Source organism: Elusimicrobiota bacterium (assembly GCA_026388095.1).
Taxonomy (GTDB): Bacteria; Elusimicrobiota; Elusimicrobia; order UBA1565; family UBA9628; genus UBA9628.
Window position 1 is genome coordinate 56,243 of sequence record JAPLKL010000045.1, and the last position, 115,343, is coordinate 171,585.

Genomic DNA, 115,343 nt, shown 5'->3' on the forward strand with positions numbered 1-115,343 from the left:
TAGCAACTTTGCAGCGCATGAGAGCCCTTTACATTCTCGCGTTCCTAATAACGGCCGCCGCAGTCCTTATCGGCACGGAGATGCTCCTCTACTCGCAGAACACCTTGCTGCGCAACGGGGCTTGGCTCTCCACCAAAAGGACGTTGGAAGTGACGACTTGGGGCTCGGACAGCTTCCTCATCACGCGGCCGGCCCTAAGCCGCAACCGGCTCGACCTCGGGGCTTGGTCGGGCGGCAACGAGCTGATCAGCAGGGAGAGCTTCACGCCCCGGCGCATCAGTCTGCGCCTGCGCCTGGATCCGGACGCCTATCTCGCCGTCCTATTCGACCGGACCGCCTCCGGCTTTCTCGCGGTGCGGCTCAGCCGCAAGCCGGACTACCCCAACGCATTCCTGCGCGGCCGGCCGGAGGGCCGCATCCTATCGGCTGAGCCGCTGGCCTGGCCTCTCCTGGACGGCGCCTGGCACCGGCTGGTCCTGGATTTCGGCGCCGGCGGCCTCTCGGTCAGCCTGGACGCTCAGGCGCCCATCGCGCTGCCGCAGGCCGCGGCCGCGGCCGGGGCCTGCGGGCTGCGCAGCGGGATGCGCAGCGCCGTCGTAGACGACATCGTCGTCGAGGACGTCCAGGGGCGCGTGTTGCGGGAGTCCTTCCGGAACACCAAGCATTGGCCGCGGATACTGTTGTGCAACTGCTTGTTGGTTCTCGTCCTCTTCGCCTGTCTGCGCGGCCGGGTGCATGCCTTCGCCGCCTGCAGCCTCGTGCTGGCCGTGTGCGGTTCGCTCTGGCTGACGTTCGACTACTTCCACTGGTCCCGGCTGGAGCTCGATGTGTTGTCCCGCCCGCTCTCCGGCGCGGCGCGGCGCAGCGCCTTGGAGAGGGCTGAGGCGGCGCGCTACGCCTTTTTCGCCGGCTGGGACAGACTCATGGGAGGCGAAGTCGCGACGCGGGAGGCGCTGCTCGCGCAGGGCTATGCCGCTGTCACGACCGGCGTGGGCCCTATCTTCTGCGGCCGGGGTCCGGGAGAGCGACCCATGCAGCTGCAGCCGGGGCCTGGTCTCGAGGAACTGTTCAGCGCAAAAAAGACGGCCTATCGCATACTCTTCGTGGGCACTTCGCAGGCGGTCGGGGCCGGGGCCCCGCGCTTGGCCGACACCTTCCCTTTCCTGACCCATGCGGCTTTGGTCAAGGCGCTGGGACCGTCCCGCCCCATCGAGACGCTCAACATGGCGGTCTCTGGCTCGGATTCCGTGGCCCTGCTGGACGACTACCGCCGCCTCTACTCGCGCTTCCGGCCGGACCTCGTGGTCCTGGACCTTTCCAGCAACGACCGCCCCGAACAACTGGCTTCGGGCATCGAGGGCTTTTTGAGCTTGAACAAGGCCGCTGGGATCCGCTCCATCCTCCTCAAGGAGGCCAACTCCAACGAGTCCCCCTATCCGGACGGGTTGCTGCGGAAGCACCGCCTTCTCGACGAGGCGGCCCGGCGGTACTCGGTCCCGGTCTACGACCTGCACGGCTTTCTCAACGCCCCGGCGGTGTTCCAGACGGGCTGGCTCTGGTGGGACCAGGTGCACCTGACGCCCTACGGCCAGGAGCTGGCGGCTGAGTGGCTGGCGCCGAAACTGCGCGCCGAGGCGATCTCCTACCGCCGGAAGTAGCGGCGCAGGATGGCCTGCGCGATGTTGTCGGCCAGGAGCTGGTTGCCTTTCGGGGTGCAGTGGCCGAAGTCCCCGCCGAAGAGGTCCCTGAAGTATTCCGCGTACGACTCCCGGCGCACCGCTTCCCGGAAGACCGCTTCGTTGTCGACGAACAGAGGCTCGTCTTCGTGCTCCGCGAATATCCGCTGCAAAGGCGCGGCGCTCAGCATGGGGTATTGCACGCAGACCAGCCGGATGCCCTTGGCGTCCAGCAGCTCCTTGAGCCGGAGGTAGTTCCTGACCGTGACCGGACTGTGCCGGGCCCGCAGCTCTCTGGCCCGGTCTTGATACCGCCGGGCCGACTCGCCGCGACCCGTGCGGGAATAGAGCAGACCCAGGGCCGCGCAGGCCCAGTCGTTTTCCGGGTCGAGTTCCAGGGCCTTCTGATACCAGCGCTCGGCGGCCGCGTCGTCGCCGTGGTCCTTGTAGAACCCGGCCAGCTCGAAGCGCGCCCGAGCGTCCCAAGGCTTCCACACGGCGGCCTGTTTGAACATCTTCTCGGCCATAGCCGCCCGGCCCTGTGCATTGTAGATCCGGGCCAGGCCCGAGCAGGGGTCTCCGCCCCCGAAGACGCGGCCGGAGCCGAGCCGGATGGAGCGCTGGAAGGCTCGCTCAGCCTGGGTGAATTTGCCCTGACTCTGGTAGACCACGCCCAGCTCGTTGTAGGCGACGGCGTCTTCCGGGTCGACGCGCAGCGCCTGGGCGTAGGACTCCTCAGCGCGGGCATAGTCGCGGCGGGACATGGCGGCGCGGGCGGATTGGATGAAGGCGAACCCCCGCCCGGGCGGAGGGCTCGGGGGGGGGCGCCTCGGCGCCGGCTCCGGGGGCGGACCCGCGGCCGCGGGATGGTCAGGTGGGGCGAAGACCCCCCCGGTCTCCAGCGCGGGGGCGGGCGGCGGCGGGCGCCGCCCGCGCGACGCATACAGCCACCAGAGGCGGGCCCAGCGATAGAGCCGGAAATGCTTGTACCAGGAGTTCCTGGGGTCGATGACCTCGTCGCCGTACCTGATCCCGAAGTCGTTGACTCCCATCATGGCGACCACCATGTCCGGATGATACTCCTCCAGGTCGGCCGCCAGCCGCGCCAGGATGTCCGTGGTGTTGCCCCCGGGGATGCCCTTGTCTATCACGCTGAACCGCATCCCGGTCATCCTGGAGTTGAGAGCGCCCTCCAGGAAGCGCGGGTACTCGTTCCAGGTCGTGGATTCGCCCAGGCACATGATGCGGTAGCCGTCCTGGCGCCGCAAGGCGAGGGAGTTCCCCCGCTCGTGCAGGAACCGCATCACGGCTCCGCCCGCGCGCAGAGCGGCTTCGAGGGCCGCCAAAGTGAGACAGAGGCTCACCAGCGCCAGGAGCAGCTTGGAGCCTAGGCGGCCGTCCGTCCGTCTCCCGGGGCGCGTCAGCGCCATGATCTATTGCCGGCCCTGCCGGCGGAAGTACCGGCGCAGGATCGCCTCCGAGATGTTGTCCGCCAGGAGCTGGTTGCCTTTCGGGGTGCAGTGGCCAAAGTCTCCTCCGAAGAGATCCGTGAAGTATTCCGCGTATGACTCCCTGCGCACCGCTTCCCGGAAGACCGCCTCGTTGTCGACGAACAGAGGCTCGTCCGGGAGCCCCGCGAAGATCCTGCGCAGCGGGGAGACGCTCATCATGGGGTACTGGACGCAGACCAGCCGGATGCTCTTGGCGTCGAGCAGCTCTTTTAACCGGAGGTAGTTCCGGGCGGTCATGGGGTTGGCGCGCGTGCGCAGTTCGGACGTCTTTCTTTCGTAGAGTCGCGCCTGGGCGGCGTCGCCAAGCCGGGCGTAGAGCAAGGACAGCGCGGCGCAGGCCCAGTCATTGCCGGGGTCGAGCTCGATCGCCTCCCGGTAATACCTCTGCGCGTCCGAGAGATGGCCTTGGTCCCGGTAGAACTCGGCCAGCTCGAAGCGGGCCTTGTCATCGCGAGGTTTGAGCTCCAGGGCCTTGCGGAACATGGCTTCCGCGTCCTTGAGGCGCCCCTCATCCTTGTATATCCGGCCTAAGCCTAAAGCGGCGTCGCCGCTGCCTGCGATATGCCGACCGGCCAGCTGGACGGAGCGTGCGAAGGCTTTTCTGGCCTGGGGGTATTTGTGCTGGCTCTTGTAGATGACGCCGAGCTCGTTGAGGGCGACGTCGTTGTGCGGGTCGGAGGCCGCGGTCTGCCGGAGCAGTCTCTCGGCCCGGGCATAGTCCTGCAGGGCCACCGCGGCCCGGGCCTCCTGGATGCGGTCGGCGTCGGGTCCGGGGGGCAAGACGAGCAGGTCGGTGGGCTTGGGCGGGCGGGCGTCCTGCGGCATGGGCTGGTCCGGCACGCGGCGGAATGTTCCGGGGTCCGGGCCGCGCTTGGGGGGGACCTTTCTTCCCGTGAGCTTGTTGGCGGCCTGCATCCACATGATGCGAGCCAGCCGGTAGATGCGCAGATGCCGGAACAGGAAGCCGCCGGCTTCGGGGATGTCCTCGTAGTATCTGACGGCGCCGAAGTCATTGATCCCCATCATGGCGACCACCATGTCGGGCCGGTGCCGCTCGAGCTCGGTCCGGGCCCGGTCCAGGACGTCCGAGCTGTTGGCTCCGGCCATGCCCGCGTCGATGACGGCGAAGCTCAGGCCAGCGCCGGACCTGTTGAGGGCGGCTTCGAGCGGCATGGGATACTGCCGCCAGGTGGTGGACTCGCCGAGGCAGACGATGCGATAGACGCCTTTTGCACGCGCCGCCTGGAGGTCCCGGCGCTGCTGTAGCAAGGTCGATGCGCAGCCGCCCAGACGCAGGGCGGCTTCGAACAGGACCAAGGCGCAGCCCAGCCCGATGAGCGCGGCCAGCAGTTTTCGGGAGGGTGCCGCCTCTGCCGGCCCGGCCGGATGCATTAGCGCTATAATATATCCCCTTTCGAGGCGCGTCAACCCATGCCAATCTCCCCTCAGCCTCGCTCCGGACTGAAGTCCAGGCTTTTCAGCTTGGCGCTGGGAGTGCTCTGCGCCGCGGTCCTGCTCGAGCTCGGGCTGCGGTTCGTGGGCCTGGGCTTCCTGTTCCTGCAGGAGCGGCGCAACCGCGTGACGCTGAGGCATCCGGGCGCCTATCGCATCCTCTGCGTGGGGGACTCCATGACCGCCGGAACCTACCCGCGCTATCTCGAGGAGATCCTCAACGCGCGGGGCGCGGGCCGCCGCTTCGCGGTCATAGACGAGGGCCGCCTCGCGACGACCTCGCGCCAGGCTTTGGCGACCTTGCCGGAGCATCTGGCCAAGTACCGGCCCGACATGGTGCTGGCCATGATGGGCGCCAACGATGTGGGAGAGGTCCTGCTCTACGGAGGGGTGCCGGCCTCCGGCGGCTCTTCCTTGAGGATCCTGCGCCTGGCGGGTTTCCTGCGCTACCTCGCGGCTCAGCGCTGGCCCGGACGGGCGGCGGCGCTTGCCCCGCGGATCTATGGCCCCCCCCAGCGCCGTTCCTCGCCCGAGGCCGAAGCCCGGACGGCTTCGGTCAAGGCCGGCCGTACTTTGCTCGATCAGGGGAAGGTCGCTGATGCGGCGGCGGCTTTTTCCCGGGCCCTGCGGCGTTTTCCGGAGGAGCCGGAGCTCCTCATCGGCTTGGGGGATTGCTACGCGGTTCTGGGGGAGAGCGACCGGCCCCGGAAGCTTTTCGAGCGGGCGGTGCGCCGGGCTCCGCCGGGTCTGCTGTATTTCGCGCTGCGGCGTCTGGGGTGGCACTGCCGGGAGCACGGTCAGTTCCAGGCCGCCGAGGACGCATTCCGGCGGGCCATGCGTCTGGAGCCCCGGCAGAGCAGCCCTTACCGGGAGCTGGGCATGATCTCTCTGCTCAGGGGCCGGTCCCTGGACGCTACCGCCTGGTTTGAAAAAGCCGTGGCAGTCGACCCCAGGAACAGCGGCTTGCTCGTGCTCCTGGGCGGCCATTACCTGCATATGGGGCGGCAGGCCGACGCCGCGCAGGCCTACCTGCGCGCGGCCGAGGCGGATCCCAACGACCCCCTCGCCCTCGGGGGGCTGGCCACCTGCTACGGGCTCCTGGGCCAGACGAAGCTCGCGCGCCAGGCCCGGGCCAAGGCCAACGCTCTGCGCGAGCGCCGCTTCGTGGCCATGACGCGGGATAACTATCGTCGGATCCTGCAGCTCGTCAGCGCGAGCGGCGCGCGGCTGGTCTGCATCCAGTACCCGCGGCGCAGCGTGGCGGAGCTGCGGAACCTATTCGACGACCCGTCCGGGATCATCTTCGTGGACAACGAGGCTCCCTTCGAGCGCGCCCTGCGCGCCGCGCCGCTGGGCGACTACTTCATCGATTTCTTCGGCGGCGATTTCGGGCACTGCACAGAGAAAGGCTACCGCCTGCTGGCGGCGGACATCGCGGACGTCATCTTGAAGGCGTTCCCGCCGCGGTAGGCCCGGGGTCCGGGGCCGGCAGCAGGCCGCTCTTGAGCAGATGCCGGGCCAGGACTTCGGCCACGATCCGGTGCGCGGCGTCGTTGGGGTGGATGTCGTCCGCCGCCTTGGGCGGCAGGTAGCGCAGGCGCTCGGCCCGTGGGAAGACCTCATGCAGGTCGATGCAGTCCGCGCCTGATCCCGCCACGACCCGCTTCAAGGTCTGGTACTCGGGGACTTCTTCCGAATGGAAGCGGAAGTACGGGAAGATCATGGTCAGCAGGGGGAGCTTGTGCTTGCGGCAGAGCTCCTGTATCGCATGAAGGTAGAATCGGCCGACTTCATCCGGGTAGAGCTCCGCCTTCCGCTGGCGCCGCGCCTCCAGGCCGGTCAGGAACAGCCGGTAGAGGCTGGAGCGGCAGTAGAGCCAGTTGTCGAGATGGCCTTTGAGCAGGCGCATGGGACGGTAGCAGTGCATCTTGCCGTCCACGCCCCGGAAGATGACGGGCGTGAGCTGGAGGTCATTGAGGCAGAAGCCGATCAGGATCATGTCCGGGTGGTAGTGGATGACCCGGCGCTCGAGATTGTGATAGTAGTCCGCTATGCCGTGCCCGCCGATGGAGCAGTTCCAGACCTCGGCCTTGAGGCCCAGGCGGTGGGCGAGTATGTCCTCGAGGAAGTCCGTGTAATGGCCGTACATGGTGATGGAGTCTCCCAAGGTGATGATGCGGAAGACCCCCGGCGCCTTCTTTATGACGCGTTCCTTGTCCCGCATGCCGAGAGAATTGGTGAAGCCGGGGAGGTTCGGGGCGAGGTCGAAGGGCAGGAAATCGGAGGGGATGAACAGGCTGTTGCTGGGGTAATCCGGAGAGCGGAAGGACTGCAGGGCGCAGAGACCCCGGAGCCGGCAATAGGCCTCTCCGGTCAGCAAGGCGAGCCAGAGCCCCGCCGCGGCGGCGGCCAAGGGCACGAGTATGAAGAAGACCGGGCGGGCGCGGGTCTTCATGGCGCGGCGGCGCGCCTGGGATGCTCCGGCGACTGCCAGAGCCGGTCCACCTGGTCTTCGTATCGGCCTGCGACCATGGCCTTCCAGCAGGCGCAGACCGCGGCGGTGCAGGGCTGGGGCCCGTCGTAGAGCCTGAGGTCCGGGTCCGTGATGCGGCCCAGCACGGTCACGTCGGGATGGCAGCAGCGCAGCACCGTGCCGTCGGGCAGGATCTTGGCGTAGAGCTCGCCCATGTGGCAGAGCCGGCCTTTGAGGTCCTTGCGGTCCTTGTCGCAGTCCGGGGCCTGGGCGAAGTCCTGCCACTGCCGGTTGATGGCCTTGCCCAAGGAGTCCCGGCTGTCCGCGATCTGCGCCTGGAGCAAGGCTTTCTCCTCGGCCGTGTAGGCTTGCGGATAACGGCGGCCCTGGTATTCGCCGCTGAAGGGGATGATCTTGAAGAGGACGCCCTGGCGCTCGAACAAAAGACGCGCGCTTTCCAGTTGGCGCAGGTGCGGGGGATAGCCCACCATGCAGGCCGAGACCAGGCGGTTGCCGTGCTCGCGCAAGGACAATAGGCGGCGCAGGAACTCCTCGGCCTTCATGGATTCGGGGTGGAAGCTCCCGGAGATGGCGATGCCCTGGGCCGGGACCTTGGCTATCCACTCGTCCACGTCGAAGCTGAGGTTGGTGGTGATGTCCACCGTGTGCCGCTCCAGGAGCATGCTCACCAGCGCGGGGAACCCGGGATAGAGCGTGGGCTCGCCTCCGGCGAAGCGCACCTGGCAGCAGCCGTACTTGTCGAAGATTCCGGTCCATATACGCCGCCACTCCGGGAGCTCGAGGACGAGGCTGGGCGCGTCCTCTTTGTGCGCGCCGCAGTAGGAGCAGCGGTAGTTGCAGGCCAAAGAGATCTCCCAGTTCCAGTGGACCTTGTAGGGGGGGGCTCGGCGCGGGTAGAGCGGGCTCATCGCACCACGCCCTTGTGGTCCAGCGCGCTGGCCTCTTCCGGGTCCCAGGCGGACTGGTACTCCTTGCAGCGGCAGTAATCGGTGGTGCAGGGCTGGGCCGCGGCCTGGAGCTCGAAGGCCGGGTCGAGGATGCTCCCGATGGACTGGCCTTCGCGCCCCAGCTGCCCGCAGCGGTAGACCCGGCCGTCGGCCTGGATATCGGCGTAGGTGTGGCCCGCGCGGCAGAGCTTGCCGTTGACGGCGATGGGCTCCAGGCCCACGGTCTCCGGGCCGGTGTCGTGGCCGATGACGCTCTTGATCCAGGCCTTCTCCTCGGCCGTGTAGGCGTGGGGGTACTGCTTGCCTTGGTACTGCCCCCAGAAGATGGCGAGGTTCATGTGGATGTCATCCGCGGCGAAGCGCCGCTTGAGCTCCAGCATCTGGGCGGTCTGCCCGGGCCAGGCGAGGTAGCAGACGTTGGCCACGAAGCCCTTGGCCCTCAGCAGGAGGATGTTGTCGGCGAACAGACGGTAGTCGCTGACCAGGGGGTGGAAGGTGCAGTCGAGCTCGGCGCGGGCGGGGTCGATGCGGGAGGCGAAATCGGCGATGGGCTTGGGCAAAGAGCCGTTGGTGGTGATCTGCGCGTCATGATGCTCCGTCACCGCCGCCACGACGTTCACGAAGTCCGGGTAGGCGAAGGGCTCTCCGGCCGTGATGCGCAGCTGGCAGCGGCCGTACCTGGCGGCGATGCGGCCCCAGACCTCGCCCCACTCGGCCGCGGTCTTGTACACGCACTTTTTGGAGAGTTCCTCCCAGCCGGCCACGGTGTAGAAGCAGTAGGGGCAGCGGTAGTTGCAGGCGTAGTGCATGTCCCAGGCGAAGACCACGCGCCGCCGGGGCAGGCGGGAGTTCATGTTGAGGCCTTGGGATTCGGCGTTCATGGCAGCCAGGCTCCGGCGCTCTTGGGGGATTTCTCGTCCGGGATGACCTTCCATTCGTCGCAGGGGCAGAGCTCCACGTCGCAAGGCGCGGGCTGCGGGAGCAGGTCGAAACCGGGGGCGAAGATATTCCCGATGATGTGGCGGTCGCCGATCTGGCCGCAGCGGGCCACATTGCCGTCGGGCAGGAGCAAAGCGGAGCGGTGGCCGGCCGGACAAGGGCGTCCTTTGCGGCGCTTGTTATCCACCCAGTCCTCGCTCATGCCCAGGAGCTCCTTCTGCTCCGCGGTGTAGGCGGCCGGATAGGTCAGGCCTTGGCAACTACCGATGAAGGGAATGACCTTGAGGCTCTCACCGATCTCCTGGAACCGGGCCACTAGGCTGGGGAGGTCCTGGAGATGGGGGGGAAAGGCCACGAAGTTGTTGCAGCCGGCGAAGCCCGCGGCGCGCAGTTTCTTGAGGCGTTCGAGGAAGAGCGCGATCTGGTGGTACTCGGGGTGGAAACTGACCGAGACCGAGACCTTCTTCGGGTCGGCGGCCGCGATGAACTCGTCTAAGAGGATGGAGGCGTTGGTGGAGATGTTGACGGGCCAATGGAGCTGGGAGAGACCGCAGACCAGAGCGACGAAATCGGGGAAGACGAAGGGCTCGCCGCCGGTGATGTTGACGGCGGCGCGGCCATATCGGTCCAGGATGCGGCGCCAGCAGGCCAGCCACTCGGCCGTGGACTTCGCTATGAAGCGGCGGCCGTACTCCTCCCAGCGGCCCGCGAAGAAGCAGTACGCGCAGCGGTAGTTGCACCGCCAGTGCATGTTCCAGGTGATGCGGATCTCGGGGTTCATGGCTCGCGCAGGACCTGGGCCTCGTCTTTGTTCCGATGGATCACGTGCGCGGACCATTCATCCACCGCGACCGGGTTGTGCCGCTGGCAGTCCTGGAGGCAGCCGCCGCCGGCGCGCAGCTCCCGGCGTATGGCCCGGTAGGTGGCGCCGTTCCATATCTCAGCGAAGCTCTTCTCCGCCAGGGACTCGCGGAACGAGCCGTAGAGGTCGCAGGGCAGGATGCTGCCGTCCGGGCTGATCATGACCTGGTGCCAAGGCTCGCTGCAGCGCGCTGGGGGCCGGGCCTCGTCCTTCTGGCCGAACTTGTGGGGCAGCTCGATGGGCATGCCGAGCTCCCCGGCCACCCGCCGGGCCTCGTCGATGACCCGGTTGGCCAGTTCCTGCTTGAAATAGAGGGAGAGCGGCTTCTGCTCCGCCTCGTAGATGTAGAAGTAGCCGGCCAGCACCTTGTCAGCGCCCATCGTCTTGGCCCAGCGCACGAAATCCGGGAGCCTCTCCGCGTTGAGGCTGGTCATGACGAACATGAAGTGGACCTGGACCCGGCCTGAGGCCCGGCGCATCTCCATGAGCCGCTCGATGTTCTCCACCACGCGGTCGTAGGCGCGATAGCGCATCACCAGCTCGTGGGTGCTCTTGTCCGGAGCGTGCAGAGACAGCTGCAGGGTGTAGCGGCTCTCCGAACCGGTGATGAGCTCGCACATCTGCGGCGTCAGGTGCGAGGCGTTGGTGGCGATGTACTTGTCCACGTGCGGGAACTCGCCGTTGAAATGCCGCAGGATGGCCGGCGCTTCCCGCAGGCCCAGCACCTCGCCGGAGCCGGTCAGGATGAGCTTGGCCGCGCGCTGCAGCACCGGCGTCAGGCTCCGGCCGAAGCGGGCCAGCCACTCGTCGAGGCGGAAGAGGTCCTGGCCGAAGCCCTTGGAGCAGAACACGCAGTCCGCGTTGCAGGGCGCGTGGATCTGCAGGAACACGGTCTGGGGCGTGCTGGCCAGGATGACCCGGCCATCCTCGAACTCCTTCTGGTTCAAGCCCACGTTCTCTTTCTGGACCTGCTCGATCCAGAGCCTCCGGCGGCCTCTCTTCGGAGATATGGCGGTGGTCCCCATGTTCATCTCGCGCACACCGGAGCCGGCGCCGCCGACTCGCCGCGTTCGGTCTCGGCTTTGGCCAGCCGCACGGCCGCGCGCAGGCGCTCGGCCAGGATCTGCAAAGCCTTCAGGTCCGAGACCCGTTCGCGGGCCCAGAACAGCTCGAAACGGCCGGAGCCCCACTCGACGCGGGTGCTCTCGCCGGACATGGCGTGCAGGAAGACCGCGGCCCGGAAGAGGAAGCGCTCCAGCGGCTGCGGCGCGCCGGCCAGGAACTCGTCCCAGGTCTGACCCGCGTCCATGCGGCGTTGCACGGCCTCCCAGGCCTGTGCCGGCGCCGCATGGGTCCGCCCGGCCGCGGCCCGATCCGCCTTGGCCAAAGCCCGGGCCGCGAGGCGCAGGTTCTCCAGGTGCGGAAGGTAGCGGCGCAGATGCTCCAAAGTCGGCTCGTGGTAGAGGTCCAGCTCCAGGTAGCCGGAGTAGTCCTCCAAGGCGGAGAGAGGCTGGCCCTTGAAATGATGGTATTGGGCTAGGTTCGACAGGTGGTCCTGCTCCAAGGCGCCCTGCACGCCCTTGTAGGCGTCGAGGCCCAGGGCGATGGCCAAGGAGCGGAATCTCTTGTAGCGTTCCAGGCGCACCGGGTAGGTGTTGCTGCCGTCCTGGGACTCCCAGTACAGGTTGTGCACCTGGCCGGGCGGAAGCTCGCGCACGCCCAGTTCGGCTTGGTGCTCGAGCAGGTAGCTGTGCGCCTCCAGGCTCGTGAATGTCGCGCTCGCGTAGACCCGGTCCAGCGAGGGCCGGTTCCGGCGCAGGAAATCCAAAGTCATCTGGAAGTCCTCTTCCGTCTCGCCCGGGAAGCCGAACATGAAGTTGCCCACGGTGACGATGCCCGCGTCGTGCGTGTCCTTGAGCACCCGCTCGGCCGTTTCTGGAGAATAATTCTTGTTCATCGCCTTGAGCACGCGCGCGGAGCCGCTTTCCACGCCGTAGATGATGTCGTGGCAGTTGGCCGCGCGCAGGTCCTTGAGGACCTCCGGCGTCATCTCCGGCCGCAGGACCGCGTTGATCTTCCAGCCGATGAAGTTCTTCTGCCGGTCCTCCGCGACCGCCTTGATGACCAGCTGGCTGAAGCGGTGTAAGGCCTTCACGTCGCCGTTGGCCGTGATGTCGTAGAACTCGACGTGGCAGCGCTCCGGGAACGTCCGCTTGTGGTGCATGACCTCGGCGAAGATGCGGTCTCCGCCCATGCGCGCGTAGCCCGGCCAGAAGGCGTGCGCGCTGCAGAAGCGGCACTGCCAGACGCAGCCCCGGCTGGCCGCGATGGGGATGCGCTCCGGGTCGCCGTAGAGCTCCATGGGGAAGCCCGAGAAATCCGCGAACGGCACGGAGTCGAGGTCGCGCACCGGCTCGGGCTCGCCGCCCGAGACCGGCGTGCCTTCGCGCTTGACCCAGGCGCCCGGGGCCGGCCCCAGCTCGCCCGTGCGGTCGAAGCGCTTGAGGACCTCGGGGAGGAGCACGTCGGCGGCGCCGCGCACCACCATGTCCACGCAGGGCTCGGCTATCGTCTCGGCGATCTTGTCGCCGAAGTAGAAATAGGGGCCGCCGAGGATGAGCTTGCGCTTGGGGTCGGCGGCCTTGAGTCGCCGCGCCAGCTCCAGGGCCGCCAAGTGCGAGCCGCTGGCCACGGAGATGCCGATGACCGTCGCATCAGTCTTGAGAATGGCCTCGATGTGCCGGCCCACCGATGCCTCGTTTTCCTTGAAGAAGGCGGCCACGAAGCCGGGCTGGTTCCAGAACTGGAACTGCTCCCAGAGCCAGAGGCTCTCGTACTTCTGAAGGCGCTCCTTCCAGAGCAGGATGTTGAGGTCGAAGACCGAGGTCTCGCAGCCGGCCGCGCGGCAGCAGCCCGCGAGCTGGGCCAGGCCCAGAGGCGGGTCCGTGATGCCCCAGACCGGCGGCTGGATCAAGGCGAGCTTCATGGCCTCTCCTGAGCCGGCCGAGCCGGGCCGCGGCCGTAGCTCCCGTGGGGGGGGAACTTGAAGTCGGCATTGCCGATGGAGCGGCAGCGCTCGCAGACGTGGTCCGAGCCGCTCTGCACCTCGGCCCTGCCGCCGGCGAAGCGGCGCACGTGGCGCCGAGCCGCGCGGTAGCGGGAGCCGTTCCACAGAGAGCTCCAGCCCCTGCGCGTGAACGCGCCGAAATCGTCCGATTGGTCTTCCACGCTGCAGCAGGGAGACACGGAGCCGTTGGGGTTGATGGCGAGTCCCGCCCAAGGCCACTTGCACAGGCGGCGGGAGCCTGGCGCGGCGTCCGGCGCCGGGGCCGCGCCGACGTCGGCAGGCAGGGCCAGGATGCGCGCCGCCCGCCCGAGCGCGAAGCCGAGGTCCTGGGGGCTGCGGCGCAGGAGGTCGAGCAGATAGGAGGCACGGCGCAGCTGCCGGGGCTGGAAGCGCTGGACATGGAGCACGACCGCCGGAGCGCCGGGCTTCACATGGGCGTTGCGGCGCGCCCGGTCCAGCTCCTCTTCCGGAGGCGCCTCGGCGGGCAAGGGATAGAGCTGATAGCGCGCGTCGCGCGACATCCACTCCCAGAGATAGCCCCGCTCGTTGGGCAGGTAGGGCGCGACCAGGCTCGCCTGGTCCGCGCCGCAGCCGCGCGCGAACTCCTCCACGCGGCCGGCCTCGTGCTCGTTGTGCCGGAAGACCAGGAACTGCCAGATGATCCAGGGGTTCTTGCGCTTGAGCTCGGCGCGCTTCTGGACCAGGCAGCGCAGGTTGCGCAGGACCTTCTCGAAGTCCCCGCCGGCCCGGTAGCGGCCGTAAGTCTCCGGCGAGAGCCCGTCTACGGAGAGGCTCAGCACGTCCAAGCCGGAGAGGATGAGCGCTGCGATGGCATCCTCGGAGACGTCGTTGAAATTGGCGTCGAGCTTGACCTCTATGTCGTGGCGCTTGGCCAGGGCGATCATGTCCGGCAGGCGCTTGTTGAGCAAGGACTCGCCCCAGTTCATGATGTCCATGTGGATGAGGCAGGGCCCGAGCGCGGCCATGACCTCCTCGAAGCGCTCCCAGGGCATGACGGCCTTGTCGCGCACCCCGCGGTTGGCTCCGGTCGGGCAGAAGGGGCAGTGCAGCTGGCAGAGGTTCGATGGGTCCAAGGTCAGCCAATACGGCCGGCCGCCCCAGAGCCGCGTGCTGCCGCGAGCGAGCAGGAACTCCACCCAAAGGTAGTTGGCCAGCTTGCGATAGAGCTTGCGCTCCCAGAGCGTTTCCACCACGGCCCAGTCCGCGTGCGGGCAGAGCTTGGCCAACAGGTCGCGCGCGCGGTTGGGCTTCTCTTGCCGCGGCAACGGCGCCGCTGCGGGAGCTTCCTTCAAAATGGCGCTTCCAGTATCCAAGGGTGTCATGCTGTAAAGACGGCGACCTCCAAACTGATTTCTGCTGTAAAAATATCACTTTTTGTGGCGGTTGCCGCCAGCGCTGGAGGTAGTCTGTTAAAAAGTGTATATGCCATATGCATTTTCAATCCGCAAAGTCGCCGTCCCTTGGGAGGCATCATACCATAGCTCCCCGCTCGACGGACGCATCGATGCGGGCCTGGTCGCGCCGCAAAGGCGGCGTGGGCAAGACGCAGTCTTCAAGCCTCATCCAGCCGTGGTCCAAGGCGTAGACCGTGGAGTCCGTCTGGCCCTCGAACTTGCAGCCGACCAGGTCGACCATGGACCAGCCCGAGGCGGAGCAGCCCTGCTCCCCGCCGCGGAAGAGGACTCTCTCCAGGCGCACCTGGGAGGCGTCGCAGCAGATGGCGCCCCAGCGGCCGGCCGCGAACTCGCCGCCGGAGAACCGAACGCGCGAAAAGCCCCAGGTCCAGAGCCCTTTCTCGCTGCCCTGCAATACGCAGTGCTCGCATTCGAGCCGGGCCTCGTCGAAGACCTGCAGCGAAGTCTCACGCGCGCCTTGGAGACGCGCGTGCTTGAGCAGGCCTCGACCCTGGCCCAAAAGTGAGATCCCGCCCCAGGACTCTTCGGGCCGGCCCAAAGACACGGGCGCGGCCTCGGTGCCCAGGATCTCCAGCCGGCCCTGCACCACGAGGTCGCAGAGTTCGCGGCGGGTGGCTTCGATGGGCCAGCCCTCCGGCGCGCTGCGGAACACCGCGCAGGACCAAGCGGGCTTGGCGGCGAAGTTCACGGTGCTGCCTGCGGTCAGGCGCAGAGTCTTTCCGGCCGGGACCAAAACGTCCCCGTCCACCGAAACCTCTCCCGACCACTCGGCATCGGTGTCCAACACCCCGTGCCAGTCCATCAGGCCTCCACCGGCGGTAGCGGAAGTTCCGCCGGTGCCGGCCGGACGGATTTCCTCACGGCCGGCACCGCTTGAGCCAGCGGCAGCTTCTTGGCCGCGGCGAGTATCCGAGCCCTGGCTTCGGGCCGGTTGGTGACATGGCAGGCCAGGTCGTCGACGTTGTAGCCGGCGTAGCGCACGCAGCGGCGGCACCACGGATGCGGTTTGCCCTGCGCCATGCCGCGGCGCAGGCCGCGGTAGAAGGCCGAGTTCCAGACTGAGGCCGGGTCCTCGCGCTTTAGGTTTGCGATATGGCTGCCCCAGCGGCAGCAGGGCAAGACCGAGCCTTGCAGCTCGACATATATGTGCTGCCAGGGCTCAGGGCAAGCCGACGCGTTGGGTGGGGCGCTGCCGAAAAGGGGCGGCAACTCAAGGTTGAAGGGCCGTGAGGGATTGCTCGCGCGCAGGCCTTCGGCCACCGCGGCCGCGCGGCGCAAAGACTCGTTGGTCTCTTCCTGGTGGAAAAAGCAGGAGAGCGGCAGGTGCTCCGGAGTGAACACCTCCACGTGCAGGCCGCGCACGCTCTGCGCGCCCAGGTCCCAGGCCAGGCGAACGAGATCAGGAAGGTCCGCGATGTTGCGGCTGTTGAGCACGCTCACCAGCTCTAGGTGCAGGCGGCTGCCCGCGTCTCGGCTGTCGCGCTCACGGGCCAGCCGGCGCAGATTGGCCAGGATCGCGTTGAAGCGGCCCTTGAGACCGGTGAGCTCTTGATGCAGGTCCGCGCGGGAGCTGTGCAAGGAGACCTGCACCGAGTAGCGGCCCTCCAGCAGGCGCTCTACGATCGCGGGCCGCAGGGGCGTGCCGTTGGTGGTCAGGATCTTCTCGGTGTCGGGCAAGGAGCGGTTGATGTGGTCGAGGAAGGCCTCGGCCTTGGGCATGAGCAGGACCTCGCCGAAGCCGGTGAAGGTCACCTTCTTGGCGCCGCTCAGGAACGCCCCCATCCGGGCTTCGAAGAAATCCCGGTAGGTCTCCAAGGTGAAGCGCGGGTACGCGCCTTCCGGGCAGAAGATGCAGCGCGCGTTGCACACTTGGTGCGTGCCCAAAGTCACCAGCTCCGGAGTGGAGAGCAGGCGCTCTTGGCGCGCGGCTGCTTCCTGGCGATTGAGCGCCACGTTCATCTGGCGGGGCGAGTACTTCGGAGGAGGAGGTGGAGGAAACGCCGGCCCCTTCGGGGGCCTGCCGGCCTTCTCATAGCAGCGGAGCAAAGCCTGGCGCAGGCTTTCGTCCGCGGACTCGCGGCGCCAGGAGCGGCGGTAGCAGAGGAGCGCGCGGGGCCTATCGCCCTCATGCTCGTAGTAGGAGCCCAGCAGCAGCCACTTGTCAGGCTTGCGCCTCAGCACGCCCGAGGTCTCGGGCAGACCCATAGACAGGGCCGACTGGCAGAACTCTTCGTAGCGCCGGAAGCGCTCCGGGTAATCGTTGTGGCCGCGGTCCGCCTTCCAGAAGAGATGGTGCTCCTCGCCGGTGATGCCGAACTCCTTGGGATGATTGAAGAGCCGGGTGTTCTTGTCCAAAACGCAGAAGGACTGGCTGGCCAGCACCGAGTCGATGAAGGGCCGGACGCGCTTGAGCAAGCGCAGGGTCTGCTGGAAGTCCTGCCGGCTCTCGCCCGGGATGCCGAACATGATGTTGATCTGGGCCTTGATGCCGACCTGGTGCGCGGCGCGCAAGGTGCGCAGGGCCTGCGCGTTGGTGAAGCGCTTGTTCATTCCGTCTCGCACCCGCTGGGAGCCGGATTCGATGCCGAAGCCCAGCCAGCGGCAGCCTGCCTTCGCCATCTTGGCCAGCAGGCGCTCGTCCATGCCCGGTACCACGATGGCCTGTCCCTCCCAGGTCACGGCCAGGCGCTCGGCTATGACCAGGTCGCAGAAGCGCTCCAAGGCCTTGAGGCTCCCGTTGAGCAACGAGCCGATGAAGTAGAAATGGCTCACCTGCGGGTGCAGGCGCATCTGGGCGCGGACTTCGGCGAAGATCCGGTCCCCGCTCATGGAGCGGAAGCTTTTCCAGAACTGCCACTCGCTGCAGAAATGGCAGGAGCGCGCGCAGCCGCGGCTGTCCATGATCTCCAGGCGCTGGGGGTTTCGGTAGCGGCCCGAGCGCATGTCTTCGGCGAAATCGGAATAGTCGGGGAAGGGCAGCCCGTCCAGATCCTTGATGGCGGGACGGTCCCCGCCGTCTTCGGGGCCTTGGGGGCCGCGCAGCACCAGCCCCGGCAAAGCTTGCAGGGGCTGGCCCTCCGCCAGCAGGTCGAGGAGCGCGCGCAAGGTCTCTTCGCCTTCGCCCGTGCACACGGCGTCAACGCGCGGGTCCTTGGCCAGGTCCTGGCCCCTCTGCTCGCGGGCGCAGCGCGGGCCGCCGAAGACCACCATCACCTCCGGGGCCGCGCGCTTGATGCGGCCCGCGACCTCCAGGCTTGCCAGCAAGGAGCTCTGGTGCGTGGTGAAGCCCACCACCCGCGCCCCGCTGGCCAGCACGCGCGCCACGAAGGCATCCACCGCGGCGGAGTTGGACTCCAGCAGGCGGCCCACCAAAGCCGGGTTCTCCCAGAAGGAGTAGCGGTCCTTGTCGTCCCAGGCCGGCCGGTCCGAGGCCGCGGCATGGTAGAGCTCGTTGTTCAGGTCGAAGCAGGCGGCCTGGTGGCCGCTCTGCCGCACGTAGGCGGCCAAAGCGGCCGAGGCGAAGGGCGGGCATTCCCGGCCCCAGCCCGGGCACTGGACCAAGGCGACTTTGGCGGATTTCTTCTCCTCTTTGGTGCAGGCCAAAGCCACGATCCGGTCCAGCGCCGGATTGGCGGTGCAGAGCAGCCAGCAGTGGCAGCCGCCGCGGGACACGCGCCGCCTTTCCTCCTCGGCTCGGGGCGACTTCCAGACTTCGTCGAAGGCCGTCTGCCGGACATTGCCCACGACGCGGTGCTTGTTGACCGGGCAGAAAAAGAGGTCGCCTTCGGGCCCCAGCATGGCGTAGCGTCGGCCGGCCAGGCAGTCCGCGAAGAAGCGGCGCGGCTTGCGGATGTACTCCTTGAGGTAGTGCCAGTACAACAGACGGCTCCAGAGCCCGGGCGTCTCGGCCTCGCGCCCCTGCAGCAAGCGGGGCAAGGCGTTCTCGCGCAGGCAGATATCTCCAATGACCAGGTCGATCTGGCGGAGCACTTCCTTGAGCTGTTCGGGCTTCCAGCGGAAGGAGGGGGCGACGTCTACGCCCTGGTGGTTGACCACCATCTGGGCGCCGAACCATAGGCCGCGCTGCGTCACGTACTGATAGGCGGGCCAGAGCTCTTGGAAGTTGCGGGGCGTGAGGGTGAAGTTGAAGCTGAAGGAGACCTCCGGGAACTCTTGCTGGAGCATGTCCGCGCTGGCCACCAGGCCCGCGAAGGCTCCCTTGCGGCCGCGCACCAGATCGTGCGTGCGGCCCAGGCCGTCCAAGGACGAGCCCAGCCAGAGCTTGCCCGCGCCGGCCGCGCGCAGCTCGCCCAGCCTGCGGCGCAGCAAGTCGGGGTCGCCCAGGTGGGAGAGGATGCCCAAGGAGGCCTTCGGGAAGCGGCGGCGCAGCAGCGCGGCGAGCTCGGGCAGGTCCGGCCGCAGGCAGGGCTCGCCGCCGGTCAGGACCACGGTCTCGACTTCGGCCAAGGACCGCGCGCCGTCCAGGATGCGGGAGAGCTCCGCAAGGCCCAGCTCGCGGCGCGTCGCCGCGGGGTCGGCGCGGAGCAGGCGCCAGTGGTGGCACATGACGCAGCGCATGTCGCAGCGCCGGGTCAGCTCCAGGTGCAGTTCGCGGATGGGGGAGTCCGGCGTCCCCATTTGTTCCAGGCGCTGGGTCCCGCGCCGGACCATGTCCAGCAGCAGGCGCTGCGTCCAGCCCGTGGTGTCGGCCCCGTCGAGCCTCATGCCGGCTCCTTGCGGCAAAGGAGCTCCAGGGCCTTGGTGGTCTCCATGCACCACTTCTGGTGCAGGAGACCGAGGTCGGCGGCGAGGTCCGCGTCGGACTGCCGCTGCCGGCCCATGGGGAAGGCCAGGACGTCCGTGGCCGAGAGCAGGCGCAGCCCGAGCTGACGCATGCGCAGGCAGTAATCCAGCACCGCGCTGTCGAGGCCCAAGAACCGGTCGTCGAGCAGGCCCGCCAGCGCGGGCGCGCCGCGGTCCAGCATCCAACAGAAGGCGTCGAGGTAAGGCGCGCACTCGCGGTGCCCGCGGCCGGCTAGGCCATGGGCCGCGGAGAGCAAAGCCAAGGAGCCGGAGCGGGGGGCGCCGCCGCGCACCGCGCCTACGGCCGCCAGGGGCGCCTCGCCGCGAAGGTATTCGCGCATGCGGCAGAGGCCCGGTCCGGGCAAAGCCGCGCCGTCCAAAGACAGGACGCAGCGATACCGCGCGCGCCGCAGGGCCGCGTTCCATGCCGCCACCTCGCCGCGGCCCGGCCGCACAGGCGCGACCTCGCATGGGAAGGGCAGGCGGCCCAAGTGCCGGCGCAGGCCGTTCTCCCGGCCCCGGACCAGGATGCTGACCCCGTCGCGGCAGGCGCGGGGCACGGCCGCGGCGGCCCGCTCGGCCAAGAAGCGCCGGCCCAGCTCGGCGCAGACGTCCGCGGCGCTTCCCACCGGCACGGCGTCCTCCGGAGCCCGGCCGCAAGCGCGCGGCCAGGGGGCGGCGAGCAGGACCAGGTCCGAGAGCTCGCAGGCTCCGGTGAGCTGCTCTCGCCAGGAGGCGGCGAAGTTCTCCAGGCGCAGGAGGCTGACGCGCGGCGTGGAAGGCGACCAGCCGGCGACCTTGTGCAGGTTGTCTATGCTCGCCGCCTCGCCCACGGCGAGGACCACGTCCACCTGGACGTCGAAGAGGGCTTCCTTCACCTGCTCGAAGAAATCCCTCTGCGCCCGAGGCGCGAAGCTGAGCCCGCCGCGGCTCAGTCCCGGTCCGCCGGGGTCCAGCGCCGCGGCCGCGCCCCAGCGGGAGCCCAGCTCGCGCAGAAGCTGCGAGGTCCAGCGGCCCTCCTGCGGGGCGGGCTCGTTGAGCCAGCCCGGGACCAAGACCAGGATCCTATAGGACATAGGACGTCTCCATGGGCGCGCGCGCCAGCACTTCGTCGTAGAGGTCCCCGACCCGCGGCGCGAGCTTCGACCACTCGTAGCGGCCGCGCACCAGCTCCAGGCCGCGCTGCCCGAGCTCCTCGCGCAGGGCCGGCGAACCCAGCAGGCGCAGACACTGGGCCGCGAACTCGGCCGCGGTGTCGGCCGCGAGCACTTCGCGGCCGGGCGTCAGCTGCAGGCCGCGCAAGGAGCGCGTGGTGGCGACCACGGGCAGGCCCATGGCCAAGGCCTCGAGAATCTTGCCCTTGATGCCCTCGCCCAGGCGGATGGGCGCCACGAAGACCGTGGCGCGCTGCAGATAGGGCTTCACGTCGTCCACCGTGCCCGTGACCGTGATGCCGGGCAGGTCGCTCTCCAGCCGGCGCACGGCGGGAGTGGGGCTGGAGCCCACGGCGAAGAAGCGGGCGTCGGGCCGCGCCTTATGGATGGCGGGCCAGACTTTTCGGCAGAAGAAGACCACCGCGTCCTCGTTGGGGTAGTGGGGGTAATGTCCGACGTAGACGATGCTGGGCGCGGTCTCGTCCCGAGTCCCCTGGCCGGGGGCGAAGTGCGCGGTCTCGACTCCGGTGGAGATGGCCCGGATCTTGGCGGCCGGGATGACGCGCGAGAGGCGGGTCCGATCCGTCTCGGTCATGACCACGACCCGGTCGAACCAGGTCCCGGCCTGGCGCACGAAGGCGACCCGGCGGCGCCACTCGCCCACTTGCAGGAACTTGCGCCAGCCGTGCATCTCCCGGAAATAGGAGCCGAAGAAGGCGATGGACCCGGCGTCGTGCTGGGTCCAGATCTTGGGCATGCCCGCCAGGCGCCGCGCGTAGAGGGCCGTGAGGTCGAACTCGGCGTGCACCAGGTCGGGGCGCTCTTGCTCTACGAGCTCCTCGACCTGCTCGGCGGTCTCGGGGCAGAAGAAGCGGGCCACGTCCTCGGGCAAGGGCACGCCTTCGAAGCGCCGCGCCGCGAACCCCTCGGGCCGGGGCAGCCAGTGGATCTTCTCGAAGACCGGCCTGAGGTAGAGGTGCTCGCGGTGGAGCTCCTCCGCTATGTGGCGCGCGTCCAAGGCCGCGTCCTTGGGCAAAAAGGTGGCCAAGGAGAAGCGGAACCGGTCCCGCAGGAGGCGGCAGAGGGTGTGCACGCGCTTGCAGCCGCCGTCGAGGGGATAGGGCGGGCAAGGCGTCATGAGGAAGACGTGCGGCTTCATGCCCGGGCCCCCGGCGCGTCGTATGTGGGATTGCGCTCGCAGTGCGAGTCCTTGCCGTTGGATTCGAAGGCGTTGTCTGAGAGGCGCGCGTCACAGCGGTGGTCCAGCCACACGGCCGTGTCCCGGCAGCGGGAGAATCGGCAGCCGGAGGCGGCCAGGCGCGGTCTTTGCAAAGCCAGGATGGCGTTCTCATTGTCCGAGAACACGCAGTCCCGCAGTTCCACGCGGGAGTCCTCCTCGGCCAGGATGGCGGTCTTGCTCTGGCGCATGAACGACACGCCGCGCAGCCGCGCGCTGGACTGGTGGCTGCAGTGCAGGGCTTCCCGGTTGTCCTGCCAGGTCCCGCCGCGCGCTTGCAAGGATGAGTCGTTCTGGACCCAGATGCCGATGCCGTTGCCTTCGCCGCACACGCCGGCAAGCCGGGCCTGCGCTCTCTGCAAGGTCTGCAAGCCCACGGCGTTGCGCGCGAACCGGCAGTCGCGCAGGCGCAACCGGGCGGCTCCGGAGGCGAAGAGGCCGGCGTTCTGCTCCCAAACGCTCGCGCGGGCCAGCAAAGCGGAGTGTCCCAGGGCGGCGGCGGCCGAGTCGGAGCAATCGCGATAGTTGCCTTTGAGGTCCGCGGCCATGGCGCAGCCTTCCACGAGGACTGCGCAGCGGCTCTTGAAGAACCGGCAGCCGCGCAATCGGGCTTTGGCGTCGTCCTGCAGCCAGACCGCGGCCTTGCCCGCCTCGGAGAAGCGGCAGTCGCTCAGGCGCGCGGCCGAAGCTCCAGCCCAGGCCGTGCCGCCCAGGCCGCCGCGGAATTCGCAGGCGTGCAGTTCTGCCCGGCAGAAGTCCGCTCCCAGGATGGAGTAGTCCGCGGCCGCATCGAAGCGCGCGTGCCGGATGTCGGCCCGGGCTTGTCCAAGCAGGAGTATGCCGCCCCAGGCCGCTCCTGAGAAGACGACTTCGCGGCCGGGCTCGCCCAATATCTCCAAGGTGCCGTGGACTACGAGCGCGCAGAGGCCGGAGGGGGGCACGGTCATGCGGCGCTGGAATGCCAGGCGGTCCAGGACCGGGCCGGGAGCGGCGCTGACATGGATCCTCGTGCCGGGACGGATGCACAGGCGGGAGCCGGCCGGGACGACCACCGTTTGGCTGAGCTCGACTTCGCCTTCCCAGAGGAGTCCGCTGGCGGGCTGGGAGGGGACGGGGTCTCCGCCGAGGTCCAGCCACAGGCGCCGGATGGCGTCGCGCAGGGGGAGGCCGCGTCTGTGCAGTAGGGGGAGGCTGGCTTGGTAGAGGGCGGCTAAGAGCCGGCGCGCCTGCCGCACCGCGGCGTCTCGGATGGGGGGCCAGAGCTCGACTATGCGGTCGCGGAGCCAGGCGCTAGCCTTCAGAAAGCGGTCGCGCAGCCAGAGGGCGGCGTCGCAGACGCGGTCCCGGGTCCAGGCGTAGGTCTGAAGAAAGCGGTCGCGCAGCCAGAGGGAAGTTTCTACGATGCGGTCGCGGGTCCAGGCGCAGGCCTGGAGAAAGCGGTCGCGCAGCCAGAGGGCGGCTTCGATGACGCGGTCGCGGAGCCAGGCGCAGGCTTGGAGAAAGCGGTCGCGCAGCCAGCGGGCGGCTTCGATGATGCGGTCGCGGAGCCAGGCGCAGACCTGGAAGAAGCGGTCGCGGATGTAGGCGAGGGCGCGCAGAGTCAGGTCGCGGGTCTTGCGGTAGAGGGTGTGGGCCGCGTCGTAGAGGGGAGAGAGGCGTTTGATGAGTTGGTCTACGAGCCAGGGGCAGCCGGGGATGATGAAGAGGGCGGTCGAGAATAGGGCGATGGTGTGGTTCCAGTAGCGTCGTGGGCCTTGGCGCAGGAGCACCCAGGGGAGGGTCCCGCGTTGGTAGGCTTCGACGCGGCCGACGATGCCGGAGGCGGGAACTGGGGGGTCCCAGGAGGTTTGGCCGTCGCCTTTGGTCCTGAGGAGGATCCCGGAGGTTTGTGTGGTCGTCCAGACGAGGCGGTGCGCCACGACTTCGCGGTCTTTCATGAAAACGACGATGTCGCCGAGGCGGAGGTCCGCGGGGGGGACGCGGCGGACTCGGATGCGGTCGCCGTTGCGCAGCAGGAAGCGCATGGAGTGGCCGGAGATCTCGAGTTGGCGGTCCGCAGCAAGGGTCGCTGGGGTATCCACGGGAGGGGCGGCGAGGTCAGGCGGGGGCATAATAGCCGACGAGTATCAATTATTATAACAACCTCGCGAGAGTGTTGTGCGGAATTTCTCAGTCCGGAGGCGCTGACGGCCGGCCGATGTTTTAGCTTCTGAAGATTTTTGTTGACTTCCGGACCCCGGCGCAATACAATCTGGTATATGCCTGTCACAATACTGGCCGTCGATGACGAGCCCATCGTCCTCCAGCTCCTGAAGGATTACCTGGAGGGGGTGGGCTACAATGTGCTCATCGCCGGCGACGGCTACAGCGCCATATCCATGTTCGCGCAGGGCAAGCCGCGGCTGGTCATCCTCGACTACAACATGCCGGCGGGCACGGGGGGAGACGTTCTGGACCGCATCCGCGGACGGGCCGAGGGCGCCATGGTGCCGGTGATCTTCCTGACCGCGGCCAGCCTCGCCGAGGTCCAGATGCAGGTGCCGCCCGCTCCCAACGTGCGCTTCCTCAACAAGCCCGTGGATTTCGCCAAGCTGGAGGCGGCCATCAAGGAGCTGCTGGGATCTGCGGCGGTGTCCAAGCCGGCTCCGGCGGCTCAGCCGGCGGTCCCTGCGGCGCCGCCGGCGGCGTTCGACTCCGTGGATAAGGATCCGGGCGCGGTCACCGTCCTGGACCTCGACGCGGACGACACTCCGCCCGCCGGAAAGAAATAGCCGGCCCGCGCGTCGAGCGTGCTCGGCCGCTGGAGCTTGAGATCCCCCAGCAGCCAGGGATCTATTTCCGAACGGGCTTCTGCGCTTCCGTCTTTTCTTCGTGCTTATCGCGCATCCTGCGCATCTTCTTGCGCGAGGCCCTGCAGTCGACGAAAAGCTCGTCGTTGTGCTTCTGGAGGCAATCGCCCACCTTGCTCTTCTCCACGCCCTTGCAGAATCGAGCCGCGTCAGCCTTGCAGGCATCCTTGGCCTGCTCCCGGGCGGCCGTGACATTCTTCTGGGCGTGCTCCTGGATGCCCGCCTGGCAGGCGTCGGAGAGCGCGGCTTCGTGCTTCTTGAGGCACTCGCCGATCAGGCCCTGCTCCGCGTCTTTGCAGAACCGTTCGACGTCAGGTTTGCAGGGCCCGCTCCTGAGGTTGGACTTCTCGGACTTGGGCGCGGCCGGGACCTGCTGGATCGCCGTCTGATCCTGCGGCTGGGGCTGCTGGGCCGACGCTGCCCCCGCGGATAGAAGGGCTGCCAGACACATCGACACTGTTCTCATTGACGGCCTCCTTTTTGTACGCCCGCGCCGGACCTGTAGAACTCCTGGATCACCCGTCGTCGTGATTCTACCAAAAGCGTCTCAGGCGCTTCCATCCCGGCGCGCGGTCCGGCCTCCGAGCATGATATCATAGCCTCCCAGGACGCGACAGACGTCCGCCGCAGGAGGGCCGCCATGAAGAAGACGACGCTGTTCCGGAAGCTCATCCACGACCCCGAGATTCTGCAACTGCCGTGCTGCCACGACGGCCTTTCCGCGAAGGTGCTTGAGCAGGCGGGATTCAAGGCCATCTCGGCCGCCGGCTACGGCCTGGCGGGCAGTCTGCTCGGCATGCCGGATATCGCCGTGCTGACCGGCTCGGAGATGATCGATCAATATCGGAACATCTGCGACGCCGTGGACCTCCCCGTTTTCGTCGACATCGACACCGGATTCGGGGACGTCAACAACGTCATCCGCGCCGTGAGAGACTGCGAGAAGGCCGGCGCCGCGGGGCTGTTCATCGAGGACCAGACCTATCCCAAGCGCTGCGGCCACATGGCGGGCAAGAACGTCGTCCCGGCCGAGGAGTTCCTGCCCAAGCTGAGGGCGGCGCTCTGGGCCCGGCAGGACCCCGATTTCGTGGTCATGGCCCGAACGGACTCGCGCGCGGTCCACGGAATCGAGGAGGCCCTGCGCCGAGCCCGGCTCTATGCCCGGACCGGTGCCGACATGGTCTTCGTCGAGGCGGTGCATACCGTCGAGGAGATGCGTTCGGTCAACGCGGCCCTGGCCGAATCCAAGACGCCGAGCATGGCTAACCTGATCGAGGGAGGCAAGACCCCTCTGCTCAGCGCCAAGGAGCTCCAGGAGCTGGGCTACAGCGTGGTCGTCTATCCCTGCGCGTCGGTCTTCACCGCGGCCAAGGCCCTGCGCGACTGGGCGCGCCACCTCAAGGAGCACGGCGGCACAGCGGATTATCTCGACCATATGCTGACTTTCGACGAGTACTTCGCGTTCATCGGAGCGGACGCCATCCGGGAGCGGGAAAAGCGGTTCCTGGGGGACTAGGCCTCGGGACAGGCCTAGCGAGAGACGCCGGCCTTGGCCGCGGCCTTCTCGGCCGTGGCCAGGGCGCGCAAGGCCTCGCCGTAGGGCGGAGTCCAGGGGCCTTGGATGCGCGCGGAGGCCTTGGGGTCGGCGAGCGACCAATCGGCGCCGATCTCGTCCCAGGCCTCGTGCCGGGCCAAGCCCTCGATGATCGCGACCACGGCCTCGTTGTTGACGCGGCCTTGGCCGGTGCCGGTATTGACGATGAAGTAGCAGCTGGGGCAGCGCCGACGCAGGGTCTGCAGATCCCAGGCGCTGCGGCAGGAGCCGGCCAGGATGAGCTTTCCGGGGCTCACTTTCTTGTCTACGAGACTTAGGATGCCGAATTGGGCGTGGCTGCGCAGGATCACGCCCTGCACCGCTGGATCGTGCAGGTCGCGCGAGAGGTCGGCCAAAAAGCGCCGTTCCACCGACCCGTGCATGAAGCCTTCCTTGTCTCCCGGGTAGAGCCTGGCCGTCAGCCGGATCTCCAGGCTCCCGAACGTCTTGGATACCGTGATCCCGTCGGTGGTGGAGTCGATCGCGTAGCCGCGGGCCAAGAACCGCGCCAGCCAGCCCTTATAGCTGTCGGTGCTGGCGAACTGCAGGACGAATCTCCACTGGTCGGCGGGCCAGGCGTCGTAGGGATCGGGGGGCAGCAGGCCGGAGTCCTCCAGCAGGCCCGGGGGCAGCAGCGCTTCCAGGGCGTCTATGCCGGAACGGTACTTGCGGGGCAGGATCTGCTCGTTCACCTTGAGATAGACCGCGATGCGCCGCGCCGTCGCCTCGGAGACCCCGGCGGCGCGGCCCTCAAGAGCGCGGACGTAGGCATCAAGAGCGCCGGACTTGCGGCCTTGCGCTGCGAGCTGGGTCAGCAGGCCTTCCAGCTGGGAGGCGTGGCCGCGGATATCGCCGGGGCGGCCGTCGGGAAAGAGCAGCGGCGCGATCGCCGCGGCTTCGCCGGGGTTCCTGTTGAGATAGGGGATGAGCGCGTCGTAGGCGTGGGAGCGCAGCAGGAAGTCGGCGGCGTAGCGCCCGGAGGAATCCTTTTCGCGGATGAACTCGCCGAGGCCGCGGCCCTCGGCGCCGAGCAAGCTCTCCAGGCGCCTGAAGTAGAGCTGGGCATCGAGGGCATGGGGGGCTTGGCTGCGGCTCAAGGCCACGTAGACCGTCAAGGGGCTGCGCAGGCTGCCGGCGAAGGACGTCTTCTGCTCGGGCTTGAGCGATGCGACCAGCGCGAGCTGGCGCCGCAGCAGCGCCGCGGCGTCGGCGCCGCCCTGGCCCTCGTGCAAAGTGGAGGTCAGCAGGCGGAGGGCTTCCGGGGCGTCCGGGCTCAGGCCGGTCTCGGAGTCCTCATCCTTGGTGAAGCGCTTGGACAGGGCGGCGAGGCCCCGCGCGCGGCGCTTGGGGTCGCGCAAGTCCTTGGCCACGCGGCTCCAGGAGGGGTCGAATCCCGGCTCCGGCATGGGCGGCTTGGGCGCGGGCTGGACCTCGGGCTGCGCGGGCACAGCCGCGGCGCCGAGGGCCCCGGGCCGGGCTCCGTCGAAAAGCGCGTCCAGCGAGGGCGGCGGCTGGTCGAGCGCGATGCTGAGTTTGGGCAAGGCGAGGCGCCGGTCTGGTCCGGCCGGCGCGGCCGGCGCGGCCGCCGCGGTCTCTCGGGAGGACAGCGCCGCTTCGAGTTCCTCGGGACTGAGGATCGGCTCGCCGAGCCGGCCCTTGGCATCCAGGGTGAAGCAGCGGTCGCCGGCTATGGCGTAGCCCAAGGCCTTGAGCTGCTCCGCGTCCACGGCGTGCCGCGCCATGACCGCTTGGTAAGCCGGAGGCACGGCGGCAGCGGGCGCCGAGGCGCATGGCTGCGCCAGCAGGATGCGGAGGACGATGATCGCGGAGCAGACGGGCATCTTGTCCCCATCATTGTACGGCCCGGCGGTCCGGACCGCATGAGGCGAAAGGCCCGGCGCGGCCGGCCTATGGGCCCAGGAGCGGCGTCCTTAGCGGCGGCGCCGGAATAAGGGTAATATATAGAGCGCCGGTCCCATGGTCGTACTGGAGGTCTCATGAAGACAAGTTTCCTTACTGCGCGGTGGAAGTCCATGCTCATCGGCGGACTGACGGGAGCCGTCGTCTTCTTCATCCTGGCCGCCGCACGGGCTCAGTCCGTCTTGACCGTGGCTCAATTCCACGCCAACGCCAGAGCGTATGTGGGCGGCAGCGTGCAAGTGACCGGCCTAGCCAAGCACATCCGCGAGGAATCGAAGACGCGCAATGGCGTCAAGGTCCCCTTCACCACGCTCGACCTCTATGAGGTGGACTCCAAGGGCAAACAAAAGAACTATTACATCTACGTCTCGCTGCCGACCGGCGTCTTCTCATCCATGCCTGAAGACGGCGTGATGGCGAGCATCACGGGCACCATAAAGTGGCCTTACATGGTCGGCGCCATCGACCAGTAATCGAGGCGGGACGGATCCGTCAGGGCCGGGCGGCGGCCTGGTCCAAAGCTCGCTGATAGATGGGCGCGAATCCGTCCAGCGCCCCCCGCGCGGAGCTCTTCCCGAAGATGGCGGAGCGCATCGCATTCACCAAGCCGACCCGCCCGATCTCGTCGGGCACCTCGGTCGGAGCCTCATAGACTCCGTAGCCCACGGCCTTGGCGATCGGCGCGAAGAGCTCGTCCGCGGCGAGGTTCTGGTTTGACCGCCTCAAGCCCGGGGCCAGCTGGTAGCCGGGGACCCGGCTTCCGACCTCGCTGCCGGTCAGCCACTTGGCCAGGCGCTGGGCCGCGGCGACGCGGTCCTGGTCGCCGCTGGCGATCACCCCGTAAAGGCCGAAGCCGCCGGTGGTCGCGGGCTTGCCCGTCCGCCCCAGCGGCAGCGGCAGGACCTGGAACCGGAAGCGCTCGGCCGCCAAAGTCCGGATGTACCCGGGCGGGCTCAGCAGCATGGCGGCGGCGCCGGTCTTGAAGTGCTCGCGGGTCGCGGACTCGTCGGCCGATAGGAAATCGGGGGCCAGGCAATCGCATCGCTTCTGCAGCCTGGCCAGCTTCGCCAGGGCGGACACCGCCTCCGGGCGGTTGCCCCAGAAGGTCCTCCCATCCGGGGACAGGATGCGCCCGCCGTCTATGTAGATCAAAGCGGGGACGGCGGCTCCGGCCGTCAAGGCATAGACCCGGGTCCCATCCTGGCGCTTGAAGCTGAGCTTCCGGCAGGCCTCGGCGAACCGGTCGAAGGACCACGGGGCGTCGAAGGACGGCGCCTCGACGCCGCGCTCCTTGAGCAGGTCGGTGTTGGCGAGGATGGTCATGGCCGTGACCCATAGGGGCCAGGCGTAGGGCTTGCCCCCGTAGCTGGCGGCCTCAAGCGCGTTGGGCAGGAAGTCCTGCCGGTCCGCTGGGGTCAGCCAGGGGGTGATCTCGGACAAGAGTCCCTGCCGCGCGTAGCGGGGGATCTCCGCGCTGGTCAGGCGCGCGAGGTCGACTCCGGCGCGCGAGGCCACGGCCGCATGCAGGCGCGCGTCCCCTTCCGGGGTATACGGGATCCCGACGACGTCCACCCGGATGTCCGGATTGTCGGCGCGGAACAGGTCGAGCGCGCGGTCGGTGGCCACGGTCGGCGGTTCGGTGCTGCCCGCCGCATAGCCGCGCTGGTAGAAGACGATCCGGACCTGCGTCGCGGCCGCCTCCAGGGCCCGGGCCTGCGGGGGCCAGGCGGCCGCGGCGATGAGCGCCAGGAGACTGACGGCTCTCAGAGTCCTCTGATCCGGCATATCATCCTCCCATTCATTCAGCGGGCCGAAGCCGCGGCCGAGCCCGCGGCCAGGCCTGAAGCCCAGGCGAAGTGGAGGTTGTAGCCGCCGCTGTCGCCGTCCACGTCGAGCATCTCGCCCGTGAGGTGGAGCCCCGCGGCTTTGCGCGAGGCGAAGCCGCGCGGGTCCACCTCGTCGGCGCTCACCCCGCCGGCCGTGACCATGGCCTCGTTCCAGCCGCGGGCTCCGGCCACTTCGAAGCGCCAGTCCTGCAGGAAGACCGCCAGCCGCTCGCAGGCGTCGCGGCCCAAGGAGTCCAGCGGGCGGTTCGCGTCCCAGCCCAACGAATCGATGATCGCCCCGGCCAATTGGGCCGGGAACATCCCCAGGAAGAAATCCTTGAGGGGCCGCTTCGGGCGGCCGGCCCAGCGGCCGATGACCAGCGCGCGCAGGCCCTGCGGGGTGAACTCAGGGAAGAGGTCGAGGCTGCCCGCCACCGGCCCCTTGGCCAAAGCCTGGACCGCCTCGCGGCTTACGTCCAAGGCCGCGGGCCCGGAGAGGCCGTAGTCCGTGAACAGGACCTCGCCCCGGCTGCGGCAGAGCTCGCGCTGGCCGCCCAACACGCGCAGGCCGGCCTCCACGCGCAGGCCGTGCAAACGCTTGACCGCGTTGTCCTTGACGAGCAGCGGGACCAAGGCCGGCGAGAGCCCGGTCACTGAGTGACCCAAGGACTTGGCCAAGCCATAGCCGTTCTCGCCGCCGCCGAGCTGGGGGTAGGAGGCCCCGCCGCAGGCCAGGATGAGCCGGTCGCAGCCCAGCTTTTCGGGGCCGAGAGCCTGGGCCGCTGGCGCGTCCTTCTTCCAGGGCACGGCCGCGGTCGTGATGATGAAGCTGACTCCCTCGCGCTCGACGGCCGCGGCCTCGGTGCCGAGCCGGACCGTCACGCCCAAGCGTTCCAGTTCCGCCTTGAGCACGTCGAGCACCGCGTGGGCTTTGCCGCACCTGGGGAATATCCTCCCGTCCGGTTCTGTGACGGTCAGGAGACCCAGTTCCGAGAAGAACCGGTCCGTCTTGAAGCGCGAGAGGGCCTCGCGGATGAAGGCGGGCTTGGCGCCGTGGTAGCGCTCCAGGGCCATGCGGCTGTTGCCGAGGTTGCAGCGGCCGCCGCCGCTGGCCAGGATCTTGCGGCCCAAGGAGTGCCCGCGCTCCAGGAGCGTGACCTGGGCCGTGCTCCGGCCCGCGGCTATGGCCGCGGCCAGGCCCGAGGCTCCGGCTCCGACGATGATGACCCGGTGGCCCATCACTTCGCCGGCGGCGGCGGGGGCAGGGCCGGCCAGACCATCTTCTCGGGGTGTACCGTAGGGGCGCAGCGCGTATAGAACTTGCCCTTGAACCAAAGGGCCACGTCCACGAAGTCGATGTAGTCGCGGTAGACCCGGACCATGGCGTCGCAGTTCTCGTCCGGGTCGCCCCCTGGGTCCGCCAACGTGTACTTGGCCAGACCCTCGCACACGGTCTGCTGGATCTTGGCGATATTGGTCTGGATCTCGAGCGGGATCCTGTTATAGCCCACGCCGACGCTTCCGGCGGGCGCGCCGGTCTCGGCCCTGGGTGGGTCGTAGGGACAGCCGGCCGAGTTGGCCAAGGCGCGGCCCATGCGGCGGCAGGCCCAGACCAGGTCCCGCCCCTCGAATTCGGCCATCGCGCAGCAGTTGCCGTCTTGGGTCAGGCCCGAGTTGAACCAGTGCCGGTATTGGTTGCTCTCCGCGGGGAAGGGTTTGGTGTTGGGCGGGCGGTGGCGGGCCGGGGTGTCCGGGCCCTGCTCGCACTGGACGAACGCGGGACCCAGCTTCTCCTCGTCCCCTGGCCGGACCGGTATGCCGCCGCTGGAGCCGCCTTTCCAAATCCCGGAATAGGGCTTGGTCCCTTCGGGAGCGCCGGTCTGGCCGGAGGGGTTCTCTCCCGGCTGGGTGTCGCTGCTGTTCTCGGCTGAGTATTCGGTCTGCTCGGCCGGCTGCTCTTCCTCCTGGGCCCTGGCTGAAGGCGCCAGGCACAACATCGCGGCCAGGAAGGCCGGCAGGGCCCTCATGACCGCCGGGCCTTGCGCAGGGCCAGCGCGACCTTCTCGGCCGTGATGGGCATGGTCTTGATGCGGATGCCCACGGCGTCCTCCACCGCGTTGGCCACCATGGAGGCGGCCGGGATCATGGTGTGCTCGCCCACGCCGCGCGCGCCGTAAGGGCCGTCCGGCTGGGCGGCCTCGATGATGATGGGCACCACCTCCTCCGGCATGTCGAGCGCCGTGGGGATCTTGTAGTCCGAGAAGTTGGCGTTGAGGAGGCGCCCCTTGGCGTCGAAGCGCATGTCCTCGTAGAGCACCGTGGCCAGGCCCTGCAGCATGCCGCCCGTGACCTGGCCTTTGATGAGCTCGGGATTGAGGGCCTTTCCCACGTCGGCGGCCAGCACGGCTTTGAGGACCTTCATCTTGCCGGTCTGCTTGTCGATCTCCAGGATGATGCCGCCCGCGCCCGTGGTGTAGTGCACGTTGGGGTGCCCGCCTTGCCCGGTCTCGGGGTTGGAGATGGCGGAGGCGAACTCGGGCATGAACATGCCGTGGCCCATGACCGGGCCGCCCTTGAAGGTGTGGTCCGCCGCCTCTATGCCGGTGATGACGAAGTCCTTGAAGGGCAGCTTCCAGCCTTTGTGCGTGCGGCACTTGACGCACTCGTCTTCCAGATAGAGGTGGTCCTTCTCCATGTGCAGGGTCCTCTGCACGGTGGCGAAGATCTGCTCGCGCGCGTCCAAGGCCGCCTTCTTGACCGCGTTGCCGCAGCCCCAGGTGACGTGGGAGCCCACGGTCTGCCACTCGTAGGGGTTGCGGTCCGTGTCCGGGGTCTCGACGCGGATCTTGGAGACCGGGACGGTGAGCACCTCCGAGGCGACCTGGGCCATGACCGTGAGCAGCCCCTGGCCGAGCTCCATGCCGGAGACCAGCAGGTTGATGCTGCCGTCCTCGTTGAATTTCAAGAAAGCCGAGGAGGATGCGTTGGGCGGCATGGCCGGCGCCTTCCAGTACAAGACCAAGGCCTTGCCGATGGCCTTGTGGGGGTCCTTGGAGACTTCCTTCTTGCCCCAGCGGATCTCGACCGCGGTCCGGCCGATGGCTTCCTGGATGCCGGTGGGGTTCATGGTCGCGCCGTAGGGCAGGATATCGCCTTCCTTGATGGCGTTCTTGCGGCGCATGGCCACAGGGTCCAGCTTGAGCTTGCGCGCGACCTGGGTGATGTGGGACTCCAGGCCGAAGCCGAACTCGGAGTAGCCGAAGCCGCGGTACGGGCCGCCGGGCGGCAGGTTCGTGTACATGCAGACCGAGTCGATCTTGAGATTGGGGACCTTGTAGGGGCCGGTGGCGGAGAGGCCGGCGGCGTTGACCACGTTGGCGCCGTATTCGACGTAGGCGCCCGCGTCCCAGTAGATGTCGTGCTCGAGCGCGGTGATGGTCCCGTCCTTCTTGACGCCCATCTTGAGCTTGGAGACCACGCCCTGGCGCTGGTAGGTGTTGTAGAACTCCTGGGCGCGGTTCCACATGATCTTGACCGGGTGGCCCTTGACCGTGGTGGCCAGGGCCGCGCCCAGGATCTCCATGGACACGCCGGCCTTGCCGCCGAAGCCGCCGCCGATGTAGGGGGTGATGACCCGGACGTCCTTGTGCGTGATGCCCAAAGGCGCCAGGGCCTCGGCGAAGCCGTGGCGTTGGGTGTAGGGCGACTGCGAGGCGGTCCACACGGTGAGGCGGCCGGAGGCGTCGTAAAGGCCGACCGCGCCGTGGACCTCTATGGAGCAGTGGGCGTAGCGGGGCACGGTGTAGGTGTCCTCGAAGACGAGGTCCGCGGCCTTGAAGCCCGCCTCCGCGTCGCCCTTGCGGATCTTGCGCCAGTGGGCGATGTTGGTGCCGGCCTTGGGGAAGAACCAGGGCACGTGCTGGTAGCGGCCGAGGTCGGGGTGGATGAGGGTGGCCTTCTTGCCCAGGGCGGTCATGGGGTCGAGCATGGGGGTGAGCTCTTCGTAGTCGACCTTGACCAAAGCGGCGGCTTTCTTGGCGGTCTTGGGGTCCCAGGCGATGACCGCGGCCACCTGCTCGCCGACGAAGCGCACGCGGTCCTGGGCGAAGATGTGGCGGTCCTTCATGTACAGCCCGAACACGTAGGGGAAATCCTTGCCGGTGACGACCTTGACCACGCCCTGGACCTTGAGGGCCGCCGAGGCGTCGATCCCCTTGATCTTGGCGTGGGCGTAAGGGCTCTCCACGATGCAGGCGTAGAGGAGCTTGGGGCCGAACTCGATGTCGTCTACGAACTGGGCCGCGCCCATGACTTTTTCCAGGCCGTCGATGCGGGGCACGGAGTGGCCCACGCTCTTGTATTCGCGGTCGGCGGGGTGGCGGAGGCGCTCGCCGAGCTTGAGCTGGTCCGTGACGGTCTTGTGGCCGTTGCCGTTGTGGTGCTTCGGCTTGTGGATGAGCTTGGATTTGTCCATGGGTCCCCCGGATTACTAAGGCGAAAGTTCAAGCCGATTCTAGCACTTTGCGGGGGCCGCAGAATCGGTCGGGTGCGCCGAAAATTTGCAGGTAGCCGCCAGACCGGGCGCCCGGAATTGCGCGCCCGGCAATCTCCCGTGGGGGTCCCTCCCTTGGTCCGTTGCTTTTCTGCAACTTCTCTACCCAACGCAGCGATATAGGGCATCTATTCCAAACGGTGTTGTTTTGGAGCAACGGACCAAGGGAGGCAAGGCTCGGCGGGTGGGAACTTTTTCGGGGGTCATCTCGTAAGAAAAGTATGGATTCTCAAGGGACGGTGCGTCGCATGGCGACATCGCTCAAAGAGTTGCGGCTGGACCGCGGAATCTCCCAGCGGCAGCTTGCCGATCATGCCGGCTACCTAAAAATCTTCGGCGCACCCGATCGGTCCGCCTGCTCTTGCAGGCCCGGGCGGCGAAGGTGTATGCTCCGGGACATGACGACCACCAGCCAGCCGCTGACCAAACGCAAGGCCTGGAGGGCGCTCGCCGCCCACCATAAGAAGCTCGCGCCGGCCCACCTGCGCGAGCTCTTCGCCGACGACCCCCGACGGGGAGAGCGCCTCACGCTCGAAGCCGCAGGCCTGTTCCTTGACTATTCCAAGAACCGCGTCACGGACCAGACCCTTGGCCTGCTGGTCCAACTGGCCGAGGAATCCGGCCTGCGCGGGCGCATCGACGCCATGTTCGGCGGCGAGAAGATCAACTCCACCGAGGGCCGCGCCGTCCTGCACACGGCCCTGCGCGCGCCCAAAGGCGCCTCCATCATCGTAGACGGCAAGGACGTGGTGCCCGAGGTCCATGCCGTGCTCGAGCGCATGGCCGCCTTCTGCGAGCTGGTGCGCGGCGGCGGCTGGAAAGGACACACCGGCAAGCGCATCAAGAACATCGTCAACATCGGCATCGGCGGCTCCGACCTCGGTCCCGTCATGGCTTATGAGGCCCTGCGCCACTACAGCGAGCGCGGCCTCGCCTTCCGGTTCGTCTCGAACGTGGACGGCATCGACTTCGTGGAGGCGGTCCGCGGCCTGGACCCCGCCGAGACCCTGTTCATCGTCTCCTCCAAGACCTTCACCACTTTGGAGACCATGACTAACGCTGAGGCCGCGCGGAGCTGGCTGCTCCGGGGCCTGGGCGGCGAGCGCGCCGCCGTGGCCAGGCATTTCGCGGCCGTCTCGACCAACGCCGCCAAGGTCTCGGCCTTCGGCATAGACACGGCCAACATGTTCGGCTTCTGGGACTGGGTGGGAGGCCGCTACTCCATGGACTCGGCCATCGGGCTCTCCACCATGCTGGCCATCGGGCCGGAGCGCTTCCGCGCCCTGCTGGCGGGCTTCCGCCGCATGGACGAGCATTTCCGCACCGCGCCTTTCGACCGGAACCTGCCGGTCCTCATGGGCCTGCTCGCGGTCTGGTACTCGGACTTCTTCGGCAGCCAGACCATCGCGGTCCTGCCCTACGAGCAGTACCTCAAGCGCTTCCCGGCCTACCTCCAGCAACTGACCATGGAAAGCAACGGCAAGAGCGTCACGCTCGGAGGCAAGCCGGTCGCCTGCGACACCGGCGCGGTGTATTGGGGCGAGCCCGGGACCAACGGCCAGCACTCCTTCTACCAGCTCATCCACCAGGGCACGCGCCTGATCCCCTGCGACTTCATCGCCTTCGGCCAGGCCCTGACCCCGCTGGGGCGCGCCCATGACCTGCTGCTGGCCAACATGCTCGCCCAGGCCGAGGCGCTGGCTTTCGGCAAGACCTTGGCGGAGGTCAAGGCCGAAGGCACGCCGGACTGGCTCGCGCCGCACCGGGTCTTCGCGGGCAACCGCCCGTCCAACGTCATCCTGGCCGAGCGGCTCACCCCGGAGGCTCTCGGGGCCTTGGTCGCGCTCTACGAGCACAGCGTGTTCACCCAGGGCGCGGTCTGGGACATCAACCCCTTCGACCAGTGGGGCGTGGAGCTGGGCAAAGCCCTGGCGACGCGCATCATCCCGGAGCTCGAGGCCGCGGCCGCCCTGGAGCTCGGGCACGACAGCTCGACCAACAGCCTGATCCGGCGCTGCCGGCTGATGAAAGGAGCCTGACATGAAACGCCAGCCTGCCCTCGTCGTCCTCTTTTGCTCCGCGTTCGTCTTCGGCCCGCTGTCTGCGGCGCGCGCCGAGACCCTCTACCAGAAGCCGCCCCAGGAGGTCCTCGACGTGCTGCACGCGCCGGCCGCGCCCGACGCGGTCATCAGCCCCACGCGCGACGCCATGCTCCTGGCCGCGCCCGTGCGCCATCCCTCCATAGCCTATGTCGCCGAGCCCATGCTGAAGCTGGCGGGAGTGCGCATCATCCCGCGCACCCGGCGGCTGCAGGATTCCCGCTACTGGAGCGCCTTGAGCCTGGTCGCCCTGCCCGGCGGCGCGGCGCGCGCCGTGAGCCTGCCCGTAGACGCCAAGGTCGGGCTCCCGTCCTGGAGCGCGGACGGCAAGCGCTTCGCTTTCATCAACATGGGCGCGGACAGCGTCGAGCTCTGGGTGGGCGACGCGGCCTCGGCCCAGGCCCGCCGCATCGCGGGCGTGCGCCTCAACCCCTTCCTCGGCGCGCCCCTGCTGTGGCTGCCGGACCAGAAGACCTTGCTCGTGCGCGCCGTGCCCGAGGGCCAAGGCGCGCCTCCGGCGCAGGACGCGGCGCCGCGCGGGCCGTCCGTCCAGGAGACCTCCGGCCAGAAGGGCGCCAGCAGCACCTACGAGGTGCGCGACGTGCTCAAGAGCCCCAAGGACGAGGAGCTCTTCGACTACTACGCGGCCGCCCAACTTCTGCTGGTGGACGCGGAGAGCGGCCGGGTCACGCCTTTGGGCAAGCCCGGCCTCTATGCCGGCGTCTCGCCTGCGCCGGACGGCCATCTTCTGGTGGTCACCATCCACCGGCCCTATTCCTACCTCACCACGGCCGAGCGCTTCCCCCGGGAGGTGGACATCTGGGACAGCTCCGGGACGCTGGTGCATCACCTGGCCTCGGTCCCTCTGGCCGACCGCGTGCCTATCTGGGGCGTGCGCACCGGGCCGCGCGATTTCACCTGGCGCGCCTGCGAGCCAGCGTCCGTGGTCTGGACCGAGGCCCTCGACGGCGGCGACTGGAAGACGCAGGTCCCGCAGCGCGACCGCCTCATGATGCTCAAAGCGCCCTTCACAGGGGAGCCGGCCGAGGTCCTGCGGGTCAGGGACCGCGTGGAGCATATCTTCTGGGGCGAGCGCCGCGGCCTGGCGCTGGTCCTGAGCGCCGACCCCATCAAGCACTGGACCCAGACCCACGCGGCGGACTTCGACGACCCCCAGCCGGCCGCGCGCCTGATCTGGGACATGTCCAGCGACGAGGCCTACAACCATCCGGGCTGGCCGGTCATGAGGACCTTGCCCAACGGCATGCGGGCGGTGCTCCAGGACCGGGACTCCATCTATCTCGACGGCCAGGGCGCCTCGCCCGAGGGCGACCGGCCCTTCCTGGACCGGCTGGACCTCAAGACCCTCAAGACCGAGCGGCTCTTCCGCTGCGACCGTTCTTCCTACGAGGAGTTCTACGCCTGGCTCGACCTCAAGGCCGGGACCTTCCTGACCCGGCGCGAGAGCCCCCAGGACCCGCCGAACTTCTTCGTGCGGGACCTCAAGGGCAAGCTGACCCCGGTCACGCGCATGCCCGACCCCGCGCCCCAGCTGCGCGGCATCACCAAGCGCCTGGTGACCTACAAGCGCGCCGACGGCGTGGACCTCTCCTTCACGCTCTACCTGCCCCCGGGCTACAAGGCGGGCACGCGCCTGCCCGCGATCGTGTGGGCCTACCCGCTCGACTACGCCGACCCCAAGATGGCGGGGCAGGTGACGGGCTCCACGCAGACCTTCACCACCTTGGACTGGCCCCTGCACCTCTTCCCCCTGCTGGAGGGCTACGCGGTGCTGGACAATCCCCTCATGCCCGTGGTGGGCGACGCCAACAAGATCTACGACACCTACATGGAGCAGTTGGTCGCCGGCGCCAAGGCCGCGGTGGACAAGGCGGTGGAGCTGGGCGTGGCGGACCGCGACCGCATCGGCATCACCGGGCACAGCCACGGGGGCCTCATGACCGTCAACCTCCTGGCGCACTCGGACCTCTTCCGCGCGGGGGTGGCGCGCAGCGGGGCCTACAACCGCTCGCTGACCGCCTTCGGCTTCCAGAGCGAGCGGCGCACCCTGTGGGAGGCGCCGGAGGTCTACACCAAGGTCTCGCCCTTCTTCCACGCCGACGAGATCAAGTACCCGCTGCTGCTCATCCACGGCGAGCTGGATTCCAACCCGGGGACCGTGCCTCTGCAGTCGCAGCAGCTCTTCGAGGCGGTGCGCGGCAACGGCGGCACGGCGCGCCTGGTGATCCTGCCTTTCGAGTCGCACGGCTACCGCGCTATGGAGTCGACCGAGCAGGTGCTCTACGAGATGCTGGCCTGGTTCGACAAGTACGTCAAGAACGCCGCGCCGCGCGCGGCCTTGAAAACCCCGTGAGCCTAGTCTATAATCTGACCTATGGAAAAAACGGAACCCGCGGACATCGGCCGCAACGACCCCTGCCATTGCGGCTCGGGGAAGAAGTACAAGAAGTGCTGCGCGGCCAAGGACGAGGCCATGGAACGGGAAGCGCTGGACAAGAAATGGGCTGAAGCCGTCGAAAAGAAGAAGCACGAGGACCACCAAGCGGCGCAGCAGCAGGGCGAGGCGTCCCCGGCGCCGCGAGCCGTTCGCGCGCCGATGGTCCCGAAAGGCGCCGCGCCGAAGTTTCAGCCCTTCACGGGGCCGAAGGTCCGTCTGCCTCGGAAGTCCGGCGAAAGCTGACTACTGCATGTGCAGCAGGGCGTCCACGCGCTGCGTCGAGAAGTCGGCGTAGAACTGCTTGATGCGCCAGCCCAGGAGCGCGGCCACGGCCAGGAAGGCGAGGTTGGCCGCGGCCTTGGCGACGAAGGCCACGGCGGCCTGAGCCCGCTCGGCGGCCATGGCCGCCGACACGTCCAGCGCCCGGTCCACGCTGCCGCCGGCCTCGGCGGCTTCGAGGCTCGCCAGCTCGTCCGGGGAGAAAATCCCCAGCAAGTCCAAGGTCTCGCACACGCCGCCCCCGGCGTTGGCCTTGTCCAAGGCCGCCCGCAGACGGGCGTCGTCCTCGCCCAGGCCCGCGGAGCTTCCGGCCAGGACGATGGCCCGGGAGAATGAGACCCCCGCCTTGAGCATCAGCGCCAGATACTGAGCGAAGTTCGAGGTCAGGATGGTGGCGAGTATGGGCAGCCGCCTCATCCAGCGGGGGCTCCTGGCGAGCGCGCAGAGCAGGTACCCGGCCGCGGCGCCGCCCAGGCACATGGGCGCGAGGATGAGGGCCACGGCCCGCAGATACGCCGGCAGGCCGCTGCGCATGAGCAGGCTGATGTGGAAAGCGAAAGGCGCCAAGGTCAGGAGGAAGGCGGGGTAGAGGAGCTTGGGCAGCAGGCGCAGCCAGAAGCGGCGGCGCTTTTCGAGGCTCTCGGCCAGGCCGGTGAACACTTCGTCGAGCCGGCCGGTCTCTTCGCCGATGGCGATGACGTCGCTCTGCCAGGCGGGGAACCTTTCCGTCAGGCGGCGCATGGCCGCGGCCATGGACTCGCCCGCGTCGGTGGCATCGGCCAGCGCCGCGATGTCTTGGTCGCGGGTCCTAGACGAGAGGGTGCGCAGGGCGCGCCCCATGGGGAGGCCGGCCCGGCAGGCGTCGGAGAGGCCGCGGTAGAGGCGGATGTGGCGGGAGTAGAGCATGGCTGATAAGGATACTCCTCTTGGCCGACTTCTGGCAAGGTGATTCCCCGAGCGCCCCGGACATGCGCGGCGGGTCTGGGGCGAAACCGGCCAGGCACGGAGTGGCTGGACGGCAGAGGGTGTTTGGGTGGCGGGTTTCTGTTTTTTAGGAACGGGCGTCAAGGCATAACGCTGAGGCCAACCCCACGTAGGGCGCCGCGTGTGCGCGCGCCCGCCGAAGCCGATGTGGAACTTGGCTCATTTGTGACGTACCAACTTGAACTCCTTCCCGTCGTACTCGTAGCGTGGATGCTTTTCTCTTGGTTTCTTCAGCGAGTGTACCGGCGCCTCTTCGCTAACCCAGGCCTTTTCCGTTACTTCAATTGTTGGCGTGTAGTTCGGGTTACCAGTAAAGTGCGAAAAGATGTGGCTCCAGGACATCAGAAGGTCGATGCGGTTACCGGCGTACGCGGCAAGTCTCGCACGCCAGATGGGCCTCAATGATCCCCCGTCGATTCTGAGCAATATCCCTTCCGTATTGCGTTCATGCGGCGATGACCAGGCCTCCCATTCGTACACGACCCAGAGGCAAGCGGTATTGGGCAACAGATCGGGTACAACAGTCCCGGTTGAGAACTCCAATCTCGGGGTGGGTTTGAGCGAGAAAAGGGGTTGGCTCTTGTCGTCGGTATTGGCTCGCCAAAGTTTTAGAACCCCATACTCCTCAGACATCCCCCGTTGCGGATCGTCGGGGCCAGAGACCACTCGAATTACAAACGAAGGTGGATTGCCAATCAGGTAGCGGTGCGGAAGCCTCCTCACGTACATGTAGGCGCTTGCAGTCGAGGCAATTAATAGGCTGGCAATTCCCACAACGGCGAAGAAGGATGTCCTCATCTGACTTGCTGTCATTTCCAAATAACGAAGCTGTAGAAAAATCCTCCGCGTCATCGATAGCTGCATCAGGATCAACCTTTATTCGATTATAGTCAAGAATCTGCTGTCATGAGAGGATTATCTACAGCTTCAACAATGGGCCTGCGGCGCGCGCTATGTGCGCGCCGCATTGGCCAACCCCACTTTGGCGCTCCGCACGTGCGCGCGCCCGCAGCGCCGAATGTTGAACCGAGTCTTGCCATGCAGAATTCTCATAGTCTTCATTGCGTGGCGACCTCGGCTCGGACCCGTCCTATCAAGAATCTAGCAAAAGCGACTTCTGCTGCAACGACCACAATGCAGATAGGGAAGAAGTGATCAGATCCCATATTCAGCCGAAGCATGTGGCCGCATATAAAAAGAAAAGCAAAGCCAGACAACAAGCCACCAAGCAACGACCTGAGGGCTCCCGGGAACAGTAGGCTGGGAAGCATGGCGGCCATCAGTTGGAGAAATAGGATGAGATGGCCGGGAGGCTCCGTTGAAATTACCAGGGAAAGAACAACGAAGGGACCAGTGGCCCAAATTAGTCGCCAGTAGATTGGTCTAGGAACCGATTCCCCCATGTAGTAGACGACGAAAAGTAAGCTGTAAATTGAGCCCGCCGCCGTGCCGCCAACCAGAGCCCATACTATCCCGAACATGATGCCCACAAGGCCATGGATGGTTACGAAACGAAGGTGGTCGGATGCAAGAGATAATGCAAGACACAGGATGCCCGAAAGCCCGGCGTTTATGGCGACAAAATAAATCGCACCGTCTATTCGGTTCAATACATCTCCTTCCGCCTAACGAAGCTGTAGAAGATCTCCTGTGCCATTGATCGCTGCATCAGAATCAATCCTTATTCGATTATGGTCAAGAATCTATTGCCATGCGGGTATTATTCTAGAGCTTCAACGCATGGGCCTACCGCGCGCGCTATGTGCGCGCCACGGAGGCCCACCTGACCGGGCTCCGCACTTTTGCGCGCGGCCGGAGAGCTCGATGTGTCTAGCAGACACGACCGAAATGCGGCATACGATAAACTCATTTTGAGGCTTTCTGATAATACTTGAGCAAGAGCTTCCAGCGTTGTGTCTCACCCAGCATATTGATGGAGGCAGCCCACAATGGTATTTGGGATTCCGACGGCTCCTGGTGAACGCTTGAATCTGGAAAATCAGCGCACCAGGTAGCCATTTGTGGCCATCCGTTGTCTGTACAGGCGAGAATTTCAGAAAATGCCTCAAGACCATCCGGTGTTTTAGGGGCGCCTTCGGCAATCAACCGGCGGATCTCTCGTGCCACCGCTTTAGGTTCCGGATATTCAAAAAGGCCGTGAAGAACTGGCTTCAGGACATTGCTGTATCTGTCCATATCTAATTCCCGGACCAGCAGAGGCAATGCACGCGGATCAGGAAGATTCGCTAAACGTTCCGCCGCGGCCTCGCCCTCGAATGCGTCGCCGCCAGCAAATGCATCTTGGCACTCACGAAGTGTTTGAGTAACAAACTCCGGGCTAGGTGGAAGGACTACGAGGCGGGTCGGTTCAGAAAATATTTGCACCATGGGTCCCGAGGAGTATTGTAAATGGACCGCAGTCTCCGGAATTTCCAATTGGTATTCACCAGGCGCGCGGATGAAGAACGAGCCGGGCCTTCCTATCCTGCGGGGGCCGCCAGGAGGCAAATAAGGCGCGCCATTGTAAATCACGTTGAAAGTCCATAGGCCTGGGACCGCGCCGCAATGCCTGACCCGCACACCTTTTGAGGTCAGAATCAGGTGTAAAGCCCCCCAAGGCCAACTGTGGTCTTCAAAAAAATCTCCATTCCCAATAATTCTTGCGTCGTGCTCATCCGCCAAGACCGGCGTCACCTTGATTTCTTCACCAGCATAGAACTGCGTTTTCTCCATCGATAATCGCAGCTTGACTCGGTGATGCGATCCTGGCGGGGGTGCGATCCGACGATACAACTCTGGCAACCGCCCTTGCAGCAGTTCGTGGCAGGGGTAGTCCTGCCGTCCTGCCATTTGAGTGATTTCGGCCAAAGTGGCGAGGGTGAATTTAGAAGTTGAATGTACAAAGGCCGCGGCCAAGCCGCAGCGGCGCTTTACCGAACCACGCTGGATTTCTCTTTCGCCCTCTTGTATTGCATCCACATCGCTAGAGGAAAACGCCAACACCATGCTCAGGCCGCGCCGCGGAGATTTATCATCATCGGCAGCAATCATGCGTCGGTACATTGGCAATGCGGCGCGTGCGAAAGGACCTTGCCTTGAAACAGCTTCCATTTGCGCCCATTCATAAATCCGTCCCGTCTCGATCATTCGGACCATCTCGGGAACGGCCGAAGACGATGTTTCACCAAACATTGAAAGTGCGCTGAATGCGTTACTCGCGACAATGGGATCGGTATCCTTCATTACTTCAACGAGAGCGGGAATGGTTGTGGCTGGATTTGCGCCAATTATGCCGAGTGCCATGACAATCGTTGAACGATTGTCTCGAGAACTAGAGAGCCTGCGGAGTAATTCGGGAGCGGCCGCTTTGGCATACGGCCCGAGTTCAACTAAATCATTCAGGGCGTCATCCTGGTCTGGTGTATCAAGCTTTCTGACCAACTCGGGAATGATATCGCGATCAAGGGCGCCTTCGTCCAGTTGGGCACGTGCTGGCAGCGCGAGCAAAACCAGCGATGCCATCGTGAATGCTTTCATCTTGTGTCTTCTAACGCTGAGCCGCCGCCGGTTGCATGAGCCGACCGCTTGAGCGGGCGGCTCATGCGAATGTTGGGCGGCCGAGAATAGTTCATTTCGGCTTTGGAACCTCTACAGAGATGGTGAAGGGGTTGCTCATGAGTTCCGTGTCAAGAATGTGGGTGTTAGCATTTTTCATTATCTGATTGCATTGGATGGTGCAAACAGCGACAAATTTATATTGTCCAGATTCTCTGAAAGTCCAGTAAGCGCTGACATCGATGGTATCACCCATCGTCGCGCCCGGTTGAGCTGACCAATCCCTGCCTATGCCCCCTATGAGTACAACATTCCCTGTCGGGGTGATGCTCTTCTGTTTGCCTGCGGGCAAAAAAAGGTCGCAGGGGAGGTAGTGTATTTCGAAAGGGCTCAGATTCCGAAAGCGCAGGTACACGGTCGGTGCCACTTGATTGGACTTTGGGACTACGGCTTCAAGTATGATAACCGGATGGAAACCGCATTTGCGGGACACAGCGATTAACAAGCAGAGGCCTAGCACTACTCCCAGAATCCAGCTTAGCGATTCGCGTACGACGCTATGACTCCTGCTGGAGTGAGGCGAATAGGTCTGTCCATGCTCGACGATTAGGTGATTCGCATTTGGCTTCTCATCGGACGTTGAACATCCCTTCCTCCATATCAGCATTTGAGCGGCAGCCGCAAGAAACCCGATCAACGATGCAAACGGCACGACTGCAACATGGACTGATTTTAGGACCGGAATGGAAACAGACTCAATCAGGCGTGCCAAAATCAGTTGAAGAAATCCCTTCGCCGCAAATGATATGGAGGGATTCACAAGTTCCGAAAGCACGGCACCGATAGGGCAAATCACTAGACCAACCATCGCCCCCGCCAAGGCACCCCGCCATAGAGAGAGTCGAGGCTGGACCATGAAACGCCAGATCAGTGCACTTGTCAGAGCCGCGCTCAATCCGTAACCAATGCAGTGACGGCTGAGCAATTGGTGCGGAAAATTGGCGGCCCACGTAAGGAGCCAGATGATGCTCCCGAAGATCAGTCCGGTGGGAATCCAAAGGTGTCTCATCGGATTTCTAGTGTCCCGTCCGTCCAACGCTGGGCTCGACGGCGCGCGCTATGCGCGTGCCGCTGAGGCCAGCCCCGCGTTGGCGTTCCGCGCACTTGTGCGCGGCCGCCGATGTTATGGCTCATTTGCTGTTCAATGCGCCGGATGATTCCTTTGACGTTTCAAATCTTCGGACGGCTGCCAATGCCTCTGGTGTGCCGATTCCCCTGAGAGCTTCCATCACAGCGTTTGTTGCTATGTTCAGGTGGAGCCGTCTCGTGGCAGGACTATAAAAAGGATCGCCCTTTTGGTTTTCGGGAAACGGCATGACTAAGCTATCTCCATTCGACTTTTCTGCGACTTCAAATAAAGAGGGAACCGCTGAAGCTGCCGCTGGGCCAATCTGCCCCAGGGCGATGGCAGCATAGTAGGCACAAGTGAAGGTCGGCTCATGACCAATAATCGAACTCGAACCTTGACAGATTCGGGTCTCCGGTTCTTGCAGGAAACGGGTCAGCCGAGGAATGGCTGTCGCAGCTGCGGCGCCGATGCCTCCCAGAGCATCGATGGCCCATTGACGGACGGTCTTGTCATCGAGCATCGCAATCAAATCGGAGACTGCTGGCCTTGATGGCGACCCAATCTTCCCCAACGCAAGCGCAATGCTCCCTCGGCACCAGGTCTCACGGTGCATCTGTGTCATGAGCGCAGGGATTGCCTTCTCTGCTCGCAGGTCTCCAAGAGCGTCAATCGCGGCGCAACGCGAATCCTGAGTTTGATCATTAATGGATTCAATGAGTCTTGGGATAGCTTTGCGTCCCGCTGGACCCATTTTCGCGAGGGCTGCAGCAGCATACCATCTTATCCCCCAGTCTGAATCTGACAAGCACCTCATTATCTTGCCCGAAGCCGAAGCGGCCGGCAAACCGATTTCATTTAATGATTGGAGGGCGTAGTGTCTCAGGCGGAAGTGGTGGTCTGGAGATTCGAGAAGGTCGGTGAGGGCCTTGACTATATCTGGCGTCGTAGGTTTGACTTTTCCTAATGCTACTGCTGCTGCTACGACGCGGGTACTGGGCCTCTCATCTTTTAGGACACGGATCAGATCAGAAACAGTAGGGTCGCCAATTTGGCCGGCGCGATGCTCTTTTGTGCTCCCAGAGACGACGAATCCTGTGGGGCCAAGAACCACGAGAAGCAACAGGAGTTCCCGAATCAATCTTATCATGAGAGACTGCAGTTGCGGCATTTCGCACTGTGGTAGAGCACGTCGGTCATTTTGTGATTACCCTCTGTTTCTGATCTGTAGCCGGGGTTTGCGGCGCGCGCTATGCGCGGGCCACAAAGGCTGCCCCCACGTTGGCGTTTTAGCAATTTCGATTCTAGTATTCGCGAAAGACGTACCCTTTGTCACATTCGCCACAGATGCTGCCCGTTTGTGCGTCGATGCCGCAGTGAGGGTAACGTGCGCCGAAAAAGGGATATCCCTCGACACTCCACGCCAAGGTCGGTGAGGAAGGTGATCCGCAGCTATCCCAAATTGAGCCAACCCGGATTGTCAATTGAGCCTTCTTGATGGGCAGGGGCCAGCCCCAATGCTCAAGAGCGATTCCGATAGCCATCATCTTTGTGATTTTTGGCTCCAGTTGCAGATTCCACGAATCTGTCTTGATGAACCTTACGGGAATGACCAGATTGTCGCCTGATTCACGTGTCCAGCCACCAACATGAGGAAGATCTATCGGCACTCCCTTCCACAACTGTACGACTGGTGCGGGAGTTCTCCACCAACTCTCACTAGCTAGGTCCGACGGATTGACTCCGAACAATCCTGCATTCTCTTTAACGAAGGTTGGCCACTTTTTTATTGTCGGAGATTTCTTCCCGGCGCTGACACACGTAACCCTTCCCTTGTAGCAGTCAACTTCAAAAGACCACTTCGCTCTAGCTGCTAGAATGGAGTTCTTGGTGGGTTCACCACAATCGTCTAGGTTGTTGCGAAGCTTTAGGCGCCCTCCACATGGGGCTAACACGGCAATGAGCCCAGATGCTGCTACCGTAACGAGCCCAGAGGCCAGCATCAACCCACAAATCCTAGTGCCCGCTCCCTTTCTCATCTTTCCGTTTCCAATACTGTCTAACGCGTCGATGCTGCTGCGCGCGCTACGCGCGGGCAGCAGCGGCCGACCCCTCTTGGGTTCCGCACTGGCGCGCGCCAGCAGAACCGGAAGTTGGGTGGAATCATTGCCTGGACTGCTTCGGCGCTAGCACGTTTATCGAGAACGGTGTGCTACTCGCTCGATAGACGGAGGAAGTCACGTCACCGGACTTGGCCATCCGTATGCATTCCATTCCGCATTCTACGACAAATTCATACTGGCCCGGTTCGTCCAGAGACCAGTAGTCCTCAATGAGCAGGACATTCGCAGGCTCTCTATTGAGCGCCAAATGGCCGAGACTTTCCGCTGAATTCTTGGGCACTGGATGTATGCCGTTTTGGTTACCAACTGATTTTATCTGGCAAAACCATTCGTAACAGTGGAAAGTCGCTGTGCTCAGATTGAGGGATTGAAATTTAACCTGATGTTTGTCCCCCGGATGTTCGGGAATGCTCTTTATGAGTTCCGCCGAAACACGGATGTCGGGCAAAGCTTCTTTAGCGGATCGATTCGCGAAATGAAGTATTGCTCCAATCAGTAGCGCGGAGGACGCAATACCGACAAGCCAACAAACTAATTTGCGCATGGGGCCGGTGAGTAATCCTCTTGTGTTGGCCGCTTGGTCATATTTTCACCTAACGTGGTGTCTGCCGTTTGTGGAAAATGGACAGCTTAAAATACCTTCAAACCGAATTATATTCCTCCGGCTTGCCTAAATCAATGAACATGCCAGCCCACCATCCGGCAAAGGCCGTTCCAGCCGGGTTGCACAAAATCAGAAAACCAACCCAGCCCCTTCCTTTACTTACTGCCCCGCCTGCGCCCAAACCTGGCCCGCCGGCTCCTTCTCCAATGCCTTGCCCAGCCCCTCCACCGCTTCGCCGAACGCCTTGCGCATCACCCGCGCCAGGTCTTGCCCCGGCCGGCCGCCGTGCGCCTCTTCCACCTCCACGGTCTTCTTCCAGAACCCCTGCAAGTCAGGCGCATCGGCCCGCACCAAAGTCGCCGACAGCTCCACCTTGAGCCGGTAGCTCCCGCCGCCCGAGCGCGGGTGTATCCAGGACGCCTCCTGCACCGCGCCCTCCACAAAAAGCCGGGCGCCCCGGGACTCCTGCTCCTGAATCGGGAGGTAGCCGTTGCCGCCCTCCACCACCTCGGCCGATTCCATCAGCCGGGCCTCCAGCTCTGAGGCCAATGCTTTGCTCAGGATCTGCATGGTCAGTTGGGGCCGCCACAGCGAGCCGCCGCGGGTCAGGTTGGACTGCAGGACCGGGGAGCCGTCCTTCGCGGAGGCCGTCCGGCTGCCGGCGACGGCTCATAATGGCAGGAGGGTTCCAGGCAGCCGCTCAGGACCGGAAGCAAGCCCAAAATCGAAAACGCAATATTGCGATTCATTTCTTCTCCGATCCAAGCCACTTCTGAGGGACCAGTGCCGTGCGCGATTATGGGAAGATATTCGCTTCGTAGGCCTTCTTTTGAAAGAAGTCGTCGGGCAGCGAATATTCCGAGGGATTGAACTTGTGTTTTTCAATCATTTCGTTAAGCTCGGCACTAGCCTGAATTCTTCAGTTGAAATGGAATTCGGCCCCGGCACGGCCGTAAGTGCCGGGGCCGAATCACGCTCCCGAAGAGCGTAAAGAAGCGTTGACCCAGCCCGAGGTGTGAACACCGGCCTCGGCGCCGCCCGGAGTGGCGGCGCCGGGGTGCCCGGCTCGCATACAGCGCTCGCCGGGCACCTTCCAAAACGAGCCATCGTCTCGCTAGACTTCTGTTGAACCCGTTGGAGTTACCCAAACGACAGGAGGCAACGAGACGATGGAATACCAAGCTACATCATTACTGGGCAGCAAGGAAATAGGGATCGAGTTCACGGACAAGCCCGTGACCGCCTGGGGCGGCCTAAGCTTGTTCGTGGGCTTGGCCCGCCAAGTTGGCCTTGAGCATGCTTTACGCGAGGCGTTGCCGTTTGAGCTGACCTCACCCAACGCCACTGACCCGGTCGAGATCGCGTTGGCGTTCATGGCCGGTGTCCTGGCCGGATCGCGGCGCCTGGCACATGTCGAGCGTTTGCGGTGGGACGAATGCGTGCGGCAGATGCTGGGGGTCAAGCGCTTCGTATCCGACACAACGCTGGCGCGCTTTTTCCGGCGGTTCACGGCCGGGACCGTGACGACGGTTTTCGAGCAGCTCATGGTCTGGCAGATGAAGTTGGTCGAACTCAACGAGGACATCCTGGACCTCGATAGCACGATCATGGAGCGCTACGGCAAGCAGGAAGGAGCGTTCCTGGGCTATAACCCAAAGAAACATCGCAGACCCAGCCACCATCCGCTCTTGGCCACGCTGGGCAGCCGTCCATGGATCGTTCATGCCTGGCTGCGGTCGGGAAACACGACGAGCGCCAGGGGTGCTGAGCAGTTCTTGGCGGAGACCTTGGCGATGCTGCCGAACGCTTCTTCAATCCGCTATCTTCGCGCCGATTCGGGTTTCGGTTACGATCCGTTCTTGAACTGCGTGGAAGACAAGCGCCTGGTCTACACTGTGGCGGCGCGTTTCACCAAAGGGCTCAGGAACCTGACGTCGGCGGTCACGAACTGGCGGGAGCTTGACCCGGACACCGCGGTCAGCGAGGTCATGTTCCAGGCGCATGGCTGGACGAAAGCGCGGCGGGTCGTGCTGATCCGCAGGCGCAAGAAGGAGTTGGACTTCGTGCGCGGCCGGGAGCTCTTCGATCTTCCAGGCTACTTGTTCCAGGCGATCCTGACCAATCGGACAGACGCGCCGGAAGAGGTCTGGCGCTTCTACCGCAAGCATGCTGAGATCGAGACGAAAATTCGCGAGCTGAAGTGGGACTATGGCATCGATGGCTTCGCGCAGAAGAAGTTCTTTGCAACCGAGGCCGCGTTCCGGATGGTTTGCATCACGTTCAATCTGATGACGCTGCTTCAGGAGAAGATCGGGCAGCCGGGCTATCAGACGCTGGGGACCTTGCGCGCGCAGTTGCTGGCCTGTGGTGCGGTGCTCGGACGCGATGGGAAAAAGACAGTCCTGCGGCTGTCGTTGGGGGGGCCGTGGCGTGTGCGTTTTGAGCAGGCACTGAGCGCCTTCTTCCCGGCGATAAAAGCCAACTGCGCCTCAGTTGTGACCAGCTAGACAACCCTAGGCCAGGAGGTGCTTATCGAGCGACAAAAATATCCGAAAAAGGCGGGACGAAATTATCCGGCCGCTTCCGACGATGGGAGTTGGCCAACTGACGTTTTCAGGCTAGAGATTGCCGCCTTGATTCTTTCCCCCAATATGCTCGAGATGGTGGCGGGCCCGGTTGTGTCGAAACCTTCCAGCATCATTTGTCGCCACTTGTTCCCATACAGGTAGTACATCCGGACAAGATAGATCTTCTTAAGGCGCATCTTGAGGTCCTTGGCAGTAGCCGAATCTAATGACCCGTGCGATGCTTTTCCATCAATGGCAGCCTCCAATTTTGTGCGGCTGCTTTTCTGCCCCGATTCTATCTTCGACGTGAGCGTCCAGATCTGTCTCACGAGAGCTTCCAGCTGCTTCTGATCCTTGGAAGAAGCAAGCTTGTTTTTCCTCCAGTAAGCAAGATAATCCTGAGACATCCCTCTATCTTCTCGCTTGAGACGCTCCCAATCGGAGTTTCCCTCTATGGGCCGTTGGGCCTGAGCCGCAGCAGGCGCTGCCGAAGCCGATGCGGCGGCCAGAAGACACGTCAAGGCTAATAGGCTCACGGGCATGAAATTGTTCTTTTCACTCATTTTTGGTTCTCCTCTCTTCTAAGACCTCAGCCACTTCTCAGGGGAAGCGCACAAAAACTCCTCAAGGGGGATGCCTTGCTCACCTACGATCAGCTTCCTCTGCGGGTGGAACTCCTCGCTGAATCGCTCCAGCCCGGACAAAGAGCCATCGCCCCTGGAGCTGGAAACCTCCACGGCCGTGAGCCCGCCTTCCCCCTTGATGACGAAGTCCACATCACGGCCCAGCTCGCGCCAGTAGAAGACCTCGCAGCCGGTCCCCGCGAGCCCGTTGACCAGCTGCGCCCCGACCGCGGATTCTACGAGCCGGCCCCAGAATCCCTTGTCCGCTTGCGCGGCTGCAAAGGAATGCTTGCCGCCGCTCGTGATCAGGGCGTTGTTGAGCGCGAGCAGTTTCGGACTGGAGCCCCTCTGCCCGGAGCCGCCACCCGGGTACTTTTGCAGGCCCGCCAGCAGGCCCGCGTTGGAGAGCGATTGCAGATAACCCGCCAGCGTCACCGGGTTGCCGGCGTGCTGAAGCTGGTCCAGCATCTTCCGGTAGGAGAGGACCCGGGCCGAGTTGTCGCAGCCCAGCCGGAAGAGCTGGCGCAGCAGAGCCGGCTTTTCCATGTGGATATCCCTGGATAAGGTCGTCTCCGCCAGATCCAGCATGTAGCCCCGCCAATGCTCCTCCTTCGCGATGAACTGCGCGCCCGCGGGATAGGCCCCGAAATAGAGGAATTGCTCAAGCCCCCAGCCGAAGGCTGCCTTCATCTCGGCATAGGACCAGGGGGGGACTCCCAAAACTTCAAAACGGCCGGCCAGGCTTGCGTTGAGTCCCTGCAGCGCCAAAGCCGGCTCAGAGCTTAGCATGACGAACCTCAGAGCCGTGCCCGCGGCCGAATCCTCATCCCAAAGACGCTTGATGGTCTCCGGCCAGCCCGGAACCTTCTGCACCTCATCCAGCACCAGAACGGCCCCGGCCCGGCCGGCGGCTTTGGCCCGGTTGCGGCCGATTTCCCATTCTCTTGCGATCCACGCCGCGTCACGGTCATACCCGTCCACACTCGCGTAATCAGAGGCCGCTTTGGCGGCTTTGAGGGCCTGGACTATGAGGGTGGACTTGCCGACCCAGCGCGGCCCGATCAAGGCATGGATGGACTTGCGAGGCTGCGCCAGCAGGCCGGTCACGGCTTGGAGCAGCGGGCGCTCAAAAGTCGCGTTCATATCGCTCCAGGTGCGGAATCATTTTGCTCAATGGCATTTTAGGGCTTTTTCCCCGTCGCCTTCAAACGTGATTAACCGCATCATTTTGCTCAGTGCCGTTTTTGACCCTTTTGCTCGGCCTCTTGCAACGCGATTAACCGCATCATTTTGCTCAACGACTACCCCTTTTTTTGCTCAAAACAGTCGACACCCCTACCCCCTACCCCTACCCCACCCTGCCATGTGGGGGGGTGGAGGGGTAGGGTACAGTCGCCTAGGGGCCCACCCATCGGTAGCGGTCCTTGCCTTCTCTGCGCACTGACTTCTTTCCGACCAGCAGTCCGATGAAGCCAAGAGCCCTTTGGACGTCCAGTCCAGTTTCCGCCGCGATCTGCCCGGACGAGAAGACCGCGAGCCTGCGGCAAGCCTCGGCAAACTGGCCGGTCGGGTCTTGAGGGACGTCCGGCAGGGGCGCTCCAGGGGCGCCCCCCCAGCCTTCCTTTACCTTGCCGGCCCGCCAATGGCCGGAGGCCTTGGCGCCGGCAAAGACGGCCAGGACGGTCCCCAGGGCGGTATTCATGTTGGAGGGCCAGACCGTGGCGACGCCCAAGTCCCCGGCGAACCATATGACGAACGGCAGGATGCACCAAGCCAAAACGAACCAGTTGCCCCAATAGGCATCCTGGTCAAGGGGATCGGTCCATTTCTCCCATTCCCGGGTGGCGCAATAGGCGCTGAGGACCAAGCCGTAGCTGACATAGAGCTTGCCTGTGTAGATCCACGCGCCCCCGGATAAGCCCTCCACGGACGCGTCCCACAGGCAGGCGGCGCCCAGGAGCATCGAACCGAGCCTGAGCGCATGGCGGGTGAGGTACTGGTCTGTGGTGAGGACGGCAGGGACCGGCGCGGCTGACCGAGCGCGGGCAAAGGTCCCGCGCGTAAGGCCCCGCCAGCGGGCCGAGGCCTTGCTGCCCGCGTAGGCCGCCATCACGTAGGCCAGGGTGCTGTTGAGGGAGTCGGGCCAACTGGGCGCCGCGATATTGGTGATGTCCGCCAGCCACAAGAGGGCGGGCAGGAGCATCCAGGCCAGCAAGTACCAATGGCCGCCGTAGGATCTCTGGTCCTGGGGATCGGCCCATTTCTCCCATTCGCGGGTGGAGGCGTAGGCCGCCAGCACCATGCCGTAGGCTTGGCCGAGGCCGGGGAAGGCGCGCCAGGCGCCGCCGGAGAAGGCTTCGCGGGCGAGGTCGAGGAGCGCGGCGCAGGCGAGGGCAGGGGCGGGCTGGTCGGGGCTCATGGCGGTACTAAATCAGCCGGATTGTAGCAAAAGGCCGCAGCCTTGCATGCTTTACGGCGCCGTCTAAGCGCCTTGGGGTCGATGAGTCCTGTCGCGCTCATGCCGCGAATCCTGACGAACATCGCCCTGCCCACCATCATCACCACCGCGGCCTGCATAGAAAAGGTCCCGGCCAAGTAACGGCGACGGCCACCCCGACGGAACATCGGGCCCCCTCGTAGGGGTCCCGCTGGCTCCGCACCTCTGGTGCGGAGTCCGCACGACGGACCAGGGAACTTTTTCGGCCCGAGCTCGTATATAGAGTATCCCACGGGCTGCTGGGCCTTGTATCGGGGGATAGGAACCCCTGCCAAGTTATAGGCACTTATAGCTCTTGGGCCCTATAACTAGGAATATCTCGTATGACTGGCGGAACACCATCATGGATCAGATGAATAACCCGTTCTCTCCCGGCGCCGGCTCGCCGCCCCCGGAATTGGCCGGGCGCGATGATATCCTCGCGAAATCAAAGGTTCTTCTTGGCAGAGTCCGCCAAGGCCGTTCCGAAAAGAGCCTGCTGCTGGTCGGCTTGCGGGGGGTCGGAAAAACAGTTCTTCTTAACGAGATAGAGCGGATCACCCGTGCGACAGGGTATCGCGCCATCACTTTGGAAGCGCACGAGGATAAGTCCTTAGCCACGCTGTTGGCCCCCCATTTGAGGCGGGTTCTGTTCGAATTTGATCGGATGGAGGGATTGAGCAACAAGGTCAAGCGCGGGCTTGGCGTGCTCAAGAGTTTTATCAGCGGCATAAAAGTCAAAGTCGCGGAGTTGGAATTCGGGCTCGACATAGAACCCGAGCGCGGCGCGGCCGACAGCGGGGATCTGGAGACGGACCTTCCCAGCCTGTTCATGGCTGTCGCGGAGGCGGCCCAGGATCGCGGGACCGCGCTGGCTTTATTGATCGACGAGATCCAATACCTGTCGGCAACCGAATTAAGCGCCCTTATCATGACCCTTCATAAGATGCAGCAGCTGCGGCTGCCGCTGGTGCTGATCGGCGCCGGCCTTCCCATTTTGACAAGGCTGGCCGGAGCGTCCAAGTCTTATGCTGAGCGCCTTTTCGAGTTCCCCTCGATAGGCCCGCTATCCGCCGCCGACGCAGCCAAAGCCCTTCGGGATCCGGTCGGGCGCTCCGGGGTGGGGTTCTCCGATGACGCGATCGACAGGATCGTCCGATTGACTCAGGGGTATCCCTATTTTCTTCAGGAGTGGGGGTATCAGTCATGGAACCACGCTGAAAGGACGCCTATCTCTCTCGATGATGTCAGGCGGGCGACCGCGACGGTCATCCAGCGATTGGACGAGAATTTCTTCAAGGTGAGATTCGACCGGCTTACGCCTAGAGAGAAAGAGTATCTGCGCGCGATGGCGCATCTGGGCTCCGGCTCCCAGCGCTCTGGAGATATCGCCGGTGCTTTGGGCGCCAAGATGAACAGCCTGGGCCCGACGCGCGCGAACCTGATCAATAAGGGGATGATCTACAGCCCGGCTTACGGCGACATGGCGTTCACCGTGCCGCTTTTTGGTGAATTCATGCGCCGCGCCATGCCTGGATTCCCAGGAGCAAGTCAAGGAAGTTGAGAACAAAATCTTAAGGTGCCCAAATTGGCACCTTAAGATGGGGCAGTCACTCGAAGTATCTCCCCCGGGCCTTCACGGAAGAGGGTATCGCCATGCTCTCGGGGCTCCCGCGCAGCGAGCGCGCAATCAAGGTCAATGCCTCCCAAGCGCAAGCGGCTCGCCAAGTCATGATATACGGCCACCCCGCCGGACTCCGCGCCTGCGGCGCGGAGTCCGCACAGCAGCGGAAATCCTTCGGCCCGAACAATTGTATGATTGCGCTTGTGAGCATCTTGCCTGTATTATTCCTCTTCGCAGCCGCCCTCCCGGCCCACTGCCTCCAATACCCCGCCGCTCCCAGATCCTCCATCCAGGACGATTACTTCGGCACCATCATCGCCGACCCCTTCCGCGGCCTTGAAGACCCCGACTCCCCTGAGACCAAGCAGTGGCTCGACGCCCAGAAGACCTTGACCGCCGGCACCCTCGCCAAGCTCCCCGGCCGCAAACAGCTCCGCCAGCGCCTCGAAGAGCTATGGGAATACGAGAAATACGGCGTGCCCAGCATGGCCGGCGGCCGCTACTTCTACACCGTGGACACCGGCAAGGCCGACTTCCCCGTGCTCTACGTCAAGACTCCCCAGGAGCCCCGCGCCAAAGTCCTCCTCGACCCCAATACATTTTCGAAGGACGGCACGGTGGCGCTCACGCGCTTTGCGCCCAGCCAGGACGGCAAGCTCCTCGCCTACGGCGTCACCAAATCCGGCTCGGATTGGCGGCAGTGGCGCGTGGTGGAGACGGACACCGGCAAGGTCCTGCCCGACCTCGTCAGCGGCATCAAGTGGAGCTCGCCCTCCTGGAGCAAGGACGGCAAAGGCTTCTTCTACAGCCGCTATCCCGAAGCCGCCATGTCCGGCGCGGCCGCGGCCGAGAACGAGAAGGTCTACTACCACCGCCTCGGCGCCAAGCCGGAGGACGACGTCCTCGTCTTCACCCCTGGCGACGCCAAGTGGATGACCCTCCCCCGCGCCTCGGACGACGGACGCTACCTCGTCCTGCACGTCTACAAGAGCTCGGACGGCAAGTACGCGGTCAAGATCATGGACCTCTCCGGAGTCTCCTGGGGCGACCCCGCGTCCATAGCGAAAGCCGCCGTAGTCGGGATCGGCGATGACTTCCGCTCGGAATTCGCCTACCTCGACAACATCGACACGACTTTCTATTTCAAGACCACCTACCAAGCCCCCAAAGCCCGCATCGTGGCCGTCGACCTCCGAGCGCCGGACCTGTCCAAGCTCCGGGAGATCGTGCCCGAAGGGGCCGACCCCATCGACGACGCCGGCATCCTCGGCGGCAAGCTCCTGGTCTCCCGGGTCAAGGACGCCCGCACGCGCGTCGACCTCTACGACCTCAACGGCAAGTTCCTCAAGGCCTTGCCTTTGCCCGGCTCGGGCACGGTGTTCGGCTTTCCGGGCCAGCGCGCTGACCAGGAGACCTTCTTCGCCTTCCAGAACTACGTCACCCCCGCCTCCATCTACCGCTACGACCTGGCCCAGGACCGCTCAGAAGTCTTCCAGGCGCCCCAGGTCAAGTTCCGACCCCAGGATTTCGTCACCCAGCAGGTGTTCTACCGCAGCGCCGACGGGACTTTCGTGCCCCTGTCCATCAGCCATCGCCGCGGCATAACCTTGGACGGCCGGAACCCGACCTGGCTCTACGGCTACGGCTGCTACGGCAATGTCCAGACGCCCAATTTCGGCGTCTCGCGCATCGCCTGGATGGAGCGCGGCGGCGTCTTCGCCGTGGCCAACATCCGCGGCGGCGGGGAGTACGGGGACCAGTGGCACCAAGACGGCATGGCCGGCAAGAAGCAGAACAGCATCGACGACTTCAGCGCGGCCGCGCAGTGGCTCATCGACAACCGCTACACCAGCCCGCGGCGCCTGGCCGTCAACGGAGCCTCCTGCGGGGGACTGCTGGCCGGAGCCAGCCTGGTCCAGCGGCCGGACTTGTTCGGCGCCGCGGTCGTGGAGGTGGGCATCCTGGACCTGCTGCGCTTCCACAAGTTCACCGGCGCCTACCTTTGGACCGACGAGCTGGGCTCCTCCGAGAAGCCTGGGCAGTTCCGGTACCTGCGCTCCTTGTCGCCCGTGCACAACGTCAAGGCCGGGCTTTATCCGGCGACGCTCATCACGACCGCGGACCATGACACGCGCGTGGTGCCCGCGCACAGCTTCAAGTTCGCGGCCGCCCTGCAGGCGGCGCAGAAAGGCGAGGCGCCCATCCTGCTGCGCGTGGAGAAAGACGCGGGGCACGGGGAGGGGATGGCCAAGGGCAAGCTGCTGGATCTCAGCGCCGACCGGCTCATCTTCGCCTGGGACGCGATAAACCGACCCTGAAGAGCCGTCCGATCAGGCCCGCCAGCAGCACCGCTACGATGGTGGCGCCCAGGGCGTAGTCCCCCAGCTTCTGGCTCTCGCCGTCGATCTGCGGGTGGCGCGGGGGCCTCCGCTCCTCCGCGGCCCGGCGCGCCTGGGCTTGCGGCGAGTCGTACTCGCGCCAGTGTCTCCCGTTGGAAAGCCACATGCCGAGCTGCCCGGCGTGCATCCTCACCTTATCGTCCGGATCATGCTGGAACCGCACGTAGACTTGCCCCAGCTCGGGCGCGACCTTCGCGTCGTAATCAGGGCGGTCCCAGAGCCGGCGGTCCGGGAGCAGGTCGAGCACCTCGGCGCGCAGCCGCGCGTCCGGATGCTCCATGCACACGATCAGCCGGTCCATGAGCTCCAAGGTGGCTTTCGACTGGTAGTCCTCGAGGTCAGCCCGGCAGGCCCGGCCGCGCCGGGCGAACAGCTCCGGAGTAGCCTCCGCGTAGGGCCGCTGGTCCGGCGCTTCGAGCTCCGCCGGAGCCTTGGCGAAGGAGAGCGACAACGCCGGCAGAAGGCACAGCCAAGCCGCGGTCATGCGCCTATCATAACGTATTTGTTGGGCCTTTAGACCCGCGCCTCGGCAGGCCTTTATGCACTGTTCAAAGGGGCGTTCATGGTCCATAATATCTATTGGCATGAACACGAAACTCCTGACGGTCCTGAGCCTCATCTGCGCGTCCGCGCCGCTCTCGGCGCAGACGCGGTTTGCCGCATTCGGCGACATCCGCTTCTCGGACATCAAGGCCGCGCTGGCGCCGTCAGCCGCCGTCCTTTATGAGCCCTCGGCCATAGACGGCTTGGCCGCGGCCCTCTCCGACCCCCGCGCCACTCCCGCAGCCAAGCTCCAGGCCCTGCAGAAGATCAAGTCGGACGACTTGTACCATTTCGAGGACTGGGCGGGCGGGCTTGCTCCGCAGGCGGAGATGCAGGTCGTGTTCTCAATAAAGGACATCTACTATTCCTCCGCTTCCGCGGGCGACCGTTACCTCGCGGTGGCGGTCTGCGGCCGCTTCGCGCGCCGCTTCAAGTACTCCGCGGCGGCGAGCGACGCGGTGGACTTCCTCAAGGACTTGGCCCTGCGCAACGACCCCAACGGCCCCGGGCAGGGGCAGACCATCCAGGCCGTGTTCGGGCTGGCCGAGATAGCCAAGGCCGCTCCGCTCAAGGACCTCGATTTCCGGTTCACGGAGCGCACCGTGGGCTCGGCTCTGGATGTGCTGGAGCGCTACGGGACCGGCGGGATCAGCGACCGGGTCTCCCAGGAGCAGCTCTACGGGCTGCTCATCCTCAGCAACTATCTCGCGTACCACCTGGACCATAACGCGCTGGGCAACCACGTGGGCGGCTATGCGGACCGGGTGGACCTGATGCCGGCTTGGCCGGGGAACCTGGCTTGGCGCATGCAGGGTGTGCTCATCGACCCGGCGGAGCGCGACCTGGAGAGGCTTTACACCCCCTCCAACACGGACTACCGAGGCTACTTGGCCGCCACCCTCATCGACTTGGCGCGCGTGACGTCCATGGACTACGGGACCATCGAGCACAGCCGGCGGCTCCTGCGGAACATGGCCAACCACGACGAGCCCGTCCCCGCCATCCGCTGGATGCTGGCCCCTTACCGCCGCTGAGCGCAGCTGAGCGCGGCTTGCCTTGACAAACCCCGGTTCCCGGCTATACTAACCGAGATATTCCTTAATTAGCTGGGCGCTGGAGGACCCCGAACCCGCTCCATGTCCCGCGAACTCTCCCGCCGTCTGTCCCTGCTGATCTGCGCGGCCGCCGGCCTGGCGCTCTGGTCTGCGCGCGGCTCTGCCGCCACCGTGAGCAAGACCGGCGAAGCCAAGGCCGCCGTCAACAGCGGGGCTCCTGGCACCAGCCCCGGCACGGCCCGGACCGGCAACGCCGCCGTGGTCCCCACGCTGGCCGCGCCTCTGCCTCTCTCCGGGTCGCTGCCGGGGCAGTCGGCCGCTCCTCAGCCGGTGCTCCCGCGCCTGGAAGTCCCGATCGCGGCCCCGAGCGAGCAGGCGCCGGCTCCGCTGCGCGCCTCTGAGATCCCCGCCGACGCAGCTCAAGCCGCAGCGCCGCCGGTTGGTCCGGCGGTGATGCAGGAGTCCTTGCGGCAGACGCAGGAAGTCACCTCGGAGATGGGCGCCGCTCTCAAGGAGCCCGCAGGGGGGGAGGCAGGCGCAACGCGCGCCTCGGCCGTCGGCAGCAAGCTCTTCGACCGCGGCCGCCCCAAGTCCGGCGCCTCGGAGCCCGTGGCCGAGCCGGAGAGCCAGGCCGCGGAGCCGCCCCAGAGCGACAAGGAGCTCATCCAGCTGCGCGAGCGGGTGGACCGCGACGTGCGCGCCATCCTGCGCAACGAGATGGGCGGCGACCTGGGACGCTCCGAGATCGGCGGCCGGGTCCGCGCCGTGCTGGCCCGGCTGGAGAAGGCCAACGGCATCGACCCGGGCGCGGTCAGCCTCCACCTGGGCAGCTCCTTCATCCCCAACGCCTTCACGACCATCACGGACACGGAGCTGAACTATCTCAAGTCCAAGGGCCGCCTGCAGGCCACCTTCAAGAACTCCAACGTGTTCATGAGCCGGGGCCTGCTGGAGGGCTTCATCGGCCATCCCGACGCCGCCCTGGCCTTCGTCCTGGCCCACGAGCTCGCCCACAACCGGCTGGGCCACCTCAAGAGCCTGGGCAGCAGCTCCTTGATGCTGGGCCACCTCCTGGAGTTCGAGGCCGACACCGAGGCCCTCTCCATGATCGCGCGCGCCGGCTACGACCCTAGAGAGGCCCTCGACGCCTTGGAGCTCATCGAGGGCCGGGTCGAGGCGCTCAAGCGCGACTATCCCCTGCTCCAGCGCGGCCAGAGCGAATACCAGAAGCTCCTGATGCGCTGGCGCGACGTGCACCCCAACCACGCCCTGCGGCGCGCCAATCTGGAGGACCACCTGAGCCAGGCCCTGGAGGCTTATCGGGCCAGCCCGATGCGCGAGCAGCCCCAGGGAGCCCTGGCCGCCATCGGAGCCAGCCTCGAAACGGAGCCCGTGCGCGACGAGGCGGCGCAGTTGGAGGAACGGCTCGCCAAGGCCGTGGAGGACCCCAAGCTTTCCTTCTACGACAAGGTCGTGGCCATGGAAGGCCTCTTGACCCAGCGCATCCGCGAGAGACAGGCCAAGAGCAAGCTCACGGGGCAGACCGAGACAGTCCGCTACGTGGGCATCGAAGACCAGATGATCGTGGAGAACGCGGTCCGGGCCTTGGCCGCCAAGGCCCGGAGCCTCGACGACCTCAACAGCCTCTACCAGATCCACCAGCGCATCGCCTTGCTCTATCCGGCCCTCAATTTCCCCAGCCACAGGGCCATGGCCGCGGTCATCACGCGCCAGTGGCAGGCGGCGGCCAAGCTCCTGGGGCCCCGGGCGGCCGTGCCCGCGATCGATCCCTATGTGGGGAAGGTCTCGCTGACGGCCACGCAGGCGCTCTTCAACATCTACCTCAAGCGCATAGACAGTCCGGAAGCGTTCGACGCGGCGCTGGAGTATCTCGGCCACCAGGCCCTGCCCCTGGGCTATTCGCCCGGGACCATCCGCGACTCCATGGCCGAGTCCTTGGCCCGCACCTTGATCGCCAAGAGCCTGGCCTTGGCCGTGCCCCAGGACCTGCCCCCGGCCGAGAGGCTGGCGCGGGCCATCGAGCACCTGCGGGCCAAGGTCCCGGCCATCCTGCTGGTGGCGGGACCGCAGACCGCGGGCAAGGCGGGCGGCTATCTTTCCACCTATCTTAAAGCCGAGCTCATCGACTTCTACTTCACGGGCCGGGCCGGCGCGGACCCGGCCTGGTCCTTGCCGGAGGTCATGCTGCTGCTGGAAGGCCGGGAGCGCGAGGATATCCTCTCCCAGCGCGGCGCGCAGGCCGATTACTCGGCGGTCCGGGCCGCGGGAGCCATGGTGGCCTGGAACGAGCGCTATTTCAAGGCCCAGGGAGCGGAGCTTTCCCAGGCGGGCAGCGTGGTCTTCAACTACGAGCGGCTCGACACCAAGGGCATCGTCGTGCCCAAGGCCTCGGAGCTCCTGGAGATCCTGTCCATCCTCCCGTACCGCAGGGCCGAGGACCGGGACAAGGACGAGAGCGACAACAACGGCTCGCGCCTGCCGCTCGAGGTGCCCGAGACCATGGCCGCCGCCATCCTCAAGCACGACGCCTCCTGGCAGGAGGGCTTCTGGCAGGAGGCCGCGGCGTGGCTGCTCAAGGAATACGTCCAGACCAAGGAGCAGCCGGGGAGCCTCGACACGCTCAAGCGCCGCCTGCAGGCCCTGGCCGAGCTGCAATCGAGCGTGGTGCGCCGCTCGCAGAGCCTGGCCCCTCTCTCCGCCGCGCTGCGCGGGACCACGCGCGCCCTGCGGGAAGCGGCCGCGGGACCGCGGGCCGGGACCGGCCGCGAAGCCCTCTCCGCGGTGGCCGACTACATGATCACCAACCTGGTCAACTCCTCGGTGGCGGACCAGCTGGAGCTGGCGCGCGACTCGGAGGCCGGCATCGCCCTGGCCGAGCTCCAGGAGCTCACCGGCCAGATCCTGGAGCTCGACGGCAGCTACTCGAGCTTCAACACCACCGAGCGCCTGCGCGCTCTGGGCTCGGCTTTCTACTACGCCGCCTCTCACGGCAAGGACCTGCTCCCGTTGACCGCCTACGTCCGCTCCATCATGCGCTGGACCCGGCACAAGGGCGGCAACGGCGCCTCGGGCCAGGGGACGAGCGCCGACGGCTTCGCCGCTCAGAACAAGGCCCTGTTCCGCGAGGCCGGGCTGGCCGCGCAGTATCAGAAGCTGCCCAGCGACGTGCGCGGCAAGCTCACCTCCGGGGCCCTGGGCCTGATGGGCGATCCGCGCACCACAGCCGCGGAGCTCCTGGGCGCCTCGCTGGCGGTCTACCTGGAGCATCAGAACGTGGACAACATGAGGGGCGGCCACGATCAGGTCCGGCAGGGCTTGGCCTTGCTGCTCATCGAGGAGGCCGGCCGGCGCATCCGCAGCCCGGAGGAGGCCAAGGCCGCGGCGGAGTTCCTGCGCCGGGTGCACGACCTGGACCCGTTCTACATCAGCTATGTGCCGCGCACCGAGGTCAACACCGACTCCCGCCTCTACGGCCGCGGCGCCGCCGACGCCATCCGCACCGAGGTCTTGGGCGCTTTGGCGGCGCGCAAGCAGCCCTTCCGCGAGCGCGACGCGGGCTCGGTGCGCGCCTTGCTCGAGCGCATCCAGCAGGCCGGCGGCTGGCCGGCGGCGGCCTCGGACCAGCTGGCCCTGCTGGACTGGGCCGGACGCATCGGCGACTACGACTCCTGGGTGGACGACCAGATCCTGGCTGTCGCCAAGAAAGACCCCGCCGCGTTCGAGGCCTGGGCCAAGGAGGACGAGGACTGGACGCGGGCCGTGCGCAAGGGCGAGGCCCGCGAGCCCAAGTCCTACCCGGCCGTGGGCGCGGTCACGCGCACCCTGGAGAAGCTCCTCGGCCTGGAGGAGGACACCATCAAGCTGCCGGAGCTGCGGCCCGCCGCCCTGCGCCTGGTCCGCAACCCGGTGCGCCGCGCGGAGCTCTACCGCCTGCTCCGGACCGGCTCCATCCCGGAGACCGCCCGGCACGGCCTCAAGGACCTGCCGGCCTTCGCCCGGCTGACCCGCTCGAGCTGGGCGGCGTCGCGCTATTTCTCCGCGGCCTTCCTGCGCTCCGTGGTGCGCGAGGCCAGCCCGGACGCGCGCATCGTCATGGTCCTGCAGGAGACCTCGCGCGTGGCCGACGACCAGGCCCGCCTGGCGGAGGCGCGCTGGAACGCGGGCCAGTCCAGCCTCGACGACGTGCGCTACCTGCAGAGCTGGCGCCTGGAGCGCGCCTCCTGGCGGGAGCGGCTCAAGATGCGGCTCTTCGGCGCGGACTCGGGCAAGCAGTGGGCGGGGCTCTCGGAGTCCGAGAAGCGCGAGCGCGTGGAGCAGTACCGCGGCGCGGTGTTCCGCGACGCCCTGGCGCGCCTGATGGCGCTGCACGACCGCTACGCCGCCTTCCTCGACCCGGAGCTGGGCTTCATCATCGACAGTTTCCCGGAGCCCAACCGCACCCGCGACGACCTCTTGGAACGCCTGGCCAAGTCCCGGCGCCTGACCCCGGAATCCTTGGGCGTCATCGAGAGCTATAAGAGCTACCGCCTGCCCAATCCCCTGCGCTTCGTGGAGAAGCAGTTCATGGAGGTGGCCGGAGTCCAGCTGGCCAAGCTCTCTCCCGCCGAGCGCGTGGACCTGATCCTGCACATCGGCGGGGTCCGGCATCTCGACGAGCCGGCTTTGGCCAAGCTGGAGGCGCGGATGCTGGGCCGCGACCGCCGGGTCTTCGTCGAGAAGAACCTGAACATCTACTCCTTCCGGCAGTACCTCAAGTACCTCGACCAGCTCCATCCCGAGGACAAGGAGCTCTTCGTCAAGTCCATGTTCTACGGCAAAGGCTCGATCTCCGAGCAGCCCGAGCAGGTCGAGCGCCTCTACCGCGCCATCGCGGTGGACGGCCGCGGCCTGCCGCCGCTGGTGGAGCGCGTCATGCTGGCCTACTACCAGCTCCTGACCCCGCCGGAGCGCATCAAGGCCATCATCCACATGACCCGGGCCTCGCGCAGCGACTCGGCGCTCTCCGGGCCGGAGATCGTGCGCTCGGCCCTGGAGAACTTCGGCATCACGGGCGCCAAGATCGGCCAGGTGCTGGCCACGCACCGCGGCCTGCTGCCGCCGGAGTACGCGGCCGCCCTGGAGAAGTTCAAGGACGGGGCGCAGAGCCTGGAGAAGGCCAAGGTCCTGGCCATGCTGGAGAAGCGCTTCGCCTTGCTGCGCGGCGCGCCTACGGCCGGCGGCAGCGACGCGGAGCAGGCCCGGCGCCTGGAGCTGGCGCAGACCGCCCAGAAGCTCTATCCCGCGGCCGACGCGCTCACGCGCCAGCGCTACGTCGAGGAGGTCCTGGCCTTGGAGCGCATCCGGTCCGACGGCGGCCTGGTCTCGGACATCCAGTCGCTGGGCCGGGAGCTGGGCAGCGGCTCGGTCAAGATCGCCTACAAGGTGACCTTGAAGGACGGCTCGACCTGGGTGGCCAAGGTGCGCCGCCCCGGCGCGACCGTCGATTTCAAGCGGGAGTTCGAGGTTCTGGAGGCCTTGACCTCCCAGCTCATGGACGACCCGGCCCTCAAGCTGCCCAACCTCAGCCAGCTGGCCGAGGAGGTGCGCACGCTGGTGCTCTCGGAGCTGGACTTCCTGCAGGAGGCCGAGAAGAACCGCCGCACCGCGGCCAACGTGGCGCAGCGGGGCCGCGCCGCGAATCTGCTCAAGTCCGGCGGCCGGGTGCTGGTGGCGGACGTGCACCCCTCGCTCTTGGCCGAGGACCTGGCCTTGGACGAGTTCGTGCCCTCGGTCTCCTTCAAGGCCTTGCCCGAGCGCGGCGTCCTGCGGGTCTCCAAGCGCTCCTTGTCCCGCGCCATCGTAGACGAGGCCTCACAAGCCCTGATCGTGGACGAGTACCTCGACCCGGACCGGCACACGGGCAACATCCTCCAGAAGGCCTGGTTCGGCCTGCCCTGGCCGGTGCGTCCGGTCAAGCCGGTCTGGATAGACCTGGGCCAGTCCGTGCCCATCCCCTACCGGCAGATCCTGCCCTTCCTGAAAGCCGGCCTGGCCTTGAAATACGAGCGGCCGGCCGACGCGGCCGCGGACCTGGCCGCCATCTTCACGGCCGCGCCCGAGGCTCAGGAGAAGCTGACGGCCCTGTTGGCCGAGCAACTGGCCTTGCCCGGCGCGGGCGTACTGGAGCGCATCCTCAACGCCATCGTCAAGGCCGAGGCCGGAGGCTTCCTGGTGCGGCCGGAGCAGGCGGCTCTGGAAAAGGCCATGATCCTTCTCAACGGCTACTCGCAGTACCTGCCCGCGGACTACATGATGCATTCGCTGGAGCGCGCGGTCATGCTCAGAGCCCTCAAGCGCGACCGCGCAACGGCCGGCCGGCTGGCTTGGCTGCGCGCGGGCGAACTGCTGGGAGGGGATCGCTACGCGGGGCTGCGCCGGGAGCTCGAGGGCCTGGGGCGCTAGGACTGCCGCCGCCTGACCAGGTCCCGGTGATAGCGCTGCATCAAGATCCGGACTCGGGCCGCGAGCTTGCGGTAAGCGGCTCGGCCGGAGGGGGACTTCAAGACCTTGATGTCGGCCAGGACGGCGTCGAGGCGCTCCCGGGCTTTGGCCAAGCGGCCCTTGGCCTGCGCGGTGGCGTGCTCCGCGTAAGCCTCTTCCAGATTCTCGACGTCTTCCTCGATCTCGTCGCGCTCCGCTTCGAGGTCCTCCATGGCCGCGGCGAAGCCTTTGTTCAGGCGCAGCTTGCTGGAGAGCTGTCCGGCCATCCACTCCTCGAAAGCCTGCGGGCTCTTGCGCAGCTCCCGTTCCGCGGCGGCGGAGAATGAGCCGTCTCGTTTCGCCGGAACACCCAATTCCGCCAGGACCTTGAGCGTGACCACGTGCGCTTCCAGCTCCATCTCCAGGGCTTCGGAGGGAACGCCCTCGGCGTGCTGCAGGATGTGGAGCAGCTCATGGACCAATGTGGCGGCGGCGAGGTTCGTGTCGCCGTCGGCGTAGCGGCGGTCGAGGTAGAGGACCCGGCTCATGTAATCGTACTCCCCGAGGTTGCCCTTGAGGTCGTGGAAGCGGACCTGGATGGGCTTGCCTTCCTTCTTGGCCAAGGCCAAGGCCGCGTCGACGATCTTGCGGCCGGTGGGGGCGGCTCGGGACGCGGCCACGATGCCGCCCAGCCGCTGGAGGTCCGCGTCGCGAGGCGTGGCCAGACCGGACGGCGTTTCGGCCTCGACTGCGGCCACGGCACTGCGGGCTTGGGGCCCGTTCCAGAAGGCGTCGAGCGCGGGTTTGGGGTCGTCCGTTGCCAGCCGCGACAAGGTTGCGGCGAATGAGACCAGATGCTCGAGGCTGAATGCCCCGGGGAGGGCGGGAGTGATGTAGATCTCGGGGATGGCTTCCGGGGTCTGGACTTGGACGGCCGGGGTGGGCTGGAGCTGGGGCAGGACCGCTGGCAGGGTCGGTCCGGGCGCGGTCAGGGGCGCGGCCAGCAGGATGGGGCTGAGGCCGGTCCTGAAGGAGGGCGCGGCCAAAGAGCCGCGCAGGATGGGCACCGGGGCGGATGGGATTCGGCTGAGCGTGGCGGCAGAAACCGGTGCGCTGAACAGGGCGGCGATGACGGCGAGGATGGCGCGGCGCATCTGTGCCTATTATAGACTGATAATCGCGCGAGACTATCAGGACGAAGGGGGAAGCGCGGGCTCGGCATTGGGCCCTCGGCTGGCTGGGTCCTTTGCTAATATAGCGGCATTCCATGGGGAGGGGGTGTAATACTTTGGCGGCTTTGCGCGAATACCTGATGAAGGGGCCGTCCGAGGCACTATGACCGAGAACTCGGCGCAGGGATTCGCGGACTTCTACGAGGAATGGTTCCCCAAGGTCTACAACTACGCCAGGCATCGCACGGGGTCCGCGACCCGGGCCGATGAGATAGCCTCCGAGACCTTCTCCCGGGCGCTCAAGTCTTGGCCGAGCTTCGACCCGGAGAGGGGGGACAAGCGGACCTGGCTTTTCTCCATAGCTTTCCGCTCGGTGGCGGACCATTATCGCTCCGAGCGGCGCCGGGGCTGGTTCGGGCTGGATTTCTTGTTCGGGTCCGAGCCGCGGGAGCACGGGCCGGAGCGCAAGCTCGAGCAGGCGGCCGAGTCCGACCGGGTGCTCTGCGCCTTGGGCGGCCTGAGCGAGGAGCACCGCGAGATCGTGTCCCTCAAGTTCTTCGGCGGCCTGACCAACCGCGCCATCGCCAAGCTCATGAGCCTCACTGAAACCAACGTGGCCGTGATACTGTTCCGCTCCGTGCGCCTGATGAGGAAGAACCTCTCGGGCGTGGAGGCTTGATATGAACGAGATTTTGGAAGCTGAGCGTTTCTGCAAGGAGCTGGACTGCCTGCTCGCCGGCACCAAGGGCGGGGATCCGCTGGACGAGGAGTCGGCCAAGGACATGGAGTTCGCGGAGCGCATCGTGAGCTCGGACCGCAGCGGCGAGAGCAAGGTGCGGCGCAGCCTCAAGGCGAAGCTGCTGGCTCGGAAGCCCGGCCGCCTGGAAGCCTGGGGAGTCCGGCCTTGGGTGCTCTGCGCCGGGCTTGCGACTCTGATCTTGGTGCCGTTGGCCATTCCCCTGATCATCAGGGAATATGAGGTGGGTAGGGTCGCCGAAGTTACGGCGTACATCGGCGACTTGAGGGGCGCCCAGGAGAGAAATGCCGCGAGAAGCGCGGCCGCACAGAGCAATTCTTTGGGATATGTGAGCAAGATGCTGGGCTACGCGGGAGTGGGGTCCAGCGGTCCGACGGACGGGAGCGCGAACTCCTTGGCCGCATTGAAGAAGGCCGCAAAGAACGCGGGCAACGCAATTAACCGGCAGGGTTCGGCCTTGAGCGCTGCCGAGCAGGCCGCCGGGATGAACATTCCGGGAGGTGCCGGCGTCGGCGGCGCGGGCAATGACTCGAAGAGCCTGGGAGAATCCTTGGCGTACCTGTCGCCAAGGCAGACAGGCTACACAATCACAGGCAATAGAAGATTCGGGGAGTTGTCCTCCGGCCGAGCTTTGGGTGGAGGGTCGGTCCGGCAATTGAGCGCTGTGCGTCATTCTGTGGCGCCGAAGGGTAACTTCTCCAGCTTGTCCGGCCTCTCTGCGCCCGAACCTCTGGTGCAGCCCTCCCAACTGCCCTTCTCGCTGTCCGTGGACCAGGAAGTCTACAACCACATGGCGGAGGGCGAATTCCTGAAGGCGAGCAATAATCCCTTCTCGACCTTCTCCATCGACGTGGATGTCGCCTCCTACGCCAATGTCCGCCGCTTCCTAAAACAGGACCGCCTGCCTCCGCCGGACGCGGTGCGCATCGAGGAGTTCATCAACTACTTCCGCTACGACTATCCCGAACCGCAGCATGGGCAGCCCTTCACTATCATCGCGGACGCGGCGGACTCTCCCTGGCACGCCAAGCACAAGCTCGTGCGCGTCGCCATCAAGGCCAAAAGCATCCCAAAGGACGAGTTGCCTCCGAGCAACCTCGTCTTCCTCATCGACAGCTCCGGCTCCATGCAAGACGGGAATAAGTTGCCGCTGGTCAAGAAGGCCCTGCGCCTGCTGGTCAATGAACTGCGGCCTCAGGACCATGTGGCCATCGTGACCTACGCGAGCAGCGCGGGGATCGTACTCGACGCCACGTCCGGCATCCGGAAAGCCGATATACTCGCCGCCATCGACAGGCTCCAAGCTGACGGCTCTACGGCCGGGGCCCAGGGCATCCAACTCGCCTACCAGGTCGCGGCCAAGCACCTGCTCAAGAAGGGCAACAACCGCGTCATTCTGGCCACGGACGGCGACTTCAACGTCGGCGTCACCAGCGACTCCGAACTCGTGCGGCTCATCGAAGGCGAGCGCACGAAAGGCATCTTCCTTACCGTGCTTGGCGTGGGCGAAGGCAACTACCAGGACGCCAAGATGCAGCAACTCGCGGACAAAGGCAACGGCAACTACGCCTACCTAGACGACATCGCGGAGGCCCAGAAGGTCCTGGTGGCGCAGTTGGCCGGGACCCTCAACACCGTGGCCAAGGACGTGAAGATCCAGGTCGAGTTCAACCCCGCGCGGGTCCAGGCCTACCGCCTCATCGGCTACGAGAAGAGGGCACTCCAGGCCGAGGACTTTAAGAACGACAAGAAAGACGCAGGCGAGCTCGGCTCAGGGCATACCGTCACCGCGCTCTACGAGGTCATCCCACCCGGCGTCAAAACCGACCTGCCCGCGGTGGACGAACTGCGCTACCAGAAGACCTCTCTCGTCCCGGCGGAGGTAAGTCATGAGCTCCTCACGGTCAAAGTCCGATATAAGGACCCCAACGGGACGAAGAGCCTGCTCATGGTCCGGCCCCTGGTCGATAAGATGCAGCGGTGGAGCGAGGCCGCTCCGGACTTCAAGTTCGCGGCCGCTGTCGCGGGCTTCGGCATGCTCTTGCGCGGCTCGGCCTTCTCCCGGGACCTCTCCTACGACAAGGTCTACCGTATGGCGCAGGCGTCCGGCGGCAAAGACCCGGACGGGACCCGCGGCGAGTTCATCCGGCTCGTAGAAAAGGCCCGCCTGCTGAAAGGATTGTAGCCGAGTCTCAGCCCTCGGCGAACAGGCTCCACAGCCGGGATTCCATCAAGTAGAGATTGCCTTCCTTGCTCTCCAGGTCCTCGAACACCGCGGCCAGAGAGATGGCGTCGTCGAGGTGGGGCAGGTATTGGTCGAGGTTGGGCTTCGGCGTCCTGAACTTCACCATCCTCCTGAAGACGATCCTGCCCTTGGTCTCGACGATATCCTGGAAGCGCCGCTGCAGCGACGCCTTGAGCCCCGCCGTCGCGGGGGTGAGCGGCAGCGGCTGGATCACCTTCTCGGGGCCGGTGGCGGACCGCACCCGGTCCCCCTCGAGCTTGAACACGCCGGCCGCGGCCAGGGCCTTGACCGCGCGCCGCGCCACGGGCATGGAAAGGCCGGTCCGGCGCGCGACCAGCTTCACCGGCCACCATTCCGGCGTGGTCATGACCAACAGATAGCAGGAGTAGTTCGCCGCGTTGGCGGCGAGGGCCCGCCATTGCTCCAAGCTCAACTGGAAGGCGTTGTGCTGCAGGGCCGTGCGGACCGCCAGCTCCCTGAGCTTCAAGCTGGGCAGATCGGGAGCCGCCGGCTGCGCCGCGGCCGCATAGCGCAGCAAAGCATCCATGCCGAGCGCGGCGAAATACGCCTGCACCAGCTCGCGGCCGCGCGGCGCCTGTTCGTTGAGGTCGAGCGCCAGCAGGAGCGCCTCCAGCCTTTCCGCCTTGGGCAGGCTCAAGCCGGTTTCCAGGTTCAGGTAATTGCGGAACGAGAGGCGGAAGGCCCTGCGGCCGTCCCGGCTCCGGTAAAAAGCGTGGGCCGTGGGGAATCCCTGCTCGCGGCGGGTGCGGGCGAGGAGCTCGCCGAACAGCCGAGCCTTCTTCATGCGCAGAGGATAACAAAATGATTGTCGTGGCACAACACATGGGCCGGCTTCAGCGGATGCGGCGCATCTGGACCCTAAGCCTGGGGCTGGTTGGTGCTTCGGCCTCAGGGAAATTCTCCGCGCGCGGCGTACAATGATGGTGGCGGTCAGGAGGCAGACAATATGAGGAAGATAGCCACGCTCAGCGCGATGTTCGCCCTGATGTTCGCATCGGAGGCCCGTGCGGACGAAGTCCTGGTCCGGGCGTCCGCCGACTTCTCGGCCTTGGTCCTGCAGGCGCGGCAGAGCGTCGCCCGGACCTCCGTCCCTCCCGCGCAGGCAGCGCCGGATCTCGACTCGGAGATCGACGCGACCATAAAAGGCGCATTGCGGGGGGGGAATCTAGACTCCAGGATGGACCGGTTGGACCACGGGTTGAAGATGGTCTGGACCCAAGCCTTGGGACCCGAAGGGCAGCAGGTGCCTTGGGAGCGGGTCGCGCAGATCGTCACGGAGACCCGGCTGAATTGCGCCCCCTTGACGGGCATCAACGTGGGGTACTGGTGGTTCCTCGACCCGGGGCCAGCCAGTCATATCAGCAAGGAGAGCCGCCAAGCCGGCGGCGCGAAAGCCCATGAAGTGCTCGGTGCCATCCGTGACAACCGGGAGTACATCATCGCGGCGGCCCCCCAGGATTCGATCCGGGCTCGCTACGACATGGCCCCTGGTTATGGAGATTGGGGCAAGGGCGTCAACCAGGACGTGCTGAAGGCGGTGGACAAGCTCTCAGGCGGAGACCCGGCGCAGAAAGGGCGATATGCCGCGGCCTTCACCAAGGACGGCAAAAGCGCCGCCCTGCCGCAGCGCCAGGCCCTGGGGGACCTGCGCGCCGCGTTCGGCGCCGTCACCGAGGACCAGCTCCCCGCCCAGCTGAGCGGCTTCGCCGCCAAAGACGCGCTGCTGCTGATCTCGGACTGGCTGGGCCAGGAGGGCCTGGCGAAATTCCAGTACCATCTGACCCTCGCGGATGACAGCGTGGTCACGCTCTACGACATCCCCATGCTCGACCAATGGGTCCAGGCCAACGCAATCTCCTTGGACCGCGTGCTGCGCCAAAGTTGGGTACGGATGCCCATCGAGAAGTCGGCTCTATGGGCCGCCGAGGAGCTCGCCATCCGCAAGGGCCTGGGAGGCACGGACTCCCTGCTGACGGCCACGCCGCAGGCGCTCTACATCCAGCGGCAGGATTATCCGGGATTCATGGAGCTCTACCGCGGCGACAAGCGGGCCCTGGGCGGCGAGGAGATCGCCGGCGCCATCAACGGGTTCAAGGCGGACCTGGTCGCCAAGCTCGAAGAGCTGCGGCAGGCGCAGATGTCCATCGCCCGGGCCGTGGATTCCAACACCAGCGCGACGGGAGGCCTTTCCGGCGAGATGGCCGGCGTGCGCCGGGCCATCGACATGGGCACCCTGACCAACATCCTGCTCCGCTTCGTGCACTGACGGCGGCCGGCGTGGCCGGCGGGAAGGCGGATGGGGAGATCCCATCCGCCTTTCGATCCCTAGCAGGCTGCTGATAAACCCTCCAGCGGAAAGGACTGTGTCCGGACACAGTCCTTTCGGTAGCGGGCAACAGTCCGTCCCCGAACTGGCGAGCCGAAGGCTCGCCAGTCGCGCCGAAGGCGCCATCCTTCGTGCAACCTCATCCTTCGTGCAACCTATCGGATGGGTTCTGCCGCCCCGCTTCCGTGCGCTATTGCCGCACGGCACCTGCCCGCCTTCCTTACGGGCAGGTGCGCGGGTCGGTTGCGCCCGGCAGACGACCGCCGGGCGCTCCCAGAACGGATTTAACAGCAGCCTGCTAGGACGGCGCTCAGCCCGGCTCGCCGAAAGCCGTGTAATGCCACGGCTTGCGCGCCGCGCCCGTGGTCTCGAACATCACGTGCTTGGCCACCGTGTACTCCTCGAGCGCGTACTTGGACAAGTCCTTGCCGAAGCCTGATTCCTTGAAGCCCCCGTGCGGCATCTCCGAGGCCAGGGGCAGATGGTCGTTGACCCAGACCGTGCCGAAGCGCATGCCGTTGGCCATGCGCAAAGCCCTCTGCACGTCCTTGGTCCATACCGAGCCGGCCAGCCCGTAGCGCACGTCGTTGGCCAAGGCCAAAGCCTGGGCCTCGCCCTTGAAGGGGAGCAGGCACACCACGGGGCCGAAGATCTCGCTCTGCACCAGCTCCGAGGACTGGGCCGCGCCGGCCACGATGGTCGGCTCTAAGAAGAAGCCCTTTTTCATGCTCTTTGGCCGTCCGCCGCCCAGGAGGACCTTCACGCCCTTGGCCCGCTTGAGGAAGCCTTCCACCCGCGCCCTCTGCTCCGCGGATATGAGCGGCCCCATGTCCGTGCCGGGCTGGGAGGGATCGCCCACGCGCAGCTTGGCCGCTTCCTTGACGAAGGCCGCGGTGAAGCGCGCCATGACGCTCTGCTCCACGTAGATGCGCGTAGCCGCGGTGCAGTCCTGCCCGCAGTTGACGAAGGATGCCACCACCGCGCCCTGCACGGCCGCGGCCAGGTCCGCGTCCGCGAAGACCACGAAGGGCGCCTTGCCGCCCAGCTCGAAGGTCAGGCGCTTGACCGTGGGAGAGGCCTGCACCATGATCTTGCGGCCGGTGTCCGTGTCGCCCGTGAACGAGATCATGCGCACGTCCGGATGCGAGGTCAAGGCGCGGCCCGCCTCCTCGGCCCCGGTCACCACGTTGAGGACCCCTTCCGGGATGCCCGCCTCCAAGGCCAGCTTCCCCAGCTCCACGGTGGTCAAAGGCGTCAGCCTCGAAGGCTTGATCACGCAGGTGTTGCCCGCGGCCAGCGCCGGACCCAGCTTCCAGGCCGCCATCATGAGCGGATAATTCCAGGGCGCGACCAAGGCCACCACCCCGACCGGCTCGCGCCGGATGACGGAGGTGTAGCCGGCCGAGTACTCGCCCGTGCCTGCGCCTTCGCAGAGGCGCGCGGCCGCGGCGAAGAAGCGCAGGTTGTCCACGGCGAAGGGGATGTCGCCGTCGCGGGCGAGCTTGAGCGGCTTGCCCGTATTGCGGGATTCCAGCTCGGCCAAAGCCGCGAGGTTCGCCTCGATGAGGGCCGCCCACTTGAGGATCAGCGCGGCGCGCTCGGCCGGGGATCTGCCGGACCAGACGCCGGAGTCGAAGGCCTTCTTGGCCGAGGCCACGGCCCGGTCAACGTCCCTAGGACCCGCGTCCGCGAGCTCCGCGATGGCCTCCTCTGAGGCTGGGTTCAGGATCAGTCTCTTAGTGGTCTTCATGAAACCTCCGTTCGCTCACAGCCAGCGCCTCACGCGCGCTTTGTAGTCCAGGTACGATCGGCCGAACCTGCGCTCCAGGTAGCTCTCCTCTTTGGCGATCACGTAGGACCGGACCACGGCCAGGGCCGCGGGCAGCAGGAGCAGGCTCCAGAGCAGCCCGAACCACAGGGCCACCCCGGCGTAGAGGAGGGCGGAGCTGAGATAGAGCGGATTGCGGGAGAACCGGTACGGCCCGAAGGTGATCAGGGCCGAACTGGGCTTGTGGGGCAGCAGCGTGGTGCGCGAGCTCAAGAACCAGGCGAAGCTCCAGCCGGCCAGGATCCCTGAAAAGGCGAGGCAAGGCAAGGCCAGGACGCAGAGCAGGAGCCGCGGGAAGGGCTCCACGGGCCAGAGCCGCTGCAGCGGGATGCCCGCGGCGAAGCAGGCGGCGAAGATGAGCGGCGGCGGTACGCGGACCCCCGGCTGATCGGGCGCGGCGGCAGCGGGCTGGCTCAGTGGACCGCCGGCCCCTTGCCGCTGTTGACGCTCAGGATCATCATCTTTTCCGCGGGCCGCCCGAAATTGACCATGAACATCACATGGACGCCTTCGAGCTCGAGCTTCTCGGCCAGCAAGGAGAAGACGTGCTCGTACTGGTCGTCGTTGAGGGTCTCGATCCACTCGACGCCGTCCTCGTCGAAATACAGGTCGATGGAGACCTCGGGCCCGCCCTTGGGCGTGACCGGGTACTCCCGGAACAGGTAGGCTCGGGCCTGGCAGCGCACCGGGTCCTCGAAGGTGATCGAGTAGGCTTCCGGGTCGGGACCGAAATGGCGTTCGATTTTCATCATGAGACCTCCGCCGGGCTGAGACTTAGAGCTCGAGCTTCTGCAGGGCCTTGCGCACCAGCATCGCGCAGAGGAGGGCGAAGGCTCCCAGAGCCAGCAAAGTGCCTGGGATATCCCCCATCTTGGCCTGCAGGCCTTCTCCGAAGCGGGTGACCCCCGGGAAGAATTTCCAGGCGATGACGAGGAGCAGGCCCGCGATGCAGCCTCCGGCCACCAGCCCGGTCGCGTAGAGCATCCCGCTGGAGAGCTCGCTCTCGTCCGCCTTGCCGCGGATGATGTCCGTGAGCCAGCGCATGGCGCCGCCGATGAAGATGGGGAAGGTCGTGGAGATGGGCAGATACGCCCCGACCGCCCAGGCCAGGCCGTTGACCCCGCAGAGCTGGACGGTCAAGGACAGGGCCCCGCCCACGAAGATGTAGCCCCAGGGCAGGTCGCGCGAGAGCACGCCCTGGATGATGGTGGCCATGAGCGTGCCTTGCGGCGCGGGCAGCTTCTCCGAGCCGATGGGGCCCAGTGGTGAGTGGTGCATGGCGATGATGGTGAACCCGACCACGGCCACGGAGACCAGGACGCCGATGAGCAGGCCGATCTGCTGGTTGAAGGGCGTGGCGCCCACCAGATAGCCGGTCTTGAGGTCCTGAGAGGTCGCGCCCGCGTTGGCCGCGGCGATGCAGACGATGGCGCCCACGGCCAGGGCCGCGGCCTGCGCGGCCGCCTGCTTGGACGGGTCGTTGGCCCAGCCCGCGATCACGAAGATGAGGCAGGTGCCCAAGAGCGTGGCGATAGTCATGCCTGAGATCGGGTTCGACGACGAGCCGATGAGCCCCACGATGCGCGAGGACACCGCTACGAAGAAGAAGCCGAACACCACGATGAGCAGGCTGACCAGGAAATACCAGGGGAAGCCCACCGGCATCTTCTGCAGGAAGGGGATGATCAGGGCCATGACCAGGCAGCCTGCGGCCACCCAGGTGATCGGGATGTCGCGCTCGGTGCGCTTCTTCTCGGCCTGGCCCACGCCGCCGCGCATCTCTTTGATGGAGTCGCGCACCGAGGCGAATATGGTGGGCAGGGTGCGCAAGAGCGTCATCATGCCGGCCATGGCCACGGCTCCGGCGCCGATGTAGCGGATGTAGGCGCGGTAGATCCATTCCGCGTGGTTGTGGGAGGCGATCCAGTCCGGGGTGAAGCTGAGCTTGAGCAGGTCCGCCTTGATCTTTTCGTCCGGCACGAACATGGACAAGAGCGGGATCAGGGCCAGCCAGGAGAGCACGCTGCCCGAGACCATGATGCCGGCCAGGCGCGGCCCGATGATGTAGCCCACGCCCAGGTACTCGGGCGTGATCTCGCTGGTGAGCAGCGCGTTCTTGTAGACCCCGTCCGGACCGGTGTTGAGGAGCTTGGGCGTGTCCTGCCACAGGGCGAAGAGCTTGTTGAGCACGGAGTAGGCCATGGCCGCCCAGAAGCCGCTGAACACGGTCTTGGCCATCTCTCCGCCGCGCTCTCCCGCGATGAGCACGTCGGCGCAGGCGGTGCCTTCCGGATAGGGGAGGGTTCCGTGCTCCTTGACGATCAGCGCCCGGCGCATGGGCACCATCATGAGCACGCCGATGACGCCTCCGGCCGCGGCCAAAGACATGATCTGCAGGAGGTTGAAGTACTCCTTGGCGCCGCCGCTGGCGATGAACAGGAAGGCGGGGGCGGTGAACACGACGCCCGCGGCTATGGATTCTCCCGCGGAACCGATGGTCTGCACGATGTTGTTCTCTAGAATGGTGGACTTGCCGAAGCGCTTGAACACCGCGATGGAGAGCACGGCGATGGGGATGGAGGCCGAGACCGTGAGCCCGGCGCGCAAGGCGAGGTAGACCGTGACGGCGCCGAAGAGGATGCCGAAGAGACAGCCCAGCAGGACGGCCTTCAGGGTGAATTCGTCGACGTTCTGGTCATGGGCGATGTAGGGCTTGTGCTCTGGCATGGCGCTCTCCTGGGAGCTGGAATGTCGGGAAGACGGTCAGAGGATACCAAATTTGTCCGTTCCTGGAGTTTTCCTCCAGCCAGTGGATGTCCCTTCGGCCGACGACTTCCCGGCGGGGTTTTGGTATATTGATTCTTCAGGGGGAAGGGGGACGCATGGAACGACAGCCGAAGCCGTATCTATCGACGAGCCGGGGCCGAAGCTTGGCCGTGCTCGTGGCCATCTCATGCTTCGTCATCTCCTGGGCGGCGTGGGGCGGCGGGATGCGGCAGGCACCCAAGCCGACGAAGGCCAGGACGATGCCGCCCTGGAGGTCGAGCACGCTCAACGACCAGCTGGCGTCGCTGGACGACCAGGCCTCCTACCTGGAGGACAAGAACGACGCGCTCCAGGGCCAGATCACCGAGGCCAGCTCCACTCTGGCCAAGACCGTAGCGGTCCAGGGCGCCAAACTACAGGCGGGCGGGTCGGTGCCTCCCGCTGAGCAGACCGAGGAGGCCGCGGAATCCGAGCCGGACCAGGGGGCGAGAGAGACCGAGTCGGCCAGGCAGCAGCTGGCCCAGCAGGCGGCCGCCCTGGGGAATCTGCAGACGGACCTGCGGAACCTGCAGTCCCTCCTCCAGCAGACCCACGCCGCCAAGGAGCTGCTCAAGGACGCCACCAACGGCGATGAGAGCGTCTACCAGGACATTCTCCACGGCAAGTTCGACAGGGCGGCGGGGGTCTACGCCAAGCGCGCGACGTCCGACGCCGGCGCCGGGACCGTGGACCGTGGCGGCGGCCAGTGCGGGGACTACCCAGCGGGGTGGTGCCATGCTCCTCCGGACAGCATCATCTATTTCGGCGGGGGGTCGCACCTCAACCGCGAATGCGTGGCCTATGCCGGCTGGGCGCGCTACAGCCACCACCAGCCCTTGGCCTTCGGCGACGCGGGCGACTGGCCCGGCCGCTCCCAGACCCCGACGGTCGGCAGCGTGGCCGTATGGAACCGAGGCACGGTGAGCCCCTACGGCCACGTGGCCTATGTGACGGCGGTGGCCGCCGACAGCATCACCATCTCGGAGTTCAACTGGCACCCCTACGTCTATTCCAGCCGCACCATCAAGCGCAACGGCAGCGGCTGGCCCTCGCGGTTCTGGCCCTGAGCCGCGGGGCGGCGGTCATGGCTCCGCCAGGAAGGCGGCCAGCGCCGAGATGACGGCCGCGGGCCGCTCTTCCTGGGGGACATGCCCGCAGTCGGGGATCGGCAGGAAGCGGCCCTTGGGCACGGCGCGGCAGAACCTCTCCGCGCTGGCGGAGTCCACGACGCCGTCGTGCTCCCCGCGGATGAAGAGGACCGGAGGCTCGAGCTCGGGGTAGCGGGCGATGTAGCCGTCCAGCTCGGGCGACAGGCAGCGCCGGATGTTCTCGGCCACGGCGCGGCGGCCCGCGGGCGTGCGCAGGGCCAAAGAGTACTCGTCGAGGACCTCCTCGGTGATGCAGGAGCGGTCCCAGAAGGCCGAGGGCGCCACGAGCCGGACGGTCCAGCGGCCCAAGAGCGGCTCCAGGATGCGGCCGAGCAGGGGCCGGCGCATGAACCCGATGAACGGGGGGATCCTGTCCGCGTAGACGGGCGAGCCGATCATGACCAGGCGCGAGACCAACTCCGGGGCCTGCAGGGCCAAAAACAGGGAGACATCGCCGCCCATGGAGTTGCCCACCAGCACCGGACGGGACAGCCCCTGCTCCTCGATAAAGCGGCGCAGCCAGCGCGCGAAGCCCGCGAAGGTGTAGTCGAAGTCCCGCGGCTTGTCCGAACGGCCGTAGCCCGGGAAGTCCGGCGCGAAGACGCTGTGCGTCTCGGCGAAGGCCGGCAGCAGATGCCGCCAGGAGTAGGAGGAGGCGCCCAGGCCGTGCAGGAAGACGATGGGCTCGCCCGCGCCGCCGGAAAGGACGTGGGTCCGGACTCCGGCGATCGTGCGCTCACCGGCCTTGATCTCCGCCGCCATGGCGGAGATTATACAACAGGCGGGCGGAGCCTGCCGCGGCTGCCGGTTTTGACGTTTCCTTGAGCTTGATCCTCTATACTTAGGATGACGGCGGGGAGCGGGCCATGAAGAACGCGGGCTGGTTCTTGTCAGGGGCGTGCCTGATTCTGGCCGCTCAGAGCGCGGCCGCAGCGGAGCCGAAGGCCGGCCCCTTCCCGGTCGACCTCATCGCCTCTATCCCCGCAGGGAGCCTGCTCGACTCTTCCCGCTGCGGCGCTCCGCTCGACCTGCAATTCTGCGTGGAGCCCCAGCTCGCAGGCCCCAGGCTCGTGCTCCGACTGGGCTCCGACGACGCCCGGTTCCAGGGGGCCGCGGGCAGGCTGGCGCGCCTGGGCGGCATGTTCATTGGCAGCCGGGATATCGCCGTGTTCGGAGGCTTCCACCTCCGCCTGGACCTAGTCCTGCGTTAACGGGCCAGGGACCCGGTCTGGTCTGAGGCCAAAGGCCCGGGCTGATCCCTTCGGGCGGCGCTACACTGGAGTCATGCCGTTCACGCGCCGCAGCGAGATCCTCCTCATCAGCCTGACCTCCGGCTTGTAAACCGGGCCCTCCCGTTCCGTCCCAGAAGCCGCGTTCGAATCATCCAGGGGAGATCTTCTGCGGCAGCTACCTGAGCCTGAGCTCGGCAGGCGGCGAGGCGGCTGTCTTGAGGAGCTGGGGCACCTGGTCGCGGTTCTCCCGGCCGGCCGCGTCGCGGACCTTGGGGACGAGGTAGTCGTAGATCGACTTCAGCGTGACCGCGCCGTCCGGGCCGGCGGCTCCGTCCGAGAGCCCTTTGAGCAGGTAATAGGTGAAGATCCCGTGGCCCTGCGCCTGGTCGCCGCCCGCGATCTGGTCATCGGCAGAGGCCGTGAGCACGAGCAGCTTGCCGACCGCTCCGGCGGCGGTGTCGAGCTTGGTCACCAGCGGCCGAGCGCCCCGGGGCAGCAGCGACCGCGCGCCGCGGCCCGAGAAGCAGGAATCCAGAGCCACCACGATGTTCTTGGCTTTCAGCGCGTTGAGGTCCTTGTACACCTCGGCAATGGGCAGGGCGGTGTCCTTGAGGTAGGCGGCGTCCCCGTCCCATGGAACGAGATAGGCCTGGCCGGTCTTGAGGTCGGGCGCGCCGTGGCCCGAGTAATAGAAGAAGACGGTCGAGCCCTCGCCGGCCACCTGCGGCAGCCAGGATTCGAGCTCTTTGGTCAGGCTCGCCCGGGTGGCCTGGGAGCCCGAGAGCAGGCGGATGTTGCGCGCCGGCACGCCCAGGGCGGCGAGGTGCTCGCGCACGGCGGCGGCGTCGCGCTCGGCGAACTGCGCGTCGGGCATGGAGGAGTACTTCTCGATGCCCACGATGAGCGCGGCGGATTCGGGATTCTCGGCTTTGGCGTAGCCGGGCCGGTCGACGTCGGAGGCCCAGACCTTGGCCGGCGCGGCCTGCTGGCCGCCGCGAGAGGCGACCCAGGCCGCGAGCTTGAGCGAGCCGGTCAGGCCGGCGTCGAGGTCCTCGACGACCTTGCGCTTGACCTCCTTCTGCGCGGAGGCCCACACCCACCAGCCGACGGGGGTCGCGCCAGAGAGCCCGATGACCTTCGAACGCTGGGCTATGATCGTGTCGACCTCGACGCGTTCGGGCGTCAAGAGCACGAGCTTCATGTCCATCGCGAAGCGCCCGATGCCGTAGCCCTGATGATGGGCGTAGGCGTCGAGCAGACAGATGAGGTCTGGATGGAGCGCCTGCGCGGCCTCGAAGCTCTCGGCGGCCGGCACGGACTTGAAATGCCGGCCGAGCATGGCCGGTGCGTCCTTAGTGATGACGGCGTCGGCGTCCTTGGCTCCGGACAGCGACAGGTGTGCCGCGGTCTTGAGGTACTTCATCGAGTTGACGGTGTTCTCCGTGCGCACGACGGCGAGCGTGAGTCCGGCGGTCGAGGGCCCCCGCGAGACCTGAATCCCCGCCAGCGGGTCGACGCGCCGACCGCCGGAGCACCCTGCGATCAGCGTCAAAGCGGCGGCGAAAGCCAGCGGCGCGGCGGCGAGCCTGCTCACTATTGTCTCCCTGCGGATCACGGCGGAACCTGCCTCAAGTATAGCAACGGCGCCCCTGGGCCGCCAGACGCTGTCACCCGGCGGGTTCATCTTACAGATCCTCCCGGGGGTTATTTCTCCTGCGACTCGACTGGGCCGTTGGTCCCGGCCTGGTCTGAGGCCAAAGGCCCTGGCTGATCCTGTCGGTCGGCGCTACACTGGAGTCATGCCGTTCACGCGTCGCATCGTGATCCTCCTCATCGACCTGACCTCCGGCTTGTAAGCCGGGCCCTCCCGTTCCGTCCAAGAAGCCGCGTTCGAATCATCCAGGGAGGTATCGCAATGAGAATCCGATCGGCAGGGGTCGCAGCGGTGTTGGCGTGCGGGCTGGCGGGGCCGGTCTGGGCTGAAGGCGTCGATCTCGCCACGCCTCCGGCCGAGATCCTGCAGGCGGCCGGGATCGGCGCGCGGTCCATGCCTTCTGCGGTCGCGTGGAACCGGGAGCACAGCAGGTCCATGCCGAGGCATCGCTTCGACTTGTCCACGCTCAACGGCTCTTACCGGCTGACGGAGAGGGCCGACGCCGGGGCGGGCTGCATCGTGGCCGAGAAGGCCGGCGACGAGAGGATCACGGTGGAATACGACCAGCGCGTGAGCGAGAGGTCCATGGCGCCTGATGATCATTTCGCCTCCATAAACGTGCGGACGCCGGAGACCTACGTGCTGAGCTTCATCTCCGACATCGACCAGGGGCCGATGCAGTACACGAGGCATGATGTGGAGAATCCTTCGCTGCTGGACGTGGCGGGCTGCGTGGCGTGGTATGGCCAGCTGGGGATCGCAGACGCGTACCGGTACTGCCGGGGCAACGTGCTGCCGAAGCCTCAGCCGGAGCCTGCTTTCAATCCCTCCTATTTCTACCGGGAGGTGTCGCAGACGACGGCGGACAACGAGGTGGTCTCCGAGAAGCTGCGTGAGGTGAGGCCGTCCGCGGACGTGACGGTGACGTCCCGGAGGATCACGAGGCTGAAGTTGGCCGAGGGAACGTTGACGGTGACTCAGCAGGAGCAGGAGGGCGCCGCCGCCCCGGTCACGGTCCAGCGGTGCGTCTACCAGCGGGATTAGGAAGGAGATGATGAAGCGAGGTCGCATGGCGATGGTTCTCTTCGCGCTCCTGGCGGCAGGCCAGCCCCTCCGGGCCGCCTCTCCTGATGAGGCGGCGGCGGCTTTTGCGGCCGGCGACTATCAGCGGGCCCTGAGAATGATCAAGCCCCTGGCCGACCAGGGAAATGCCCGGGCCCAGCACGACCTCGGCTTCATGTATGCCAACGGGAAAGGCGTCCCCCGAGACTACGCCGAGGCGGTCAAGTGGTATCGCAAGGCCGCTGGCCAGGGATTTGCTGAAGCCCAGAGCAATCTCGGCTCCATGTATGCCCAGGGAAAAGGCGTCCCCCGAGACTACGCCGAAGCGGTCAAGTGGTATCGCAAGGCCGCCGACCAGGGCTTTGCCGGGGCCCAGGACAACCTGGGCATGATGTATTTCAAGGGAGGGGGAGGCATCCCCCCGGACTATGCCGAAGCGGTCAAGTGGCTCCGCAAGGGCGCCGACCAGGGCTATGCCGAGGCCCAGGGCCACCTCGGCGCGATGTATGGCCTGGGGAAAGGCGTCCCCCAGGACCGCGCCGAAGCGCTCAAGTGGTATCGCAAGGCCGCCGACCAGGGTTATGCCGGGGCCCAGGACAACCTCGGCATGATGTATTTCAGGGGAGAAGGCGTCCCCCCTGACTACGCCGAAGCGGGCCAGTGGCTGCGCAAGGCCTCAGGCCAGGGTATCGCCGAAGCCCAAGGCACGTTCGGCTGGATGCATCTTATGGGGAAAGGCGTCCCCCGAGACTACGCCGAGGCGCTCAAGTGGCTCCGCAAGGCCGCCGAGCAAAGTGATGCCAGGGCCCAGAGCAATCTCGGGGCGATGTATGCCAACGGAGTCGGAGTCGCCCAAGATTTCGTCGAGGCGTACAAGTGGTTCATCCTATGCGCGGCTCAGAATTACGAGCCGGGAAAGCAGCAGATGGATAAAGTGCGTCCACGGATGACGAGCGAGCAGGTCGCCGAAGCGCGCCGACGCGCCGCTCAGTGGACGGCGCGGCATGCCGGCTCGGCTGGGTGAGTCAGCGGCTGAGGAAGGCGTCGACTTCGCGTGCGATGGCTTGTATCTTCCGCCCGCCGGGGCCCGTGCCCTCGTCGTTGTCCGGCAGGCTGGTGTAGACCGCCAGGACGTAGAAGCGCCCCTGCCCGCGCACGAGCGCCGCGTCGTTGCGGTTCTGAGAGAGCTGTCCGGTCTTGCCCGCGTAGACGGTCCCGGGCGGCAGGACCGAGGCGATGAGGTAGCGGTCCAGCTGGCCTTCCAAAGTCTTGAGCATGGCCCCGGAGGCCTCAGGCGAGACCAGCTTGCCCAGCGCCGCGGCTTCCAGCAGGAGCGCGGCGTCGCGCGGCGGCATCTGGTTGTAGCCGGTGGCGTCCGGGTCGGGCACGTCGGTCCCGGATGAGAGCTTGTGGCGCACGTAGGTCAGCAGAAGGCCGTTCCGATGGGCGAACTCGGTGGCGCTGCTGCGGCCTAGGACGTCGATGAGCGTGTTGGTGGCCGCGTTGTCGCTGCGGCGCACCATCACCTCGACCAGGTCGCGCAGGCTCCAGAGCGAGCCCGCCGTGATGGCGGGGTAGGGGTCATGGGGCGGTCCCCAGGTCCCGGTCATGTTCCGGGGAGAGATGGCGATGGACGAGTCCCAGGACCGGGCGCCGGAGGCGACCGCGTGATGGGCCTCGGCCAGCAGAGCGAGCTTGATGACGCTGGCCGCGGGCACTATGTCCAGGTCGTTCCAGCCGCCCCGGCCGGGGTCGGCCGGGGCGCGCAGATCGATGACCGAGATGTGGGCCTTGGAAAGGTCCATGCGCTTGGCGAGCCCCTGGAGGAAGGCCGAGATTTGTTCGGAGCTGGCGCCGATCCGGGCCGCGGGCACCGGCTCGCTCTGGGCGCCGGCCAGGCGCAGCTTCGTGATGCTCGTGCCCAGAGGGTCCAGAGCGGAGGCGGCTGCGCGCGAGGCGGGCAGCAGCAGGAGCGCGGCGAGGAGGATGGCGGCCATGCGCGATATTTTAAACACCCGGCCGCGCTCCGTCAAGGGTCCGGGAGAACTCGACTTCACCCACTTTCTCCGTTGCCGTTGCAGGAGGTTCCGGCGCGCAGCGCCGGAACCCGCCCGCCGCAGGCGCCCAAGAGGGGCTGACCACTCGCCTTTATGATTTCGCGTCGCCGAGGAAAGGGCGGCGCCGGGGTTGGCTCGGCGAACGCCGCGTTAGCCGCGAGAAGCATGCCTGGGCATGCGGGATTCCCTACACTTTTGAAAATTTCCGCTGAATTTTATGTGGTAATTCGCATCGCGCGCGCGATGTGAATTATGATTATTAATCCAGCAAAAATTTTTCGAAAACGAAGGCTCGCAATGAACCCCAACCATCTCACAAAAAGTGGGTGAACTGGTGTCCGGCAGGACGCTAGCGCGCCGGCACGTAGGCGCAGACATCCGTGAACTCATCTCCCCACAGGCTGAAGGTCCCGGATCTCACGCTCAGGATCCCGTTCTTGAGCTCCACCTCATGGACATCGCCTTTGTGCAGGTTGGGGTTCTTTGCCTTCGCAAGCTCCCCTTCGCGATACCGCAGCCGGTTGCCGTCGAAACTCGCCTCCCGAGGCCGGTAGCCGATGATGGAGCTGCTCCCCGGCAGGATGGCCATGGGGTTCTCGTTGACATCGACCTTGTAGCCGCGGTTGATGTCGAGGACCTGGGCGACGATGAGCCCCTGGCCTTGCGGCAGCCCGTAGATGCCGAGGTTCGGACCGACAGCATTCAGGAAGGACTCCTGGACGATCTCGATCCGTGCGTAGCAATCGCCCACGATCCTCTTATCGAGCGAGTATCTCCCCACGAGGGAAGAGAGTCCATCAGCCTGGGCGTTGGCGGCCAGGGAGAACGTCAGCGCGGCAAGAACGAGTCCGTATGATCTCATGCGGCACCTCCTTCGCTTGATGGGAGAACGCTGTCCTTGTCCCAGTGGATGAAGTTGGGATGGGTGACGTCCGGAGGCACGAGCCTGAGGTCCCCGATCCGGGTGGAGTGGTTGACGTCCGGCCCCACCACCTTCACTCCCACCGGGAAGGCGCCCCGGATCACGGCCCGGGCCTTGGCGCGGGCCTCCTCTTGCGAGGCTCCCGGAAACAGCCCGGCCGCGAGCGTCCCGGCCGTGCGGCCCTTCCTGTAGGAGATGGCCCAGCCCTGCGCGCCCTCTGCGAGCGTAAAGGTCATGTCGTTGTAGACGAGCTCCGCCTGCGCGGTCTTTTCAAGAGTCATGACTGGCATGGGAGCCTCCTAGTTCAGCCGCCGCATCACCGTGACGCAGTTCGTCACGGCCGAGCCGCCCACGTTGAAGGCCACGCCGATGTCGGCCTTCTGGGCCTTCACGCCGATGGGCTCGCCGATGAGCTGCTTGTAGACCAGGGCGTGCATGGAGGCGCCGGTGGCGCCCACCGGATGGCCCTTGGACTTGAGCCCGCCGGAGAGGTTGACCGCGACCTTGTCCTCGCGCGTAAAGCGCCCGTCGAGGTAGTCGTAGCCCGCCCGGCCGTCCTGGGAGAGGCCCAGCGCCTCGGTGGAGAGAATCTGGTTGATGGTGAAGCAGTCGTGCACCTCGGCGAAGTCCACGTCGCGCGCCGTGATGCCGGCCTCGGCGTAGGCTTTGCGCGCCGCATCCTTGCCGGCCTGGAGCTCGTGCATGTTGGGCCGCACGCCGATGGGCAGGCGCTCGACCGAGTGCCCGATGCCCGCGATCTCCACGGCCTTGCGGCCGTGCTTGCGGGCGGCGGCGGTGGGGGTCACCACCAGGGCCGCGGCGCCGTCGGAGACCAAGGAGCAGTCGTGCAGGCGCAGGGGCTTGGCGATCATCATGTTCTTGGACTTGCCCCGCTCGTCGAGCGCGCAGAGGGCCTTGAGGGCCTCGACGGATGTCGGTCCCTTCTTGGCGTGGGCCAGCGGGTTCTCGGCGCCGTTCTTGTAGCCGAGCGCGCCCACGGTGAAGAGCATCCTTTCGAAATCATCGTCGCTGATCTTGTGCTTGGCCTGGTAGCCCTTGGCGTACTCCGCGAAGAGCATGGGGAAGGACATGCCGCGCGAACCCTCGCTGGGCCAGTGCGAGCAGCAGGCCAGCACGTGCGTCATCTGCGGCGTGGGCAGCAGGTTCATCTTCTCCACGCCGATGACCAGCACGTTCTGGTAACGGCCGGCCTCGACGCCGTAAACCGCGTCGTAGAGGGCCACCGTGGAGGAGGCGCAGGCGCACTCCGTGCGCGTCATGGGCTTGAAGCGCAGGGAGGGGTGTATCTCCGCGGCCAGCGGCGCCACGTGCTCCTGGTTCAGGAACGAGGCGGGCGAGCAAGACCCCACGTAGACCGCGTCGATGTCCTCCGGCGCGACGTCGGCGTCCTCGATCGCGCCCCGGCCGGCCTCGATGAGCAGGTCGTAGTAGGTCTTGGTGTCCGTCATGAGGCCCGTGGCCGGGTCCTTCTTGACGAAGACGCCGAATTCCGTGTTGTACGCTCCGATGATGCTGGCTTTGCTCATGGTCTTTTCTCCTACTTGGCGATGCCCTTGGGATAGCAGAGGCCCCCGGTGATCTCGAGGGTCGTGGCGTTGATGGCTTCGTTCTCGATGGTATGGCCGATGAGGGAGGCGATCTCCTCGGGCTCGACCAGCCGGCCCAGGTGCACGTCGGCCACGATGGCCTTGAGCGCCTCCTGGTTCATGCCCTTGACCATCGGGGTGGCGGTGTAGCCGGGCGCGATGGCCACGCAGCGGATGTTCCTGATGCCGCGCAGCAGGAACTCGCCCACCACGATCTTGGGCAGCAGGGCGTCGGCCACCTTGGTGGAGGAGTAGTTGAGCTGGCCGACCTGCCCCGCCTTGTTGACCGAGGAGATGGGGATGAGCACCCCCTGCCAGCCGCCGTTGACCATGGCCTCGGCGCCGTCGCGGACGGTGAGGAAGGTCCCGGTCAGGTTGACGTCGATGACCGACTGCCACTTGTCCAAAGTCATCTTGCGGGAGACCTTGCCGGTGGCCTTGTCGATGTTGAGCATGGTGCCGTCGCGGATGATGCCGGCGCAGGCCACCACGATGTTGATCTTGCCGAAGGCGTCGGCCGCGGCCTTGAAGAAGCGCGCGGTGTCGGCCTCGCTGGTCACGTTGGCGTTGATGCCGACGGCCGAGGCGCCCTCGGCCTTGAGTTCGCCGACCACGCGGTCGATGTCCTTCTGGGACATGTCCACCACCGCCACCTTGGCCCCGTTCTTGGCCAGGTACCGGGACACCGCCTCGCCGATGCCGTTGGCGCCGCCGGTCACGACTGCTACGCTGCCTTTGATCTGCATTCTTGAGGTCCTCCTTTAAATGTAGTCCAGTTTGCTGGCCTGCTCGGTGAGCTCGGCCCGGAAGTCCGGGTGCGCCACGGCGATGAGGTTGCGCGCCCGCTCGCGCACGGTGCGGCCCCGCATGTGCGCGATGCCGAACTCGGTGACCACGTGGTCGCAGTCGGCGCGGTGCAAGGTCACGGCCGCGCCCGGGGGCAAGGTCGCGACGATGCAGCTATGCGTCCCCTTCTTGGCCGTGGAGGCGCAGGCGATGACGGACTTGCCCAGCCCGTCGTAGGCCTCCTTGGCTCCGACCGCGGTGTCGGTCTGTCCGCCGGTCCCGGAGTACTGCACCGGCCCGATGGACTCGCTGGCCACCTGGCCGGTGAGGTCCACCATGAGGCAGGTGTTGATGGAGACCATGCGCGAGTTCTGCCGGATGACCGCGGGGTCGTTGACCCAGGAGCCGCGGCGCAGCTCGATGGCGGGGTTGTCGTGCATCCAGTCGTAGAGCCGGCGCGAGCCCATGGCGAAGGTGGCCATGAACTTGTCGCGGCCCAAGGACTTGCGGCGGTTGGTGATGACCCCGGCCTCGTAGAGCTCCATCATGGAGTCCACCAGCATCTCGGTGTGCACGCCCAGGTCCTTCTTATCTTTCAGGGCCAGGGCCGCGGCGTTGGGGATGCCCCCGATGCCCAGCTGCAGGGTGGCGCCGTCGTCGACGAGCTCCGCGATGTGCCCGCCGATGGCCAGGTCCACCGGGCCGGGCTGCGGAGCGGGCAAGGAGGGGACCTCCTGGTCGTGCTCAACGAAGAAGTCCACGTCGCGTACGTGTACGATGGTGTCGCCGAAGGTCCGGGGCAGCCTGGGGTTGACCTCCAGGACCACGGTCCGGGCGGCCTCCACCATGTCCTTCTCGTAGGTGACGCCCAAGGACAGGGAGACGAAACCGTGCCGGTCGGGCGGGGTGCAGGTCCCGAAGAAGATGTCCGGCTTGCGGGCCTGGATGCGGTCCAGGGCCGCGCGATGCAGCATGTTGGGCACGTAGGTGACCGTGCCCGCGCCCGCGGCCTGGGCCTGGCGCGCCCCGGGGGCGTGGAACCAGGAGGCCAGCTCGAAGCGGCCCTTCATCTCCGGCTTCATGAAGAAGTCGTAGGGCTTGAGCGTCAGGACCGAGAAGACCCGCACGTCCTCCACGCGGTCCGCGGCCAAGTGGAACTTGGACATGCAGCCTTGCGGCTCTGAGGCGCATTGGGCCACGACGACGTCGTTGCCGGAACGGATCTTAGAAACGGCTTCTTCAACTTGGACCAGCTTGCCGCGATAAGGATCGGATTTCCTTATAAACGGCAGTGACGGGCCGAGGGATGGCCCCGCTTCGCGGGGCGGGTCCGACGCTTTCAGCGTCGGACCGCCTTCAACGGCAACGCTGAGAACCATGTTCAGTACCTCATGGCCAGCGAGGCCATGGACATGCCGCCGCCCGAGGCGCAGAGCACGAAGGTGTCGCCGCGCTTGAGCTTGTTCTGGGCGATGGCGTCGTGGATGACCATGGGGATGCAGGCCGAGCCGGTGTAGCCCCACTTGTCCATGATGCAGTGGGTCCTTTCCATGGGCAGTCCGAACATCGTCATGACCTCCTCGATGGTGGTCTTGCGGATCTGGGTGAAGAGGTAGAGGCCGACGTCCTCTTTGCGCAGTCCCGCCTTGGTGAGGACCTTCTCGATGAGGGGCGGCCAGTTGTCGCGGTTGAGGCTGGAGGGGAACTTCTTGAGCAGGCGCACCTGGTGCCGGCCGCCGGCTATGGCCTCGGCGCTGGCGACCTCGGCGGAGCCGCCCGCGTAGATGCCCATGTAGTCCCAGTACATCCCGTCAGCCGCCAAGGAGGAGGCCAGGAAGTGCCTCTGGCCCTCGCGCCGCAGGATCACGGCCCCGGCGCCGTCGCCGAAGAGGGGGTAGGCGGCGGAGTCGTTGGGGTCGAGGAACTTGGACATGGCGTAGGTCCCGATGACCAGCACGGTGCGGTACTGCGGGTCGGTCTGGCTGAACTTGACCGCGGTGTCCATGGCCGTGACGAAGCCGGCGCAGGCGCAGTTGACGTCGAAGGCCGCGCTGCTCTTGAGCCCCAGGTTGTGCTGGACGAAGGCCGCCGTGGCCGGGGAGAGGAAGGCCGGGGTGTCGGTGGCCACGATGAGCAGGTCCACCTCCTCGGGCTTGATGCCGGCGGCTTCCAGGGCCTGCCGGCCGGCCTTGACCGCGTGGTCGCCGGACGATTCGCCGGGGGCGGAGTGGTAGCGCGCGCCGTGGCCGATGCGCTCCAGTATGGAGGGCAGCTTGTCGCGGCCGAAGCGGTTGAAGAGGTCCTCGTTGGATACGAGCTTCTCGGGCACGTGCATCCCGGTTCCGATGATCTTAGGCATTTGTCCCTCCTGGATCCGTCTTTAGTCCTTCTGCGGCATCACGCCGCGGCGGTAGACCCTTCCGAAGAATTGGATGGCGTCTTCCTCGCTCATGCCATAATGCCCCTTCACCTTGAAGAGATTCTCCATTATGAAGAAATTGAAGTAGCCGAAGGTCACCATCATCATGGCGGCCACGGGGTCCACGTCCTTGGCCACCTTGGTGCCCGCGGCCAGCTGCACGCGCTGGTAGCGCTCGCGCATGGCCAGGAAGATCCGGGCGATGTGCTTGGCGTCGAACTCCACCATGTCCACGTAGATGAGGCGCATGTAGTCGCCGAAGCGCTCCACGGTCTCCTTGCTGGCCCGGCCCAGCTCCTCGATGTTGTCCGGGAAGCGCGCGCTGGTGAAGACCTTGGCCAGGGGCGCGTCGGCGGAGAAGTACTCCCGCTCGTACTCCGCCAGCAAGGTGGCGAAGAGCTTCTCCTTGGTAGGGAAGTGGTTATAGATGTTTCCCAAGGAGACCCCGGCTCGGTCCGCGATCTCGCGGGTGGAGGTGCCGTGGAAGCCTTGGCGGCGGAACAGCCCGGCCGCGGCCTTGAGGATGCGGCCCCGGTTGGCGGCCGTCTTGGTCGGAGCGTCGGTGCTGGGTTTCATCGTGCCTCCGAACTGAACGAGCGTTCGTTCATAAAGTATACCATGGTCCGCCTGCGCTGTCAAGAGCCGGCGGCAATCTTGACAAAAGCGGCATCCGGACCCATACTTGACCCATGAGCCAAGCGACGAAAGCCGTCATCGCAGCGCTGGTCCTTTCCGGCATCGCGGCCGGGGGCGCGGCCCGGGCCGGCTCCGCCGCCGCGCCGTCGGCGCCATTGGCGAAGGAGATCCGGCAAGCCGGCTTGGCCGCCGGATTGCCGGCCTTCGCCAAGCTCGATCCTGATTCGCCGGCGCATCGGCAGGCGGCCGGCGCTCTGGCGGCGCGCCTGCCCGCCGGCTTCACGGCCGCGGCGGCCGGAGCCCGGGAGAAGCTCAAGACGGCCCGCGATGCCGCGTCCCCGGAAGTCCTGCGCTGGCTCAAGCAGCGCACCGCCCAGCTTGAGGGCGCGGCTCGCGACAAGAAGATGTCCGCCCTGGCCTTATCCAAGGCCTTGGGGGACCTCGACGTCTACGCCATCTACGGCGCCAGCGCGGAGCACGAGATCGTCAGGATCGGGCAAAGTCTGGGAGCGACGGCGGATGCCGCGGCGGCTGTGAAGTCCAAGTTCAGCCCCCTTGAGCTGGAGCGCTCGGCCGGGGACAGGAAGAAGGCTTTGGACAATGCCTACGACCGGTCCGCCTATCAGGGCGACGCCGGGGATGTGGCGGTGGCCGCGGGGCAGCCCGGGAGATCCAACGCGCGGGTCCTGCCCTCCAGCCCCCGCGCCCCTTCCTTGCAGGGTCCGTCCATCCCGGTCCCCGCGGCCGCGGCGCCGGCCTGGCGCAGCGGCTGGAAAAGCATCGTGGTCTACGGCGGCTTGGCCGTAGTCACCGTCGCCGCCGTGGCGGGGGCCGTCGTCATCGCCACCCCGGTCGCGTTCGTCGCCGCCGGCGCGGTGGCCGTGGCCGCGATCACGGGCGGCGCGCTCTGGCACCACGGGCAGGCGGCCGACAAGGAGTGGACCTATTCGAAGAGTTTCCGCGAGATCTCCAACCTGGCGCAGGCGATCCGGGCGCGCAACGCCGGAGCGCTCGACGACATGCGGCAGACCGCCGAGGCGCGCCGCCAGCGCATGGAAGATCGGATCGCGGCCGCGGAGGCCGTCGGAGCCAAGACCGTGGCCGACGCGACGAACGACCCTCTCGCCAAAGCCGCCACCCTCGCTGGTTTCGACGGCCTGGTCATCGTGCGCACCGCTCTCAATGGCAACGAGCTTTCCGAGGAGCCCGGGCGGCGGGTCGGCGGACTGACGCCCCAGGCCTGGAAGGACGCGATCCGCGGCGCGCAGACCGCCGGCCAGCAGCGGCCGGAGAGAGCCCGCGAGGGGGAACTGGCTCGGGTGCTCAAGGATTTCCACGGCGAGCTGTCCCGGGAGAAGGCCGAGGCTGGACGTTTCGACGCCCTGCTCGGCGAATTCCAGAAGACAGTGCCCTTAGTGTTCGGCGGCAACCTCAAGGACCAAGCCAAGACGGCCAAGGCCGAGATCCAGCGCTTCAAGGACTCGGAGATCTCGGTGGAAGGGGGCATCCACGAAGCCGAGGACTCCGCCATGCGCAAGCGCGTGAGCGACCGTATCTACGGCCAGGACCAGCAGCCGGAATTCATCAAACGCCGGGACCATCACGACAGCCTGACCGGGCTGGCGGAAGGTCCGTTGAAATCAGCGGTGGGCCTGGCGCGCAGCGTGGACAAGGACTTGCAGGAGATGATCTCGCAGCGCAACACCGAGACCGCCATGCTGGCCATGGCGGTCATGAACGAACACGTGCCCGTGACCAAATGCGAGAGGGATTCGGATGGGGGACAGAGCTGCCATACCGAATACGAGGATCACAGCGGGACGTATAAGATGATGGCGGCCGTTGCGGGTTCCGCGGCCCAGGCCGCGGCCCACAAGGCTCAAGGCGAGATCGACGCCTTGCGCGGCCAGGTGTCTCAGCTGGCCTCGAACAAGACCCTGAAGTCCGAAGGCTTGGTCGCGGCCCTGCCGCTCACGGCCGGGCCCAATGTCAGCGCGGGCGGAGGCGGCTTGCTCGACATGTTCATCCCGGGCTTCGCCAGCCTCTTGATGACCGGCTTCAACGCGGGGTCGGCCTCGGATGCCCGCGCCAAGTTCGGCCCGGTCAAGGGCGCCCTAGAGAGCGTCAACGGAGTCATCAAGGAGCGCCAAGCCGGCGAAGGCCGGTGGCTTGACGGCCAGATCGACCAGGACCTGCAGCGGCAGATGGCTGCGCCGGCCTGAGGGCCTAGGCGGGGCCGGGGCTGAGTCCTTCGACCTGCTTCACGAGGCGGCGGAAGGCCGCATGCGCGTGGGGCATCAGCGGCTGGGCGGCGGGGATGAGCGCCTGGTCGCCGTCGACGTGCGTGGCGTCGTCGACAAGGACCAGCCGGTGCCGGCCGCCGGTGGCGGCTAGCTCAGCGTAGGGCTGGGCGTGGTCTTGGGCCGTGATGAGGAAGTCCTTGCCGCCGGAGAGGGAGACCAGGGGCTTGCCTGGGCGGCCGGTGTTGGAGATCTCGGCGATCGCCGCGCGGACCTGCGCCGGGCGCCGGGAGAGGTCGTAACCCTCCAGGGGGCCTTCGTAGGCCGGGTCCAGGTCCGCGATGAACACGGCCAACGAGGAGGTCCAGTAGAGGCCCCGGTACACGGCCAGGGCCTGCTCCCAGGCTGGGTCCACCGGGAGGCCGTCGCGCAGCATCCTGGGCAGGGAGATGAGGAGGTTGCGCTCCGGCCGCCAGAGCACGCCGGAGACGTCCACGCCGCCGTGCGCCAGTTCCGGCGACTCTTCCAGGAGCCGGCGCACGAGATATCCTCCGTTGGAGACGCCGACCGCATAGGTGCGTTCGGGAACGCGGCCGTAGTGCTGCGCGCTCTCCTCGCAAGCCTGGGCCGCCAGTTCCTGGAAACGGCGCAGCCAATGGCGGATGCTGGTGGTGCCGTCCATGGGGATGAAGAAGGAGTCGCCGTCGGCGGTGGTGTGGACGCCCTTGTCCATGCAGGCGAAGGCGTAGCCCTCATTAATAAGGAAGTCGGACCAGTAGAGGTCGTAGCCGTGCTCATCCGTGAAGCCCGGGGAGGCTGAGACCACCAAGCCGCCGTTCCAGTCCTTGGGCAGGCGCAGCAAGAACTTTGCCCTGTGCTCGGGAGACAGGCTCCCGGTCACCAGGCGGCCGGGCACGGGTCCGCTCAAGGGCGTCCAATAGGAGCGCGGCGGGGCGACGGACAGGGCGTCGAAGGATATCCCGCCTGATTCCCGGGCGGAGCGGGTGCTCAGATCCGCCAGCGCGAACTCCTCGCGCCGCGGCTTGGGCGGGCCTGCGGGCCGCAGGCCCAAGGCGCGGAAGGGGTTCATGGCGCGCCGGCCTCAGTGGTAGAGGTCTTGGTCGAGCTGCGCCGGCTCGCGCAGGGGATAGTAGTGGTCGCTGTCTACGACCTTCAGGTGGAACATGCCGCTTCCGTCGCGGAACTCGCGGCCCGGCTTGGGCGCGTCCTTGGGGACCTTGAAGCCGAAGAGCTCGAAAGCGAGCTTCGCGCTGACCCAGGGGATGAGCTGGTCCTTGGCCGCGTGGATGATCTCCAGGCGGATGCCGTAGTCGCGGATGCGCTGCACGTCCTCCTTGGTGAAATCGAGCATGGACGTGGCGTCGGCGCGGCGCAGGAAGGCCTCCTGCCAGCCCGGCGTGGCCGCGTTCTCCTCCACGATCTTGAGGATGTTCAGGCGCACGTGGTCGAGGGCGGGCGACCAGGGGTCGGCGAGCTGCTTGCGCAGCTCATCCACCGCGCCCTTGGAGGCCAAGCTCAGGAGCATGTTGCGCTGCATCTGGAGCCAGAAGAGCTGGGGCAGGACCATGGGCGCGAGCAGGGGGTTGGCCTTGACGGCGGCGTTCAGGGTCTTGCCGTAGGAGTCCATGAGGTCGAGTTGCTGGACGATGGCCTGGATGGCCTTGGCCATCTGCGCGTACTGCGCGCCGGCCGCGGTCTCGCTGTGCCCGTAATGGGTGGTGGTGTTGATGAGCGTGACCCGGCCGCCCTTGAGCAGGCGCATCGCCTGCTGGACTTCCAGGTCCTCGTGGAGCTGGACCATGCGCTGGAACACGAGCACTCCGTAGGAGTGCAGGGTCAGGCTCACGGACTTGGAGCCCGAGCGCTCCGCGGCGAGCACGATCATGCGCGCCATGTCGCGGGCGTCCGCTTCGTAAACCTTCTGGGTGGGCTGGAACTCCGTGGGCTGGTGGCCGCGCAGCCAGACGAAGTACTGGTCGGATTCCGCCTTGGCCTGGGTCTCGAAGAGGGAGTCGTAGCTCTCGGCCAGGGCCAGGCCGCCCACGAAGACCATGGGCGCCTGGGACGAGCCCTCGGCTTGGCGCGACTTATAGGAGATGGGGCTGCCGTCCGCCGCGCTGGCGAAGCTCGCCAAGGACCAGCCGCCTTCCGCGGTCCGCGACCAGCGCACGCGCGGCGCCGGGGCCGGGCCCTGGTCGTCGGCCGCGATGGGCAGGGCCTCGGCGCGGGCGGAGCCTCCGTCGAAGAGCTTGGCCGCGGCCTGATGCGACGCCGTCTCGGAGAGCTTGGGATCGGCCAGGGTCTGGGTGAACTCCGCCGCCCCGGCGGCGGCCGAGAGCTTCAAGGGCGCCTGCTGCGGCGCCGCGGCCGTCAGGACCGACAGGGCCGGCGACGGCGTCAGCGCGGGCAGAGCGGCGGTGAGCGGCGAAAGGGAAGGGGCGGTCAAGGATACGGAAAGGGCGGGGCTGCCCAGCGCTGACGGATTGACCGCGAGGAGCGGGGCCAGGCGCACGGTAGGCACGGCCGCCGCGCGGGACATGGAGATGATGGCGGCTGCGGATGCGGGGGATGCAGGAGCCAGAGAAATCAGGAGAAGCAGAGGCGCGATGGACATAAGCAGATGATAGGACAGTGGCGCCCTGCCGGGATGGGCCCATCAGGGAGAAGCGGGCCGGGATTGTGTCCTACGCCGTCCTGGGCCTAAGGGCCTACGTCTCGACGGAGAAAGGAGCTGTCACTGACTGAACGTTCGTTCGCTATCGCGTCACTTCTTGCAGGCGTCCTCGATGGCTTCGATGATGGGCGAATAGCCGGTGCAGCGGCAGAGGTTGCCCGCGATGGCTTCCTGGATCTCCTCGCGCTGCGGATGCGGGTTGTTCTGCAGGAGCTCGGTCGCGGCCAGCACCATGCCCGGGGCGCAGAAGCCGCACTGGAAGGAGCTGTGGTCCACGAAGGACTTCTGGAGCTTGGTGGGCCCGTCCTTCGAGATCCCTTCCAAAGTCACGATCTCGCAGCCGTCCGCCTCGATGGCCAGGACCAGGCAGGAGCGCACCGTGCGGCCGTTCAGGAAGACCGTGCAGGTGCCGCAGTCGCCGCGGTCGCAGCCCACCTTGGGGCTCTTGACGCCGAGCTTGTCGCGCAGCACGTCGATGAGCACGTCGTTGGGCTCCACGTCCACGCGGCGCTGCATGCCGTTGAGCTTGAGCTGGATGCTGGTCTTGGTCATAGGATGCTCGCTCCATACGCCGGGCCCTTGCCGGCGAGCCGCGCGGCTGCGGTCTTGAGCCCCCGCTCGAGCATGACCTGGGCCATGTGCAGGCGGTACTCCGAGCTCGCGCGGATGTCCGTGATGGGGGAGATCGACTGGGCGACCAGGGCCTTGGCCTTGGCGATGAGAGCCTCCGAGAGCCTCTTGCCGTTGAGGAGGGCCTCGATCTTCTCGGCGCGCTGGGCGATCGGGCCCACGGCGCAGAAAGCGAGCTTCCAGACGTTGCCTTCTTCGGCCAGGACCGCCAAGCCCACCTGGGCCAGGTCCTCGCCCCGGTAGCGCCCGAGCTTGACGTAGCAGCCGGCCGTCTTCTTCTTGGGCAGGGGCAGCTCCACGGCGGTCACGAGTTCGTCAGGCAAAAGGGCCGTGCGCTTGGGGCCCGTGAACCACTCCGACATGGGGATCTCGCGCTCTTCGACCGGGCCGCGCGTGCGCACGCAGGCCTCGTGCACCAGCAGCGCCGGGGCTCCGTCGAGGGAGGGGACCGCGGAGCAGAGGTTGCCCGCGAGCGTGGCGCGGTTGCGCACCCCGCAGGAAGCCACCGTGCGCGAGGCTTCCCAGAGCACGGGGAAGCGCGACTTGACGAGGTCGGACTCGATGAGCTCCGTGAAAGTGACGCGGGCCCCGATGGCCAGCGAGTCATCCTTGACGTCGAGATGCCAGAGCTCCGGGACGCCTTTCACATCGATGAGCGCCTGCGGAGCCTTCATCCCTTCCTTGAGCCAGACGATGAGGTCGGTGCCTCCGGCCAGGAGCTGGGCCCGGCCCTGATAGCGCGCCAGCAGGCTCACGGCCTCGGGCAGGTCCTTGGGTTTGTGATATTCGAAGTCGGTCGCTATGGGCATGCAGCCTCCTTACGGCGCCCAGGCCACGATGCGGCACATGGCGCTCTCCAGCTCGATGCCGCGCAGGGGGAAGCAGCCGATGAAGGCGCGCTTGTTGGAGAGCTTCTCGATGTCGCCGCCCAGGTTCTCGGCGTGCACGATCTTCTTCGGGAAGAGCACCAGGTGCATCACCTGGTAGTAGGTCTTGAGCGGGAACAGCTCGTCCCAGGTCTTGCCGTGGTCCGCCTGGAGCTTCTCGTCCGCCTCCGTGAAGGACTTGGGATGCCAGTTCCGGATGATGGTGTTCATGGGGTGGTCCGCGCTGCCGCAGTCCACGCCGATCCACTTGAACTTCATCTTGAGGCACCACTTGTGGAACGTCGGCCCCGGGCCCGGGTGCTTGACGAAGTAGCGCAGCTCGTCGGACCGGCGCTGGTCCCAGGCGAAGCGGTGATACCCGGTATTGATGATGAGGATGTCGCGCGGCTTGATCTCCACCTTGCTCATCAGGAGCTCGGGCTCGTAGAGACCGTAGTCGTCCATCTCCTTGGAGATGTCCACCACCGCGCCCGGCCCCACCCACTCGGCCATGGGCACCTGGCCGATGGAGCGTCCGCTGGCGTGGAAGTGGATCTCGCCGTCCATGTGGGTGCCCACGTGGTTGGAGGTGGTGATGACCTGGCCGTTGGCGCCCTGGCCCATGTGCGCGCCCGCGATGCGCTTGAAGTACTGGACCGAGAGGGGGATGTAGCTGGGCCAGGGCGGGGTGTGCACGCTCAGGCGCTGGGTGAGGTCGTACATCTTCACCTTTCCCATCAGGTTGATGAAGTCGTTGGTCTTCATGATCCGCCTCCGAGTTTTTTGGCGAGGCCGATGAGGGCCTTCTGGAACGGCTCCGGCGGGGCCGAGAGGATGCCCGCGCCGACCTGGCCGATGCCGGGCTCGCGGTGGGCTACCCCGGTGTCGATGACGGGGAAGATGCCCTTCTCCAGCACCTTGACCGCGTCTATGCCCGTGGGGCTGCCGCGGAAATCCAGTCCCGGGATCTGGTAGACGTTGTTCTCAGCCGCGGTGATCTCGTACATCTGGCGCGTGTAGCCCAGGGCGTCGGAGGCGCTGCCGCCGATGAACTGCACGATGGCGGGCGCGGCCGCGATGGAAAAGCCCCCCAGGCCGTTGGTCTCGGTGATGGCCGAGTCCCCGATGTCCGGGTTGGCGTCGGCTTTGGTGAAGCCGGGGAAGAACAGGGCGTCCGGGACGGGGGCTGGCCCTGTGAACCACTCCGAGTTAGTTCCCGAGAGCTGGATGCCGAAGTCCGTGCCGTTGCGCGCCATGACCACCAGCAGCGAGCTGTTCGGGATGTCCCGCGCGGCGTCCAAAGACACCTTGCTGGCGGGCATGGAGAGATTGAGGAAGAAGTGGTCGTTGCCGTTGATGAATTCGAGGACCGCGGCCGCGGTCTCCGGGTCCGGGGCCGTGCGCACCACCGCGGGCGCGAGGGCCCGGTAGAACAGGGAGGTCGCGGCCCGGTTGCGGTTATGGACCTCGTCGCCCATGTGCAGGGCCTGGGCGATGATGTTCTTGAGGTCCACCTTGCCAAGCTTGGCCACGGCCTTCTTGAGGACGGGATAGAGGACCGTCTCCATCCACTTGAGCTTCTTGATCACTTCCGGGCCGTAGGCGCCGTAGCGCAGGACCTTGCCCAGTCCTTCGTTCATGGTGCAGAAACCGAGGTTGCCGTGCTCCTCGTTCTTGAGCACGAACACGGGCATGGAAGCGGAGACCACGCCGGCCATGGGGCCGACCGCGCCGTGCTCGTGGCAGGGGGAGAACTCGACGGCGCCGGAGGCGGCGAGCTTGGCCGCCTCCTCCGGGGTCTTGGCCAGGCCCTCGTAGACGAGCGCGCCCATGACCGCGCCGCGCATGGGGCCGCACATGCGCTCCCAGGTGATGGGCGGCCCGGCGTGGAGGATGAGGTTCTTCTTCATGCCGGGGATGACGTCGAGCGCCTTCTCCAGGCCGATGAGCATGGGCTTGGCGGCCAGGACCTTTGCGACAGCCTTGGCGTTGGCCGCGGCGATGATGTCGGCCTGGGCCCGGACCGTCTGGAGCGCGCCCGCGTCCGCCGCGACCGGAGGCCGCCAGTCCACCTGCACCGACCGCGCTTGGCAGTGGTCGAGGCTTTGCTTGAAGGATTCCAGGCCGATGTTGACGACCTGGAGTTCGCTTTGGAAGAGGTCCTTGATGGGCATCGGCTCCGATTATAACACTTTGGCGGCGGGGCGGAGGGCGGGTAAAAAATGGGTAAATGGCATTGATTTCCAGGCAGCGCCGGTCTATACTTCAGTGAGTGGCGGGGGGCCACCTTTGGATCGCCGCGCATGAGTCCCCTCTCTCCTGCCCGCCACGCGACCCCTCGGGCCGGCGTGTGCGAGAGTTCTGGGTCCATAACCTCGACGTCGTCTTCTTCTTCTACGGCTTGTCCTTCATTGTGGCCGGCCTGCTGATATTCACGCAGCGCCGCGACAGCAGCCGGCGCAGCATAGCCCGGACCTTCGGCTGGCTGGCGGCGTTCGCTCTGGTGCACGGCGCCAATGAATGGCTGGACATGTGGCAGCTCTCCCGGGGCGACTCCGCCGTCGTCCGGACCACCGGGCTGCACCTGCTGACCATCTCGCTCATCTTCCTCTTCGAGTTCGGTCGCCGCGCCTTCGCCTTGTCCAGCCGCGGTAAATGGCTGGCCGGCTGCTGGCCCACCGTGGGCTTGGCTGCGGCGTGCCTCGCGCTCATGGCGACGGCCGGCAACGAACCCGCGGTCTGGCCCCGGTATCTCCTGGCCTTCCCCGGCGGGCTGCTGGCCGCCGCCGGCATCGGCCTGTACTTGAAGGAGAATCCCGCCATACAGGCGCTCCCTTTGCGGCGCTACCTCCTGGCCGACGCCGTGGCGCTGGCGTTCTACGCCGTGTTGAGCGGGCTCGTCGTGCCCCCGGCCGATTTCTTCCCGGCTTCGGTGATCAACCAGCCGGCGTTCCTGGATATCGTCGGCATCCCGGTCCAGATCTTCCGGGCCTTGTGCGCGGTCGTCGTGGCCTGCGCGACCTGGAGCATGCTGCGCTTCTTCAATGGGGAGGACTACGCGCGTCTGCAGCGCGAGACCGCCACGCGCGAGCAGGCGGAGGCGCAGCTGCTGCAGGGCCAGAAGCTCCAGGCCGTGGGCCTGCTGGCCGCGGGGCTGGCCCACGATTTCAACAACGTGCTGACCACCATCGTCGGCTACAACTACTTCGTGCTGGAGGGGCTGGAGCCGGGCAGCCCGCTGCGCAGCCTGAGCCTGGAGATCCGCAAGGCCGCGGACCTGGCCGCGTCATTGTCCCGGCACGTGCTGGCCGTGAGCCGCAAGCAGACCGTGCTGCCGCAGGTCATGGAGCCCGATTCCGTCATCATGGAGATGGCCAAGATGTTCCGGCGGCTCCTGGGCGAGAACATCAAGCTCGACTTCCACCCGCATCCCTCCTTGTGGCCGGTCAAGATGGATTGCGGACAGCTTGAGCAGGTGCTCATGAACCTCGTGGTCAACGCCCGCGACGCCATGCCCCGCGGCGGCCGGCTCGTCATCGCGACGAGGAACCAGACCGTGCGCGACGGCGGCGGTCCGGAGGCCGGGCTGGCCCTGCCGCCGGGGCACTATGTGTGCCTGGAGGTGCGCGACACGGGCACGGGGATGGATGCGCATGTCCGGGCGCGGCTCTTCGAGCCTCTCTTCACCACCAAGCCAGCCGGCCGCGGCACGGGCCTGGGGCTGTCCACGGTGAAAAGCATCGTCCGGGATTGCGGCGGCGGCATCTCGGTCGAGAGCGCTCCGGGCCAGGGCTCGGCCTTCCGCATCTACCTGCCCCGCGCCGAGGGCGGACCCGAGGCCCTCCTGCCCGGTGAGGCCCGCAAGACCGGCGGGGAGGGGCATGAGACCATCCTGGTGGTGGAGGATAACGCCACCCTGCGCTCATTGATCAAGAGGATTCTCAAGGAGAAGGGCTATCGCGTCTTCTCCGCCGCGACCGGCAAGGAGGCCCGGCTGCTCTGCCGCCGGCTGAGGGAACATCTGGATCTTCTGCTCTGCGACCTGATCCTGCCGGACTGCTATGGCACGGAGGTGGCCAAGAAGGTCTGCGCCGCGCGGCCCGGGATCAAGGTGGCCTACATGACGGGCTATCCGGGCGGAGTCATGGGCAGCGATTTCAACTTCGACGGGGCCGTGCTCATCGAGAAGCCCTTCTCCCCGGAGACCTTGCTGCGCTGCCTGCGGCGGCTGCTGGACTCCAAGCCTGCGAGCGCGGCGCGCTAGAGTACCGGCTTGGCCTCTTTCTCCAGCTCCCGGGCGATGCGTCCCGCGAACCGCGCCGCCGCCGCGTTGGTCGGCAGGACCACGACGCCGGCGTCTTTGAGCCGCCGCTCGACCCGGCTGCGCACCTGCGGGTCGCCTTCCGTGCCGGTGACGGAGCAGACGAAGCTCAGGTGCCGGCCCGCGTCTTCGGCGAGCTTGCGCGCCGCGGTGATTGCCGGCACGAGCTCCCCGGCCGGGTCCATGTTGGAGCCGTAGCCCAACACCACGTCCAAAAGTATCACGGCGGTCTCCGGGTCCTTGGCCTCGTCCTGGATGCGCCGGTTGCGCAATGAGAAATCGATCATGGGATGCGGCCGGCCCACCGTGAAGGCGTCCTCGCCCAGGTCCACCACCGTGTGCCCCTGGGACTTCCAGGCGTCCGCCATTTCCTTGAAAGGAGGGATCGGCGCGTTGGAATACGCCTCGCTGAGCAGGTTCCGGAAGATCACCTGCGTCTCGCCGCAGAAGGTCCCGCCGCTGAACAGCCCGCGCACGTACCTCTGGCTCTTGGCGAACCGCGAGGCTTCCCGGAGCGCGGTGCCGCCTATCTCGGCGTCACGCCGCTTGAGCCCCTCGCGGACCGACTCCGCGGTCTGGCCCTGGGCCAGAGCCACGGCCAGCAGGGCCGCCTCTTCCAGGGTGGCCGCCGCGGTCATGCCGTAGCCGGCCACGGTCTTGGCGTCGGCGCCCAGGAACATCGCCACCACGGGCTTCTTGACCGACTTCACGGCCGCGCCGAGCTTCTTGATGACCGTCTCGTGCGGCGGCTTCGATATGAGGACGATCACTTTGGTCCCCTCGTCCTCGGCCAAAGCGCGCAGGCCCTCCAGGAACATGATGCCGCCCACGTCCTTCTTCACGTCCCGTCCGCCCGTGCCGATGGCTTGCGAGATCCCGGCGCCTTCGTTGGAGATGATGGACGAGACCTCCTGCAGACCCGTGCCCGCCGCGGCGACGATGCCGATCTCGCCGCGAGACACCGCATTGGCGAAAGCCAAAGGCACGCCGTTGATGATGGCCGTGCCGCAGTCCGGCCCCATGACCAGGAGGCCCTTGGTCTGCGCGAAGGTCTTGAGCGCGACCTCGGTCTCCACCGATACGTTGTCCGAGAAGAGCATCACGTGCAGGCCCTTGCGCAGGGCCGCCATGGCCACCTCGCCCGCATAGCGGCCCGCCACCGAGATCATGGCCATGTTGGCGCCCGGCAGGACCTGCAGGGCGCTGGCCAGGCTTTTGGGAGCGTAGGAGGCATCCGGCTTGGAACGCTTGCGCACGCTCTTGAGCAAGGACTCGGCCTCGGCCAACGCCGCGACGGCTGATCCCTCGTCCGCGGTCTTGACGCTGATGAGCAGGTCCGTGTCGCCCGCTTTGGCGAGTTCAGGGCACAACAGCCCGGAGGATTTGAGGATGGCCAGGTTCTCGGCCGTGCCCATGACCACGGCTGCGTCGCCTACGCCGGGCTTGGCGGAGAGCTCGCGGCCCACGATCATCAAGGTCACGGAGTCGAAATAGGCGCCCGTCTTGATCATCCCTTTCACGACCATAATGAGTCCTCCTTTTCTAAGGCCAGCATCAGGCCCACGCAGGTGTCCGCGCCGGAAGTCTCGCCCACGGCAAGGACCTCGTCCAAACGGTCCTCCGACGGCTCGGCGAGCAGGTCGCGCAGGCGTTCGAAGAAGCGGCCTTCCCGGGCGCAGTCCAGGAAGGCGGTAGAGAGAGGGTTGGAGCCGCGGGAGCAACCGTAGACCCGATCGATATCCGCGGCAGAATCCCCGCCGCAGATGCGCTGCCGGACATGGAGCCCCCAGAGATAGCCGGACAGCAGGTCGTCGCCGCTGGGCGTCAGCCCGAGGCCGGCCCCGCGCGCGGCCTCGGCGCCGGCCTCCAGGTTGCCGCTGCGCAACTCCCGGGCGGCCGTCTGAAGGCGGCGGGTCAAGACCTTCTCGAAGCCCGAAACCAAGCCGGCGCAGCGCGTATCATCGAGCAAAAAGGCCAGGCTCTTGGGATGGGCCTTGCGCAGCAGTAGGTCCCGGAGCCGGCGCATGCCGACCTTGGCGCCGCCATGGACCCGCAGCGCGGAATCGAAGAGAGGGAGCTTGGGGAAGCTCGCGCCGTCCAGGGAGAAGGAATCGCCGCTGACTTCCAGGCGGCGGATGGAGGAGAAGTCGAGGCCCTCCATCACGATGTTGATGGGCCCGCCGCCTATGGCGGGAACCACGATGCTGGCCAACCGTCCGTCGCGCGTGAAGTTAACGGCTTGGTCGAAGCGCGAATGCAGCGCGTAATCGCCCGGTCCGATGCGATCGCCGAAGCTCAGGACTTTGGTCATGGCCGGATGGCAGAGTATATTAAATCAGTGTGCATTCTAAATTGGTATCATAGGTCTCCTATGGCCAAGAAAGAGAAGGCTGTCGTCGGCATCGACCTGGGCGCGACCAAGATGCTGGTGGGCGTGCTCAAGGGACGAAAGGTCCTCTCCACGGTCAAGGCCAAGACCGATCCGTCCGGCGGCGAGCGGGAATTCTTCGCGACCATCGCCGCCACCGTGGCCAAGGCCCTGGCCGAAGCGGGCCTCAAGCCCTCCCAGCTGAGCGGGGTCGGCGCGGGCTGCCCGGGCGTGCTCGACTACCGGACCGACCGCATCGTCTCCTCCGCCAACATCCCGTTCATCAAGGACTATCCCCTGGCGCGCAAGCTGGAGAAGCTCTTCAAGGTCCCGGCCGCGGTCGAGAACGACGCCAACATGGGCCTCTACGGCGAGCAGCAGTTCGGCGCCGCGGCCGGCTGCGACCATGTCGCCGGCTTCTTCTTGGGCACGGGCATCGGCGGGGCGCTGATCCTGGGCGGCCGGCTCTATCGGGGCTCCTCCGGCGCGGCCGGCGAGCTCGGGCACATCTTCGTGGACCCCCTGGGGCCCGCCTGCGGCTGCGGCAATCAAGGCTGCCTGGAGGCCCTGGCCGGCCGGCTCGCCCTGGCGGGCGAGGCCGCGGCTTTGGCCGCGCGCGGCGGCGCGCCGCACCTGCTCAACGAGGCGGGAGCGGACGTGCGCAAGCTCAAGAGCGGCGCCCTGGCCCGCGCCGTGGAGGCGGGCGACAAGCAGCTCAAGGAGCTCGTGCGGCGCAAGGCCGCGCTGGTCGGCATCGCCATGGCCAACATCGTCAACGCCTTGGACCCGGAGTGCGTCGTGCTGGGAGGCGGACTGGTGGAGGCCATGGGCGACCTCATCGTGCCCGCGGCCGAGGAGTCCATGCGCCGCCACGCCATGCCGGACATCGTGAGCCACGTGACCGTGGCCCCCGCCAAGCTCGGGGACATGGCCATCGTCATGGGCGCGGCCCAGTGGGTCAGGAGCCGGCTCGATGCCTGAGACCGCGGCCGCCAAGCAGACCGCCGCCGTCATCGACATCGGCTCGGGCGCGGTGCGCATGGTGGTAGCCGAGTTCGGCCCCCAGGCGTCCATCCGGCGGCTGGAGAGCCTCTCCCAGCCCGTGCGCCTGGGCCGCGACGTGTTCACCACCGGCCGCATCTCCGCTTCGGTGATGCGCGAGACCATCGAGATCCTGCGCAACTTCAAGACCGCGGCCGACACCTACGGGGTCAAGAAGATGCATGCCATCGCCACCGCGGCCGTGCGCGAGGCGGCCAACCGCGACAATTTCGTGGACAAGGCCTTCCTGCTGGCGGGCATCGACGTGGAGGTCGTGGAGGGCACCGAGGAGAACCGCCTGGACCTGCTGGCCGTGGAGAGCGCCCTGGAGGACAAGCTGCAGATCCAGAAGAAGAACTGCCTCATCATGGAGGTGGGCTGCGGCGCCACCGAGATCATCGTGATGACCAAGGGCAAGGTGGAGCTGACCCGGACGCTGCCCATAGGGTCCATCCGCCTGCCCGAGCGCCTGGTCCCGGGCCGCAGCGAGCCGGCGGTCATTCAGCGCGTGGTCAAGCGCGCCGTGCATGCCATGGCCGAAGACGCGCGGCGCGAGTACGACCTGGGGCAGGTGGACACCTTCATCGCGCTGGGCTCGGACATGCGCCTGGCCGCCCGGCAGATCGCCGGCGCCGGCGCCGCGGAGCAGGACCACACCATGCTCTCGGTCAAGGACTTCCTGGATTTCGGCAAGCCCCTGGCCAAGGTCCCGCCCGAGGAGCTGGCGGCCAAGTACGGCATCGCCTTCGCGGACGCGGAGACCCTCTACCCCGCGATCCTCATCTCCACCTGCTTCCTTTCCGAGACCAAGGTCGAGAGCCTGGTCGTGCCCATGGTCAGCATCCGCGACGGCCTGCTGCTGGAGATGTCCCAGCTCGCCTCGGGCGGCAAGCGCACGGACGTCTCGCGGCAGGTGACCAGCTCCGCGCGCAGCCTGGGCCGCAAGTACCGCTACGACGAGCCCCACGCCCTGGCCGTGGCCGCCGCGGCGCTCAAGCTCTTCGAACTGCTCAAGGCCGAGCACGGCCTGGGGCCCCGGGAGCGCATGCTCCTGGAGACCTCCGCCATCCTGCACGACATCGGCATCTACATCTCACCTACCAGCCATCACAAGCACTCCGCCTACCTGATCAACGCCTCCGAGGTCTTCGGCCTGCGCAAATCCGACCGGGACATCGTCTCCAACGTGGTGCGCTACCACCGCCGGTCTTTGCCCAAGCCCACGCACACGGCCTACATGTCCTTGCCCCGGACCGACCGCACCGTGGTCGCGAAGCTCTCCGCGCTCCTGCGCGTGGCCGACGCCTTGGACAACCCGCACCAGCAGAAGGTCCAGGATTTCACCTTGGACAAGGCCCAGGACAGCTACACCCTATGGGTGGGGCCCGAGGCAGGGGACGTGTCTTTGGAGCGCCAGGCCGTGCAGAGCAAGGGCGACATGTTCGCCGAGATCTTCGGCCCGATCGCCCTCAAGCAGAGGTCCTCATGAGCCCCGCAGCGGAGAACTTCTTCGACCGCGAGCTCTCCTTGCTCGAGTTCCAGGGCCGGGTCCTGGCCGAGGGCATGGACCCCTCCAACCCCCTGCTGGAGCGGCTCAAGTTCATCGGCATCGTCAGCTCCAACATGGACGAGTTCTTCATGAACCGCCTGCCCCGCCTGGAGCCCGACGTGCCCGCCAGCGCCGCGGCCCGGCAGAAGGCCCGGGACCTCATGCGCGCGCAAGCGCGCTACTTCACGGAGAAGATGGTGCCGGAGCTCGAGGCCGCGGACATCAAGCGCGTGCTGCCGGGCATGCAGGACGAGCGGCAGGCCGCCTACCTCGATAATTTCTTCACCAAGGAACTGCTGCCCATCCTGACCCCCATCGCTTTGGCCCCGGAGCGCGAGGTCCCCGCGCTCACCAACCTGGGGCTTTATCTCGTAGCGGCCCTGGCCGAGCCCGGGCGCAAGGGTTCACCCAAATACGCCTTGGTCGAGCTCCCGCAGAACCTGCCGCGCCTGGTGTCGCTGCCCGCGGACACGGGCTACCGCTACATGCTCATCGAAGACGTCCTGCGCATGAACGCGGGCGCGCTCTTCCGGGGCTTTGAGCTCGCGGCCACGGGCCTCATGCGCCCTACGCGCGCGGCGGTCCTGCCCATCGACGAGGAGCGCGACGAGGACTTCATGAAGCTGATGTCCGAGGCGCTCAAGGCCCGGCGCAGCAACCCCGTGGTGCGCCTGGAGATCGCGGCGCCCGCGGCCATGTCCGCTTTCGTGCGCGAGCGCCTGGATCTGGGCGCGGTCGAGATATACGAGTGCGAGGACTGGCTGGACCTCAAGGGCGTCTCGCAGTTCGCCTTCCAGGCGGGATTTGCGCAGCTCAAGCGCCCGGCCTGGGAGCCCCGGCCCGTGCCCGAGTTCGAGCGGGCCGACGACGTGTTCAAGCTCCTGCGCGAGCAGGACGTGCTGGTCCACCACCCCTACGAGAGCTTCGACTGCGTGGCGCGCTTCCTGGCCGAGGCCGCGGCCGACCCGGACGTGCTGGCCATCAAGCAGACCCTCTACCGGGCGGGGCGGCACTCCTCCATCGTCAACTCCTTGGAGGCGGCGGCCGAGGCCGGCAAGCGCGTGACCGTGCTCGTGGAGCTCAAGGCCCGCTTCGACGAGGAGAACAACATCGAATGGGCCAAGCGCCTGGAGGCCGCCGGCGCCAGCGTCATCTACGGCGTGGCGGGCCTGAAGACCCACGCCAAGGCGGCCTTGGTGGTGCGCCGGGAGCCCGACGGCATCCGGCGCTACGTGCACCTGGGCACCGGCAACTACAACGAGCGGACCGCGCGCCTCTACTGCGACCTGGGCCTGTTCACCTCAAAGGAGGCCTACGCCTCGGACGTCTCCGCCTTCTTCAACATGGTGACGGGCTACTCCCAGCCCGCGGACTGGGCCAAGATCGAGGTGGCGCCCTACGGCCTGCGCCGGCGCCTGCTGCGCCTGGTCACGCGCGAGGCCATGACCTCGACCAAGGCCCGGCCGGGCGCGATCACGGCCAAGATGAACTCCTTGGTGGACCCGGAGCTCATCGAGGCGCTCTACGCCGCCTCCAAGGCGGGCGTGCAGGTGCGGCTCAACGTGCGCGGCATCTGCCGCTTGCGGCCCGGGGTCAAGGACCTCAGCGAGAACATCGAGGTCGTCAGCGTGGTGGACATGTTCCTGGAGCACGCCCGCGTCTTCCACTTCGCCAACCGCGGCGAGGACGAGGTCTACCTCTCCAGCGCGGACTGGATGCCGCGCAACCTGGACCGGCGCGTGGAGCTGATGTTCCCGGTCGAGGAGAAGGAGAACAAGAAGGAGCTCATCGAGCTGCTCAAGCTCTACTTCCGCGACAACGAGAAGGCCTGGCGGCTCCAGCCGGACGGCTCATACCAGAAGGTGGCGGCGGACGCCAAGAAGCGCTTCCGGGCGCAGGAGCACCTCTGCCGGGCCGCGGCCGAGAAGGCCAAGCTGCTGGCCCAGGCCGCGCCCCTCCAGCTCAAGCCGCGCACGGCCCCGAAAGCGGGCTAGACCTTACGACGTTCGGATGCGGCCGATGGCCGCCTCGAGGTCCCGGTCGAAGAGCAGGCCGCCTTTGCCCAGCTCCTGGCGCATCAGCCGCACGGCCATGGCCTTGGTCTGGAGGCTCGACGACCTGATTGCGGACCGCTCCGCCGCGTCGAGCGCCTCCCGGAAGAAGAGGATGCTGCTCACGCTCGCGGCCTCACCCATGGCGCCCCGGATGATCGTCTTCAAGACCAGGTCGCTGGCCGCGCGGTCGGCTATGCCCTTGAGGGCCGAGACCGTGTCCCGGTACTCGATGATCGAGCTCGCGCGGCGCATGTTCCCGATGAGCTCGAGGCTCACGTAAGCCTGCAGCCTCTCGTCGCGGTTCGCCGCGGCCAGTATGCGCATAGCGTCCAGAATCTCACGGGCGGAGATCGCGTTGGTCGCCTCCCTGAGCTTCGCGGCCAGCGCCTTCGCCACGGCCAGTTGACCGTCGTCCGGCCGAACGGCAAAGGCCGGCACCGGCTTGGAATCCTTCGCAGCGGCCATCTGCTCGAGCTGGACCATCGCGCTGACAGGCGCGCCGCTTCCGGACTCCTCGGCCTGGGGCGAGGTCTTGCTGAGGCCGGCAGCTTGGCTGCCGGCCTGCGGGGCCGCGGCCGGTATCGGCTCGGCCTGGGAAACGGCGGGAGACTGGGCCGCGATGGGCGCCGGGGATTGCGCCGGCGCAGCCAGGACCTTGGGGTCGAGCCGCGGGACCGGGCTGTTGATATTAAGGATGCCGGAGAGGGAGGCGCCTTGGAGGCTGGCGGCGGGAGCCGCGGAGAGACCGCCGGAGCCGATGCGCGAAGCGCCGAGCGCGCCCATGCCCGCGTTGGCCGGAACCGCCTGGATTGTGGTCTTGCCCACGACCGCAGCGAAGGCCTGATCAGCCGGCAAGCCCGGGCTCAACGCGATGAATGCCGCCGCCAGGGTGAGCTCCTTGAGACTTTGCTGTGTTTTCATCATGGATACATGATACCGGATGATGCCGCGCTCCCCCTTGGGCCCATTGGGGACACTTCCGAGAGGGAACCGGTCTATAACAGGGGATGAGCAATCGAGCCGGATTCATGCACGGCCGTTGAAATCCAGACGGACCGGGTCCAGAATCATTGGCAGGCGGGGCATTCGGATGTATAATCTTGACCGATGGACATGACCAACTTCAGCCGTTCCTTCGTCCGGATGCGGGCGCTCAGGGGGTTCCGGACCGCCTACGCGTTCTACAACTCCAACGGGGGACGCCGCGTATTCCCCTTCACCTACTCTCATTACCTTAAGATCGAGAGAGGCGGCTGCCTCCCCTCTTTGCCGGCGCTGGCGCTCATGCTGCAGCTCTTGCGCCGGGAGGTCTCGCCCCAGGAGCGCGGCCGTCTCATGCGCGACTATCTGCGCGACCTCTGCGGGAGCGCCCTGGTCTTCGACCAGCTCTTCGCCCTCCTGCTGCCGCCGGCCGGTGAGATCGCCGATGCGAGCGCGCTGGACTGCCTGCAGGGGCGCCTGGCCGTCCACCTCACGCCCAACCAGTTCCGGGCCTTCGTTTCGTCGCCCGAGGCCACCGGCTGCTTCCTGGTGCTGGCCAATGTCCCGGAGGCGCTCTCCGTCGAGCAGATCGCCGGGTGGATCGGCTCCTCCAGAGAGAAGTGTCTGAAGGCGCTCAAAGAGCTGCGCCGGCAAGGGCTGCTGCGCGCACGCGGCAGGGACCGCTACTCGGCCCTCTCGCCCGGACGGCACTACCTCTTCCCCAGTTCCCATGGGCTGGAGCCTTTCTACAAGAAGATGCGCAAGAACGTGGACCGGCTCGCGGCCAGGCACGGCAAGCCGCTTTCCAGCATCAGCAGCGTGGTGCGGCTCTCGCCTCAGGCCATCGCGGCGGCCATCGAAGGCTTCGCCAAGACCTCGTCCGTGAGCGTGGGCCTCAGCCAGAAGATGACGCCGGCCGGGCTCGGGTCGGACATCTGCGAGCTCGAGGCGCGGGTGCGGCGCCTGGTCGCTTTCTAGAGGCTCAGACCTTGTCCAGGACTCGCAGCACGCGGACCGCGCCGACCGTCATCCGGCGGCCGAGGCGCGCGGCCGCGGACCCGGCTTCAGGGCTTTGAAAACCGAAGGGGGAGGTGAGCGATGAGGAAGAACCACATGATCCGCTTCTGCCTGAGCGCCATGCTTTGCAACGTCGCGGCCGTCCCTTCAAGCGCCGCCATCGACGGCGCCTTGGTCGCCAGGCTCAAGCCCACGGTCGTCAACGTCCAGCGCTCCTGGACCGTGGGCCTCAATTCCGAAGGCTCCGGACGCTTCGGCGCCTCCGGTTTCATCGTGGACGCCAAGCGCGGCATCATCGCCACCAACCACCACGTGGCCGGCTCCGGCCCCAGCGTCTTCAAAATCGTGTTCGAGAACGGACAGTCCACAGAGGCCCGCCTGCTCCACTACGACGCCTGGCACGACTTCGCCTTCCTCAAGATAGACCCTGCCCGGCTGGGCTTCCCCCTCCAGGAGGTCGCGCTGGGCGATTCCTCCGCGCTGCGCGAGCAGGACGACGTGGTCATGATCGGCAACAACGACGTCCATGAGTACTCGGTCAAGTTCGGCAAGGTCTCCAACCTGGTCCTCAACAAGGGCCAGCGCCACTCGGCCGCGCTGCAGACCACCTTCGACCGTGCCGGCGGCTCCAGCGGCAGCCCCGTGTTCGATTCTCACGGCCGGGCCGTCGCCATCCACTTCGGAGGCACGGAGACGACCAGCTTCGAACTCAAGATCAACTACCTGAAGGACGCCCTGGTCCGGCTGCAGGCCGGGGAGCCTCTGCGCCGGGGCGACGCGGGGCTGGCCCTGAGCCTGCTGCTGGTCTCCGACGCTCAGAAGCACTTCCACCTGCCCGACGCCTTGGCCATGAAGGTCCTGGCCCTGCGCCCGAAGCTGAAATACATGGTCGGCGTCGGCTCCCGGATCCCCGGCACTCCCGCCTCCGAGAAATTCCTGCCCGGGGACCAGATCCTCGCCATCGACGGGACCTGGATCGGGGACGATCTCTACGGCTTCGACCGCATCGTGGACGGCAAGGTCGGCGGCGAGGTGGAGATCCGGGCCGTGCGCGCCGGCTCCGAGTTCACGGTCAAGCTTCCGGTCCGCGACGCGGAAACACTCAAGGCGCGCCGTTTCGCGCGATTCGCCGGCGGGGTCCTGCAAGACCTGACCCCCGAGCTGCGGCTCCTTTATAACCTGCGCTCGGACGGGGTCTTCCTGAGCGAGGCGGAGCAAGGGTCTTCTTTGTCCGCTCTGGGCCGGGGCAACGTCCGCTACCTCATCGTCATCGAAGGGGTCAACGGCACCCCCACGCCCGACCTGGACGCTTTCGTGAAGGCGACGAAGGGCCTGCGCGACCGGGAGAACGTCTATTTCATCGTCCAGGACAAGAACGAGACCAAGACGGATATCAAGGCCGTCCCCGTGACCTTGGACCTCAAATACTCTCCGCTCGAAGTCTCGGAGTGGTCGCCGGCGGAGCTGGACTGGGTGAAGGAGCCTGCGGGCTCCGGGAAGTGACGAGGATTCCCCCTGCAAGGTTCTGGCCGGCCCGCAAGAAGTCGGCGGCCGCGCACCGATTCCCGGGAGGACTATGTCCGGACACAGTCTCCCGGCGGACTGCTCCTTTGTATCAACTGTGAGTGGCCGGCCAGTTGGTATACGGCACAAACCGGGCGGATAGGCGACAGAGCACTCCCGGTGCCCGGTCCTGATCTCTCCCGAGCGCCTGATGCGCAGCATCAGGCGCAACCGACCCGCGCAACCTGCCCGTCAGGAAGGCCGGCAGGTATCGTGCGGCAATAACGCACGCAAGCGGGTCGGCAGAACTGCTTCAGCCCGGCACTCCTCGCATTAGGCACGCCTTGCGTTCGACACGCCTTGCGTTGCTTTTCCCGATGGCGCAATACCGGCAGGCCGCATTGTGCTGCTTCAGAAGACAGCAGAGCCAAAGTGGTTCTGCCGCCCGGGCGCTTCGCGTCCGGGCGGGGGCGGGCGAGCAAAGCTCGCCCGCGCGCACGACGGGCTTTGTCAGCTCCCGCTAGTGCAGGTCAGGCGCGCGGCAGCCGGCCCGTCACCAGCGCCGTGTCGAACCGCGTGTCCTTCCTCTTGATGGCGCGGAAGCCGGCCGCCCTCAGCCAGGAACCGATCTCGGACTCGGTGTAGGCGTCCCCGCCCGGGGTGGCCACCAGCATGTTGAGCGCGAAGAGCACGCTGAAGGCCGGGGCCGTGCGGCCCTCGTCAACGACGAACTCCTGCACCACGATCAGGCCGCCGGGGTTCAGGGCCCGGGCGCATTTCTGGAAGAGCTTCCGGGTCCCGGCCGGCGAGCAGCTGTGGATGATGGCGGAGAGGAAGACCAGGTCGTTGCCGCGGGGCAGGGCGTCCCGGTCATAGTCGCCCACGCGCACGCCGACGCGTCCGGACAGCCCCGCCTTCTTGATGTAGCCCCTCGTCAATGGCGCGACCTGGGGCAGGTCGAAGACCGTGGCGCGCAGAGCCGGCCGGGCCCGGGCGAAGGCCAGGGCATAGGCGCCCGAGCCGCCGCCCACATCCAGGACCTGGCGGACCCCAGCGAGAGGCAGAGAGGCGACGACCGACTTGGCCTGCAACACGGCCCGCTCGTGCATGGCCGCGATGAAAGGCACGAAGAAGCGCCGGGCTCGTCTGGCGGGAGGATCCTTCAAGACGCTGCGGCCGGCGCGCACGGCGGCGGTCAAGGTGGACCAAGTGTCCCAAAGGTCCACGGTGTGTCCCAGCCCGGCCAGGTAGTCCTGACGGCCCCGCACCAGAAATCGCGCCGCCGTCGGCATGTTGCAAAAACACCCGCCCTTCTTCCGCAAAAGGCCCAGGCAGCATAACGCGCTCAAAAGCCTGTCCGTGGCCCGAGGGTCCGCCTTGACCGCGCGAGCCACCTGGGCGGAACTTCTCGGGCCCCGGCCCAGCGCCGTGAAGACGCCCAGTTCGTAGCCCGTGAGCAGCACGCGGCTAGCCATGAAGCCGCGGGAGATATCCAGCAATGCGCCGAGCTCAGGCTGTCTCATGAGGTCGCTCCGGGGCCGGGGCTCGCGCGACAGCTCCGGCGCTTACGCGCCATCATAACAAAATGTCCGGCCCGGGGGAAAAAAAGGACGCCCAGACCGGCCTGCGTATGGGCGTCCGGTGAGGCCGGCGATGGTCAGTGCTTCTGGTGGGCGTCGTGGCCTAGCTCGTGGCGCTCCTCTTTGAGCTGTTTGCGCTCCTCGCGGATCTCCTGGCGCTGCTTGCGGACGTCGGCTTTGAGCTGGTGCTTCTCCTCGTGGAACTTCCGGCCGACTTCGCGGCGCTGGTCGCTGTAGCTCTTGCGGATGCCCTTGACCTTGGCCTTCTTCTGCTCGGCGCTCAGGCTGGCGTCGGCCTTCGCCGCGTCGATCTCGGCTTTCTCCTTGGCGGCGAGGTCCTTGAGCGCGTCGGCGCGCTGGGCGTTGAAGTCCTGGATCGCCTTGGCGTCTTTGCTGACCTCCTGCCGGTCCTTCCGGATCTCCTGGCGGGTCTGCTGGATCTGCTGGCGGTCCTTCTGGACGTCCGCGCTGGCGGGCGGATTGGCCGGGGGAGTCTGTCCCTGGGCGCTGACCGCGCCGGGCAGGGCGAGGGCTGCGGCGAGCAATGCGGCGTTGATGATCATGGCAAGACCTCCTGATTATGCAAGTAGCGGAATGTGCATATCCTACTATACTACGGCCGGGTCCGCGATTGGTTCGCGCGGCCGCTACTCGGCGGGGACCGGGAGGTCCACGATGAAGAGGCTGCCGCCTCCGGGGCGGTCCTCGACGCGGACGGTCCCTTTGAGCGCCGTGGCCGCCACGCGGCAGAAGGCCAGCCCGATGCCCGAACCCTGGGCTCTGGCGGCGGTCACGTACTTGTCGAAGACGCGGCTCTTGTCGGCGTCGGGCACGCCTGGACCGCGGTCGGCGACCGTGAAGAGCTGGCGTCCGCCCTGGACCGAGGCCTCCACGTTGACGGAGTTGTCCCGCGGGGAGAACTTCAGGGCGTTGGAGACCAGGTTGACGAGGATGCGGAACAGCAGCCCGGCGTCGGAGCGCACCAGCGCGGCCTCGGGGGAGATCCTGGTCTCGAGTCCCACCCCGCGCACGCGGCAATGCACCTGGAAGAGGGTCTTGAGCTTGGCGGCCAAGGTCTCGACGTTGACCGGGGTGAGCTCGGGCTGCAGGCTGGCCGCCTCGGCCCGGCCCATGTCGAGGAGATCGTTGAGCATGAGGAGCATGAACTCCGCGGCCGTCCCGGCCGAGACCAGCAGGTTCTGGTAGGCGGGCTCGGTGATGAGCCCGTGCTGCACGGCCAGCTGCAAAGTGCCCTTGATGGAGGCCAGGGGCGCCTTGAGGTCGTGGACGAGCATGTCGGTCAGGTCCTGGCGGGCGCGGTGGCGCAGCTCCAGCTCGTAGTTGCGCCGGGCCAGGTCGTCGTGGGAGCGCTTGGTCTTGAGGTGCACCTGGACCCGGGCCAGGAGCTCTTCCACGGCGAAGGGCTTGGGGATGTAGTCCATGGCGCCCAGGCGGAAGCACTCCAGGCGGGTCTGCAGGTCGCGCGAGGCGGTCAGGAACAGGAAGGGGACCTCGCCCTCGGGCCCCAGGCCGAGCGACTGGACCAGCTCCATGCCGTTGCCGTCGGGCAGCCCGATGTCCACGATCAGCATGTCGGGCTTGGCGGCGTGGAAGGCGCGCCGGGCCTCGGCCACGGTGCCCACCACCTGGGGCTGGTAGCCGGCGCTCTCCAGGACGGTCTGGGCGAAGCCCTGGATGTTGACGTCGTCCTCGACGATGAGGATGCGGTGGGGCATGGGGCTACGGGTAGATCCGGTAGAGCATGCGCGGGAAGGCGATGGTCTCGCGGATGTGCTCGATGCCGCAGATCCAGGAGGTGGTGCGCTCCACGCCCAGGCCGAAGCCGCCGTGGGGCACGGAGCCGTAGCGGCGCAAGTCCAGGTACCACTCGAAGGCGGCCTGGGGCAGCTTGTGCTTGGCGATCTGGGCTTCCAGGTAGGCCAGGTCGTCGGCGCGCTGGCCGCCACCGATGATCTCGCCGTAGCCTTCGGGCGCCAGCACGTCCACGCAGAGGGCCTTGGTGTCGTCGGCCGGGTCGCGCTTCATGTAGAAGGCTTTGACGTCGGCGGGGAAGCGGTGGACCATGACCGGGCGGTCGTACTCCTCCGCGACCGCGACTTCCTGGGGCGCGCCGAAGTCGTCGCCGTAGGTGAACTCCACGCCCTTGCGCTTGAGGATGGCCGCGGCCTCGTCGTAGCTCACGCGCGGGAAGGGGGTCAGGACCTTTTCGAGCTTGGTCGTGTCGCGCTCCAGCTCCTTGAGGTCGGCCGCGCAGTTGTCCAGACAGTGGCGCACGATAGCGCAGATGAAGCGCTCGGCCAGGTCCATGACGCCGTTGAGGTCGCAGTAGGCGACTTCGGGCTCCACCATCCAGAACTCGGTGAGGTGCCGCCGGGTCTTGGAGCGCTCGGCGCGGAAGGTGGGGCCGAAGCAGTAGACCTTGCCCAAGGCCATGGCCGCGGCTTCCATGTAGAGCTGGCCGGACTGGGTCAGGTAGGCCTTGCCTT

At 66.6% G+C, this 115,343-nt stretch carries 87 protein-coding genes (1 of these 87 cut by a window edge); 27 read left to right on the forward strand and 60 right to left on the reverse strand.

The genetic code is table 11. The annotated features are described in order from the left end of the window. Positions 1–17 precede the first annotated feature (17 nt). On the forward strand, positions 18–1,658 hold the full coding sequence (locus tag NTY77_11610) for an SGNH/GDSL hydrolase family protein (GenBank protein ID MCX5796133.1): 1,641 nt from the start codon (positions 18–20) through the stop codon (positions 1,656–1,658). Here NTY77_11610 and NTY77_11615 read toward each other — a convergent pair. Next, the gene (locus NTY77_11615) at positions 1,643–3,106 is read right to left on the reverse strand and encodes a tetratricopeptide repeat protein (protein ID MCX5796134.1); all 1,464 of its coding nucleotides are present in this window, start codon (positions 3,104–3,106) and stop codon (positions 1,643–1,645) included. The two genes, NTY77_11610 and NTY77_11615, sit on opposite strands and share 16 nt — an antisense overlap. A gap of 3 nt (positions 3,107–3,109) precedes the next feature. Continuing rightward, positions 3,110–4,579 (reverse strand): tetratricopeptide repeat protein, encoded by a 1,470-nt coding sequence (locus NTY77_11620; protein MCX5796135.1) that lies wholly within the window; start codon positions 4,577–4,579, stop codon positions 3,110–3,112. Positions 4,580–4,618: 39 nt separating this feature from the next. Between NTY77_11620 and NTY77_11625 the strand changes: the two genes are divergently transcribed. After that, positions 4,619–6,109: a tetratricopeptide repeat protein gene (locus NTY77_11625; GenBank protein MCX5796136.1), complete on the forward strand. Its 1,491-nt coding sequence runs from the start codon at positions 4,619–4,621 to the stop codon at positions 6,107–6,109. Here the strand turns inward: NTY77_11625 and NTY77_11630 are convergent. From NTY77_11630 to NTY77_11685, 12 genes are all read right to left on the reverse strand, one after another. Next, positions 6,081–7,094 carry an SGNH/GDSL hydrolase family protein gene (locus NTY77_11630; GenBank protein ID MCX5796137.1) on the reverse strand — a complete coding sequence of 338 codons (1,014 nt, stop codon included), beginning with the start codon at positions 7,092–7,094 and terminating at the stop codon, positions 6,081–6,083. The genes NTY77_11625 and NTY77_11630 overlap by 29 nt on opposite strands. Continuing rightward, on the reverse strand, positions 7,091–8,041 hold the full coding sequence (locus tag NTY77_11635; protein ID MCX5796138.1) for a radical SAM protein: 951 nt from the start codon (positions 8,039–8,041) through the stop codon (positions 7,091–7,093). The genes NTY77_11630 and NTY77_11635 overlap by 4 nt, the downstream gene beginning before the upstream one ends. Continuing rightward, positions 8,038–8,961, reverse strand: a complete 924-nt coding sequence (locus NTY77_11640) for a hypothetical protein (GenBank protein ID MCX5796139.1) — start codon at positions 8,959–8,961, stop codon at positions 8,038–8,040. Before NTY77_11640 ends, NTY77_11635 begins: the two co-directional genes overlap by 4 nt. Next, positions 8,958–9,800, reverse strand: a complete 843-nt coding sequence (locus tag NTY77_11645) for a radical SAM protein (protein ID MCX5796140.1) — start codon at positions 9,798–9,800, stop codon at positions 8,958–8,960. The genes NTY77_11640 and NTY77_11645 overlap by 4 nt, the downstream gene beginning before the upstream one ends. Further along, the gene (locus tag NTY77_11650) at positions 9,797–10,906 is read right to left on the reverse strand and encodes a radical SAM protein (GenBank protein ID MCX5796141.1); all 1,110 of its coding nucleotides are present in this window, start codon (positions 10,904–10,906) and stop codon (positions 9,797–9,799) included. Before NTY77_11650 ends, NTY77_11645 begins: the two co-directional genes overlap by 4 nt. Positions 10,907–10,908: 2 nt before the next feature. After that, positions 10,909–12,867: a radical SAM protein gene (locus NTY77_11655; protein ID MCX5796142.1), complete on the reverse strand. Its 1,959-nt coding sequence runs from the start codon at positions 12,865–12,867 to the stop codon at positions 10,909–10,911. Further along, a complete protein-coding gene (locus NTY77_11660; GenBank protein ID MCX5796143.1) occupies positions 12,864–14,261 on the reverse strand; it encodes a radical SAM protein in 1,398 nt (465 codons plus the stop codon). Before NTY77_11660 ends, NTY77_11655 begins: the two co-directional genes overlap by 4 nt. Before the next feature lie 178 nt (positions 14,262–14,439). Then, complete coding sequence (locus tag NTY77_11665; protein ID MCX5796144.1) at positions 14,440–15,186, reverse strand: hypothetical protein; 747 nt, start codon at positions 15,184–15,186, stop codon at positions 14,440–14,442. Then, the gene (locus NTY77_11670) at positions 15,186–19,109 is read right to left on the reverse strand and encodes a radical SAM protein (protein ID MCX5796145.1); all 3,924 of its coding nucleotides are present in this window, start codon (positions 19,107–19,109) and stop codon (positions 15,186–15,188) included. The genes NTY77_11665 and NTY77_11670 overlap by 1 nt, the downstream gene beginning before the upstream one ends. Beyond that, on the reverse strand, positions 19,106–20,263 hold the full coding sequence (locus NTY77_11675) for a hypothetical protein (protein MCX5796146.1): 1,158 nt from the start codon (positions 20,261–20,263) through the stop codon (positions 19,106–19,108). Before NTY77_11675 ends, NTY77_11670 begins: the two co-directional genes overlap by 4 nt. Beyond that, positions 20,253–21,500, reverse strand: a complete 1,248-nt coding sequence (locus NTY77_11680) for a glycosyltransferase family 4 protein (GenBank protein ID MCX5796147.1) — start codon at positions 21,498–21,500, stop codon at positions 20,253–20,255. The genes NTY77_11675 and NTY77_11680 overlap by 11 nt, the downstream gene beginning before the upstream one ends. Continuing rightward, a complete protein-coding gene (locus NTY77_11685; GenBank protein ID MCX5796148.1) occupies positions 21,497–23,689 on the reverse strand; it encodes a right-handed parallel beta-helix repeat-containing protein in 2,193 nt (730 codons plus the stop codon). Before NTY77_11685 ends, NTY77_11680 begins: the two co-directional genes overlap by 4 nt. Positions 23,690–23,836: 147 nt before the next feature. Between NTY77_11685 and NTY77_11690 the strand changes: the two genes are divergently transcribed. Next, positions 23,837–24,349 carry a response regulator gene (locus tag NTY77_11690; protein MCX5796149.1) on the forward strand — a complete coding sequence of 171 codons (513 nt, stop codon included), beginning with the start codon at positions 23,837–23,839 and terminating at the stop codon, positions 24,347–24,349. A gap of 61 nt (positions 24,350–24,410) precedes the next feature. On the opposite strand, the gene NTY77_11695 is transcribed toward NTY77_11690, so the two are convergent. Next, positions 24,411–24,893, reverse strand: coding sequence for a hypothetical protein (locus NTY77_11695; GenBank protein MCX5796150.1), 483 nt, complete (start codon positions 24,891–24,893; stop codon positions 24,411–24,413). A 174-nt stretch (positions 24,894–25,067) separates the two neighbouring features. Here NTY77_11695 and NTY77_11700 point away from each other — a divergent pair, with 174 nt between their 5' ends. Then, complete coding sequence (locus NTY77_11700) at positions 25,068–25,943, forward strand: oxaloacetate decarboxylase (protein ID MCX5796151.1); 876 nt, start codon at positions 25,068–25,070, stop codon at positions 25,941–25,943. Between the two features lie 14 nt (positions 25,944–25,957). Here the strand turns inward: NTY77_11700 and NTY77_11705 are convergent, their stop codons facing one another. Beyond that, positions 25,958–27,862 carry a hypothetical protein gene (locus NTY77_11705; GenBank protein MCX5796152.1) on the reverse strand — a complete coding sequence of 635 codons (1,905 nt, stop codon included), beginning with the start codon at positions 27,860–27,862 and terminating at the stop codon, positions 25,958–25,960. Positions 27,863–28,018: 156 nt separating this feature from the next. Between NTY77_11705 and NTY77_11710 the strand changes: the two genes are divergently transcribed. After that, complete coding sequence (locus NTY77_11710; GenBank protein ID MCX5796153.1) at positions 28,019–28,414, forward strand: hypothetical protein; 396 nt, start codon at positions 28,019–28,021, stop codon at positions 28,412–28,414. 19 nt (positions 28,415–28,433) lie between these two features. Here NTY77_11710 and NTY77_11715 read toward each other — a convergent pair whose 3' ends face one another. The 4 genes from NTY77_11715 to NTY77_11730 are packed head-to-tail and all read right to left on the reverse strand — an operon-like array spanning position 28,434 to position 34,241. Then, positions 28,434–29,726 carry an extracellular solute-binding protein gene (locus tag NTY77_11715; GenBank protein MCX5796154.1) on the reverse strand — a complete coding sequence of 431 codons (1,293 nt, stop codon included), beginning with the start codon at positions 29,724–29,726 and terminating at the stop codon, positions 28,434–28,436. A 17-nt stretch (positions 29,727–29,743) separates the two neighbouring features. Further along, complete coding sequence (locus tag NTY77_11720; GenBank protein MCX5796155.1) at positions 29,744–31,006, reverse strand: aminoacetone oxidase family FAD-binding enzyme; 1,263 nt, start codon at positions 31,004–31,006, stop codon at positions 29,744–29,746. Then, positions 31,006–31,794 carry a hypothetical protein gene (locus NTY77_11725; protein MCX5796156.1) on the reverse strand — a complete coding sequence of 263 codons (789 nt, stop codon included), beginning with the start codon at positions 31,792–31,794 and terminating at the stop codon, positions 31,006–31,008. Before NTY77_11725 ends, NTY77_11720 begins: the two co-directional genes overlap by 1 nt. Continuing rightward, positions 31,791–34,241: a xanthine dehydrogenase family protein molybdopterin-binding subunit gene (locus NTY77_11730; GenBank protein MCX5796157.1), complete on the reverse strand. Its 2,451-nt coding sequence runs from the start codon at positions 34,239–34,241 to the stop codon at positions 31,791–31,793. The genes NTY77_11725 and NTY77_11730 overlap by 4 nt, the downstream gene beginning before the upstream one ends. A gap of 476 nt (positions 34,242–34,717) precedes the next feature. On the opposite strand from NTY77_11730, the gene pgi reads away from it, so the two are divergent. From pgi to NTY77_11745, 3 genes are read left to right on the forward strand one after another with little or no spacing between them, the layout of a single operon-like run. Continuing rightward, on the forward strand, positions 34,718–36,358 hold the full coding sequence (gene pgi, locus NTY77_11735; protein MCX5796158.1) for a glucose-6-phosphate isomerase: 1,641 nt from the start codon (positions 34,718–34,720) through the stop codon (positions 36,356–36,358). Position 36,359: 1 nt separating this feature from the next. Beyond that, positions 36,360–38,792 (forward strand): prolyl oligopeptidase family serine peptidase, encoded by a 2,433-nt coding sequence (locus NTY77_11740; GenBank protein ID MCX5796159.1) that lies wholly within the window; start codon positions 36,360–36,362, stop codon positions 38,790–38,792. A 21-nt stretch (positions 38,793–38,813) separates the two neighbouring features. Continuing rightward, complete coding sequence (locus NTY77_11745) at positions 38,814–39,119, forward strand: SEC-C metal-binding domain-containing protein (GenBank protein ID MCX5796160.1); 306 nt, start codon at positions 38,814–38,816, stop codon at positions 39,117–39,119. Here the strand turns inward: NTY77_11745 and NTY77_11750 are convergent, their stop codons facing one another. The 7 genes from NTY77_11750 to NTY77_11780 form a co-directional block, all read right to left on the reverse strand. Then, complete coding sequence (locus NTY77_11750) at positions 39,120–40,061, reverse strand: type II secretion system F family protein (protein ID MCX5796161.1); 942 nt, start codon at positions 40,059–40,061, stop codon at positions 39,120–39,122. It lies immediately after the preceding gene. Positions 40,062–40,298: 237 nt separating this feature from the next. Beyond that, positions 40,299–41,012: a hypothetical protein gene (locus NTY77_11755; protein MCX5796162.1), complete on the reverse strand. Its 714-nt coding sequence runs from the start codon at positions 41,010–41,012 to the stop codon at positions 40,299–40,301. Positions 41,013–41,197: 185 nt separating this feature from the next. Continuing rightward, a complete protein-coding gene (locus tag NTY77_11760; protein MCX5796163.1) occupies positions 41,198–41,749 on the reverse strand; it encodes a hypothetical protein in 552 nt (183 codons plus the stop codon). 256 nt (positions 41,750–42,005) lie between these two features. Next, on the reverse strand, positions 42,006–43,676 hold the full coding sequence (locus tag NTY77_11765) for a HEAT repeat domain-containing protein (protein ID MCX5796164.1): 1,671 nt from the start codon (positions 43,674–43,676) through the stop codon (positions 42,006–42,008). A 91-nt stretch (positions 43,677–43,767) separates the two neighbouring features. Next, positions 43,768–44,763, reverse strand: coding sequence for a hypothetical protein (locus tag NTY77_11770; GenBank protein MCX5796165.1), 996 nt, complete (start codon positions 44,761–44,763; stop codon positions 43,768–43,770). Positions 44,764–44,884: 121 nt separating this feature from the next. Beyond that, positions 44,885–45,970, reverse strand: coding sequence for a HEAT repeat domain-containing protein (locus NTY77_11775; protein MCX5796166.1), 1,086 nt, complete (start codon positions 45,968–45,970; stop codon positions 44,885–44,887). A 1,736-nt stretch (positions 45,971–47,706) separates the two neighbouring features. Then, positions 47,707–48,117, reverse strand: a complete 411-nt coding sequence (locus tag NTY77_11780; GenBank protein MCX5796167.1) for a hypothetical protein — start codon at positions 48,115–48,117, stop codon at positions 47,707–47,709. Between the two features lie 599 nt (positions 48,118–48,716). Here NTY77_11780 and NTY77_11785 point away from each other — a divergent pair. Then, positions 48,717–50,054, forward strand: coding sequence for an IS1380 family transposase (locus tag NTY77_11785; GenBank protein MCX5796168.1), 1,338 nt, complete (start codon positions 48,717–48,719; stop codon positions 50,052–50,054). Between the two features lie 62 nt (positions 50,055–50,116). Here the strand turns inward: NTY77_11785 and NTY77_11790 are convergent, their stop codons facing one another. The 3 genes from NTY77_11790 to NTY77_11800 all read right to left on the reverse strand — a co-directional run bounded on the left by NTY77_11790 (position 50,117) and on the right by NTY77_11800 (position 53,156). Next, positions 50,117–50,677 carry a hypothetical protein gene (locus NTY77_11790; protein MCX5796169.1) on the reverse strand — a complete coding sequence of 187 codons (561 nt, stop codon included), beginning with the start codon at positions 50,675–50,677 and terminating at the stop codon, positions 50,117–50,119. An 18-nt stretch (positions 50,678–50,695) separates the two neighbouring features. Further along, complete coding sequence (locus tag NTY77_11795; GenBank protein ID MCX5796170.1) at positions 50,696–51,880, reverse strand: AAA family ATPase; 1,185 nt, start codon at positions 51,878–51,880, stop codon at positions 50,696–50,698. A gap of 253 nt (positions 51,881–52,133) precedes the next feature. Continuing rightward, complete coding sequence (locus NTY77_11800) at positions 52,134–53,156, reverse strand: hypothetical protein (protein ID MCX5796171.1); 1,023 nt, start codon at positions 53,154–53,156, stop codon at positions 52,134–52,136. 421 nt (positions 53,157–53,577) lie between these two features. On the opposite strand from NTY77_11800, the gene NTY77_11805 reads away from it, so the two are divergent. Continuing rightward, positions 53,578–54,777, forward strand: a complete 1,200-nt coding sequence (locus tag NTY77_11805; protein ID MCX5796172.1) for an AAA family ATPase — start codon at positions 53,578–53,580, stop codon at positions 54,775–54,777. Between the two features lie 263 nt (positions 54,778–55,040). Then, the gene (locus NTY77_11810; protein MCX5796173.1) at positions 55,041–57,155 is read left to right on the forward strand and encodes a prolyl oligopeptidase family serine peptidase; all 2,115 of its coding nucleotides are present in this window, start codon (positions 55,041–55,043) and stop codon (positions 57,153–57,155) included. On the opposite strand, the gene NTY77_11815 is transcribed toward NTY77_11810, so the two are convergent. Further along, complete coding sequence (locus NTY77_11815; protein MCX5796174.1) at positions 57,121–57,720, reverse strand: hypothetical protein; 600 nt, start codon at positions 57,718–57,720, stop codon at positions 57,121–57,123. The two genes, NTY77_11810 and NTY77_11815, sit on opposite strands and share 35 nt — an antisense overlap. Positions 57,721–57,820: 100 nt before the next feature. On the opposite strand from NTY77_11815, the gene NTY77_11820 reads away from it, so the two are divergent. Further along, complete coding sequence (locus NTY77_11820; GenBank protein ID MCX5796175.1) at positions 57,821–58,813, forward strand: hypothetical protein; 993 nt, start codon at positions 57,821–57,823, stop codon at positions 58,811–58,813. 102 nt (positions 58,814–58,915) lie between these two features. Then, positions 58,916–65,296, forward strand: coding sequence for an AarF/UbiB family protein (locus tag NTY77_11825; protein MCX5796176.1), 6,381 nt, complete (start codon positions 58,916–58,918; stop codon positions 65,294–65,296). On the opposite strand, the gene NTY77_11830 is transcribed toward NTY77_11825, so the two are convergent. Continuing rightward, positions 65,293–66,468 carry a hypothetical protein gene (locus NTY77_11830; GenBank protein ID MCX5796177.1) on the reverse strand — a complete coding sequence of 392 codons (1,176 nt, stop codon included), beginning with the start codon at positions 66,466–66,468 and terminating at the stop codon, positions 65,293–65,295. The two genes, NTY77_11825 and NTY77_11830, sit on opposite strands and share 4 nt — an antisense overlap. A 181-nt stretch (positions 66,469–66,649) precedes the next feature. Between NTY77_11830 and NTY77_11835 the strand changes: the two genes are divergently transcribed. Continuing rightward, positions 66,650–67,165, forward strand: coding sequence for a sigma-70 family RNA polymerase sigma factor (locus NTY77_11835; GenBank protein MCX5796178.1), 516 nt, complete (start codon positions 66,650–66,652; stop codon positions 67,163–67,165). Between the two features lies 1 nt (position 67,166). Next, the gene (locus tag NTY77_11840; protein MCX5796179.1) at positions 67,167–69,428 is read left to right on the forward strand and encodes a VWA domain-containing protein; all 2,262 of its coding nucleotides are present in this window, start codon (positions 67,167–67,169) and stop codon (positions 69,426–69,428) included. A gap of 7 nt (positions 69,429–69,435) precedes the next feature. Here NTY77_11840 and NTY77_11845 read toward each other — a convergent pair whose 3' ends face one another. Then, complete coding sequence (locus tag NTY77_11845) at positions 69,436–70,293, reverse strand: hypothetical protein (GenBank protein ID MCX5796180.1); 858 nt, start codon at positions 70,291–70,293, stop codon at positions 69,436–69,438. A gap of 162 nt (positions 70,294–70,455) precedes the next feature. Here NTY77_11845 and NTY77_11850 point away from each other — a divergent pair, with 162 nt between their 5' ends. After that, positions 70,456–71,775 (forward strand): hypothetical protein, encoded by a 1,320-nt coding sequence (locus NTY77_11850; GenBank protein MCX5796181.1) that lies wholly within the window; start codon positions 70,456–70,458, stop codon positions 71,773–71,775. Positions 71,776–72,145: 370 nt separating this feature from the next. On the opposite strand, the gene NTY77_11855 is transcribed toward NTY77_11850, so the two are convergent. The 4 genes from NTY77_11855 to NTY77_11870 form a co-directional block, all read right to left on the reverse strand. Further along, positions 72,146–73,585 carry an aminobutyraldehyde dehydrogenase gene (locus tag NTY77_11855; protein ID MCX5796182.1) on the reverse strand — a complete coding sequence of 480 codons (1,440 nt, stop codon included), beginning with the start codon at positions 73,583–73,585 and terminating at the stop codon, positions 72,146–72,148. A 15-nt stretch (positions 73,586–73,600) separates the two neighbouring features. Further along, complete coding sequence (locus NTY77_11860) at positions 73,601–73,969, reverse strand: isoprenylcysteine carboxylmethyltransferase family protein (GenBank protein ID MCX5796183.1); 369 nt, start codon at positions 73,967–73,969, stop codon at positions 73,601–73,603. A 107-nt stretch (positions 73,970–74,076) separates the two neighbouring features. Continuing rightward, positions 74,077–74,412 (reverse strand): hypothetical protein, encoded by a 336-nt coding sequence (locus NTY77_11865; GenBank protein MCX5796184.1) that lies wholly within the window; start codon positions 74,410–74,412, stop codon positions 74,077–74,079. Positions 74,413–74,437: 25 nt separating this feature from the next. Next, positions 74,438–76,390: an oligopeptide transporter, OPT family gene (locus tag NTY77_11870; GenBank protein MCX5796185.1), complete on the reverse strand. Its 1,953-nt coding sequence runs from the start codon at positions 76,388–76,390 to the stop codon at positions 74,438–74,440. Between the two features lie 155 nt (positions 76,391–76,545). Here NTY77_11870 and NTY77_11875 point away from each other — a divergent pair, with 155 nt between their 5' ends. Next, positions 76,546–77,535 carry a CHAP domain-containing protein gene (locus tag NTY77_11875; protein MCX5796186.1) on the forward strand — a complete coding sequence of 330 codons (990 nt, stop codon included), beginning with the start codon at positions 76,546–76,548 and terminating at the stop codon, positions 77,533–77,535. Between the two features lie 15 nt (positions 77,536–77,550). Here NTY77_11875 and NTY77_11880 read toward each other — a convergent pair whose 3' ends face one another. Beyond that, complete coding sequence (locus tag NTY77_11880) at positions 77,551–78,378, reverse strand: alpha/beta hydrolase (GenBank protein ID MCX5796187.1); 828 nt, start codon at positions 78,376–78,378, stop codon at positions 77,551–77,553. Positions 78,379–78,482: 104 nt separating this feature from the next. On the opposite strand from NTY77_11880, the gene NTY77_11885 reads away from it, so the two are divergent. Continuing rightward, positions 78,483–78,827 carry a hypothetical protein gene (locus NTY77_11885; protein MCX5796188.1) on the forward strand — a complete coding sequence of 115 codons (345 nt, stop codon included), beginning with the start codon at positions 78,483–78,485 and terminating at the stop codon, positions 78,825–78,827. A gap of 196 nt (positions 78,828–79,023) precedes the next feature. Here NTY77_11885 and NTY77_11890 read toward each other — a convergent pair whose 3' ends face one another. Beyond that, entirely contained in the window at positions 79,024–80,442 is a 1,419-nt protein-coding gene (locus tag NTY77_11890; protein ID MCX5796189.1) for a caspase family protein, read from the reverse strand. Between the two features lie 321 nt (positions 80,443–80,763). Here NTY77_11890 and NTY77_11895 point away from each other — a divergent pair, with 321 nt between their 5' ends. Together NTY77_11895 and NTY77_11900 are read left to right on the forward strand one after the other, a co-directional pair. Then, entirely contained in the window at positions 80,764–81,546 is a 783-nt protein-coding gene (locus NTY77_11895) for a hypothetical protein (protein MCX5796190.1), read from the forward strand. Between the two features lie 25 nt (positions 81,547–81,571). After that, positions 81,572–82,588, forward strand: coding sequence for a sel1 repeat family protein (locus NTY77_11900; protein MCX5796191.1), 1,017 nt, complete (start codon positions 81,572–81,574; stop codon positions 82,586–82,588). 1 nt (position 82,589) lies between these two features. On the opposite strand, the gene NTY77_11905 is transcribed toward NTY77_11900, so the two are convergent. The 8 genes from NTY77_11905 to NTY77_11940 all read right to left on the reverse strand — a co-directional run bounded on the left by NTY77_11905 (position 82,590) and on the right by NTY77_11940 (position 89,931). Beyond that, on the reverse strand, positions 82,590–83,561 hold the full coding sequence (locus NTY77_11905) for a class A beta-lactamase-related serine hydrolase (GenBank protein MCX5796192.1): 972 nt from the start codon (positions 83,559–83,561) through the stop codon (positions 82,590–82,592). Positions 83,562–83,970: 409 nt separating this feature from the next. Then, positions 83,971–84,483, reverse strand: coding sequence for a hypothetical protein (locus tag NTY77_11910; protein ID MCX5796193.1), 513 nt, complete (start codon positions 84,481–84,483; stop codon positions 83,971–83,973). Beyond that, entirely contained in the window at positions 84,480–84,833 is a 354-nt protein-coding gene (locus tag NTY77_11915) for a hypothetical protein (GenBank protein ID MCX5796194.1), read from the reverse strand. The genes NTY77_11910 and NTY77_11915 overlap by 4 nt, the downstream gene beginning before the upstream one ends. A gap of 9 nt (positions 84,834–84,842) precedes the next feature. Then, positions 84,843–86,090: a propanoyl-CoA acyltransferase gene (locus NTY77_11920; GenBank protein MCX5796195.1), complete on the reverse strand. Its 1,248-nt coding sequence runs from the start codon at positions 86,088–86,090 to the stop codon at positions 84,843–84,845. An 11-nt stretch (positions 86,091–86,101) separates the two neighbouring features. Beyond that, positions 86,102–86,896, reverse strand: a complete 795-nt coding sequence (locus NTY77_11925; GenBank protein ID MCX5796196.1) for an SDR family NAD(P)-dependent oxidoreductase — start codon at positions 86,894–86,896, stop codon at positions 86,102–86,104. Between the two features lie 15 nt (positions 86,897–86,911). Next, the gene (locus NTY77_11930; protein ID MCX5796197.1) at positions 86,912–88,219 is read right to left on the reverse strand and encodes a 4-hydroxybutyrate--acetyl-CoA CoA transferase; all 1,308 of its coding nucleotides are present in this window, start codon (positions 88,217–88,219) and stop codon (positions 86,912–86,914) included. A 98-nt stretch (positions 88,220–88,317) separates the two neighbouring features. Further along, entirely contained in the window at positions 88,318–89,295 is a 978-nt protein-coding gene (locus tag NTY77_11935) for a ketoacyl-ACP synthase III (protein MCX5796198.1), read from the reverse strand. A gap of 21 nt (positions 89,296–89,316) precedes the next feature. Beyond that, positions 89,317–89,931, reverse strand: coding sequence for a TetR/AcrR family transcriptional regulator (locus NTY77_11940; GenBank protein ID MCX5796199.1), 615 nt, complete (start codon positions 89,929–89,931; stop codon positions 89,317–89,319). A gap of 113 nt (positions 89,932–90,044) precedes the next feature. On the opposite strand from NTY77_11940, the gene NTY77_11945 reads away from it, so the two are divergent. Beyond that, positions 90,045–92,213, forward strand: a complete 2,169-nt coding sequence (locus NTY77_11945) for a hypothetical protein (GenBank protein MCX5796200.1) — start codon at positions 90,045–90,047, stop codon at positions 92,211–92,213. A 4-nt stretch (positions 92,214–92,217) separates the two neighbouring features. Here NTY77_11945 and NTY77_11950 read toward each other — a convergent pair whose 3' ends face one another. From NTY77_11950 to NTY77_11975, 6 genes are all read right to left on the reverse strand, one after another. Next, the gene (locus NTY77_11950; protein MCX5796201.1) at positions 92,218–93,321 is read right to left on the reverse strand and encodes a hypothetical protein; all 1,104 of its coding nucleotides are present in this window, start codon (positions 93,319–93,321) and stop codon (positions 92,218–92,220) included. A 12-nt stretch (positions 93,322–93,333) separates the two neighbouring features. After that, positions 93,334–94,866 (reverse strand): hypothetical protein, encoded by a 1,533-nt coding sequence (locus NTY77_11955; GenBank protein ID MCX5796202.1) that lies wholly within the window; start codon positions 94,864–94,866, stop codon positions 93,334–93,336. A gap of 150 nt (positions 94,867–95,016) precedes the next feature. After that, entirely contained in the window at positions 95,017–95,478 is a 462-nt protein-coding gene (locus tag NTY77_11960) for a (2Fe-2S)-binding protein (protein MCX5796203.1), read from the reverse strand. Continuing rightward, complete coding sequence (locus NTY77_11965; protein MCX5796204.1) at positions 95,475–96,365, reverse strand: xanthine dehydrogenase family protein subunit M; 891 nt, start codon at positions 96,363–96,365, stop codon at positions 95,475–95,477. Before NTY77_11965 ends, NTY77_11960 begins: the two co-directional genes overlap by 4 nt. A gap of 9 nt (positions 96,366–96,374) precedes the next feature. Further along, positions 96,375–97,187 (reverse strand): cyclase family protein, encoded by an 813-nt coding sequence (locus tag NTY77_11970; protein ID MCX5796205.1) that lies wholly within the window; start codon positions 97,185–97,187, stop codon positions 96,375–96,377. Then, entirely contained in the window at positions 97,184–98,596 is a 1,413-nt protein-coding gene (locus NTY77_11975; GenBank protein MCX5796206.1) for a DUF1116 domain-containing protein, read from the reverse strand. The genes NTY77_11970 and NTY77_11975 overlap by 4 nt, the downstream gene beginning before the upstream one ends. Positions 98,597–98,772: 176 nt before the next feature. Between NTY77_11975 and NTY77_11980 the strand changes: the two genes are divergently transcribed. After that, positions 98,773–100,686 (forward strand): ATP-binding protein, encoded by a 1,914-nt coding sequence (locus tag NTY77_11980; protein ID MCX5796207.1) that lies wholly within the window; start codon positions 98,773–98,775, stop codon positions 100,684–100,686. Here NTY77_11980 and fdrA read toward each other — a convergent pair. Further along, positions 100,683–102,269, reverse strand: coding sequence for an acyl-CoA synthetase FdrA (fdrA, locus tag NTY77_11985; GenBank protein MCX5796208.1), 1,587 nt, complete (start codon positions 102,267–102,269; stop codon positions 100,683–100,685). The genes NTY77_11980 and fdrA overlap by 4 nt on opposite strands. Beyond that, on the reverse strand, positions 102,260–103,054 hold the full coding sequence (locus NTY77_11990) for a DUF2877 domain-containing protein (GenBank protein MCX5796209.1): 795 nt from the start codon (positions 103,052–103,054) through the stop codon (positions 102,260–102,262). The genes fdrA and NTY77_11990 overlap by 10 nt, the downstream gene beginning before the upstream one ends. A gap of 60 nt (positions 103,055–103,114) precedes the next feature. Between NTY77_11990 and NTY77_11995 the strand changes: the two genes are divergently transcribed. The 3 genes from NTY77_11995 to ppk1 are packed head-to-tail and all read left to right on the forward strand — an operon-like array spanning position 103,115 to position 107,695. Further along, entirely contained in the window at positions 103,115–104,092 is a 978-nt protein-coding gene (locus tag NTY77_11995) for an ROK family protein (GenBank protein MCX5796210.1), read from the forward strand. After that, entirely contained in the window at positions 104,085–105,641 is a 1,557-nt protein-coding gene (locus tag NTY77_12000; protein ID MCX5796211.1) for an HD domain-containing protein, read from the forward strand. The genes NTY77_11995 and NTY77_12000 overlap by 8 nt, the downstream gene beginning before the upstream one ends. Next, positions 105,638–107,695 carry a polyphosphate kinase 1 gene (gene ppk1, locus NTY77_12005; GenBank protein ID MCX5796212.1) on the forward strand — a complete coding sequence of 686 codons (2,058 nt, stop codon included), beginning with the start codon at positions 105,638–105,640 and terminating at the stop codon, positions 107,693–107,695. Before NTY77_12000 ends, ppk1 begins: the two co-directional genes overlap by 4 nt. A 3-nt stretch (positions 107,696–107,698) precedes the next feature. On the opposite strand, the gene NTY77_12010 is transcribed toward ppk1, so the two are convergent. Continuing rightward, on the reverse strand, positions 107,699–108,679 hold the full coding sequence (locus tag NTY77_12010) for a hypothetical protein (GenBank protein ID MCX5796213.1): 981 nt from the start codon (positions 108,677–108,679) through the stop codon (positions 107,699–107,701). Between the two features lie 183 nt (positions 108,680–108,862). On the opposite strand from NTY77_12010, the gene NTY77_12015 reads away from it, so the two are divergent. Both NTY77_12015 and NTY77_12020 read left to right on the forward strand, forming a co-directional pair. Next, the gene (locus NTY77_12015) at positions 108,863–109,714 is read left to right on the forward strand and encodes a helix-turn-helix domain-containing protein (protein MCX5796214.1); all 852 of its coding nucleotides are present in this window, start codon (positions 108,863–108,865) and stop codon (positions 109,712–109,714) included. A 120-nt stretch (positions 109,715–109,834) separates the two neighbouring features. Then, positions 109,835–111,256: a trypsin-like peptidase domain-containing protein gene (locus tag NTY77_12020; protein ID MCX5796215.1), complete on the forward strand. Its 1,422-nt coding sequence runs from the start codon at positions 109,835–109,837 to the stop codon at positions 111,254–111,256. A gap of 530 nt (positions 111,257–111,786) precedes the next feature. Here NTY77_12020 and NTY77_12025 read toward each other — a convergent pair. The 4 genes from NTY77_12025 to asnS form a co-directional block, all read right to left on the reverse strand. Beyond that, positions 111,787–112,779 (reverse strand): methyltransferase, encoded by a 993-nt coding sequence (locus NTY77_12025; GenBank protein MCX5796216.1) that lies wholly within the window; start codon positions 112,777–112,779, stop codon positions 111,787–111,789. A gap of 134 nt (positions 112,780–112,913) precedes the next feature. After that, on the reverse strand, positions 112,914–113,399 hold the full coding sequence (locus NTY77_12030) for a hypothetical protein (protein MCX5796217.1): 486 nt from the start codon (positions 113,397–113,399) through the stop codon (positions 112,914–112,916). A gap of 84 nt (positions 113,400–113,483) precedes the next feature. Then, positions 113,484–114,572, reverse strand: a complete 1,089-nt coding sequence (locus tag NTY77_12035) for a response regulator (GenBank protein MCX5796218.1) — start codon at positions 114,570–114,572, stop codon at positions 113,484–113,486. 4 nt (positions 114,573–114,576) lie between these two features. After that, positions 114,577–115,343 carry the 3' portion of an asparagine--tRNA ligase gene (gene asnS, locus NTY77_12040; protein MCX5796219.1) on the reverse strand. It continues 580 nt past the right edge of the window, so the window shows 767 of its 1,347 coding nt (coding positions 581–1,347); its start codon lies beyond the right edge, outside the window; its stop codon occupies positions 114,577–114,579.

Coding starts and splice junctions, on each gene's coding strand:
- NTY77_11610 (MCX5796133.1), top strand. CDS start 18: ATGAGAGCCCTTTACATTCTCGCGTTCCTAATAACGGCCGCCGCAGTC.
- NTY77_11615 (MCX5796134.1), bottom strand. CDS start 3,106: ATGGCGCTGACGCGCCCCGGGAGACGGACGGACGGCCGCCTAGGCTCC.
- NTY77_11620 (MCX5796135.1), bottom strand. CDS start 4,579: ATGCATCCGGCCGGGCCGGCAGAGGCGGCACCCTCCCGAAAACTGCTG.
- NTY77_11625 (MCX5796136.1), top strand. CDS start 4,619: ATGCCAATCTCCCCTCAGCCTCGCTCCGGACTGAAGTCCAGGCTTTTC.
- NTY77_11630 (MCX5796137.1), bottom strand. CDS start 7,094: ATGAAGACCCGCGCCCGCCCGGTCTTCTTCATACTCGTGCCCTTGGCC.
- NTY77_11635 (MCX5796138.1), bottom strand. CDS start 8,041: ATGAGCCCGCTCTACCCGCGCCGAGCCCCCCCCTACAAGGTCCACTGG.
- NTY77_11640 (MCX5796139.1), bottom strand. CDS start 8,961: ATGAACGCCGAATCCCAAGGCCTCAACATGAACTCCCGCCTGCCCCGG.
- NTY77_11645 (MCX5796140.1), bottom strand. CDS start 9,800: ATGAACCCCGAGATCCGCATCACCTGGAACATGCACTGGCGGTGCAAC.
- NTY77_11650 (MCX5796141.1), bottom strand. CDS start 10,906: ATGGGGACCACCGCCATATCTCCGAAGAGAGGCCGCCGGAGGCTCTGG.
- NTY77_11655 (MCX5796142.1), bottom strand. CDS start 12,867: ATGAAGCTCGCCTTGATCCAGCCGCCGGTCTGGGGCATCACGGACCCG.
- NTY77_11665 (MCX5796144.1), bottom strand. CDS start 15,186: ATGGACTGGCACGGGGTGTTGGACACCGATGCCGAGTGGTCGGGAGAG.
- NTY77_11670 (MCX5796145.1), bottom strand. CDS start 19,109: ATGAGGCTCGACGGGGCCGACACCACGGGCTGGACGCAGCGCCTGCTG.
- NTY77_11675 (MCX5796146.1), bottom strand. CDS start 20,263: ATGTCCTATAGGATCCTGGTCTTGGTCCCGGGCTGGCTCAACGAGCCC.
- NTY77_11680 (MCX5796147.1), bottom strand. CDS start 21,500: ATGAAGCCGCACGTCTTCCTCATGACGCCTTGCCCGCCCTATCCCCTC.
- NTY77_11685 (MCX5796148.1), bottom strand. CDS start 23,689: ATGCCCCCGCCTGACCTCGCCGCCCCTCCCGTGGATACCCCAGCGACC.
- NTY77_11690 (MCX5796149.1), top strand. CDS start 23,837: ATGCCTGTCACAATACTGGCCGTCGATGACGAGCCCATCGTCCTCCAG.
- NTY77_11695 (MCX5796150.1), bottom strand. CDS start 24,893: ATGAGAACAGTGTCGATGTGTCTGGCAGCCCTTCTATCCGCGGGGGCA.
- NTY77_11700 (MCX5796151.1), top strand. CDS start 25,068: ATGAAGAAGACGACGCTGTTCCGGAAGCTCATCCACGACCCCGAGATT.
- NTY77_11705 (MCX5796152.1), bottom strand. CDS start 27,862: ATGCCCGTCTGCTCCGCGATCATCGTCCTCCGCATCCTGCTGGCGCAG.
- NTY77_11710 (MCX5796153.1), top strand. CDS start 28,019: ATGAAGACAAGTTTCCTTACTGCGCGGTGGAAGTCCATGCTCATCGGC.
- NTY77_11715 (MCX5796154.1), bottom strand. CDS start 29,726: ATGCCGGATCAGAGGACTCTGAGAGCCGTCAGTCTCCTGGCGCTCATC.
- NTY77_11720 (MCX5796155.1), bottom strand. CDS start 31,006: ATGGGCCACCGGGTCATCATCGTCGGAGCCGGAGCCTCGGGCCTGGCC.
- NTY77_11725 (MCX5796156.1), bottom strand. CDS start 31,794: ATGAGGGCCCTGCCGGCCTTCCTGGCCGCGATGTTGTGCCTGGCGCCT.
- NTY77_11730 (MCX5796157.1), bottom strand. CDS start 34,241: ATGGACAAATCCAAGCTCATCCACAAGCCGAAGCACCACAACGGCAAC.
- pgi (MCX5796158.1), top strand. CDS start 34,718: ATGACGACCACCAGCCAGCCGCTGACCAAACGCAAGGCCTGGAGGGCG.
- NTY77_11740 (MCX5796159.1), top strand. CDS start 36,360: ATGAAACGCCAGCCTGCCCTCGTCGTCCTCTTTTGCTCCGCGTTCGTC.
- NTY77_11745 (MCX5796160.1), top strand. CDS start 38,814: ATGGAAAAAACGGAACCCGCGGACATCGGCCGCAACGACCCCTGCCAT.
- NTY77_11750 (MCX5796161.1), bottom strand. CDS start 40,061: ATGCTCTACTCCCGCCACATCCGCCTCTACCGCGGCCTCTCCGACGCC.
- NTY77_11765 (MCX5796164.1), bottom strand. CDS start 43,676: ATGAAAGCATTCACGATGGCATCGCTGGTTTTGCTCGCGCTGCCAGCA.
- NTY77_11770 (MCX5796165.1), bottom strand. CDS start 44,763: ATGAGACACCTTTGGATTCCCACCGGACTGATCTTCGGGAGCATCATC.
- NTY77_11775 (MCX5796166.1), bottom strand. CDS start 45,970: ATGATAAGATTGATTCGGGAACTCCTGTTGCTTCTCGTGGTTCTTGGC.
- NTY77_11780 (MCX5796167.1), bottom strand. CDS start 48,117: ATGCAGATCCTGAGCAAAGCATTGGCCTCAGAGCTGGAGGCCCGGCTG.
- NTY77_11785 (MCX5796168.1), top strand. CDS start 48,717: ATGGAATACCAAGCTACATCATTACTGGGCAGCAAGGAAATAGGGATC.
- NTY77_11790 (MCX5796169.1), bottom strand. CDS start 50,677: ATGAGTGAAAAGAACAATTTCATGCCCGTGAGCCTATTAGCCTTGACG.
- NTY77_11795 (MCX5796170.1), bottom strand. CDS start 51,880: ATGAACGCGACTTTTGAGCGCCCGCTGCTCCAAGCCGTGACCGGCCTG.
- NTY77_11800 (MCX5796171.1), bottom strand. CDS start 53,156: ATGAGCCCCGACCAGCCCGCCCCTGCCCTCGCCTGCGCCGCGCTCCTC.
- NTY77_11805 (MCX5796172.1), top strand. CDS start 53,578: ATGGATCAGATGAATAACCCGTTCTCTCCCGGCGCCGGCTCGCCGCCC.
- NTY77_11815 (MCX5796174.1), bottom strand. CDS start 57,720: ATGACCGCGGCTTGGCTGTGCCTTCTGCCGGCGTTGTCGCTCTCCTTC.
- NTY77_11820 (MCX5796175.1), top strand. CDS start 57,821: ATGAACACGAAACTCCTGACGGTCCTGAGCCTCATCTGCGCGTCCGCG.
- NTY77_11825 (MCX5796176.1), top strand. CDS start 58,916: ATGTCCCGCGAACTCTCCCGCCGTCTGTCCCTGCTGATCTGCGCGGCC.
- NTY77_11830 (MCX5796177.1), bottom strand. CDS start 66,468: ATGCGCCGCGCCATCCTCGCCGTCATCGCCGCCCTGTTCAGCGCACCG.
- NTY77_11835 (MCX5796178.1), top strand. CDS start 66,650: ATGACCGAGAACTCGGCGCAGGGATTCGCGGACTTCTACGAGGAATGG.
- NTY77_11840 (MCX5796179.1), top strand. CDS start 67,167: ATGAACGAGATTTTGGAAGCTGAGCGTTTCTGCAAGGAGCTGGACTGC.
- NTY77_11845 (MCX5796180.1), bottom strand. CDS start 70,293: ATGAAGAAGGCTCGGCTGTTCGGCGAGCTCCTCGCCCGCACCCGCCGC.
- NTY77_11850 (MCX5796181.1), top strand. CDS start 70,456: ATGAGGAAGATAGCCACGCTCAGCGCGATGTTCGCCCTGATGTTCGCA.
- NTY77_11855 (MCX5796182.1), bottom strand. CDS start 73,585: ATGAAGACCACTAAGAGACTGATCCTGAACCCAGCCTCAGAGGAGGCC.
- NTY77_11865 (MCX5796184.1), bottom strand. CDS start 74,412: ATGAAAATCGAACGCCATTTCGGTCCCGACCCGGAAGCCTACTCGATC.
- NTY77_11870 (MCX5796185.1), bottom strand. CDS start 76,390: ATGCCAGAGCACAAGCCCTACATCGCCCATGACCAGAACGTCGACGAA.
- NTY77_11875 (MCX5796186.1), top strand. CDS start 76,546: ATGGAACGACAGCCGAAGCCGTATCTATCGACGAGCCGGGGCCGAAGC.
- NTY77_11880 (MCX5796187.1), bottom strand. CDS start 78,378: ATGGCGGCGGAGATCAAGGCCGGTGAGCGCACGATCGCCGGAGTCCGG.
- NTY77_11885 (MCX5796188.1), top strand. CDS start 78,483: ATGAAGAACGCGGGCTGGTTCTTGTCAGGGGCGTGCCTGATTCTGGCC.
- NTY77_11895 (MCX5796190.1), top strand. CDS start 80,764: ATGAGAATCCGATCGGCAGGGGTCGCAGCGGTGTTGGCGTGCGGGCTG.
- NTY77_11900 (MCX5796191.1), top strand. CDS start 81,572: ATGGCGATGGTTCTCTTCGCGCTCCTGGCGGCAGGCCAGCCCCTCCGG.
- NTY77_11905 (MCX5796192.1), bottom strand. CDS start 83,561: ATGGCCGCCATCCTCCTCGCCGCGCTCCTGCTGCTGCCCGCCTCGCGC.
- NTY77_11910 (MCX5796193.1), bottom strand. CDS start 84,483: ATGAGATCATACGGACTCGTTCTTGCCGCGCTGACGTTCTCCCTGGCC.
- NTY77_11915 (MCX5796194.1), bottom strand. CDS start 84,833: ATGCCAGTCATGACTCTTGAAAAGACCGCGCAGGCGGAGCTCGTCTAC.
- NTY77_11920 (MCX5796195.1), bottom strand. CDS start 86,090: ATGAGCAAAGCCAGCATCATCGGAGCGTACAACACGGAATTCGGCGTC.
- NTY77_11925 (MCX5796196.1), bottom strand. CDS start 86,896: ATGCAGATCAAAGGCAGCGTAGCAGTCGTGACCGGCGGCGCCAACGGC.
- NTY77_11935 (MCX5796198.1), bottom strand. CDS start 89,295: ATGCCTAAGATCATCGGAACCGGGATGCACGTGCCCGAGAAGCTCGTA.
- NTY77_11940 (MCX5796199.1), bottom strand. CDS start 89,931: ATGAAACCCAGCACCGACGCTCCGACCAAGACGGCCGCCAACCGGGGC.
- NTY77_11945 (MCX5796200.1), top strand. CDS start 90,045: ATGAGCCAAGCGACGAAAGCCGTCATCGCAGCGCTGGTCCTTTCCGGC.
- NTY77_11950 (MCX5796201.1), bottom strand. CDS start 93,321: ATGAACCCCTTCCGCGCCTTGGGCCTGCGGCCCGCAGGCCCGCCCAAG.
- NTY77_11955 (MCX5796202.1), bottom strand. CDS start 94,866: ATGTCCATCGCGCCTCTGCTTCTCCTGATTTCTCTGGCTCCTGCATCC.
- NTY77_11960 (MCX5796203.1), bottom strand. CDS start 95,478: ATGACCAAGACCAGCATCCAGCTCAAGCTCAACGGCATGCAGCGCCGC.
- NTY77_11965 (MCX5796204.1), bottom strand. CDS start 96,365: ATGCCCATAGCGACCGACTTCGAATATCACAAACCCAAGGACCTGCCC.
- NTY77_11970 (MCX5796205.1), bottom strand. CDS start 97,187: ATGAAGACCAACGACTTCATCAACCTGATGGGAAAGGTGAAGATGTAC.
- NTY77_11975 (MCX5796206.1), bottom strand. CDS start 98,596: ATGCCCATCAAGGACCTCTTCCAAAGCGAACTCCAGGTCGTCAACATC.
- fdrA (MCX5796208.1), bottom strand. CDS start 102,269: ATGGTCGTGAAAGGGATGATCAAGACGGGCGCCTATTTCGACTCCGTG.
- NTY77_11990 (MCX5796209.1), bottom strand. CDS start 103,054: ATGACCAAAGTCCTGAGCTTCGGCGATCGCATCGGACCGGGCGATTAC.
- NTY77_11995 (MCX5796210.1), top strand. CDS start 103,115: ATGGCCAAGAAAGAGAAGGCTGTCGTCGGCATCGACCTGGGCGCGACC.
- NTY77_12000 (MCX5796211.1), top strand. CDS start 104,085: ATGCCTGAGACCGCGGCCGCCAAGCAGACCGCCGCCGTCATCGACATC.
- ppk1 (MCX5796212.1), top strand. CDS start 105,638: ATGAGCCCCGCAGCGGAGAACTTCTTCGACCGCGAGCTCTCCTTGCTC.
- NTY77_12010 (MCX5796213.1), bottom strand. CDS start 108,679: ATGATGAAAACACAGCAAAGTCTCAAGGAGCTCACCCTGGCGGCGGCA.
- NTY77_12015 (MCX5796214.1), top strand. CDS start 108,863: ATGGACATGACCAACTTCAGCCGTTCCTTCGTCCGGATGCGGGCGCTC.
- NTY77_12020 (MCX5796215.1), top strand. CDS start 109,835: ATGAGGAAGAACCACATGATCCGCTTCTGCCTGAGCGCCATGCTTTGC.
- NTY77_12025 (MCX5796216.1), bottom strand. CDS start 112,779: ATGAGACAGCCTGAGCTCGGCGCATTGCTGGATATCTCCCGCGGCTTC.
- NTY77_12030 (MCX5796217.1), bottom strand. CDS start 113,399: ATGATCATCAACGCCGCATTGCTCGCCGCAGCCCTCGCCCTGCCCGGC.
- NTY77_12035 (MCX5796218.1), bottom strand. CDS start 114,572: ATGCCCCACCGCATCCTCATCGTCGAGGACGACGTCAACATCCAGGGC.